The sequence below is a fragment of the Winogradskyella costae genome (assembly GCF_013403865.1).
Taxonomy (GTDB): domain Bacteria; phylum Bacteroidota; class Bacteroidia; order Flavobacteriales; family Flavobacteriaceae; genus Winogradskyella; species Winogradskyella costae.
Genome location: NZ_JABFDK010000001.1, coordinates 403,699 through 519,041, shown reverse-complemented (window position 1 = coordinate 519,041; position 115,343 = coordinate 403,699). Strand labels below are relative to the sequence as shown.

General features: G+C 32.7%; 102 protein-coding genes (2 of these 102 only partly in view). 64 read left to right on the top strand and 38 right to left on the bottom strand.

The window, feature by feature from the left end; translation table 11 throughout:
• On the bottom strand, positions 1–1,527 hold the 5' portion of the coding sequence (locus HM986_RS02290) for an FMN-binding glutamate synthase family protein (protein ID WP_179333463.1). Its footprint begins 63 nt before the window's first position; 1,527 of the gene's 1,590 nt are visible here — the first part of the coding sequence; the start codon lies at positions 1,525–1,527; its stop codon lies off the left edge, out of view.
• 288 nt (positions 1,528–1,815) lie between these two features.
• Here HM986_RS02290 and nhaA point away from each other — a divergent pair, with 288 nt between their 5' ends.
• Entirely contained in the window at positions 1,816–3,126 is a 1,311-nt protein-coding gene (gene nhaA / locus HM986_RS02285; RefSeq protein ID WP_179333462.1) for a Na+/H+ antiporter NhaA, read from the top strand.
• 388 nt (positions 3,127–3,514) lie between these two features.
• Positions 3,515–4,819, top strand: a complete 1,305-nt coding sequence (locus HM986_RS02280) for a Glu/Leu/Phe/Val family dehydrogenase (RefSeq protein WP_179333461.1) — start codon at positions 3,515–3,517, stop codon at positions 4,817–4,819.
• Between the two features lie 165 nt (positions 4,820–4,984).
• Here HM986_RS02280 and HM986_RS02275 read toward each other — a convergent pair whose 3' ends face one another.
• The gene (locus HM986_RS02275) at positions 4,985–6,304 is read right to left on the bottom strand and encodes a sugar MFS transporter (RefSeq protein ID WP_179333460.1); all 1,320 of its coding nucleotides are present in this window, start codon (positions 6,302–6,304) and stop codon (positions 4,985–4,987) included.
• A gap of 228 nt (positions 6,305–6,532) precedes the next feature.
• On the opposite strand from HM986_RS02275, the gene HM986_RS02270 reads away from it, so the two are divergent.
• Positions 6,533–7,390, top strand: coding sequence for a zinc-dependent peptidase (locus tag HM986_RS02270; RefSeq protein ID WP_179333459.1), 858 nt, complete (start codon positions 6,533–6,535; stop codon positions 7,388–7,390).
• Positions 7,391–7,512: 122 nt separating this feature from the next.
• On the opposite strand, the gene HM986_RS02265 is transcribed toward HM986_RS02270, so the two are convergent.
• The 5 genes from HM986_RS02265 to HM986_RS02245 form a co-directional block, all read right to left on the bottom strand.
• Entirely contained in the window at positions 7,513–8,082 is a 570-nt protein-coding gene (locus HM986_RS02265; RefSeq protein WP_179333458.1) for an outer membrane beta-barrel protein, read from the bottom strand.
• Positions 8,083–8,348: 266 nt separating this feature from the next.
• Positions 8,349–9,401, bottom strand: coding sequence for a nucleotidyltransferase family protein (locus HM986_RS02260; RefSeq protein ID WP_179333457.1), 1,053 nt, complete (start codon positions 9,399–9,401; stop codon positions 8,349–8,351).
• Between the two features lie 31 nt (positions 9,402–9,432).
• Entirely contained in the window at positions 9,433–10,569 is a 1,137-nt protein-coding gene (locus HM986_RS02255; RefSeq protein ID WP_179333456.1) for a phosphoenolpyruvate carboxykinase (ATP), read from the bottom strand.
• A gap of 15 nt (positions 10,570–10,584) precedes the next feature.
• Entirely contained in the window at positions 10,585–10,746 is a 162-nt protein-coding gene (locus tag HM986_RS02250; protein WP_179333455.1) for a hypothetical protein, read from the bottom strand.
• A 782-nt stretch (positions 10,747–11,528) separates the two neighbouring features.
• Entirely contained in the window at positions 11,529–14,576 is a 3,048-nt protein-coding gene (locus tag HM986_RS02245; RefSeq protein ID WP_179333454.1) for a T9SS type A sorting domain-containing protein, read from the bottom strand.
• Between the two features lie 965 nt (positions 14,577–15,541).
• On the opposite strand from HM986_RS02245, the gene HM986_RS02240 reads away from it, so the two are divergent.
• The 29 genes from HM986_RS02240 to HM986_RS02100 all read left to right on the top strand — a co-directional run bounded on the left by HM986_RS02240 (position 15,542) and on the right by HM986_RS02100 (position 44,440).
• Positions 15,542–15,970, top strand: coding sequence for a DUF2061 domain-containing protein (locus HM986_RS02240; RefSeq protein WP_179333453.1), 429 nt, complete (start codon positions 15,542–15,544; stop codon positions 15,968–15,970).
• Between the two features lie 8 nt (positions 15,971–15,978).
• A complete protein-coding gene (gene cysC / locus HM986_RS02235) occupies positions 15,979–16,569 on the top strand; it encodes an adenylyl-sulfate kinase (RefSeq protein ID WP_179333452.1) in 591 nt (196 codons plus the stop codon).
• Positions 16,570–16,574: 5 nt separating this feature from the next.
• The gene (cysD, locus tag HM986_RS02230; RefSeq protein WP_179333451.1) at positions 16,575–17,480 is read left to right on the top strand and encodes a sulfate adenylyltransferase subunit CysD; all 906 of its coding nucleotides are present in this window, start codon (positions 16,575–16,577) and stop codon (positions 17,478–17,480) included.
• 89 nt (positions 17,481–17,569) lie between these two features.
• Positions 17,570–18,826 (top strand): sulfate adenylyltransferase subunit 1, encoded by a 1,257-nt coding sequence (locus HM986_RS02225; RefSeq protein ID WP_179333450.1) that lies wholly within the window; start codon positions 17,570–17,572, stop codon positions 18,824–18,826.
• Positions 18,827–18,908: 82 nt separating this feature from the next.
• Positions 18,909–19,064, top strand: coding sequence for a four helix bundle protein (locus tag HM986_RS17855; RefSeq protein ID WP_179334368.1), 156 nt, complete (start codon positions 18,909–18,911; stop codon positions 19,062–19,064).
• A gap of 181 nt (positions 19,065–19,245) precedes the next feature.
• On the top strand, positions 19,246–20,085 hold the full coding sequence (cysQ, locus tag HM986_RS02215) for a 3'(2'),5'-bisphosphate nucleotidase CysQ (protein ID WP_179333449.1): 840 nt from the start codon (positions 19,246–19,248) through the stop codon (positions 20,083–20,085).
• Positions 20,086–20,267: 182 nt separating this feature from the next.
• Positions 20,268–21,359: a non-hydrolyzing UDP-N-acetylglucosamine 2-epimerase gene (gene wecB, locus HM986_RS02210; RefSeq protein WP_179333448.1), complete on the top strand. Its 1,092-nt coding sequence runs from the start codon at positions 20,268–20,270 to the stop codon at positions 21,357–21,359.
• Between the two features lie 205 nt (positions 21,360–21,564).
• On the top strand, positions 21,565–22,680 hold the full coding sequence (gmd, locus tag HM986_RS02205) for a GDP-mannose 4,6-dehydratase (RefSeq protein WP_179333447.1): 1,116 nt from the start codon (positions 21,565–21,567) through the stop codon (positions 22,678–22,680).
• A 1-nt stretch (position 22,681) separates the two neighbouring features.
• Positions 22,682–23,608 carry a GDP-L-fucose synthase family protein gene (locus HM986_RS02200; RefSeq protein WP_179334367.1) on the top strand — a complete coding sequence of 309 codons (927 nt, stop codon included), beginning with the start codon at positions 22,682–22,684 and terminating at the stop codon, positions 23,606–23,608.
• Positions 23,609–23,656: 48 nt separating this feature from the next.
• A complete protein-coding gene (locus HM986_RS02195; RefSeq protein ID WP_179333446.1) occupies positions 23,657–25,117 on the top strand; it encodes a lipopolysaccharide biosynthesis protein in 1,461 nt (486 codons plus the stop codon).
• A 4-nt stretch (positions 25,118–25,121) separates the two neighbouring features.
• Positions 25,122–25,775, top strand: a complete 654-nt coding sequence (locus HM986_RS02190; RefSeq protein WP_179333445.1) for a DUF1919 domain-containing protein — start codon at positions 25,122–25,124, stop codon at positions 25,773–25,775.
• Complete coding sequence (locus HM986_RS02185; protein WP_179333444.1) at positions 25,776–26,924, top strand: glycosyltransferase family 4 protein; 1,149 nt, start codon at positions 25,776–25,778, stop codon at positions 26,922–26,924.
• The gene (locus HM986_RS02180; RefSeq protein WP_179333443.1) at positions 26,911–27,792 is read left to right on the top strand and encodes a glycosyltransferase family 2 protein; all 882 of its coding nucleotides are present in this window, start codon (positions 26,911–26,913) and stop codon (positions 27,790–27,792) included. The genes HM986_RS02185 and HM986_RS02180 overlap by 14 nt, the downstream gene beginning before the upstream one ends.
• Positions 27,789–28,532 carry an acyltransferase gene (locus HM986_RS02175; protein ID WP_179333442.1) on the top strand — a complete coding sequence of 248 codons (744 nt, stop codon included), beginning with the start codon at positions 27,789–27,791 and terminating at the stop codon, positions 28,530–28,532. Before HM986_RS02180 ends, HM986_RS02175 begins: the two co-directional genes overlap by 4 nt.
• A gap of 9 nt (positions 28,533–28,541) precedes the next feature.
• The gene (locus HM986_RS02170) at positions 28,542–29,477 is read left to right on the top strand and encodes a hypothetical protein (RefSeq protein ID WP_179333441.1); all 936 of its coding nucleotides are present in this window, start codon (positions 28,542–28,544) and stop codon (positions 29,475–29,477) included.
• Between the two features lie 12 nt (positions 29,478–29,489).
• Entirely contained in the window at positions 29,490–30,437 is a 948-nt protein-coding gene (locus tag HM986_RS02165) for a glycosyltransferase family 2 protein (protein ID WP_179333440.1), read from the top strand.
• 118 nt (positions 30,438–30,555) lie between these two features.
• On the top strand, positions 30,556–31,704 hold the full coding sequence (locus HM986_RS02160) for a glycosyltransferase family 4 protein (RefSeq protein WP_179333439.1): 1,149 nt from the start codon (positions 30,556–30,558) through the stop codon (positions 31,702–31,704).
• The gene (locus tag HM986_RS02155) at positions 31,701–32,729 is read left to right on the top strand and encodes a glycosyltransferase family protein (protein ID WP_179333438.1); all 1,029 of its coding nucleotides are present in this window, start codon (positions 31,701–31,703) and stop codon (positions 32,727–32,729) included. The genes HM986_RS02160 and HM986_RS02155 overlap by 4 nt, the downstream gene beginning before the upstream one ends.
• A 33-nt stretch (positions 32,730–32,762) precedes the next feature.
• Positions 32,763–33,866: a glycosyltransferase family protein gene (locus HM986_RS02150; protein WP_179333437.1), complete on the top strand. Its 1,104-nt coding sequence runs from the start codon at positions 32,763–32,765 to the stop codon at positions 33,864–33,866.
• Between the two features lies 1 nt (position 33,867).
• On the top strand, positions 33,868–35,136 hold the full coding sequence (locus HM986_RS02145; RefSeq protein WP_179333436.1) for a hypothetical protein: 1,269 nt from the start codon (positions 33,868–33,870) through the stop codon (positions 35,134–35,136).
• Positions 35,129–36,127: a glycosyltransferase family 4 protein gene (locus HM986_RS02140; protein WP_179333435.1), complete on the top strand. Its 999-nt coding sequence runs from the start codon at positions 35,129–35,131 to the stop codon at positions 36,125–36,127. Before HM986_RS02145 ends, HM986_RS02140 begins: the two co-directional genes overlap by 8 nt.
• The gene (locus HM986_RS02135) at positions 36,117–37,262 is read left to right on the top strand and encodes a glycosyltransferase (RefSeq protein ID WP_179333434.1); all 1,146 of its coding nucleotides are present in this window, start codon (positions 36,117–36,119) and stop codon (positions 37,260–37,262) included. The genes HM986_RS02140 and HM986_RS02135 overlap by 11 nt, the downstream gene beginning before the upstream one ends.
• Before the next feature lie 13 nt (positions 37,263–37,275).
• On the top strand, positions 37,276–38,226 hold the full coding sequence (locus tag HM986_RS02130; RefSeq protein ID WP_178983485.1) for a UDP-glucuronic acid decarboxylase family protein: 951 nt from the start codon (positions 37,276–37,278) through the stop codon (positions 38,224–38,226).
• Positions 38,227–38,240: 14 nt separating this feature from the next.
• On the top strand, positions 38,241–38,792 hold the full coding sequence (locus HM986_RS02125) for a WcaF family extracellular polysaccharide biosynthesis acetyltransferase (protein ID WP_179333433.1): 552 nt from the start codon (positions 38,241–38,243) through the stop codon (positions 38,790–38,792).
• Complete coding sequence (locus tag HM986_RS02120) at positions 38,793–39,542, top strand: glycosyltransferase family 2 protein (RefSeq protein ID WP_179333432.1); 750 nt, start codon at positions 38,793–38,795, stop codon at positions 39,540–39,542.
• A 90-nt stretch (positions 39,543–39,632) separates the two neighbouring features.
• A complete protein-coding gene (locus HM986_RS02115) occupies positions 39,633–40,739 on the top strand; it encodes an MraY family glycosyltransferase (protein ID WP_179333431.1) in 1,107 nt (368 codons plus the stop codon).
• Positions 40,740–40,826: 87 nt separating this feature from the next.
• Positions 40,827–41,585 (top strand): polysaccharide biosynthesis/export family protein, encoded by a 759-nt coding sequence (locus HM986_RS02110; RefSeq protein WP_179333430.1) that lies wholly within the window; start codon positions 40,827–40,829, stop codon positions 41,583–41,585.
• A 10-nt stretch (positions 41,586–41,595) separates the two neighbouring features.
• On the top strand, positions 41,596–43,923 hold the full coding sequence (locus tag HM986_RS02105) for a GumC family protein (RefSeq protein WP_218841377.1): 2,328 nt from the start codon (positions 41,596–41,598) through the stop codon (positions 43,921–43,923).
• Between the two features lie 97 nt (positions 43,924–44,020).
• The gene (locus HM986_RS02100) at positions 44,021–44,440 is read left to right on the top strand and encodes a CBS domain-containing protein (protein WP_179333428.1); all 420 of its coding nucleotides are present in this window, start codon (positions 44,021–44,023) and stop codon (positions 44,438–44,440) included.
• A 34-nt stretch (positions 44,441–44,474) separates the two neighbouring features.
• Here HM986_RS02100 and rpe read toward each other — a convergent pair whose 3' ends face one another.
• From rpe to rpsO, 10 genes are all read right to left on the bottom strand, one after another.
• Positions 44,475–45,137, bottom strand: coding sequence for a ribulose-phosphate 3-epimerase (gene rpe, locus HM986_RS02095; protein WP_179333427.1), 663 nt, complete (start codon positions 45,135–45,137; stop codon positions 44,475–44,477).
• Positions 45,138–45,336: 199 nt separating this feature from the next.
• Positions 45,337–46,200, bottom strand: coding sequence for a sigma-70 family RNA polymerase sigma factor (locus HM986_RS02090; RefSeq protein ID WP_020895716.1), 864 nt, complete (start codon positions 46,198–46,200; stop codon positions 45,337–45,339).
• 96 nt (positions 46,201–46,296) lie between these two features.
• A complete protein-coding gene (locus HM986_RS02085; protein ID WP_179333426.1) occupies positions 46,297–46,671 on the bottom strand; it encodes a hypothetical protein in 375 nt (124 codons plus the stop codon).
• Between the two features lie 87 nt (positions 46,672–46,758).
• Positions 46,759–47,958 (bottom strand): glutamate-5-semialdehyde dehydrogenase, encoded by a 1,200-nt coding sequence (locus HM986_RS02080; protein WP_179333425.1) that lies wholly within the window; start codon positions 47,956–47,958, stop codon positions 46,759–46,761.
• 94 nt (positions 47,959–48,052) lie between these two features.
• Positions 48,053–48,832, bottom strand: coding sequence for a glutamate 5-kinase (proB, locus tag HM986_RS02075; protein ID WP_179333424.1), 780 nt, complete (start codon positions 48,830–48,832; stop codon positions 48,053–48,055).
• A gap of 5 nt (positions 48,833–48,837) precedes the next feature.
• On the bottom strand, positions 48,838–49,644 hold the full coding sequence (proC, locus tag HM986_RS02070; RefSeq protein ID WP_179333423.1) for a pyrroline-5-carboxylate reductase: 807 nt from the start codon (positions 49,642–49,644) through the stop codon (positions 48,838–48,840).
• Between the two features lie 298 nt (positions 49,645–49,942).
• Positions 49,943–51,379, bottom strand: a complete 1,437-nt coding sequence (locus HM986_RS02065; protein WP_179333422.1) for a glycosyltransferase — start codon at positions 51,377–51,379, stop codon at positions 49,943–49,945.
• A gap of 136 nt (positions 51,380–51,515) precedes the next feature.
• Positions 51,516–52,436 (bottom strand): acyltransferase family protein, encoded by a 921-nt coding sequence (locus HM986_RS17850; protein WP_179333421.1) that lies wholly within the window; start codon positions 52,434–52,436, stop codon positions 51,516–51,518.
• Positions 52,437–52,802: 366 nt separating this feature from the next.
• The gene (locus tag HM986_RS02055) at positions 52,803–55,058 is read right to left on the bottom strand and encodes a polyribonucleotide nucleotidyltransferase (RefSeq protein WP_179333420.1); all 2,256 of its coding nucleotides are present in this window, start codon (positions 55,056–55,058) and stop codon (positions 52,803–52,805) included.
• Positions 55,059–55,248: 190 nt separating this feature from the next.
• A complete protein-coding gene (rpsO, locus tag HM986_RS02050; protein WP_020895709.1) occupies positions 55,249–55,518 on the bottom strand; it encodes a 30S ribosomal protein S15 in 270 nt (89 codons plus the stop codon).
• A 192-nt stretch (positions 55,519–55,710) separates the two neighbouring features.
• Between rpsO and HM986_RS02045 the strand changes: the two genes are divergently transcribed.
• Complete coding sequence (locus HM986_RS02045; protein WP_179333419.1) at positions 55,711–56,817, top strand: sensor histidine kinase; 1,107 nt, start codon at positions 55,711–55,713, stop codon at positions 56,815–56,817.
• A 116-nt stretch (positions 56,818–56,933) separates the two neighbouring features.
• On the top strand, positions 56,934–58,046 hold the full coding sequence (locus HM986_RS02040) for a sensor histidine kinase (protein ID WP_179333418.1): 1,113 nt from the start codon (positions 56,934–56,936) through the stop codon (positions 58,044–58,046).
• Positions 58,047–58,125: 79 nt separating this feature from the next.
• Here HM986_RS02040 and accD read toward each other — a convergent pair whose 3' ends face one another.
• The 3 genes from accD to tamL all read right to left on the bottom strand — a co-directional run bounded on the left by accD (position 58,126) and on the right by tamL (position 63,030).
• Complete coding sequence (gene accD / locus HM986_RS02035; RefSeq protein WP_179333417.1) at positions 58,126–58,983, bottom strand: acetyl-CoA carboxylase, carboxyltransferase subunit beta; 858 nt, start codon at positions 58,981–58,983, stop codon at positions 58,126–58,128.
• 297 nt (positions 58,984–59,280) lie between these two features.
• The gene (gene fbaA, locus HM986_RS02030) at positions 59,281–60,348 is read right to left on the bottom strand and encodes a class II fructose-bisphosphate aldolase (protein WP_179333416.1); all 1,068 of its coding nucleotides are present in this window, start codon (positions 60,346–60,348) and stop codon (positions 59,281–59,283) included.
• 150 nt (positions 60,349–60,498) lie between these two features.
• Positions 60,499–63,030 carry a translocation and assembly module lipoprotein TamL gene (tamL, locus tag HM986_RS02025; RefSeq protein WP_449441497.1) on the bottom strand — a complete coding sequence of 844 codons (2,532 nt, stop codon included), beginning with the start codon at positions 63,028–63,030 and terminating at the stop codon, positions 60,499–60,501.
• Positions 63,031–63,248: 218 nt separating this feature from the next.
• Here tamL and HM986_RS02020 point away from each other — a divergent pair, with 218 nt between their 5' ends.
• Complete coding sequence (locus HM986_RS02020; protein WP_179333414.1) at positions 63,249–63,983, top strand: TrmH family RNA methyltransferase; 735 nt, start codon at positions 63,249–63,251, stop codon at positions 63,981–63,983.
• On the opposite strand, the gene porT is transcribed toward HM986_RS02020, so the two are convergent.
• Complete coding sequence (porT, locus tag HM986_RS02015; protein WP_179333413.1) at positions 63,970–64,686, bottom strand: type IX secretion/gliding motility protein PorT/SprT; 717 nt, start codon at positions 64,684–64,686, stop codon at positions 63,970–63,972. The two genes, HM986_RS02020 and porT, sit on opposite strands and share 14 nt — an antisense overlap.
• Entirely contained in the window at positions 64,686–65,420 is a 735-nt protein-coding gene (gene ubiE, locus HM986_RS02010) for a bifunctional demethylmenaquinone methyltransferase/2-methoxy-6-polyprenyl-1,4-benzoquinol methylase UbiE (RefSeq protein ID WP_179333412.1), read from the bottom strand. Before ubiE ends, porT begins: the two co-directional genes overlap by 1 nt.
• 241 nt (positions 65,421–65,661) lie before the next feature.
• Here ubiE and trkA point away from each other — a divergent pair, with 241 nt between their 5' ends.
• From trkA to HM986_RS01985, 5 genes are all read left to right on the top strand, one after another.
• A complete protein-coding gene (gene trkA, locus HM986_RS02005; RefSeq protein ID WP_179333411.1) occupies positions 65,662–67,011 on the top strand; it encodes a Trk system potassium transporter TrkA in 1,350 nt (449 codons plus the stop codon).
• A 7-nt stretch (positions 67,012–67,018) separates the two neighbouring features.
• The gene (locus HM986_RS02000; protein ID WP_179333410.1) at positions 67,019–68,521 is read left to right on the top strand and encodes a TrkH family potassium uptake protein; all 1,503 of its coding nucleotides are present in this window, start codon (positions 67,019–67,021) and stop codon (positions 68,519–68,521) included.
• A 162-nt stretch (positions 68,522–68,683) separates the two neighbouring features.
• Positions 68,684–68,932, top strand: a complete 249-nt coding sequence (locus HM986_RS01995) for a hypothetical protein (protein ID WP_179333409.1) — start codon at positions 68,684–68,686, stop codon at positions 68,930–68,932.
• A gap of 122 nt (positions 68,933–69,054) precedes the next feature.
• Entirely contained in the window at positions 69,055–69,333 is a 279-nt protein-coding gene (locus HM986_RS01990) for a hypothetical protein (protein WP_179333408.1), read from the top strand.
• Positions 69,334–69,518: 185 nt separating this feature from the next.
• Positions 69,519–69,770, top strand: coding sequence for a hypothetical protein (locus HM986_RS01985; RefSeq protein ID WP_179333407.1), 252 nt, complete (start codon positions 69,519–69,521; stop codon positions 69,768–69,770).
• 115 nt (positions 69,771–69,885) lie between these two features.
• Here HM986_RS01985 and HM986_RS01980 read toward each other — a convergent pair whose 3' ends face one another.
• Positions 69,886–71,070, bottom strand: coding sequence for a pyridoxal phosphate-dependent aminotransferase (locus HM986_RS01980; protein WP_179333406.1), 1,185 nt, complete (start codon positions 71,068–71,070; stop codon positions 69,886–69,888).
• A 32-nt stretch (positions 71,071–71,102) separates the two neighbouring features.
• The gene (locus HM986_RS01975) at positions 71,103–72,200 is read right to left on the bottom strand and encodes a fatty acid desaturase family protein (protein ID WP_179333405.1); all 1,098 of its coding nucleotides are present in this window, start codon (positions 72,198–72,200) and stop codon (positions 71,103–71,105) included.
• A gap of 143 nt (positions 72,201–72,343) precedes the next feature.
• Here HM986_RS01975 and rsmG point away from each other — a divergent pair, with 143 nt between their 5' ends.
• Together rsmG and HM986_RS01965 are read left to right on the top strand one after the other, a co-directional pair.
• Complete coding sequence (rsmG, locus tag HM986_RS01970; RefSeq protein WP_179333404.1) at positions 72,344–72,973, top strand: 16S rRNA (guanine(527)-N(7))-methyltransferase RsmG; 630 nt, start codon at positions 72,344–72,346, stop codon at positions 72,971–72,973.
• Between the two features lie 168 nt (positions 72,974–73,141).
• Positions 73,142–75,709 carry a toxin-antitoxin system YwqK family antitoxin gene (locus HM986_RS01965; protein ID WP_179333403.1) on the top strand — a complete coding sequence of 856 codons (2,568 nt, stop codon included), beginning with the start codon at positions 73,142–73,144 and terminating at the stop codon, positions 75,707–75,709.
• Between the two features lie 70 nt (positions 75,710–75,779).
• Here HM986_RS01965 and HM986_RS01960 read toward each other — a convergent pair whose 3' ends face one another.
• The 4 genes from HM986_RS01960 to HM986_RS01945 form a co-directional block, all read right to left on the bottom strand.
• Positions 75,780–77,465: a T9SS type A sorting domain-containing protein gene (locus HM986_RS01960; protein WP_179333402.1), complete on the bottom strand. Its 1,686-nt coding sequence runs from the start codon at positions 77,463–77,465 to the stop codon at positions 75,780–75,782.
• 146 nt (positions 77,466–77,611) lie between these two features.
• Positions 77,612–79,237, bottom strand: a complete 1,626-nt coding sequence (gene pruA, locus HM986_RS01955) for an L-glutamate gamma-semialdehyde dehydrogenase (protein WP_179333401.1) — start codon at positions 79,235–79,237, stop codon at positions 77,612–77,614.
• A 221-nt stretch (positions 79,238–79,458) separates the two neighbouring features.
• The gene (gene apaG, locus HM986_RS01950; protein WP_179333400.1) at positions 79,459–79,845 is read right to left on the bottom strand and encodes a Co2+/Mg2+ efflux protein ApaG; all 387 of its coding nucleotides are present in this window, start codon (positions 79,843–79,845) and stop codon (positions 79,459–79,461) included.
• Between the two features lie 171 nt (positions 79,846–80,016).
• Positions 80,017–81,270 (bottom strand): type IX secretion system plug protein, encoded by a 1,254-nt coding sequence (locus HM986_RS01945; RefSeq protein WP_179333399.1) that lies wholly within the window; start codon positions 81,268–81,270, stop codon positions 80,017–80,019.
• A 162-nt stretch (positions 81,271–81,432) separates the two neighbouring features.
• Between HM986_RS01945 and HM986_RS01940 the strand changes: the two genes are divergently transcribed.
• The 6 genes from HM986_RS01940 to nqrF all read left to right on the top strand — a co-directional run bounded on the left by HM986_RS01940 (position 81,433) and on the right by nqrF (position 87,552).
• A complete protein-coding gene (locus HM986_RS01940) occupies positions 81,433–82,782 on the top strand; it encodes a Na(+)-translocating NADH-quinone reductase subunit A (protein ID WP_179333398.1) in 1,350 nt (449 codons plus the stop codon).
• A 10-nt stretch (positions 82,783–82,792) separates the two neighbouring features.
• Complete coding sequence (locus HM986_RS01935) at positions 82,793–84,019, top strand: NADH:ubiquinone reductase (Na(+)-transporting) subunit B (protein ID WP_179333397.1); 1,227 nt, start codon at positions 82,793–82,795, stop codon at positions 84,017–84,019.
• 3 nt (positions 84,020–84,022) lie between these two features.
• Entirely contained in the window at positions 84,023–84,775 is a 753-nt protein-coding gene (locus HM986_RS01930) for a Na(+)-translocating NADH-quinone reductase subunit C (RefSeq protein WP_179333396.1), read from the top strand.
• A 6-nt stretch (positions 84,776–84,781) separates the two neighbouring features.
• Complete coding sequence (locus tag HM986_RS01925; protein ID WP_179333395.1) at positions 84,782–85,426, top strand: NADH:ubiquinone reductase (Na(+)-transporting) subunit D; 645 nt, start codon at positions 84,782–84,784, stop codon at positions 85,424–85,426.
• Positions 85,427–85,501: 75 nt separating this feature from the next.
• Positions 85,502–86,242 carry an NADH:ubiquinone reductase (Na(+)-transporting) subunit E gene (nqrE, locus tag HM986_RS01920; protein ID WP_179333394.1) on the top strand — a complete coding sequence of 247 codons (741 nt, stop codon included), beginning with the start codon at positions 85,502–85,504 and terminating at the stop codon, positions 86,240–86,242.
• A gap of 8 nt (positions 86,243–86,250) precedes the next feature.
• Positions 86,251–87,552: an NADH:ubiquinone reductase (Na(+)-transporting) subunit F gene (gene nqrF / locus HM986_RS01915; protein ID WP_179333393.1), complete on the top strand. Its 1,302-nt coding sequence runs from the start codon at positions 86,251–86,253 to the stop codon at positions 87,550–87,552.
• A gap of 187 nt (positions 87,553–87,739) precedes the next feature.
• Here the strand turns inward: nqrF and HM986_RS01910 are convergent, their stop codons facing one another.
• The 3 genes from HM986_RS01910 to HM986_RS01900 all read right to left on the bottom strand — a co-directional run bounded on the left by HM986_RS01910 (position 87,740) and on the right by HM986_RS01900 (position 90,092).
• Entirely contained in the window at positions 87,740–88,141 is a 402-nt protein-coding gene (locus tag HM986_RS01910) for a response regulator (protein WP_179333392.1), read from the bottom strand.
• On the bottom strand, positions 88,134–89,651 hold the full coding sequence (locus tag HM986_RS01905) for a PAS domain-containing sensor histidine kinase (RefSeq protein WP_179333391.1): 1,518 nt from the start codon (positions 89,649–89,651) through the stop codon (positions 88,134–88,136). Before HM986_RS01905 ends, HM986_RS01910 begins: the two co-directional genes overlap by 8 nt.
• Before the next feature lie 75 nt (positions 89,652–89,726).
• Positions 89,727–90,092, bottom strand: a complete 366-nt coding sequence (locus HM986_RS01900) for a cupin domain-containing protein (RefSeq protein ID WP_179333390.1) — start codon at positions 90,090–90,092, stop codon at positions 89,727–89,729.
• Between the two features lie 217 nt (positions 90,093–90,309).
• On the opposite strand from HM986_RS01900, the gene HM986_RS01895 reads away from it, so the two are divergent.
• The 10 genes from HM986_RS01895 (at position 90,310) to HM986_RS01850 (ending at position 104,418) form a co-directional block, all read left to right on the top strand.
• Positions 90,310–91,176 (top strand): DUF4846 domain-containing protein, encoded by an 867-nt coding sequence (locus tag HM986_RS01895; RefSeq protein ID WP_179333389.1) that lies wholly within the window; start codon positions 90,310–90,312, stop codon positions 91,174–91,176.
• Between the two features lie 20 nt (positions 91,177–91,196).
• Positions 91,197–91,574, top strand: coding sequence for a Na(+)-translocating NADH-quinone reductase subunit F (locus tag HM986_RS01890; RefSeq protein WP_178983540.1), 378 nt, complete (start codon positions 91,197–91,199; stop codon positions 91,572–91,574).
• A gap of 53 nt (positions 91,575–91,627) precedes the next feature.
• The gene (locus HM986_RS01885; protein WP_179333388.1) at positions 91,628–92,605 is read left to right on the top strand and encodes an FAD:protein FMN transferase; all 978 of its coding nucleotides are present in this window, start codon (positions 91,628–91,630) and stop codon (positions 92,603–92,605) included.
• 91 nt (positions 92,606–92,696) lie between these two features.
• Entirely contained in the window at positions 92,697–95,624 is a 2,928-nt protein-coding gene (locus HM986_RS01880) for a sensor histidine kinase (protein WP_179333387.1), read from the top strand.
• Positions 95,625–95,656: 32 nt separating this feature from the next.
• The gene (locus HM986_RS01875) at positions 95,657–96,409 is read left to right on the top strand and encodes a LytR/AlgR family response regulator transcription factor (protein ID WP_179312839.1); all 753 of its coding nucleotides are present in this window, start codon (positions 95,657–95,659) and stop codon (positions 96,407–96,409) included.
• Positions 96,410–96,560: 151 nt separating this feature from the next.
• A complete protein-coding gene (locus tag HM986_RS17790) occupies positions 96,561–98,240 on the top strand; it encodes a leucine-rich repeat domain-containing protein (RefSeq protein ID WP_179333386.1) in 1,680 nt (559 codons plus the stop codon).
• Between the two features lie 201 nt (positions 98,241–98,441).
• A complete protein-coding gene (locus HM986_RS01865) occupies positions 98,442–100,946 on the top strand; it encodes a LamG-like jellyroll fold domain-containing protein (protein WP_179333385.1) in 2,505 nt (834 codons plus the stop codon).
• Between the two features lie 152 nt (positions 100,947–101,098).
• Positions 101,099–101,557: a hypothetical protein gene (locus tag HM986_RS01860; protein ID WP_173587277.1), complete on the top strand. Its 459-nt coding sequence runs from the start codon at positions 101,099–101,101 to the stop codon at positions 101,555–101,557.
• 134 nt (positions 101,558–101,691) lie between these two features.
• Entirely contained in the window at positions 101,692–102,723 is a 1,032-nt protein-coding gene (locus HM986_RS01855; RefSeq protein WP_179333384.1) for a hypothetical protein, read from the top strand.
• A 192-nt stretch (positions 102,724–102,915) separates the two neighbouring features.
• Positions 102,916–104,418, top strand: coding sequence for a T9SS type A sorting domain-containing protein (locus HM986_RS01850; protein ID WP_179333383.1), 1,503 nt, complete (start codon positions 102,916–102,918; stop codon positions 104,416–104,418).
• Between the two features lie 18 nt (positions 104,419–104,436).
• Here HM986_RS01850 and HM986_RS01845 read toward each other — a convergent pair whose 3' ends face one another.
• Genes HM986_RS01845 through map form a run of 4 tightly spaced genes read right to left on the bottom strand, consistent with a single transcriptional unit; the run spans position 104,437 to position 107,191 of the window.
• Complete coding sequence (locus tag HM986_RS01845) at positions 104,437–104,808, bottom strand: DUF423 domain-containing protein (protein WP_179333382.1); 372 nt, start codon at positions 104,806–104,808, stop codon at positions 104,437–104,439.
• 14 nt (positions 104,809–104,822) lie between these two features.
• On the bottom strand, positions 104,823–105,587 hold the full coding sequence (locus HM986_RS01840) for a class I SAM-dependent methyltransferase (protein ID WP_179333381.1): 765 nt from the start codon (positions 105,585–105,587) through the stop codon (positions 104,823–104,825).
• 9 nt (positions 105,588–105,596) lie between these two features.
• Entirely contained in the window at positions 105,597–106,370 is a 774-nt protein-coding gene (locus tag HM986_RS01835; protein WP_179333380.1) for a DUF3050 domain-containing protein, read from the bottom strand.
• A 2-nt stretch (positions 106,371–106,372) separates the two neighbouring features.
• Entirely contained in the window at positions 106,373–107,191 is an 819-nt protein-coding gene (map, locus tag HM986_RS01830) for a type I methionyl aminopeptidase (RefSeq protein WP_179333379.1), read from the bottom strand.
• A 125-nt stretch (positions 107,192–107,316) separates the two neighbouring features.
• Between map and HM986_RS01825 the strand changes: the two genes are divergently transcribed.
• Positions 107,317–108,597: an acetyl-CoA hydrolase/transferase family protein gene (locus HM986_RS01825; protein ID WP_179333378.1), complete on the top strand. Its 1,281-nt coding sequence runs from the start codon at positions 107,317–107,319 to the stop codon at positions 108,595–108,597.
• On the opposite strand, the gene HM986_RS01820 is transcribed toward HM986_RS01825, so the two are convergent.
• Together HM986_RS01820 and gpmI are read right to left on the bottom strand one after the other, a co-directional pair.
• Complete coding sequence (locus tag HM986_RS01820) at positions 108,594–108,992, bottom strand: BT0820 family HAD-type phosphatase (RefSeq protein WP_179333377.1); 399 nt, start codon at positions 108,990–108,992, stop codon at positions 108,594–108,596. The two genes, HM986_RS01825 and HM986_RS01820, sit on opposite strands and share 4 nt — an antisense overlap.
• A 43-nt stretch (positions 108,993–109,035) precedes the next feature.
• Positions 109,036–110,553 carry a 2,3-bisphosphoglycerate-independent phosphoglycerate mutase gene (gene gpmI / locus HM986_RS01815; protein ID WP_179333376.1) on the bottom strand — a complete coding sequence of 506 codons (1,518 nt, stop codon included), beginning with the start codon at positions 110,551–110,553 and terminating at the stop codon, positions 109,036–109,038.
• A gap of 262 nt (positions 110,554–110,815) precedes the next feature.
• Here gpmI and HM986_RS01810 point away from each other — a divergent pair, with 262 nt between their 5' ends.
• On the top strand, positions 110,816–111,211 hold the full coding sequence (locus HM986_RS01810) for an ankyrin repeat domain-containing protein (protein ID WP_179333375.1): 396 nt from the start codon (positions 110,816–110,818) through the stop codon (positions 111,209–111,211).
• 114 nt (positions 111,212–111,325) lie between these two features.
• Here HM986_RS01810 and pepE read toward each other — a convergent pair whose 3' ends face one another.
• On the bottom strand, positions 111,326–112,033 hold the full coding sequence (gene pepE / locus HM986_RS01805) for a dipeptidase PepE (RefSeq protein WP_179333374.1): 708 nt from the start codon (positions 112,031–112,033) through the stop codon (positions 111,326–111,328).
• 232 nt (positions 112,034–112,265) lie between these two features.
• Here pepE and HM986_RS01800 point away from each other — a divergent pair, with 232 nt between their 5' ends.
• From HM986_RS01800 to HM986_RS01785, 4 genes are all read left to right on the top strand, one after another.
• Positions 112,266–113,084 carry a carboxypeptidase-like regulatory domain-containing protein gene (locus tag HM986_RS01800; protein WP_179333373.1) on the top strand — a complete coding sequence of 273 codons (819 nt, stop codon included), beginning with the start codon at positions 112,266–112,268 and terminating at the stop codon, positions 113,082–113,084.
• Positions 113,071–113,868, top strand: a complete 798-nt coding sequence (locus HM986_RS01795; protein ID WP_179333372.1) for a peptidase associated/transthyretin-like domain-containing protein — start codon at positions 113,071–113,073, stop codon at positions 113,866–113,868. The genes HM986_RS01800 and HM986_RS01795 overlap by 14 nt, the downstream gene beginning before the upstream one ends.
• 47 nt (positions 113,869–113,915) lie before the next feature.
• Positions 113,916–114,422 (top strand): DUF6702 family protein, encoded by a 507-nt coding sequence (locus tag HM986_RS01790; RefSeq protein WP_179333371.1) that lies wholly within the window; start codon positions 113,916–113,918, stop codon positions 114,420–114,422.
• Between the two features lie 62 nt (positions 114,423–114,484).
• Positions 114,485–115,343, top strand: partial view of a M1 family metallopeptidase gene (locus HM986_RS01785; protein WP_179333370.1) — the 5' end (the start) only. It continues 1,439 nt past the right edge of the window; only the first 859 of its 2,298 coding nucleotides appear in the window; its start codon is at positions 114,485–114,487; its stop codon lies off the right edge, out of view.

Below are 115,343 nucleotides of genomic sequence, written 5' to 3'. Positions count from 1 at the left end.
TAATAAAGAACCTTCTTCAATAGGTGGGTAGATATCATGGTAAGTTTTTACCACGTAGAGACCAACTCTTTTGCTAATATGATCTCGTGTTAATTCCGCAGGACTATTAAGTCCGGCAGCAGCTACAAGTTCTAAGAAGCTGTGAATTGTAGCTTCGTGATAACGTTTTGCTCGTGGTGCCTTGTCTTCAACAACTAATCCTTTTACTAAAGAAGGATTCTGTGTCGCAACACCAACAGGGCAGGTATTCGTATTACATTGCAAGGCTTGTATACATCCAATAGACAGCATCATGGCGCGTGCACTATTGCATCCGTCGGCACCTAAAGCAAGAGCTCTTGCCATGTGAAAACCTGTGATTATTTTTCCGGCAACAATTACTTTGATATCTTTTCTTAAGTTGAAACCAACTAAAGTATCATGCACAAAAATTAAGCCTTCACGCAAAGGCATACCCATAGAATTAGAAAATTCAACAGGTGCAGCACCTGTACCACCTTCTCCACCATCTACAGTAATAAAATCTGGAAGAATCCCTGTGAAAATCATAGCTTCGCAGAAGTCCATAAATTCTTGCTTTCTACCTAAACATAATTTAAAACCAACAGGTTTTCCATCAGAAAGATCTCTAAGTTTTTTTATGAAATACATAAATTGAATAGGATCCGAAAATGCTGAGTGCGATGGAGGCGAGTGTACCGCAATACCAGGTTTTACGTGTCTTATTTTTGCAATTTCTTCGGTGTTTTTGGAAGCTGGTAAAATTCCACCATGACCAGGCTTAGCACCTTGAGACAATTTAATCTCAATCATCTTAACCTCTTCTCTTAGCGCATTTTCTCTAAAGGTTATTTCGTTAAATGTGCCATCATCATGTCGGCAACCAAAATATCCTGTACCAATTTGCCAAATTAAATCTCCTCCATGTTTTAAATGGTAATCACTAATAGCACCTTCACCTGTATTATGGGCAAAATTCCCCATTTTGGCACCTTTGTTTAATGCCATTACAGCATTTTTACTTAAGGACCCAAAACTCATCGCTGAGATATTTAATAAACTTGAAGAATAAGGTTGCTTACAATCTTTTCCTCCAATTAATAAACGTTGAAATTCACCTATGTTTTTAGGATTTGTTTTGGCATACATAGAATGTTCTAGCCATTCGTATCCAGAATGATAAATGTCCATCTGTGTACCAAAAGGCTCCGTGTCATTTTCACCTTTTGCTCTTCGGTAAATTAAAGATCTTAAAATACGATTAAGCGGTCTTCCTTCTGTATCTGTTTCGACGAAATATTGCATAATTTCTGGACGAATAGATTCCAGCATATATCTAAACCGTCCTATCAAGGGGAAGTTACGTCGTATGGTATGAGAAGTCTGTAAAATATCAAAAACACCCATAATAATGAGTGGCCCTATTAACAGGAATACCCATAAAATAGGTTGCCAAACAAAAGCTATTCCGATAATAGCCAAAGTAAGAATGATAGAAACTATAATAAAGTATTCACGGACTTTCATAGTGATAATTTTAAATTAATTGGCAAAGATAGGATTACCCAGTCAAATAATAAATTAAAATTGAATGGTTTGTCTTTTTTTGATGATTATTATTTTAAATTGATAATTATACTCAGATTTTTTTAAAAATCTCGTAAAATATGGGCGTCAATAAACAGAAAGGCCTTTAAAGTTTGTTTTGTAGAATTTATGATGAGTTTTCACAAAAATGTAACATTTGTTTTTAAAGTTTTAAATCTGTAAATCTTATATTTGGAGTTAAACTTTTCCGAAAAAAAATCCAACTATATGATTAAAAAAGTATTTCTCACACCATTTCAAAAATTCGTAAAAATTGAAAGCTTCAGTGGTATATTATTACTGTTTGCTACTTTAGTAGCTCTCGCATGGGCTAATTCGCCTTACGGTGATATTTATAGAGAAATATGGCAATATGATATAGGAATTGTAACCGAAACATTTGAATTTAAAAAACCATTAATTCTATGGATTAATGATGGATTAATGGCGGTATTCTTTTTTCTAATTGGATTAGAAATAAAGCGTGAACTTTTAATTGGTGAACTCAACACTCCTAAGAAAATTGCATTTCCGTTAGTCGGTGCTTTAGGAGGTATGCTAGTGCCTGTAATTTTCTTTCTTGTACTTAATCAAAATCCAGAAACAACTAAAGGTTGGGGGATACCAATGGCAACAGATATTGCATTCTCACTCGCTATTTTAAATGTTTTAGGAAATCGGGTGCCTCTGAGTCTAAAGGTGTTTTTAACTGCTTTTGCAATTGTAGATGATATAGGTGCAGTCTTAGTTATTGCTTTGTTCTATAGTGGAAGTATTAATATTACTTTATTATTAATAGCCTTAGCTATGCTTGCTGTTTTATATTTTTTATCCTTTAAAGGATATTATTCTCGATTTTTAGTGTTTTTCTTAGGTGTGATTATCTGGTTTTTATTTTTAAAAGCAGGAATTCATCCTACCGTAGCAGGTATTTTATTAGTGTTCTCTGTCCCTATAAGACAGAAAATAGATACATCGACGTTTTTAGTGCAATTAGAAAACGTTTATAATGATATTAAGAGCGCCAGTATCTTAAAAAAACCAATTCTCTCTACAGAACAAATTCAGCATATAGATGACTTAGAAGATTGGTCTTCTAAATTTCAATCACCGTTGCAACATTTAGAACATAATTTACATGGTTGGGTAGCGTATTTTATCATTCCGATTTTTGCACTTGCAAATGCAGGAGTTTTAATTAGCGGTACAGAAAACCTAGAAATAGCATTAGTGACGAATATTATTATTTGTTTAGTTTTAGGTAAAGGAATTGGTATTAGTTTAATTGTGCTTTTAGCGAAAAAAATTAGACTGATAGAAGTGCCAAGTGAAATTAGTTTTAAACATATCCTAGGGGTCTCGTTTATTGCTGGTATTGGTTTTACTATGGCCATTTTTATTGCAAGTTTAGCATTTGCATCGACGCCCGAATTTATTGATTCGGCTAAAGTTGGTATTCTAATAGGTTCATTAATTTCTGCAATAATTGGTTATATAATTTTGAGTTCTACCTCAAAGAAAATTAAACTTAAGGATTAGTGATGCTGATTGGTTCGTTGCAAACCTATAGAACGAAACGAATTTTTTGATTGATGCCTTTATATTAAATGAGTCTAATTTATTATAAAGGCATTATTTATTTCAATTATTCTTCAATTGTTTATACAAGTTAGAACTCATATTTTATCCGTTTTAATATCGTAAATATGAACGATTTTTATTAGGTGTAACATGTTTCAAAAATTGAAATATTGTAGAGTTATTTACTTTAAACCAATTATTTAGTAGCTAATCATTGTTTTTTGAAATAATAGTAATTATTTCGTAAAATCTAATTTAGTTATTTAATAATATAACCGCTTTATATTATTGAAAGTATTATTTTTGCGGTATAAAAATATATAATTCCAAAAATAAGACCACATAAATGGGAAATTCAAAAAATAACACTAAGCCAAAAATTAAAAAAGTGCCTTTGAAAGGAATGATGGATAATGTAATGGAGCAGTTTAATAGTGCTGCAGATCACATTAACTTACACCCTAATATTAGGAAAATATTAAGCATCACTAATAATGAAATTTTAGTGAATTTTCCAGTAAAAATGGATAACGGAGAAGTTGAGGTTTTTACGGGGTATCGTGTTCAGCATAATGGAGCTTTAGGACCTTATAAGGGAGGTTTACGTTACCATGCTACGGTAGATTTGGATGCGGCAAGAGCATTAGCGATGTGGATGACATGGAAGACGTCTTTAGCTGGATTACCGTATGGTGGTGCAAAAGGAGGTATAAAAATTGATCCAGCATTATATTCAGAAAACGAATTAGAACGTATTACAAGACGTTTTACATATGCTTTAGCTGATAATATTGGTCCAGAGCACGACATACCTGCTCCAGATGTAAATACCAATAGCCAAACAATGGCATGGATTGCAGATACCTATATGAGTACGAGACCACCTGCACAGCGTTCCGCAAATCAACATGTTGTTACTGGTAAGCCTGATGGTAGCGGAGGATTAGAAGGTAGGGATAGAGCTACAGGATTTGGTGTGTATTTAACCATTAAGTTTTGGGCTGAAAAAAACAATATGGACTTAAAAGGTAAAAGGTTTATTGTTCAAGGTTTTGGTAACGTTGGCTATTGGGCATCTCACTTTTTAGAAAAAGATGGTGCTAAATTAGTAGGAGTTCAAGATGCGCAAGGAAGTGTTGAAAATCAAGGTGGTTTAAATGTTGAAGAACTTTTTAAATATAATTTAGCCAACAAAGGAACTATTGTAAATTACCCTGGCTCTAAACCAGTTGAAAAAGGTGAATTCTTTTCAATAGATTGTGATATCTGTATTCCTGCAGCATTAGGAAATCAAATAACAAAGGTAAACGCTCCAAAGATAAAAGCAAAATTAATTGCTGAAGGTGCTAATGGCCCGACAAACGTTGAGGGTGAAAAAATACTAAAGGATAGAGGCATTTTTATCATACCAGATATTTTATGTAATTCGGGAGGAGTTATTGGTAGTTATTTTGAATGGTTACAAAACAGAAGTGGAGAGATTTGGCATCTAGAAGAAGTTATGGAGAAGTTAACTAAGAAGCTAAATGGATCATTTAATAAGGTTTATAATTATTCAGAAAGTGAAGGTGTAGATATGAGAACCGCAGCATTTTGTATTGCAATAGAGCGTATTGAAAAAGCCTATGTACAAAGAGGTATTTTCCCATAGACTTTAGATTTTTTAGTTTAATATAAAAAAAGCAAGTATTCTCACATAAGGATACTTGCTTTTTATTTATGGTGTATAATAGTCTTAGTTATTGACGATTAAAAAAGAACAAATGTGAAGTCTAATTGATACTGATTCGTCCCGATGACGAGTGCAGTTCACAGGTTATTTTTTAGAACGACCTTTTATTTTATGACCCCATATTGCAAAGAATAAAATCATAGCATAACAAGGAATAAGTATCCAATAGCTATTTGTTGAAGCATTTGCCAAAGCCTCCGATTCATTAACTCCTGAACTGATGAGGTCTAACTTTTTACTATCAACTATTTTTCCATATAAAGGTGGGATTATTGCCCCACCAGAAATAGCCATAATTAGTAATGCAGAGGCTGTCTTTGTGTGTCTACCTAAACCATCTAAAGTTAATGGCCAAATAGCAGGCCATACTAATGCATTTGCAATTCCTAAAGCAGCTACAAATAAAACAGAAGTTAATCCTGAAGTTGATAAAATTATAATGCTAAAGATAATTCCTAAAATAGCACTAATAATCAACGCCGTTTTCTGCTTAATATATTTTGGAATTAAAAAGACACCCAAGGCATATGTGGCCACCATTGCCATTAAAGTATAGGTTGTGAAATATTTGGCTTCTTCACCTGTAAAACCTAAGGAAATACCATAGGCGATGATGGTATCGCCAGCAATAACTTCAGCTCCTACATATACAAATAAAGCTAAAACCCCCAGCCATAAATGCGGGAACTGAAAAATCGTTCTATTAGAAGAGCCTTCTCGTATCGTTGCTTCATTTTCTATGGCCTCAACATGTGGTAAGGGTGCTTTTCTAATCAACACACCTAAAACAATTAAAACAATCGCCATAATAGCATAGGGTACAAAGACACTATCTGCCATAGTATCTAGAAGTATAGTTTTTTCAGAGTCAGAGGCGGTTGCTAGTTGTTCCTTCACGGCATCAATTCCTGAAAGCAGGAGTGCACCAAAAATTAAAGATCCTAATGCGCCAGCGACTTTATTTGCGATACCCATAATAGCAATACGTTTTGCTCCGCTTTCAATAGGTCCTAAAATGGTGATGTATGGATTAGAAGCGGTTTGTAGAATAGTCATACCAATACCTTGAATGAAAATTCCGGTTAGAAACACCCAATAGGTTCTTGCTTCTGCAGCCGGAATAAATATTAAAGCACCAATGGCCATAATAAATAAACCTAGTGACATGCCTTTTCGATAACCTATTTTATTTAGAATATATGATGCAGGAAGTGCCATAACAACAAACGATATGTAGGACGCTGATGCCACTAAATAAGACTGAGCATCCGTAAGTTCGTTAATGGTTTTCATAAAAGGTATGAGCGCCCCATTAATCCAGGTTACAAAGCCAAAAATAAAGAAGAGTCCTGCGATAATTATAATTGGAATGAGGTTATTTTCTGATTTTAAGTTGGTGCTCATAAGAACTTAAGTTGTATTTAGTTGTTGCGATAAAATTAGGTGTTAAGATAATAGTTTTGTTTATAATTTTGTTACCCTCGCATATTAAATTGTATGAATAATAAATGAACACTCATATTTAAAAAATTGGTATGTATCATTAAATTTTTATATTTAAGGATGAATTACATGTTATGAACATAGACTTATGTTTTTAAGTGAAAATTAGAATTCATAATTAGTATATTAATGGTATCTAAGACTGAGCAACAAATTTTTGAATCGGAGTTAATCTCTAATTATATAGTACCACTCGGTGTTGTTTTAATAGCTCTTTTTATAATTTATAGATTGTTAAAGATTTTTCAATTTTATTATGCATCAGTATATAGAAAGCCCATCTTTATAAAGCGTTATTTAAAACTAAATAAGTTATCACAAGTACAGTTTGAGATTTTAAAAAATGAGAATTCATTCTTTAGGAAATTGTCATTAAGACATCAGCGTCAATTTGAGCATAGAGTTTCTAAATTTATTCAAACAAATACATTTATAGGCAAACAAAATTTGATCATCACAGATGACATGAAAGTCGCAATTGCTGCTACCGCAACCATGTTAAGTTTTGGGTTCAAAAAATATCAATTGGATCTTCTCGATACGGTTATTATATATCCTAAGGCATATTTCTCTCAAATTAATAAATCGTTTCATAAAGGAGAAGTAAATCCTCATCTAAAGACTATTGTATTTTCGTGGGAAGATTTTCAACAAGGGTATGATATCGGTGATGATAATCTTAATCTTGGTATTCATGAGTTTGGTCATGCGATACACTTAAATGCGTCTAAAAACAATGATATAAGTAGTTTAATATTTAATCAAGGCTTTAAAAGATTAACGACCTATTTACAAAGGCATGAGTCTGTTAGACTAAACTTAATTACTTCAAAATATTTTAGAGCATACGCGTTTACCAACCAGTATGAATTTTTTGCTGTGTTACTCGAAAACTTTATAGAAACCCCTTCAGAATTTAAATCTCAATTTCCGGAATTATACCAGTGTATGAAGCAAATGCTTAATTTTAAATTTAAAGGCTATTAGATGTTATTCTAAGAATAAAAATGAACCTGTCTTTTTATTAATTTACAGAGAATGCTATTTTAAAATAGGTACAAAAAAAAACTCACTATTGTGAGTCTTTTTTTTAATCTTATATTACAATATTAAAGCTTAAATACAGCCTGCAAATGGTATTGATAATGATTATTATCGTAACCATTATTAGAGGAGTCATAAGCAAATTTAGCTATTGTTTGAGCTCTTAAGCCAAAAGTTCTATTTTCGTTTAACCAAAATAATACACCACCACCTAAGTTTACAGATATGTTAGTCTCATCTATATTAAAGAAACCTAAACCTGCATTGGCATATATGTCAAACCAATCATTTCTACCACGACCAAAAATAAGTTCGCCAAAATAATATTTAACATGGGTATCTAAAGATAAATAATTATAGTCTTCATTTGTTGGGATGAAATCAATACTTTCATCATCATTAAACCCATTGAACGTAATGGATTGCTCTATTGCAAATTGGTAAGCAAAACGATATTCAGCTGCAGCAGAAAATGGGGTCTGAAAGCTCCAGTCACCTGGACTCTTAAATGGTGATCGACTCCCTAAACTATTGATAGCATTAACACCAACACTAAGAGACCAATCGTCGTTTCGTCTTTGGGCAAAAGAGAATGTGCAAAATGTTATTAATGCTAGTAAAAGTATTTTTTTCATACTAAAATAATTTTGTCCAAAGGTAAACTTTATAGATTATAAAACAAATATAGGGGTAAACTTATTGTAATAATAATCAAAAAAAGCTAATGGGATTTAAAAAAAATAGAAAATTAAATTATTAAATGTTTTTATTTGATTATCAGGAATAAAAGCGCCGTTATTTTATTTAATAACGAAAAATGATGGTTTGATTTTAGGTTGAAATATCAGGATTTCGAAGAATGAAGACTTTGATAAATTATGCGATAATGAGAGGGTAGAAATTAAGAATTATCAAAACGTTTTCTTTTATTAAGAAATTTCTCTTTTATGATGTGTTCTGTATAACTTTTATTAGTGCAAATTAAGTAAAAGCGACTTTTTATAAATTGAATAGTTCTTTTGACGCTATTAATAGTTATTCGTAGAGGTCTAAAGGACAGTTTCATTTTATAGCAAAAAACTCTGTATTTCATATAACTATTAGAAGTAATATCAGCGAACTCAGGAAAATAGTATTTTGCCAACTCCAAATAGGATTGTCCATATTTTAAATTTAACAAAATGTCTATGCACTTTTTATTTTTGTTTGTTTCTATAGAAATAAGGTCATAAACCGATTTTAAACTTATTGCATTGTAGTAATGACCTTTATCATTTAGCTGCCAACTCAATATGAGGTGTTTGCTTAAGTCGTATGTATTTGGAACAGGAATCAAGTTCTTAATTTTTTTAGAATTGAGAATTGATGGTATATTCATTAAGGGCCAATGTCTTTTATTTAAAAGTTCTGTATGAAGTTCTATTGCTGCTAGCTCGTCTTTTGACATTAAGCGATCAAGATGTCTAAAGTCTTTTTTATTATAAGCATAACCGAAGGTTTTGTCATAACCTGAATTCTTTAGTATATCAAATGCATTATACACTTTCGATTTTTCAACTAATATATCAATATCTCCGACCATACGCTCTCCTTGGTCATTATAGCATCCTGAAGCTAATAGGGCTGTGCCTTTTAGAAACACATGGTCTATATTATGTTGGGTTAGTATTTGTGATATGGTCTGTACTTGATTAAGTATTCTTAGGTTTCTCGATCTGTTTATACTGGTAATTTCTTTGAGGTAATTAGTCAATTCTTCTGGTAATAAATGAAGAAGTTTTTTTGCTTTTAATCTGCAATATAGCGCGGGTAACATTAAGTTCTTGCTGCCTTCAATAACTATAATGTCCCAATCAAAAGAAGGGTGACTAATCGTTTTTTCTAGTTTAGAATTTGGAGTTTCAAAACTCAGGATATCTGCGATATTTTGATATGTAGTAGCTAAGCTGTCCATAGATTTTAATACAGGAGACTAATATAAGCTATTAATTTTCGTGATTTAATTGTTTGAATAAAGTTGAAATTTCAGAAGATACACAATCCGTATTACTATAAGTTACTTGGTATAATTTAACTTTTTGTAACCAGTCCAAAAACTGTTGAGCATGTTTAGGGTTTGGTGATAACCAAGAGTCTTCTATAATAGTTTCTAAAACGTGTTTTATAGAAATAGGCTCTATTATGGTTTCTGATTGTGGTTGGTAATTCACTAACATAATCGCACCACAAGGGTAATGATTGTATTTCGGTTTTGCGCAGGGCATATATTTTAATTGGCCTTTAGTGGCATTGAACTCCACTATGGGTAAGTTGTCAAAATTGTTAACTAGCGGTTGTAGTAGCTCAAAAGCACCTTTTTTTATGGAAATAGAGGAGGGGTTATAATATATATGTTCGTTTTCGGAAAGTAATGGAGATACATCATCAGCTAATAGTTCGAAACCATTGGTTGCCAACAATGCTGATAAGGTGCTTTTTCCTTTTCCAGATTTTCCTACAAAAAGAATAGATGTATTACCATCTGTTATGGCTGAACCATGAAGTGTTCCAATCCAATCTTGTTCTGTTTTGTGATGTAAAGAACAGAGTAAATGCATAATAAATTTACCCTGCATATGATGATACTCTCTTTTCGGAACACAAGATAATAATTTCCCATTCTTAAAGAGGTGTAAATTGTTATGCTTTAAAAAAATATCGAATATTACATCTGGCGCTTCTGTGTGCTTTTTGCAATAATGAGCAATAGCAGGATGAACTGTTTTTAGTACTAATTCAGAGCTGTAGTGAATTAGAATTCTCTTAGTTCCAAATAAATAATATTTAGAAATATTTCGGTGAGACGTGTCTAAAGTCTCTGAGCTTATATTGGGTAGACTGTAAGGATTGTTGCAATCCTTGAGGTAATTATGAATCGTTTCAGAAAGGTTTAAGCTATCGGAAACAGAAATATAATTAGAAATGGAATTTGAAAATTCGGTCTGCGTTTTGGAGGTAAGGTAAGTATCTAAAAGTAACTCGAAATCTGAATTTATAACACTGTAACTATTAGAAATTGAATACCATAATATCCAATAATCACCAAACATCCTCTTGTATGTTGGTGCTAAATCACTATTCAAAATATACTTAAAAAATTAACTGAAAGGATCGCCTCCTGCATCAGGTGGTGACTGTGCTTGCGACTTAAGCGGATTTAAAATCACAAATGTTCCTACAGCAGTTATTGCTGCATATTTACCCATTTTTGAAATGGCTTGCTTACGAGTGATTTTATCTGTATTGTTTTCTTTCTTCATGGCTCTTGCCCTAAATTTGAGTTCAAAAATAATAAAATTATTTAGTTATCAACCTATAATGTGAAAAGGTTTATCTTAAATAATAGTTTTTTCGTTAAAATGCTATTTTTTTTAAATAATTGATGTTTAAAATCTTAGGCTTCAAAAATTAAAAAAATAGACTTTAATATAATGGTTTTAATTTAAAGTGGTATTCTGTTCATGTTGCATTTAAAATACTCTAAACGTAACGTGTGAAATAGTTCCTACTTGTAATCAACTACAGGCGCAAGATATGTAATATATCATTAAATATCCATAAATACGAATCGTATAATTACTTTTTTCGTCACGTTGCATCATAGCGTCATACTTATAGGCATAAGTCTAAAAATAGAGCTATTTACATATGGATGTAGCCCTATTAATATGTGTTTTAGAAAATAGAAGAGTTTACAAATTGTAAATAGAAACTGTATATTGTAATCATTGTTTTTTAGTCTATGTAAGATAATTTTAATTAAATCTTGATGGTATGTTTTTAATAAGATTACTAGTATATAAGTATAATCATATAGGCTAGTTCAAAAAAGTTTGAGGTGCTAAATGCTTAATAGCAAGTACGCTTTGGATATACTACCTAATAACAACCGTAATAGTATATCTATAAAAGAGTAACAACTTAGTTTTACATTAGGTGCTCTACAAGCAGTGTTCGCTTTTAAAATATATTCTTAAGATAAAAAAATGCGCTAAACTTAGTTTAGCGCATTTTTTACGGTAAGCGATGTTAATTAGAGAACTTATCTCAAAATCACTTTTTGGATTTTATTTTGAGTTGCATTATGCACCTTTACAACATAGATGCCATTATTTAATTGACTCACATTTATAGCTTGTGTGCTATCTGCAGTTAGTAATTTTGTTGTAGACACTATGCGTCCTTGTACATCATAAACAGATGCTGTAGTCGGTTCTGATAATTGACCAGCAATAATAATGGTTTTATCTGCCCTGTTATTGTAAATATTTAATTGGTCTAAGGTATTATCTATTGTAGATAGTGTGCTATTGGAAATCTGTAAGTAAAAACGACCTGTACCACTTAAGTTAATGCTAGGTGTTAATGTATAATCTCCAGAATTAAGTAACGTATAGGTATTAGCAACCGTATCTTCTAAGTATACTAGTGTTGTATTAGATAGGTTAGAAGCGTCTATACTAAAAGTAATCGCTTCTCCTTGGTTCGCATTTACACCTAACGGAATAGAAACAGACGTTAAATCTGTATTATCGATAGCTTGTAAAGCCATTGCTCTCCCTGTGTTTTCTTCAACTAAATGAGAAAATATAGGGTAATTCTCAGAATCTTCACCATAAACTGCCGCATCATATCCAGGATCTAAACCTAAACTAGCATTAGAATTAAAGAAAATACTTGTAGAATAGGTTTGAGACCCCATTAAATTTAACTTAAAGAATTCACTTTCATTAGACGTTCTACCAGCAATATAATCATCATCTCCACTTAATGTGCGCATATCAGGTGTAAATGCTATACTTCCTCCAGTATCGTTTGACGCCACAAAGAAACCTTGACCTGGTGCTATATTAAAGTTTTCTTCAGTTAATGTTGATATCGTTGCTTTATTAATAACAGTAAAGTTACTAATTGTTGGTGCTTCTCCTCCATAGATTCCACTGTTGTAGGCATATATAGCGACTGCAAAAGGATCTAATAAGGCGCTATTTGCATCACTTAAAAATGCATCTGCATCTACATAACTTGTGTATGGATTACCAATAAGATTCCATTCGCTTCCTAAATTAGGTTTATCTATCGTAATATTTACAGTACCGGTATCAGGTGTACCCGAAAATGTTAAAAGATCTCCACTATCTGTAGCAGCTCTATAACCTTTTGCTTTCAGTAAAACATCGGTTGCGTTCATAAGGAAGTTTTCATAAGCTACATTTGTATTATTATATGGTGCAAAAGCATAAAATGTACTATTATCTGTTATTTCAGTAGCATTATCTCCATTTGTAATAAAGGTATCAAATGTTAGACCTATTGGCATTAAAGGAAGTGAGATTAAATCGTTTCCTCCGGTACCTGTACTAAGTGTGTTTACAAAACGTTCGTAGTTAACGGTACCTGAAATTGTACCGTCTGAAATTAAACTTGAAAAACGATCTGAAGCCGACTCTAATGTTACAGTAGTTGCTGTTAAGGTAACTCCTGTGTTTATAGTTAAACTGGCACCTTCTTCAATAAAAAGATTATTTAAATCTACGTCAGTAGAGAAAGTAGTGCTTTCATCTTTTCTGATATAAGCTATTCTTGTATCCGTAAGCTCAGAAGGTGTTAAATTCCATGCAGCATTTACATATATCAAATAGGATACAATCTGGTCTGTACCATTAATACCCGGAGATCCGTGATCGACATCAATACCTTCAGACACTGTAGCAAAAGTCCAAAGTGACCCATCATTATTATCTTCAATATTGCTACCTGTATATATCATTGCTTGACCACTTGTGCTTATACTTGGCCAAATTCCATCATCATCGTATTCTACAACATCTGTTAGGGTGCCACTTAAATCCGATATGGCAATTTCGTCATGGTCATTAGCGATGTTAAAACCACTATACTCATAATCTATGACTATCCCACCATTTGTTGCGCTATCTGAGTTACGGCCTAATACGGCAAAACCATAAGCTGGCACTATAACGGTAGTAGCGGGTATAACTGGAGTTATAACGTGTATATCATTCGGAGTAGGAGTTTGTGTGTCTGAAATAGTCCAACCAGCCATGTCTATATCTGTGTCTGTTGTGTTGTAAACTTCAAAATACTCACCGCTTGTATCACCAACATATCCTGGGTTTATCATAATTTCGGTAATTATTATGCTGTTGCTTAAAACAATTAGGTCTGGTGTTGCATTTGCTTCAATTCCTGTGCTCCACGATGTGCCTTTACGTGCAAAAATTTTGAAATAATAAGTGTCTGAGTTTATTAACCCTGTTATTTCTTCATAAACCCCCGTGCCCTTATATACAATATATTCATCAGGTTCAATTTCGGTTCCAAAACTAAATATGGCATCTGCATTATATAAAGAGCCATCTCCTGTCGGTACTGCGGTAACAGCTGAACCATTTTTCGCTACTATCATGACTTCGTCAAAGCAGGTTCCATTAACCCAATCTAAATCGACTTCAAGATCACCACCTGTTGCGGTAAACGAAGAAACATTTATTGGTGTAGTGCAAGGAACAAACGATTGACCATTGTTTATAGTACCAGTTGTGGCAGTTGCGGGAGCTTGCCATGTGAAATTTGAATATGTCGTTCCTGATCCTGATAATTGTAAAGATAGATCTAATGCAGTAGTGTTTGTTTCAGAAACACCAATGTCAACTGAAGTGGATCCGTCAGCAATACCACCGGTAGCGGTAACAATACCTTCGTAAGAAATAAATTGCACTAAGGTAGTTCCATTATAAACCAATGCTAAAGCTTCAACTTCATTTTGTAAGCCACTATGCGGTTGCCATGCTGTTGTGAAGCCTGAAGCACTATCAATATTTGTAGAAGATGAGATGGTATAGTTTATGGTACCATTGGTAGTTCCTGTGCTTCCATTATAAATTACAATTGACCAATTTTCTAAAGGATAAGTAGTAGTATTCGTTATGACAATTTCTACACCTTCATTGATGTCATTACTAACGTTATCATAATGTATTTCATTTATCCAAGCATCAGCAGTGGTTTGTGCAAAACTGATATTACTTAGACATAATGCAATTAATAAAAGGTAAAGATTTTTCATAGTAGGTATTTGTTTGGGGGTGAAAATTAAAAAAAGAGGAATCATATTATGATCTCTCAGGTATGAATAGGGGTAATGTTATAGAAAAGTGTTGCTGAATATATAAACAGGGGGATGTTTTAAGGGGTTAAGTTCGCTTTTAAGCACAAATATACATAATAAATAGTATAAACATTAGTGTTTTAAGTAGTTTATTGTTAGATGGTTACGATGTAGTAGGGCATTTCTTTCAAAACCATAAATTTTACGTCTGTATGTTTTCTTTTTTTTTTTTTTTTTGAATATAAATTACACTTTGGTTGTTCATTGTGTTTTTCAGCTGGTCGCTTTTATTTTATCCATATTATGGGTGCTTATGGTATACACTAACTATAGATTTTCTATGAAGTATCTATGGAGGATCTATAGGGTTACTATGGGTGAACTATTTATTTGCTCCGTTTTATGAATGGCTATACTATGTGTTATCAATCGTATCATATTGTAACTTTTTTTAGCTGTACGTTTTAAGTTATTTGAAAATTAAATACGTATTTCATTTACGTAATTGGCCCTCTTAATGCTGTCTTGGTTCATATTTTTTTAGACAAGATGGAGTTGTGACGTTTGGAATATTAGTTTAAGTATCTACTAGTAGAAGGTTATAGGTGAATAGTAGTCTTTTTAAGGATTTGTTTTAATATTGATTTTTTTTAGAGCGTAATCTAAATTAAAACGGAAGTAGTGATTTCAAAAAAGACGTAAATTTAGATCGTAAGTTTTTGAGCTGTAAAGAGGTGTAATAACTTCAATATTATATTTTATGCTATAAAGGCAATTTTGTTTAATTTCGTTTAATTCTTATTTAGATTAACATAGTCTTAGATTTTATTTTAGATTTGCAAATTATAATGAGATACTCTATTAATATGGTAGAGTAATAATTTTAAAGAGGCTGTCTGTAAATTAATTGCAATTCGGATTTAATGAAGTTTAGTAAAAGGCATTTAGCTAAAACGATTACTTGGCGTATTATAGGAACTCTAGATACGTTGCTGTTGTCATGGTATATTTCTGGTGATTTAGTGATAGGCATGCAAATGGGTGCTTTTGAAATGATTACCAAAATGATTTTGTATTATATACATGAAAGGGTTTGGTTTAAATCGAAAATAAAGTCATCTAATAAGAGACACATTCTTAAAACCTTTTCTTGGCGTGGAGTAGGAACACTAGATACTATCATTTTAGGATGGATAGTTACAGGAAACCCATTAGTAGGGCTTAAGATTGGAGGTGCTGAGGTGGTAACAAAAATGTTATTGTACTTTGGACACGAAAAGTTGTGGTACCGAATTAATTTTGGTTTGGATCGCAGGAATGAAAGAAAACGATTAAATAATTTGAAAAATTAAACTGAATTATGAGTCTAAATACGGTTAGACATAATTATAAAATAACAAAAGCAGATCGAGAGCGCATAAATAATCATCGCTCTTGTTTATTCTGGTTTACTGGATTGTCTGGGTCAGGCAAATCTACCCTTGCTAATTTAGTAGAAGTTGAATTGCACAAGAAAAACATTTCAACCTTTAGTTTAGATGGCGATAATATTAGACAAGGTATTAATAAAGATTTAACTTTCGCTCCTGAAGATCGTACCGAAAACATAAGACGTATTGCAGAAATCGCCAACTTAATGGTAGATGCTGGTATTGTAACCTTAGCCGCATTTGTGTCTCCCTACATTAAGGATCGAGAAAATATTAGAAACATCGTTGGTAAAGAGAATTTTATCGAAATATATGTCAATACATCTTTAGAGGAGTGTGAGCGTAGAGATGTAAAAGGCTTGTACAAAAAAGCACGAGCAGGTGAAATTAAAAATATGACAGGGATTTCAGCTCCTTACGAAGCGCCTGTTAATCCAGATTTAGAGATTGTAACAGATAATAAAACGATAGAAGCATCTGTTCAAACCATTTTAGACTTTATTATTCGAAAATTAAAATAAATAACATGAGTAATTACGTAATTAATCATTTAAAAGAATTAGAATCGGAAGCCATTTTTGTGATTCGAGAGATAGCAGCACAATTTGAAAATCCAGTATTATTATTTTCTGGTGGAAAGGATTCTATTTTGTTGACGCATTTAGCTAAGAAAGCGTTTTTTCCTGCTAAAATACCTTTCCCTTTAATACATATTGATACAGGTCATAACTTTCCTGAAACTATTGCGTTTCGTGATGAATTAGTAGAAAAACTTGGAGTTAAACTTATAGTAGGTTCTGTTCAAGAAGCTATTGATAAAGGCCGTGCAAAAGAAGAAACTGGAGCAGATGCATCACGTAATTCACTTCAGATCGTATCTTTATTAGATACACTTGAAGAGTACAAAGTAGATGCCGCAATGGGAGGGGCTCGAAGAGATGAGGAAAAAGCTCGAGCTAAAGAACGTTTCTTTTCACATAGAGATGAATTTGGACAATGGGATCCTAAAAATCAAAGACCAGAATTATGGAATCTATTTAACGGTCGTAAAAATTATGGTGAACATTTTAGGGTATTTCCAATTTCTAACTGGACAGAAATGGATGTTTGGGAATACATTAAGCTTGAAAATATAGATTTACCGTCACTTTATTATACACACCAACGCGACTGTGTGGTTAGAGATGGTGTGATTTTAGCAAACTCAGAATTTATTAAATTAAAGGAAAATGAAGCGGTCGTAAATATGACTATTCGTTACCGCACTTGTGGTGATATGCCAATTACTGGAGCTGTAGAATCTGAAGCAGATACTTTAGATAAAATCATTGAAGAAATTGCTACAACACGTACAACTGAGCGTGGTGGTAGAGCAGATGATAAACGTGCAGAAACAGCTATGGAGGATCGTAAAAAACAGGGGTACTTTTAAGAGGTGAGAAACTAAAATTAAGATAATAGAATAAAGAAAATTGAGCTAAGGGCTAAGAGCAGAAAGTCAACAGCTATAAAATTTAATACATGGAATATCAAGATATAGAATTATTACGTTTTACAACAGCAGGAAGTGTAGATGATGGAAAAAGTACACTAATTGGACGTTTGTTATATGATAGTAAATCAATTTTTCAAGACCAATTAGATGCCGTAGAGGAGTCTAGTAAATCTAAAGGGTTTGATTATGTGGATTTGTCTTTGCTTACAGATGGTTTAAAATCAGAACGCGAACAAGGGATTACAATTGATGTGGCCTATCGTTACTTTGCGACTCCAAAGCGTAAATTTATTATAGCAGATACGCCAGGTCACATACAGTACACACGTAATATGGTAACAGGTGCTTCTACAGCTAACTTAGCCATTATACTTATTGATGCACGAAAAGGGATGTTAGAGCAAACCCATCGCCATGCGTTTATAGCATCGTTATTGCGTATTCCTCATGCTATTGTCTGTGTAAATAAAATGGACTTAGTAGAGTATAACGAAGATGTTTATAACGGAATAGTTTCAGATTTTAAAGCGTTTTCTTCTAAGTTAGGGATTAGTGATATTCAGTTTATTCCTATTTCAGCTTTAAATGGAGATAATGTGGTTAACCGTTCAGAGCATATGGATTGGTATGGTGGAAGTACGTTAATGTACCATTTAGAAACAGTTCATATTTCAAGCGATCATAATTTGGTAGATTGTCGTTTCCCTATTCAGTCAGTAATTCGTCCGCATACGTTAGAAAATCAAGATTACAGAGGTTTTGCAGGTCGTATTGATGGTGGTGTCTTTAAACCAGGAGATAAAGTGAAATCTTTACCTTCAGGATTTGTGTCGACCATAAAAACGATAGAACTCAATGGTGAGCAAATAGCCGAAGCTTTTGCGCCTATGTCTGTAACGATGACATTAGAGGACGAAATAGATAATAGTCGTGGAGATATGATTGTCCGCGAAAACAACGTGCCCGAAATTAGTCAAGATATAGAGGTTCTTGTAACATGGATGAGCACAAAACCAATTCAAGCGCGTACTAAAGTCGTTATTAAACATACCACAAATGAATCTATTGGTATGGTTAAAGAGTTAAAGTATAAAATAGATATTAATACGTTGCACAGAATAGAAGGTATTGATAAAGTTGAAATGAATGATATCGCTCGCATGTCTATTAGAACTGCTAAGCCTTTATTCTATGATGCTTACAAAAAAAATCGTCAAACAGGAAGTGTTATTATTATAGATGAACAAACCAATGAAACTATTGGTGCAGGGATGATTATATAACAGAGATGCCGTGAAACGGTGAGACTGTAATGCGGTGAATCTTTAGAGAAGGAATTTATAATCTTAATAATGTCTCTTAAGGATTTACAAATTAAGTTTAAATCTAGTAGAGGATGTTTATAAACTTACGAAGAATTTTCCTGCGTCTGAAAATTTTGGATTGACCTCTCAACATAGAAGAGTAGCTATTTCGTTGCCCTTAATTATAGTTGAGGGTTCGAGTGGAGGTTCTACATAGGACTTTATCAGATTTTTAAATATGGCGTCGGAATCATTAGTCGAAATACAAACACACTCAGTAATAGCAGAACGAATCTGGTATATATCGTTTAGCGAGGCATTACCAAACCACATTATTACAATCAGATAAATATTATACCGTTTAAAATAAGCTTTAAACAAAAAACTAAGTAGGTAAAATGAATAATGAAAGCTCCAATCTAACGAATCACCAAATTACCGAATCAAAGTATCTCTTACGTACAGCCATCACCGCAGCTTTAGAAGCAGGAAAAGCAATTCTTAATATCTATAATTCAGATGACTTTGGTGTAGAATTAAAAGGAGATAATTCGCCCTTAACCAAAGCGGATGTCGCATCGCACAATGTTATTGTGGGGTATTTAGACTCCACGTCTATACCTGTACTTTCAGAAGAAGGAAAAGCCTTGCCTTATTCAGAACGTAAAGGTTGGAGTCAATTATGGATTGTAGATCCAATAGATGGTACTAAAGAATTTATAAAGCGCAACGGAGAATTTACCGTAAACATAGCACTTGTAGAGAATCAAAAAACGACCATAGGTGTTATTTATGTGCCCGTTTTAGGAGATCTTTACTTTTCAACTAGCGAAATTGGTGCTTATAAAATCTCAGTAAATCTTGAAGATTATAACGTTGATACTTTAATAGAGGAAGGACATAAATTACCTTTAGAGCGAGAGGATAAAACCTTTACGGTTGTGGCAAGTCGTTCACACATGTCACCAGAAACGGAAACTTATGTTTCGGAGATGCGAGAAAAGCACGGTGATGTCAATCTAATATCTAAAGGAAGTTCCTTAAAGTTATGTATGGTTGCTGAAGGTCAGGCAGATTGCTATCCCAGATTTGCTCCAACGATGGAATGGGATACAGCTGCAGGACAAGCGATTTGTGAACATGCAGGTTTTGAGGTTATAGACTGGGCTACAAAAGAACGTATGTTGTATAATAGAAAAGAATTATTGAATAATTGGTTTCTGGTAAAGAGAGTATAATTAATATACTGAATTTATTAGTGGTTATTTAATGTTTATTCTTCTGTTAAACCAAGCTATTACGTCTTTCAATCTGAGTTCTAATCATCATTAATATAAGAAAGACTTTTAATTTTTATTTGCTCTTCAAGCAATATTCTGTCTGATTAATTTTAAATTGGCGAAATAAAAATATTAAACCAATGAAGCGATTACTAATAGTAGTGGGAACACGCCCTAATTATATAAAAGTCACTCAATTTAAGAAAGTTGCTGATGAAAAGTTTAGGGGTAAGTTTGATATAAAAATTGTTCATACTGGTCAGCATTTTGACAAGGCTATGGCAGATGATTTTTTCATACAGCTAGATATGTTTCCTGATTTTTCTTTAAACATTCCGCATAAAAGTCCTAATAGTCAAATTGGAGAAATTATAATACGTCTCGAAAATGTAGTAAACGAGTTTAATCCAAGTTTAATTATTGTGCCTGGAGATGTCAATTCAACGCTAGCGGCAGCTATTACTGCGAATAAAATGGGTGTGCCGTTGGGACATTTAGAAAGCGGTTTACGTAGTTTTGACAGAAGTATGCCAGAAGAGATTAATAGACTTCTAGTAGATGAGATAACAGATTATTATTTTGTCACAGAACAAAGTGGAGTTGATAATTTAATTAGCGAAGGAAAGGAACGAAATAAGATTTATTTTGTTGGAAATACTATGATTGACACCCTTGTTGCTTTTGAAGATCAAATACAAGGGCAACACATAATGGAAGATTATAACTTGACAAAGAATGATTTTCTTTTAATGACTATGCATAGGCCGGCAACTGTAGATAATGAAAAAGGGCTACTTCAATTGTATAGTTTATTAAAGCAATTAGAGAAAACGAATAGAATTGTTTTTCCAATGCACCCAAGAACTGTAAACAATATTAGAAAATTTGGTTTACAAGATCGTTACGAAGGTTTGAAAAATTTAATCAGAATAGGGCCGTTAGATTATTTTAGTTTTCAAAATTTAATTCACAATTGTAAAATAGTCATTACAGACAGTGGTGGTATTCAAGAAGAAACAACGTTTAAACAAAAACCCTGTTTAACCTTGAGGCCAAATACAGAGCGTCCGATTACGGTAAGTCTGGGATCTAATACATTATTAGATTTTGAAATAGATACCATTTTACAGCATGTAGACGCGATCCAAAGTAGTGATTATAAGAAAGGTGAAATCCCAAAATTTTGGGATGGAAATGCTACCGAGCGTATTTTAGAAGTGTTGGCAAAATAAGAATTCTTATTTTTCCCTTTAAGTTTTAAGAGGATGCAGTTTTAATAAATGAATTTTAACTAAAATTGAATTCTTAAGTTTTTAAATAGACACAACTGTTGAGGTTGTAATTTTATATTACACCTCAAATTGACTGACAAGTCTTATATTTTATTAGCTTTGCTGACCGAAATAATTTTTATAACTATTTTATTTTATAGCTTTTATGAGTAAAGTTGCCTTTATAACGGGTGTTACCGGACAAGATGGAGCCTATCTTAGTGAATTTTTATTAAAGAAAGGTTACGAAGTTCATGGTTTAAAGCGCCGTTCCTCATTATTTAACACCGACAGAATTGATCATTTGTATCAAGATCCGCATGTAGATCATCGTAATTTTTATCTGCATTATGGTGATATGACGGATAGTACCAATCTTATTCGGTTGATTAAAGAAATTCAACCCGATGAGATTTATAATTTAGCGGCTATGAGTCATGTCGCTGTATCGTTCGAAATTCCGGAATATACGGGTAACGCAGATGGTTTAGGAACGTTACGAATTTTAGATGCCGTACGATTATTAGGCCTAGAAAATAAAACGAGAATATACCAAGCGTCAACTTCTGAGTTATACGGAAAAGTACAAGAAGTACCGCAATCAGAAACGACTCCATTTTACCCGCGTTCACCTTATGCTGTAGCAAAAATGTATGCCTATTGGATAACGGTAAATTATCGCGAAGCCTACAATATGTATGCGTGTAATGGAATTTTGTTCAATCACGAATCACCAATTAGAGGGGAAACGTTTGTAACCCGAAAAATTACGAGAGCAGTATCGCGAATAGCTTTAGGTTTACAAGATAAATTTTACTTAGGAAACCTTGATGCCCAAAGGGATTGGGGACATGCCAAAGATTACGTTCGTATGATGTGGATGATTCTTCAAGCTGAAGAAGCAGAAGACTGGGTCATTGCAACAGGAAAAACCACACGAATCCGTGATTTTGTACATATGAGTTTTGCAGAAGTCGGCATTGAACTAGAATTTAAAGGTGAAGGTGAAAATGAAAAAGCATTTGTCACTAAATGTAATAATCCAAACTATCAAATTGAAATAGGTAAAGAAGTATTAGCTGTCGATTCACGTTACTTTAGACCGACGGAAGTCGAATTACTTATTGGTGATGCCTCTAAAGCTAAGAATAAATTAGGATGGGAGTGCCAATATGATCTAAATGATCTTGTTAAGGATATGATGCAGAGTGATATTAAACTCATGAAAGAACAGCAATACCTTGAAGATGGTGGCTATAAAACGTTGAATTATTTTGAGTAAGATAGCTAAAGATTCAAAAATCTACGTAGCCGGACATCGTGGTATGGTAGGCTCTGCTGTTTGGCGAGCATTAGAAGCAAAAGGTTATACAAACCTTATAGGGAAAACTAGTGCTGAACTCGATTTAAGAAATCAACAAGCCGTAGCTAATTTTTTTGAAAAAGAGCAACCAGACGTTGTTATAAATGCGGCAGCGAAAGTAGGTGGGATACTCGCTAATAACGAGAATCCGTATCCATTTTTAATGGAAAACTTACAGATACAGAATAATCTTATTGATACAGCTCATAAGACGGCAGTTTCAAAATTTGTGTTTTTAGGAAGTTCTTGTATTTACCCGAAATTCGCTCCACAACCTTTAAAAGAAGCGTATTTATTAACGGATAGCTTAGAGCCAACGAATGAATGGTATGCTATCGCAAAAATAGCAGGAGTAAAAGCCTGTGAAGCTATTAGAAAACAATACGGTAAAGATTTTGTGAGCTTAATGCCAACCAATTTGTATGGCCCTTTCGATAATTTCGATTTAAAAAGCTCGCATGTGTTACCGGCTATGTTACGTAAGTTTCATGAAGCTAAAGCAACCAATGCTTCAGTAACATTATGGGGAAGCGGGACACCAATGCGCGAGTTTTTACACGTAGATGATTTGGCACAAGCCGTAGTGTTTGCTGTAGAAAACGTGTTGCTAGAACACCTCTATAATGTAGGTACAGGTACCGATGTGACTATAAAAGAATTAGCAGAGACTATTCAATCTATTGTTGGTCATACTGGCGAGCTTGTTTGGGATAGTTCTAAGCCAGATGGTACACCTCGTAAATTGATGGATAGTTCTAAGTTAGAGATATTGGGTTGGAAATCTACTGTTGGTTTGAAAGAAGGGATTACTAATACTTATGAGTGGTATTTAGAAAACGTAGACTAAGCTATAATCTTTTTTAGATTTTAATCACATTAAATAAATCTATTTCTATTGAGTAAAAATCTAAAACAGTCCACAATTAACGCTGCTAGCTGGAATTTTTCTAACATGTTAGTGGGGCAAGTGAGAACCTTTATTGTATCTACAATATTGGCGCGACTATTAATGCCTGAAGACTTTGGCTTGCTAGGTATGGCTATGGTATTTGCGAGCCTTACCGATTCTTTTGTGGATTTTGGGTTTGGTAATGCGGTGATTCAAAAACAAAAAGTAAGTAAGCTACAACTATCTACAGTGTTTTGGATTAACATGCTAATGGCTTCATTTTTAGGATTAACGATGTATTTTAGTTCTCCTTTGGTAGCAGCATATTTTGAAATGCCAAAGCTAGAAGCTATAACACAATTAATGTCCTTAACCTTTTTAATTAAAGGACTTTCTACATTACAGAATGCACTTTATAAAAAAGACTTAGACTTTAAAACTCCTTTCAAAATTGGTCTGTTTTCTGGTATAGTTTCTGGTGTTTTAGGTATTGTTTTAGCGTATGCAGGTTATGGAGTTTACAGTTTAATCTATTCTCAAATAGCAGGTTGGGTTATGGGTACTGCTTTAATATGGTATTTTTCGACTTGGAAACCTAGTTTTATGTTTAGTTTAAAAGCTGTTAAGTCATTATGGAGTTTTGGCTATAAATATTCGTTGAGCATCTTTATAGATTCTATTTTTTCTAGGTTAGATACTTTAATTATAGGTAAACTATTTTCTGCGGCAACTTTAGGATTATTTTATAAGGCCCAGTCCTTAAATAAACTGGTAGTCCAATATGCTTTTTCGTCATTTTCTGGTGTCTTGTTTCCGTCTTTATCTAAGTTGGCTCACGATAAAGAAAAACTAAGAGAAGTGCTAGTTAGAATTTTACATTTGGTTTGTTTTACTACGTTTTTGTTTTCGGGTTTAATGTTTGTTAACGCAAAATCTGTAATTGTAATTTTGCTTACAGAAAAGTGGTTAGGAAGTGTGCCAATATTTAAAATTTTAGCTTTATTTTCATTTATTTACACTATACCAACAATTTTAAATTCTCCCATTTTAAGTATAGGTGAGTCTGGTGCTATATTAAAAGTGGAAATATATAAAAAGAGCTTATATTTATTAGCTATTCCTGTTGCAATATATTATGGATTGTATGCTTATATTTTAGCGACCGTTTTAGCAGCTATTATTGGTATTATTTTAAATCTAGGATTAGTACAAAAGTTTTTTAATTATAGAATAAAAGAGTTTTTAAAACTCTTTTTAAATTATGTAATAATTTTTATATTTCTTATAGGTATTGATTACCTTTTTGGTGATTTTGAGATGAATCATTTTTTATCTATTATATTAAAGACATCAATTTATGTAACTTTTTATATGCTATTAAATGCCTTTGTTTTTAAATCCAAAGGGTTTAATGAATTTAAAAATATTGCTCAAGGCTTATTAATTAAATTAAAAATTATAAAATAAACCAATGGGATTAGTTTCTAAAGTCGCTTTTAAATTAAGATATATATATAATCATTTGGTCAACCGTATTTATTCTAAGTATGCTACATATAAATTAAAAAAATCAGAGTTTACTATTATTTGTAATAATTGCTTCGGTGGGCATTTGTATGAAGCGACTAATAGACCTTATAATACCCCAACAGTGGGATTGTATTTTTTTGCTGAGGATTATATGAAATTTATTGAAAACTTAGATTTGTATCTTAAAGAAGATTTAAAATTTATATCTAAAAGTCGTTTTGAAGAATGTCATACAGAGCATGAGGCCAATAGATATCCTATAGGAATTTTATCTAATAATCTTGAAATTCATTTTTTACATTATAAGACAGAAGAAGAGGCTAAGAGTAAATGGAATAGACGTAAAGAACGTGTCAATTTAAAGAATTTATTAATTATTATGAATGATCAAAATCGATTCTCTAATGACTTAATGTCTAGATTTGATGCGATTAAATATCCTAAAGTATTTTTGTCTTCTAAAGAAAGACAAGGTAATAATGTAAAGGTTATCTCATATTATAAAGGAAAAGATTGTGTTGGTGACATGTATAATGATAAAATAAAATGTTTTAAGGATTTTGACTTGGTGTCTTGGATAATAAATCAAAAATAAATGAAAACTTTAGTTTATATATTACCCGATAAAGATGCAGGTGTTGCATCAGTGGTAAGAAATCTTGTGAGGTTTAAAACAAGTCGGTTTAGAACTAAGGTGTTGTTACTTCATAATTTGCTCGATGATGCTAATAGACGCGTTAAAGATGATTTTAATGCCGATAAAATTGTAAGAATTACTTATAATGGTAAATGGTCCTCTAAATATTCAGTGTATAAAAAAATTAGACATGAATTAGATAAAGATACAGTTATGGTGTCAAATGACGGGGCGATAGAATTAGATACTTTAGATTATATGAAATTTACTATCCCTGTTGCTTATATTATGCATGGTGATTTTAAGCATTATTTTAATGTTTTAAAAGTAAAACAAAATAAGATTGGACGAGTTATAACGGTTAGTGATTTTTTAAAAACTAAAATAGAAGAAAAGTTTAAAGAGGATTTTAGTACACCTGTAGAGAGTATTAAGTTTCCTGTACCTTCAGCAAAAGTTTTTACAAGAACACCTGCTGCTTCAATTCGGTTAGTGTTTGTAGGTTCTTTATGTGATAGAAAAGGAGTATTGTATTTAGCAAGAATAACATCTGTTTTGGATAAAGTTTCTATAGATTATAAAATGACTATAATCGGAGATGGTGATAAAGAAGCGGAGCTTAAAAAACTATGGAAAAAGAATAGTCGCGTGACTTTTCTAGGGAAATTAGACAATAGTGAGGTATTTGATTTATATGCTGAACAAGATATAATTTTGCTGCCCTCAAAAGGAGAAGGCTTACCTGTGGTTATTGTTGAAGCTATGAAATATGGGGTAGTACCTATTACAACAAATTTGGAAAGTGGTATTCCAGAATTAATAGATGGTGAAATTAATGGTTTTACGGTTCCTATAGGAGAGGTGGAAACTTACGCTAAATATATTGAGCAATTACACTTGGATAGGTCACTATTGAATAAAATGAGTGAACTTTGTGTTCTTAAAGCAGAACAAATGTTTAATCCATTAACACAAACAAAGCATTATGAAGGTGCATTCAATAGTACAATGCCGAAAAAATATCAAGTTAAAAAAAGTATCCTAAATTATTTACCTATGACCGTTGCACATAGGTTTAAATTATATTTAAAAAATGATAAACACTAATTCACCTTTGGTTTCGGTATTAATGACCGTTTATAACCGTGAAGAATATATAGCAGAAGCTATTGAGTCAGTTATAAATTCAACTTATAAAGATTGGGAATTAATTATTGTAGATGATAGGTCTACTGATAATTCTTTGGAGATAGCAAAAAAATACGAAGCCACTGATGTAAGAATAAAAGTTTATATTAATGAAACTAATTTGGGTGATTATCCAAATAGAAATAAGGCAGCGACTTATGCTAAAGGGGAATATTTAAAATATGTAGATGCAGATGATATGATTTATCCGTATGGCTTAGAGTTATTGGTGTATTACATGTTGCATTTTCCAAATGCGGACTATGGTTTATGTTCTATTGAACAAGATTATGAACATAAGTTCCCTATAGAATTAAATCCATACGAAACGTATAACAGGCATTATATACAGAAAAAGCATATTTTTCATAAAGCTCCATTATCTTCAATTATTAAAAGAAAAATTTTTAATGAAGTTGGTGGTTTCAGTAATGTGAGACATTATGGTGATTTTGATTTATGGCATAGATTGGCACAAAAATACAGTGTATTATTAATGCCGCATGGTATTGTTTGGTATAGGGTTTCTAATGGACAAGAAGGAGCAATAAGGAAGAAAAACCCAATGAATATCGCAAAAACAATACATGCAGCTCATATGCATTGTGTGTCCGATGATTCTCCATTAAGTAAACTAGAAAAAGAAGCATTAGATAAAGTATTTTTAAAACAAAAGTCAGACGCAATACTTTCTGGTTTTAAAAGGTTTGGTTGGAGTAAAGGCGTTGAGATGAAACGTTTTTTAAAATTAAGTTATGTTGAAATTATAAAATTTAGAATAAATTGATAGTTGTTAAATACTTAAAGTTTAAAATTAATAGGATATTTAGATATCTTTATTGGTTGTACAGGCTTACTAAAATAGATTTCGGTAAAAATGTTTTACTTCATTTTCCAATAAAATGTGAAGGTAAAGGGGGGATAAGTATTGGTAGTGATTCTGAAATTTATGGACCTTTGCAACTGAAAGTGCAAAATGGTTCTGTTTTAAAAATTGGAAAAGGAGTTCAGATTCATAAAAATGTACAAATTAGTGTTTCAAATAATAGTACGTTTGTAATAGAAGATTATTCAAGAATAGAATCCAATTCTCGAATATTTATAAATAAAGATAGTAAGATCGGAAAAGATTCATTTATAGCTTCTGATGTTTCTATATTTTCAAGGGAAGGGCTTAAAGCAGCAATATTTATAGGTGAAGGCTGTGGTGTTGGTAATGGTACAATTTTAGATGTAAGCGCTGATATTGAGATAGGCGATAAAGTAGCCATAGGGCCCAATTGTACCATTTACACACATGACCATGATTATACCGACATAAACGTGCCAGCTTGGAAAGGGGAGTTATTAAAAGGAGAGGTGGTAATTGGTTCAAACTCATGGATTGGATCGAGTGTAACAATTTTGCATTCTGTTAGAATAGGTGAAGGGTCAATAGTTGGTTCTGGTAGTATGGTAAATAAGTCCATTCCAGAAATGGAATTATGGGCAGGTACACCTGCTAAAAAATTAAAATCAAGGGTATAAAGTTTTTTTATGAAGAATTTAGTTATTACAGGAGGTAATTCTGGTTATTTCGAATATCTAGTTCCTTTTATTACTAGTATTAGAGAAAATGATAAATTAGACAACACTGTTATAGTAGTTTGTGATAATACAATAAAAGGGAAATGGAATAAACCAGGCTCTTTCAAGAAAGGTGGTAGTTTTTCTTTAGAACAATTAGAGTTTTTTGATAAAAATAAGGTTGAAGTTGTTGTTTTTTCTAAACTATTAAAAGAAAATAATTTTAGTACTGAAATTTTTGATAATATTAAGACAGGGCATTGGGCTTATCCTGCTAAATATATTTATTGCTACCTCATTGCTAAAAACTACAGAGATAGAGTAGAAAAGGTCGCTTTTTTTGATGCCGATATTTACATACAAAAAGATATTAGCAAAATTTTTGGTTTAATTAATGGTGATCAAATTTATCTAAATCATGAATTTAGTAAAATAGGTGATTCAAGTTATATGACGGATTGGATCAAGTTTTCAAAAGAGCATTTAATGATTAAATCTTTAGATATAATAAATATTCAAGATGAATTTAATATTTGTACAGGTTTTTTTGCTGGTAAAATAGATGTTTTTCTGAGAGATATTAATTTTGCTGTAGTGATATCATCAAATCCTATTTTAGCTTTTCATAGTGATCAACCTTTAATGAATATTTTAGTGTATGTTTATAATTTTCCATACATAGAACTTGGAGAGGAATTAGTACATATGGCGCACATAGAAAGAAAGGACACGCGTTTTGAGAATAATACATTTATAGTTAAGGAAAAGATTCCAACAGCGATTCACTATCATGGGCCACTAAGGGAATGGGTTAAATCTATAATAGTTGAAGATTATGATGCCGATAATAATCAGCCTTCTTTGCTAGAGAAAATAAAATTTAGAATTAAAAAGAGTTTACCTTAATTAAATCTAATTGTGAGTTTAGTTTCCGTTATTATTCCTTGTTATAATGCCATGCCTTATCTAAAGGATACTTTAAATAGTATTTTGGAGCAAAGTTATAAGGCTATTGAGATAATTGTTATTGATGATGGTTCTTCAGATGGTTCATTTGAATATATAGAATCACTTAATATGCCAAATTTAATTTATGCAAAAAATATAAGAAAAGGGGCTTGCTCAGCTCGTAATTACGGTTTTGAACTATCAACAGGTAAGTATATTCAGTATTTAGATGCTGATGATGTTTTAAGTCCAACAAAAATTGAAACTCAATTAAAATTAGCAGAAGTTTATGGTACCGAAACAGTATATTCTTGTAGTTGGGTGCATTTTGAAAATGAAATAATAGATTTAGAAATAATACGGCAAGCCATTGATAAAGATTATAAAAAACCTTACCAATGGTTAAATGATTCTTGGCTAGGTAAAGGTATGGGACAAACGTCTATTTGGTTAACACATCGGTCTATCATTGAGAAATCTGGTAAATGGGACGAAAGCCTTAAAATTAATCAAGATGGCGAGTTTTTTAGCCGTGTTTTGTTAGTAGCAAAGCAAATAAAATTTAGTGATAAAGCATTAGTGTATTACAGAAAAGGAAACTGTAGTTCTATTTCTCAATCCAATAAATTTACAGAACAGAAAGCGACTTCTTTATTAAAGTCTTATAGTTTATACAAATCATCGGCTATAATACATAATAAATTGGAAGAGCTAAAAGAGGGGTTAGGACAAATTTTTCTAGAATTTATATATCAATATCACAGTTATTTTCCGGAATTAGTAGAAAAAGCAAAACAAGAGTTTTTTGCATTAGGCTATAATAAAATGTGGCCTGTAGGTGGTAATAAATTCAAGAAATTAGCATCTATAATAGGTTTTAAAAACACACTGAAGGCTAAGAAAATATTTAGGTTTTAAAAGTTTGGTTTCTTATATACATTATATTTGTTTCATTATTTAATGGTGTATATCAGGTTCTATTAAACGCCTAGAACAACCTATCATTAAAATCGAAAAAAAATACAGTATCTAACTAATGAGTAAAACTAAAATAGCAATAATACAAACGCATCCAATTCAGCATTTTTGCCCGCAATTTGCTAGTTATAGTAAACTTGACAATGTAGATTTAGATGTGATTTTTGAAACTAACAAAGGTTTAGAATCTTATTTCGATGAACAATTTAATAGGGAGATAAAGTGGGATAATATTGATTTAGATAGCTTTAAATACCAGTTTTTAAAAGGAAATAGTATAGAAAGTGTTTTAGATAGCCTAGATCCAGATATAATTATAGTGTATGGTTATTCGCAGTTGGTTCAGAAAAACGCTTATAATTGGGCTCTAAAGTTTGGTAAAAAAATATTCTATGTATCGGACTCTACAAGTCATAGAAAGCAAAACCCAGTAATTTATAAAGTTAAAAAAACAAAATTTAAGCCTTACTTTAAAGCCATAGATATATGTTTAAGTGTCGGAGACTCTAATGAGTCTGTATATAGAGGTTATGGTGTTCCTGATTATAAAATGGTAAGAACATTTTTTCCTATAGATACCGTTATTGCAGATGAAAAATATAGTAAAAAAGCAGAATTAAATGCATTAATTAGAGCTAAATATAATATATCTAAAGACACTTTGGTCATTTCGACTATAGGTAAAATAGAAATTTTTAAGAGACAAGAAGATCTTATTGCTTTATTATCAGATTTGGAAAGTATTGGAATAAAAGCACATGCATTTATTTGTGGAAGTGGTAAAGCATTAGAGTTTTTACAACAAGAAGCGAAAAAATTAAAATCGAATACGGTTACATTTACAGGTTTTGTAAAACCAATAGAGTTGTTAGATATACTTTGTGCTAGTGATTTATATGTTCATCCTTCATCTAGAGAAGCTCATAGTTTGTCTATTACAGAGGCTATTTATTTTGGTTGTCCGGTAATTCTTTCAGATGCTTGCGGAAGTTACGGACCAACAGATGATATTAGGCCAGGTAAAAATGGATTTGTATATCCTGTAGGAGATATAATAGCACTGACAACTAGAGTGAAACAGTTATTTGAAAACCCAAAGTTGATGAGTGAATTCTCTAAAGCATCGGTTGAGATTGGGAGATATACTCAGAAATTAGCACATGGAGAAGCATTACAATCAGCAATTAATTTAGTAAAAGGTAGATGAAGATATTAGTTGTAGGTTCAAAAAAAGACTGGGCTTTTGAAAATCACTATTTAAAACACCTGAAGCCCCTGTGTAGTAAAGTAGAGACTTTTGCTGCACATGATATGTTTTATGATTATTATTATAAATCTATAGTAAATAAACTATTATTTAGATCGAGATTTTCATCAATATACAAAACCATTAACAAAAACCTTTTAAGTCATTTAGACGAAAATAAATATGATGTGGTTTGGGTGTTTAAAGGCATGGAGATATTTCCGGAAACTTTAGTGAAGATGAAAAAACGAGGTATTAAGTTGGTTAATTTAAATCCAGACCACCCGTTTGTACATACCTTCAGAGGGTCGGGCAATAAAAATGTACTGAATAGTATTCCACATTTTGATTTACACTTATGTTACAATCTTAATGTGAAAAAGAAAATTGAAGATACTTTTGGAGTTTGGTGTGAGTGGCTACCTTTTGGTTTTGAACGTCGTGATTATGACAGTTTTCCAACGGAAGACACAGAATTAAAAAGATGCTGCTTTATTGGGAATCCAGATGCTTTTAGAGCTCAGGTATTACTAAAAATAGCAGAAAGTGGGTTGCCTTTAGATTTATATGGAAATAATTGGAACCAATGGGTTAGGCCAAAGGAGGGTTTAGATATCAATTATAATGAACCCGTTTATAAGTCAGATTTTGATAAAGTTGCACTAAAATATAGATTACACCTTAATATTTTTAGACCACATAACGATAATTCTCATAATATGAGGACTTTTGAGATGCCAGGTATAGGTTGTATAATTCTTGCTCCCAATAGCGAAGAGCATCAATTATTATTTAAGGAAGATAAAGAGGTGTTTTATTATTCTACTGATGAGGAAATGCTAAGTAAAGCATCAAAAATTTTAGCATTAGATTACTCTGATGCACTAGAAATAAGAAATCGTTGTAGAGAAGTTTCTAAAGAAAGAGGTTATGATTACGAATCTAGAGCTAAAGAAGCGTTATTATACTTTACAAAGTTATTGTAATAGTAAAGCTGATAGATTTAAAATCTAAATAGTATGAGTTCAAAAATAGTTGTTTTTCATTATTATCCGATTGAGGGGTATCCTCCCGTTCAAAATTTATTAAATTTAAAAAGATTTCAGGAGAAGGTTTCATTAACTTGCATGACAACTAAAGGAAATCATAATTATAATTACAAGAATCCATATATTAAAATTATTTATTTAGGGAATTCGGATGCTACAGGTAAATTTAAAAGTTTAAAAAGATATTTTTCCTATCTATTATTTAATATTGTTGGATTTATTTCTTTATTATACAAAAGGCCATCTAGTATTATATATTATGAGACCATTTCTGCGTTTCCGGCATTATTATACAAATACATTTTTCCAAGTACTCAATTGTATGTTTTATATCACGAGTATACTTCAAAAGAAGAGTATTTAAAAGGGCCAAGTTTGGTTAGAATGATTCATAAATTAGAGATTAAGTCTTATGAGAAAGTGAATTGGATATCACATACTAACACTGATAGACGTAAACTGTTCTCTAAAGACTATGATATTTCTATAGATAAAATAAGTTGCTTACCAAACTACCCTCCATCATCATGGTTGTCTAGTACAAAGAACTTAATTAAAACAAAAAATAAATGTAAATTCGTTTATGTCGGATATACGATAGATAATTATTCTATGTATATTGATGAAATGGTAAATGTGATTAGCGGAAATTCTGATTTTAGCTTGGATTTTTATTTGTTAAAAACGCCAAGTAATATTGTCAAGGAAATACACGCAAAGGGGTTAAGTAATCGTATTCAATTTAAATCAGGCCTTGCATATAATGATTTGCCGTTAATACTTGGTCATTATGATGTTGGAATAATTTTATATAGAGGTTTAACAAAAAATTACATCTACAATGCTCCAAATAAATTATTTGAGTACTTGGCTTGTGGGCTGAGTGTTTGGTATCCAAAAGTGATGTTAGGCATAACTCCCTACAAATCTACCAGAATTAGAGAGGTCGATTTTGATAGTTCAGATATTTTAAGACTTAATGTATCTGACTATTGCGAAGGTGATACTATTAATTATGATAACTTTACAGCGGAAAAGGCTTTTAAGGATTTAATGGATAGATTGATAGGTTAAGATGGTAATTTGGTCGTATGTTGGTGTTATTGTAGTGCTTTGGGTGTTGTATAGGTTCCTAAAGAGACTTGGTGTAGGTATACCAATCTTAGAGTTATTATTATTAATATCAGGTCTCCAGTGGGTTGTGGGGGCTTTTATAGAATATAGGACGTCATTTGAACATTATAAATATTACATGTATGTAGATGAAACAACTTACATGTCCTACGTGGTTCCTGCATATATTTTTTTCGTAGTTACATTACTTGTTATCAGTAAAAAAACGAAAGATGTTTCTCTAAATCTTAGTGAGCTCAGTAAATATTCCTTATTTGGAATTTACCTACTTATACTTGGTTTTTCATTTGATTTAATTAGTAATGTTGTTCCTAATAGTTTGAAATTTATAGTTTATTTAATTTCTGGATTTAAGTATGTCGGAGTTACAATATTATTTTTTTCTAAAAAGAAAAGACACGTTAGGTTATTCTACATAGGTCTTTTATTACTTCTAGTAAAATCTCTTGTTAGTGCTATGTTTCATGAGTTAATTTTGTGGGGTACTTTTTTTTATATGTTTTGGGCATTAAAAAACAAAACAACATTTAGAATTAATATAACTGTAATTATAATTGGTTTTATGCTTAGTACAGTAATTCAGGCTGTAAAGATGGATTACAGAACATTAATATGGAATGGATATCAAGGGAATTATGCAAGCCTCTTTTTAGATGTATTGAATAAGAGATTATCTGGGGGGTTGTCTGAAAATTCAGAGGAGCAAGAGGAGTTAAATGTTCGTTTAAATCAAGGTTGGATAATAAGTGCAATTATGGAATATACTCCAAGAGTGCAACCTTTTGCAGAAGGAGAGACAGTTAATGAAGCAGTGTTTGCTAGTATATTACCTCGTTTTTTAAGTCCGAATAAGAAAATAGCTGGAGGTGTAGATAATTTTGAGAAATATACAGGCTTAGAACTTGAAGAAAATACCTCTATGGGAATGAGTCTCGTTGGTGAAGGCTATGCTAATTATGGCCCTTTTGGAGGTGGTATTTTTATGGGTGTTTGGGGAATTTTAATAGCTTGTTTTTGGAATTTTATATTTAAAAGAATTAATAAAAATCAAATAATATTGTTTTTTCTACCTTTATTATTTTTACAAGTTGTTAAAGCAGAAACTGAGTTGGTAGTAGTACTGAATCATATTATTAAAGCTACAGTTTTAGTTTTTGGTTTTTTGTGGTTTACTAATACAGTATTACGAATAAAGTTTAAAGATGAATAAAATAATAACTTACATTAAACGTAAACCTCAAAAGCAGTACCACAGTATAGAAACTTTGTTCTCTAATATAAAAGTAGAAGTTTCTAAACTTTATAGAACAGAGTTAGTTTGTACTAAATCTTCAGGTGGTTCTCCTTTAATCCTGCTTAAAAATTTGTTAGCATTTAAAAGAGATAAAAACAATATTTATCATATCACTGGTGATATACACTATATGGCCTTCGTAACTGGTAAGCGCACTATATTAACGATACACGATATAGGGTCTGCTCTTCAGGGGACTTTATTTAAAAGGTTATATATTAAATTATTTTGGTTTTGGTTTCCTGCTATTTTTGTTAAAAGAATAACAGTTATCTCTGAATTCACTAAAAAGGAATTAGAGCAAATTATTCCATTTGCAAAAGAAAAAATTAAAGTAATTTATAATCCTGTAGGGAAAGATTACATTAAAAATGTGTATAAATTCAATACCATAAAACCTACAATTCTATGTTTAGGTACAAAATCAAATAAGAATCTTGAACGCGTTTTCGTAGCTGTTACTAATTTGAACTGTCAACTTCACATTATAGGTGTATTGCAGCCTCAGCAAATAGTGAAATTAGAGAAATTAAAAATTCAATATAGAAACAGCGTGAACCTACCTTTAAATGGAATCGTTGAAGCCTATAAAAACTGTGATATGCTTTGTTTTCCATCTACATACGAAGGCTTCGGAATGCCTATAATCGAGGCTCAATCTATAGGAAGGCCAGTTTTAACATCAAATATTGGTGCAATGGCTGAAGTTTCGAATGATTCTGCATGTTTAGTGAATCCATATGACAGTTTAGAAATTAAAAAAGGAATAAATCAGATAATATTAGATAAAGAATATAGAGATAATTTAATTGAAAAAGGATTTGAAAACATTAAAAGGTTTCAATTAAATAGAATAGTTAAGCAGTACAATGATTTATATAAAGAATTAAGTGTTAATGTCCAATAAAAAAAAAATATTAATTACCATAGATTGGTTTTTACCAGGTACACTTTCTGGCGGACCTGTGCGTTCTTATGCAAACTTAATTGAATATTTAAAAGAGGATTTTGAGTTTTACATTATTACGCGTAATACCGATTACGGTTCTACAGAAGCTTATAAAGACATTACCCCAAATACGTGGGTGTTCTTTAATGAAAGTACTAAAATATATTACATCTCAGAACCAAGATTAAATAGAGCACATTTAAAGACTATTATTAGTCATCTGGAGTTTGATATCGCTTTTATTAATGGCATTTACAGTTGGTATTTTTCTATTCTCCCTATTTTTATTTTAAATAAAGAGCACAAACCTATTATTATATCTGCCAGAGGGATGCTTAATTCACAGGCTTTTTCTGTAAAAAGGAAGAAGAAAAAAATATATTTAGCAATAGCGAGGTTATTAGGAATTTATAAGGGAGTGAAATTTCATGCAACGAATTTAGATGAAGCAAAATGTATAAAAGCAGAGATTGGCTTAAATGCATCGGTGCAGGTTGCTCCAAATTTACCTAGAAAATTAAGCAACCAACATACTGATAAAAAAAATAAAAGTAATCCCACACGTTTTGTTAATATTGCCAGAATCGCTGTAGAAAAAGGAACGCTAACTCTACTTAGTGCTTTAAAAGATATAAAGGAACCTATGGAACTAGATCTTTATGGACCAATATATGATTCAGTGTATTGGGATAATTGTAAAACTGTAATTTCTGAATTACCAAATTATATTAAAGTTACATATAAAGGAGTATTAGAAAGCGAAGAGGTGCCTTTAACATTAACTGAATATGATTTTTTTGCTTTATTATCTGAAGGTGAAAATTTTGGGCATGCCATTTTGGAAGCCTTTTCCGCAGGGTTACCGGTTCTGATTTCTAATAAAACGCCGTGGAAAAATTTAGAAAATCAACATTTGGGTTGGGATATAAACTTAAAAAATAGAACTGAAATTTTAAATGCGCTTAATGTAGCTATTAGTATGAAAAGCGAAGATTATTTTAAATGGTCAGAGTCAGCCTATCAACATGCTAAAACATTTATAGAAAATCCAGAACTTATAGAACAGAATAAAACCTTATTTTTGAACACGTAAAAAATTAATTAGTATGAAAAGAATTCTAGTCACAGGAGGAGCCGGTTTTGTAGGCTCACATTTATGTGAACGTTTGCTTAATGAAGGAAATGAAGTAATATGTTTAGATAACTACTTTACAGGATCAAAGCAAAATATAGAACACCTAATGGATCACCATTATTTTGAATTGGTGCGTCACGATATTATTAACCCATATATGATTGAGGTTGATGAAATTTATAATTTAGCATGTCCTGCGTCACCTGTACATTACCAGTATAATCCTATCAAGACGATAAAAACATCGGTAATGGGAGCTATTAATATGTTGGGTTTAGCAAAACGTGTAGGAGCTAAAATTCTTCAGGCTTCAACTAGTGAAGTATATGGTGATCCTAGTGTACATCCACAACCAGAAAGTTATTGGGGAAATGTGAACCCTATAGGTTTGCGTTCTTGTTATGATGAAGGGAAACGTTGTGCCGAGACGCTTTTTATGGATTATCATAAACAGAATGAGGTAGATGTAAAAATTATTAGAATATTTAATACCTACGGACCACGTATGCACCCTCAAGATGGACGTGTGGTTTCTAACTTTATTATGCAAGCCTTAAAAGGTGATGATATTACCATATTTGGAGAAGGCACACAAACGCGAAGCTTCCAATTTGTTGATGACTTAGTGGAAGGTATGATACGCATGATGAATAGTAGAGATGGTTTTGTAGGGCCTGTAAATATTGGTAATCCAGTAGAATTTACGATGCTAGAGTTAGCTCAGGAAGTTATCGAGTTGACGAACTCAAAATCTAAAATTATTCACTTGCCGTTACCTCAAGACGATCCTATGCAACGTCAGCCTAATATAGATTTAGCAAAAAAGGAGTTAAACGGATGGGAGCCAAATGTGCATCTTAAAGAAGGCTTAGGAAAAACAATTGCCTATTTTGATAACCTTATTAAATCGGATAGAGCATAACCTTGCTTAAACTTGTGAAAACAGATCTTTCAACATATGATAATAGTTGGTACCAACCAGGCTCTAAATTGAAGCGCTTACTTTGGTATATTGTGAGTTTGATGTTTTTTGAAGGTGGCTGGAATTTGTCTTCGGCATTAAAAATATTCTGGTTAAAACGGTTTGGAGCTACAATAGGAGAGGGGGTGGTGATTAAACCTAAAGTCACCATTAAATACCCTTGGAAACTGATTATAGGAAATCATTGTTGGCTAGGCGAAGGAGTTTGGATAGATAATCTAGACCAAGTAACCTTAGGTGACCATGTGTGTGTATCGCAAGGTGCTTTATTACTTTGTGGAAATCATAATTATAAAGCCCCAAGTTTCGACTTAATGATTGCTCCAATTCATTTAAAAGAAGGCAGTTGGGTTGGTGCGAAATCTTGCGTTGCACCAGGTGTGATATTTGAAAGCCATGCGGTATTAAGTATGGGTTCTGTTGCAACCACCAAGCTCGAAGCTTATAGTATCTATAGTGGAAATCCAGCTTTGAAAGTAAAAACACGTCAATTTAATACTCCCTAAATGAAAGTCTCTATAATAACAGCAGTATATAATAGTGAAAAAACTATTGATGTCTGTATGGACTCTGTATTGAATCAAACCTACCCAAATATTGAATACATCATTGTTGATGGAGGTTCTAATTCAGAAACGCTAAGTAAATTGAATGCCGCAGCTGAAAAGTATCCAAACATAAAACTAAGTTCTGAACCCGACAAAGGTATTTATGATGCCTTAAACAAAGGAATTGTAAAAGCAACCGGTGAGATTGTGGGCTTTGTGCACTCTGATGATTTTTTAGCAGATGCCACTGTTATAACCTCAATTGTTGAAGCATTCAAGTCACAAGAGGTTGATGGTGTATACGGAGACTTACATTATGTGGCTTTAGAAAATACAGATAAAATTATAAGAAACTGGATTAGCAAACCTTTTCGTCATAAGTTGCTAAAAGACGGGTGGATGCCTGCACATCCTACACTATACGTTAAGAAGAGTTTGTATGAGAAATACGGTATGTTTGATCTGAATTTTAAAATTGCAGCAGACTATGATTTTATTTTACGTATATTTAAACAGTCCAATTTGAACTTTTTCTATTTACCAAAAACCATTGTTAAAATGCGTGTAGGTGGTGCGAGTAATAAAAGTTTAAAAAATATTATACAAAAATCGAAAGAAGATTACCGGGCAATAAAAGCCAATCAGACAGGTAATTGGTTGACGATTCTACTGAAAAATGTAAGTAAAATCAAACAGTTTAAGTCCTGAAACGATTTGTTTTTATATCCTAACACTTAAATTACATCGGTTTAATTTATTTAACAGATATTTGCCTAAAAAATAGTAGAAGTAACAAAAATGGTAAAAGAATTGCTCGAAAATTTTATTCCACAAGATCATATAGGCTGGCTTTTTTTACTAGCTATCTTTATTTCCTTTTTTGTATCTAGTACAAGTTATCCTGCTATTATTAATGTGGCGAAATCTAAAAATTTAATGGCTTATTCAGGCGGGCGAAGTAGCCACTCTGGTAGTGTTCCAAATCTTGGGGGTATCGGTATATTTCTTAGTATTGTAGTTACCATCACAACAATTGGAGCAATATTAGATACTAAAATGTTATTGTTAATTCTAGGCGGTATTACTTTATTGTTTTTTCTAGGATTAAAAGATGATATTCTTGTTCTGTCTCCCCGTAAAAAATTGACGGGTCAATTATTGGCTGCTATTTTGCTTATTCTTTTTACGGATACACGTATTGTTAGTCTATCTGGTATTTTTAATATTAATATCATGCCCTATTGGGTGTCTGTATTATTTACACTTTTTGTATATATATTAATTATAAATGCGTTTAATTTAATTGATGGAATAGATGGTCTTGCTGGTACATTGGCTTTAATGGCTATTGTGTCTTTTGCTTACGTATTTTATAAATATAATGACATTAGTATGGTGGTTTTGGCAGCCTCCGTAATTGGCGCGCTCATACCGTTTTTATACCTGAATTTTTCAAAACGAAATAAAATGTTTTTAGGAGATACCGGTTCTATGATATTAGGTTTTATAATCGCATTATTTGCGGTTCGATTTATTAACTTATCAGAATTGTCTGTAAATGCTAGTTACCATAACTCGTCGCCTATATTAGTATTGGCCTTTTTGTTTTTTCCGCTTTTAGATACCTTACGTATCTTCTTTATACGTTTAGTTATTCATAAAAAAAGTCCGTTCTCAGCGGATCGAAATCATTTACATCATCGCTTTTTAATTTTAGGTTTTTCTCATCGACAAACTACAGCTATAATTGTGGTTACCAATAGTATTCTTATTCTGATAACATTTTTGATTAGAAATTGGGATATTAATGTGCAATTAGCAACACTCCTCGCTAGTGGAACTATTCTATATTCGTTATACTTTGTCTTTAACTGGATAAGAGGTCAAAGAAAAATTAGTGTATAGATGTTTCTAATTAATTAGGTAGTAATGGTATTACTTTGTGAATAGCATTATTGCACTTATATTTGTCACCTTATTAAACACTTACAAATGTCCAAATACTTTTATAGTTTATTCTGCTGTATATTAATATCTTCATGTGTTAGTCCTAAAGAAATTTTATATCTTCAAGATGCTGAACAGTATGCTAATAAAGAAATCAGTTATTCTAATGCCAAAATTCAGCCAAATGACGTGCTGCGTATTACCGTAAGTGCTTTAGTACCCGAATCTGTCATTCCTTATAATAAAGTGTCATCAGGTTCTGGTGGTGTTAGTATTGATTTATTGCAACTCGATGGGTATTTGGTATCTGAAAATTTGACTATTAATTTTCCTGTTTTAGGGATATTGCCTGTTGCAAATATGACAACTCAAGATTTTGCAGATTTCCTTAAAAAGAAGCTAGAGAATGATGGCCATCTTAGAAACCCTTCTGTAGATGTTAGGTTAGTTAATGCCAAAGTGACGGTATTAGGGCAAGTTAATCAACCTGGGACATTTAATTTTTCAGAACAAAATATTACACTATTACAAGCACTAGGATATGCTGGCGATTTAACTATAAATGGTAAACGTGAAGATATAATTGTGATGAGAGATGAGCAAGGTGTGAGACAAATTACACATATAGACCTTACATCGGCAGATTGGCTAGAAGGACCTTATAATTTTATAAAGCCTAATGATGTTATCATCGTTAATCCTAATAGCCCAAAAGTTAAAAGCGCTGGTTTCATTGGTAATGTTGGAACAGTTATATCAGTGATTTCTATTTTATTAACCACAGTGGTCTTAATTACGAAATAAGATGAGTCAGATGGAAGAGAGTAACTACCAAAAAAGTGGTGATCAAGGGGAGTTTATTAAAAAGGAAGTTCGTAAATATTTACGATATTGGTATTGGTTTGCTCTCGGTATTATAGTGGCACTTATCGGTGCCTTTATATATTTAAGATATACACCAAAAGTTTACAGCGCAAGTGCTAAAATTAAGATTTTAAATAAAACCAAAGGATTAGAATTACCTTCTTCGGCCTTTATATTTAACCGCTCAAACATTAACTTAGAAAATGAGATAGAAATTCTTAAGTCTTATCGCATTATTGAGAATGTTGTTGATCGCTTAGATTTAACAATGCGTTTTTTTGAAGAAGGAAGTGTGCTTACTACAGAAATAAACCACTTACCTTTTAGTATATTAAAAACAATAAGCAATGATAGTATTTATGGTGGAGCATCTTATAAAATAGAGGTAAAGTCTCAGGCTTATGAAGTGACCCCCTCGAGTACTGAAAAAACATTAGTATTTCCAAATTTTGACACCACTCAAATCGAGCATAATTTACCTTTTGAATTAAGCAGGGATTCGTCAGCAAAGCATAAGTCTTTTATAGGGAAATCTTATATTGTTAAATTTGCACCAGTGGCTTCAGTTACAGGTGGTTTGAAAGGGGGTATTAATATTAGTATGCTAGGTAAGGGTAGCGATTTACTGCAGTTAAATTATACAAGTCAAAGTAAACCTAAGAATGAGCGTATTCTTAATACCCTTATTGAAGTGTTTAATGAAGACGGTATCAATGACCGACAAGATATCTCAAGGCGAACTATTGATTTTATTGATGAGCGTTTTAAGCTTTTAGCGAGAGAATTAGATTCTATTGAGCTTGGTATAAAGGATTATAAGGAAAAAAATAATTTAATTACTTTAGAATCAGATGCAGAGCTAGGTATTTCACAACGAACGTTATCTGAAGAAGAGTTGTTTGAAACTGAAAACCAATTAATACTTTCTGGATTACTTAAGGAAACTTTGGAGAAGCCCAATTCTAACTCTGCATTATTACCAGCTAATATTGGAGTTAATAACTCTAGTATCAATAGTTTAGTTAATAATTACAATACACTTGTTTTAGAGCGTGATAACTTAATTATTAGTGGTGGTGAGAACAATCCAAACGTCATACTATTAAATAATAGACTTATAGATTTGAAAGCAAATATATTCGCGTCTATCGACTCCTATGCTAAACAACTAGAAGCCTCAAAAGCACAATTAACGCGTAAGAATAGAAAATTTGCATCACAAGTATATAGCTTACCAAGTAAAGAAAAGAAAATAACAGATATTACGAGACAACGTGAGATAAAACAAACGTTATATCTGTTTTTGCTTCAAAAAAGAGAGGAAGCAGCTATTAATTTGGCTATTACAGAGCCTTCAATCAAAGTCGTGGAGTATGCCATCTCAGGTGGTGGACCAATTTCACCCAATTCAAGAAGCACCTACCTAATCGCATTTGTTTTAGGTTTAATCGTTCCTTTTGGGGTTATTTATGCTTCCGTACTCTTGGATACTAAAATAAAAGGGCGTGAAGATGTTATGCAATTAAACTCTAAAGTGCCAATTGTAGGGGAGTTACCAAAAGCAAAATCGGAACAACTTATTTTCAGTAATCCAGAGGATAACTCTACGCAGTCTGAAGCGTTTAGAATATTAAGTTCTAATGTTGATTATATTCTGCCTGTGAAGAGTGATAAGAAGGGTAAGGTGATCTACTGTACATCTACCATTAAAGGAGAGGGGAAGACCTATGTGAGTATAAATCTATCTTTAGCCTTGTCTAGTATTAATAAAAAAGTTTTATTGATTGGAGCCGATTTAAGAAACCCGCAGATTCATACCCATATTCATGAAGATAAACACAAGTCAGGCTTATCCAATTATTTGCATGATATTAACTACAATTGGAAAGATGCCTTAATTAGTGGTTTTGAAAAACACCCTAATCATCACATTATATTATCGGGAAGTATTCCTCCTAACCCTGCACATTTACTTACAAATGGGCGTTTTGCAAAACTTATTGAAGAAGCAAAAGAGGAATACGATTATATCATTGTAGATACAGCTCCAACAATTTTAGTTACCGATACTATGTTGATTTCACAATTGGCAGATGCGACTATTTATTTAACTCGAGCGAATTATACAGAAAAGAATCTCCTGAAATTCTCTAAAGACCTTTCAGATTCTGGTAAGCTAAAGAATATGGCCTATGTCATTAATAGTGTTGGTTTAGGCAATTCTTATGGCTACGGTTATAATTATGGTTATAATTACGGTTACGGCGGTAAAGACTAATCTATAGTTACTTATTATAGTTGTTGTAGGTGATATTTATCATATTTCTTTAGGGCTTTAAACGTTACTTTTAATAGTGAATTATAAAGCTTAAGTCATGAAAAGTATTCAACCAATTTCTACAATTATGTCTTCAAAAATAATCACTCTTCAAAAGGATGATGAACTAGAGACCGCCGAATTATTATTTAAAAAACATAAAATCCGTCATATCCCTGTCGTTGAGAACGAGGCTATTATAGGTATGTTGAGTTATACTGATTTATTGCGAATTAGCTTTGCCGACGCTGTAGATGAAACCGAAATGGAGATTGAATCATTAGTTTACAATATGTTTACAATCGAGCAAGTAATGGCTAAAAACGTCATTACAGTGCCGTCGGATACGAGTATAAAACACGTCGCCTTGATTTTAGCCCAAAAAGAATTTCATGCATTACCCATAGTCGATGATGGACGATTAGTCGGAATTGTAACGACCACAGATTTAATTAACTATTTGTTGAAACAACTATAAAAAAAAAGGTGCTTTAATTTAGCACCTTTTTTTATTATGAATTAGCTAAATCTTTAAGTGTTTTAATCGTTTCTATCTGATTTGAACTCTTAAAAACATGGCTACCGGCTACAAAAGTATCGGCACCAGCTTCAACTAATTTTTTTATGTTTTGATCCGTAACACCTCCATCTATTTCAATACGGGTATTTAGGCCTTGATCATCTATCATTTTGCGAAGATTTTTGACACGCTTATAGGTGATATCTTCAAATTTTTGACCACCAAAACCAGGGTTTATAGACATCAGTAAAACCATATAACATTCTGGTAAGATGTCCTCTAAAACATTAAGTGGTGTGGTAATATTAAGAACAATTCCGGCTTTACAACCAGCATCTTTAATTTGCCTTAGTGTTCTATGTAGATGAACTGTAGATTCGTAATGGACAGTAATAATATCGGCTCCAACTTTTGCAAATTCTTCAATATAACGTTCTGGCTTCTCAATCATTAGATGGACATCTAATGGCTTGGTGGCATGTTTCTTTATAGCAGCGATTATTGGCATACCATAAGATATATTGGGTACAAAATGTCCGTCCATAACATCGATATGAAACCAATCGGCATCGCTATTATTAACCATTTCAGTATCACGTTGCAAGTTGCCAAAATCGGCAGCTAACATTGAGGGTGCAATTAATTTTGAAGTCATTAAATGAAATTCTATAAGGTTTCTGCAAAGGTATTAAAAATGTGAGGATTAATTTGTTCTAATTTAAATACAGACCGAAACAAAATAAAAAAGTGAACCCACGGTAATCAGCCGTGGGTTCTTTCATCAATCAAAAAACGAACAGTTATGTTTGTAACTGTTGTTACCTTTATAGGTTGGTCGTTAAAAATACGGAATCCTAACCTAAATATGTTTTTAATATTTTACTTCTAGACGTATGCTTTAAACGTCTGATCGCTTTTTCTTTAATTTGTCTTACACGCTCCCGAGTTAATTCGAAAGTCTCACCAATCTCTTCTAATGTCATTGGGTGTTGATTCCCTAATCCAAAATACAAACGCACAACATCTGCTTCACGAGGTGTTAAAGTCTCTAAAGCACGTTCAATTTCCGTTCTTAAAGATTCATGTAATAAATCTCTATCTGGATTTGGTGATTCACCACTTCGTAGTACATCGTATAAGTTAGAATCTTCACCTTCAACTAGAGGAGCATCCATACTGACGTGACGACCAGAATTTTTCATAGACTCTTTAACGTCGTTGATCGTCATATCTAATTCTTTCGCGATTTCTTCTGCAGAAGGTGGTCGCTCATGGCTTTGCTCTAAAAAGGCAAACGTTTTATTAATTTTATTTATGGAACCAATCTTGTTTAACGGTAAGCGTACAATACGCGATTGTTCTGCTAAGGCTTGTAATATAGATTGTCTAATCCACCATACAGCATAAGAGATGAATTTAAAACCACGTGTTTCATCAAAACGTTGTGCAGCTTTAATTAAACCTAAGTTACCTTCATTAATTAAATCGGGTAATGTTAAACCTTGATTTTGATATTGCTTTGCAACAGAAACCACAAAACGTAAGTTAGCTTTAGTTAATTTTTCTAAAGCGAGTTGATCTCCAGCTTTAATACGTTGAGCTAATTCTACCTCTTCGTCTGCTGTAATAAGATCTACCTTACCAATTTCTTGTAAATATTTGTCTAAGGATGCGGTTTCCCTATTGGTAACCTGCTTGGTAATTTTTAGTTGTCTCATTTAATTTTAAGATTTGTGCAATTTAAACACAACAACGTGCTGCTTTTATTATACGTACGGAAGCAACAAAATGTTACACAATATTAAAAAAAACTTTTAAATTTTAAGCAGTTTTACGGTATCAAGATTAATCGCATCAATAGTTTCAGTAGTGAATTTATAATGACCTTTCATTGTGATGAGTCTAAAACGGTACGATTTAATTTGACTCAACGTATTAAGAAATAACCATTTCGACTTTAATAACCTCGGTTTTTCAGACTTCAAACTCAAATCAAAGATATGCTTTCGTCCTTCTTTTTCTGCCACAATATCTGGAGTAACATCAATGTCACTCCCTTTTTTATGATAGGATTTAGGGGATTCGTAACCTTCAAAATCAGCCTTTATGTTAGAATAGCCTAAATTTTCGAGATATGATATTGAGGTACTCAACTCTTCTGCGTATTTAATTTTATCTTGTGTAACCATAGCCAGTAAAATAAGATTTTTTAGTGTAAAATCCTAATTGTCAGACTAAAAACTTAGGATTGAGATTGCTTTATTCGTTTTTCGACTCTAAATTCTGACTTGTCCGTCTCCATAAACGTAATACTTATTAGTCACTAATTGGTTTAGACCAAGCGGACCACGGTGGTGTAATTTATCCGTACTAATTGCTAATTCTGCGCCAACTCCCATTTGGCCTCCATCCGTAAATCTAGTTGAGGCATTATGATATACAGCTGCACTATCTACATTATGCATAAACTGCATGGCTTCGGTTTTATCTTCTGTTATAATTGAAGCGGAATGCTTCCCTGAATAGGTGTTAATGACCTCGATAGCCTCATCTATTGATGCAACTTCACCTATAAGAAGTTTTAAAGCTAAAAACTCTTCATGCCAAATATCAGAATTTGAAACGATTTCTTTTTCAGGTAAAATTTGAGACACTTTGTTATCTACTATGATTTCAACTTTATACTGTTCTAGTTTTTCTTGAAGCATTTTAAGTTTAATTTCGTATTGAGGTAGGTTCTTATTAATTAGAACTTTGTCTAATGCATTACATCCTGAAATTTTATCTGTTTTCGCATTAATAATAACGTTGACGGCTTTACTCCAATCAGCATGTTCAGATACATATAAAAAGTTATTGCCGCGTCCACTAACTAAGACCGCACAGGTTGCATGCGTTTTTACAAAGTTAATTAACCGCTCACCACCACGAGGAACAATTAAATCTAATGGTTCTGTAGGATTTTTAAGGAAGGCTTGTGTTTCCTCACGTTTTAAATGTAAAAGTTTAATCCAATCTTTAGAAAGTCCGTTGTCTTCTAGAGCTTCGTGCCAGCATTTCTCTAAAATAAGATTACTATTTAAGGCTTCTTTTCCCCCTTTTAGTAAAATTTTGTTGTTTGCTTTAAATGCTAAAACGGCCGCCTCAATAGTAACATCTGGTCTAGATTCATATATTATTAAAATGGTACCGAAGGGGGCTGTGGTATTAACGATGTTTAAATTGTTTTTTAGAGTTCTGTTAGTTATTTCTTTTCCAACAGGGTCTTCTTGGAGCATCACCGCTTTTACGGCGGCTATCATTTCATCAACCTTTTTATCATTAACAATTAAACGGTCATATAGCGCTTGATCTTCTTTTTTAAAAGCATCCAAATCTTTTTTATTTGCTTCTATAATAGCGTTGCGTTCGCGCTCTAAAATTTGAAGCATTGATTTTAAGACGTTATTCTTTATTTCTGTATTTAAAAGTTTCATGTGTTTTAATTTTATAAACTATTACATGCCATTCACTTCGAATCATCTATTTGGATGATAATGTTTAAAGCCTGTCTGTTTATGTTATAAATATTTAGGCACAAATAAATTTAGTTCCCACTTCTTTATTATTAATGATATCTACAATTACATTTGCTTTCTTACCATTAGCGATATACGTAGGAATATTTTTATTGGCAGTGCCTTTAGCAATCTTCAATTTGGAAGCCATTCCTCCACGACCTTCACCTTCTTTTTTATCGGAATCTTGAACATATTTTTCAACATTCTGATTAGTAATTACCGTATTCAGAATCCTTGAGTCATCATCATCTGGGTGTCCATCATAAAGGCCGTCTGTATCCGATAGAATAATTAATCGATCGGCATCAATAAGTTCTGCTACCAGACTTGCCAATTCATCATTGTCGGAAAACATTGACATTGTAAGCGATACAGCATCATCTTCATTAGCAATCGGAATGACACCTTCAGCAAGTAAACCTTCATAACAATTAATCATGTTTTCACGGTGCTTCCCGATATCAAAATCGCGTTTTGTTGCTAATACTTGGGCGCATCGCATACCATAGTCGTGAAAAAGACTATAGTAGTGTCTCATCATTCGTGGCTGACCTACTGCAGAATAGACCTGTCGTCTTATAGATTTGTCTTTTATATTAGTTTCACCTAAAATTTCCATGCCTGCCATTGCAGAGCCAGATGAAACCAAGATAACCATAATATTTTCTTCATATAGGACGGCAATTTGCCTTACCAACTCTCTAAGAACAGGACCTAAAATTCTATTATCTTTATTTGTTAATACGTTGGTGCCAACTTTTACGACCACACGTTTTATCTCTTTATCCATAAATTTTATTTCTCTTTACCTAATTCAACAGCCCTATCAAAAGCCGCATAAGCCGCATCTTGAATAAGTTGTTTTACATTATTATCATCCATAGAATCAATTGCAGCTTGGGTTGTACCACCTTTTGAAGCCACTTTTTCTATCCAAGATTTAGGAGATATACTATTTTGATTGAAGAGTTCTATGGCGCCTTCAAATGTGCTACTTACTAAAATCTTAGAATCGTAATCTGAGAATCCCATTTTTTGTGCAGCTTCTAACATCGATTGCATAAAATAAAAGACATAAGCTGGGCCACTTCCGGAAATTCCTGTTGACGCATCGATGAATTTTTCTGTGTTTACATGTATGGATGTTCCTGTGGTATCCAATAGATTTCTTACCATTAGCATTTCTACTTTAGAAACGTCGCTAGATTCGGTATAAGATGTAACTCCTTTACCTACTTGTGCTGGTAAATTTGGCATTGTTCTAATCACTTTCTTTGCATTCAATTTTTGTTGAATGGTGTCTATGGTAACACCTGCCATTAGTGATACAAAAATTTGATTATCATTAATCATTAATTTCATAGCTTCAAATAAACCGTCGCTGTGGTAAGGTTTTACAGCTATAAATACGATATCGGCTTTTGGTAGACAATCGTCTAAATTATCAAAAACATTAAATCTTGAATCTTTACTTAAACTTTCTATTTTTTTAGGATCTGTATCATAAATTCTCAAGTTATGCTTACTGAGGAGTGGTGATTCAGCCATACCTTCTGCATATGTTAAACCCATGTTTCCCGCTCCAATTACTAATACTCTCATAATCTGTTTTTATTTTAACTAACCTAACTGTCAGTCGTGTTAATAGCCGCAATTACTGTGCGATAGTGCCAAAATGGAATTATCATTTAAAGATTTTAGATATTCTAAGCGTTTTGTGTAATATGTTGTGATATTGAAAATTTTTGAGGCAATTGTTTCCGAAATTGAAATTTCTCAAAATTAGGAAACTTGTAATTCTGACAGGCTGTCGGTGACAAAATGGAGGTTAAAACAGAAAAAGCCTACAAGATTTAAAATTTTGTAGGCTTTTAATTGTTATACTAAAAATAGGTGATATTTACTTTTTTTCTTCTAATCCACGTGTTAACCAACCTCTTCTATTAGCTGTTGCAATGGCATAAGGTGTAATCCAAAACAGTCCAAATGTAAATAGAATGCTGTAAGAATATGCCCAGAAACCTTCTGTAGTTTTGTACTGACTAGCAAAAAACAATACTGAAAATGTTGAAATCACCAGGATACTAACCAGGGTAGAGCCAATAAATAGTAAAGGGTGCACTATCACAAAGAACAGCATAGAAATTAATAATGGATAACTCATTAATATCTTTAGAAACTGACTTATAAATAAGATTCTAGTTCCTGATTTACCTTTAGCTCTAAAATTTGTAAAAACGTATTTTGCCATTTCCAAATTCTCTCTGACGTTACTTCGACCCCAACGGATAAACATTTTGTACAGTCCCATGTATTGTTCTGGAACATTAGTAAAAGCGACAGCATTCTTTTGAAATAATACGTGCTTACCTTGTTTTAAGATCATATTAGTCATGGCTCTATCTTCACCAATATCTGAAGGTTGTCCCATGAAAGTTTGATTTATCCATTGTGGTAAACACTCATGAACTGCTGTACTTTTATAGGCTGCCAATGCTCCCGGTGTACATAAAACAGAATTTAAATTACTTTCTGCAGAACGTACAAATTCAAAACTCAACACAAAGCTCACATCTAACATTTTAGGCAGCATCTCCTTTTTGTTATTTAAAACTCTAATGTTTCCTGCAACGGCACCACAGTTTTCATCTTTGACAAAAGGACTCACTAAATTTCTAAGGGTATCTTCGGTAACGATTGAATCACTATCTACTGTAACGTATATTTCACCTGTACCTAAATTAAATCCACGATAGAGTGCATGACGCTTTCCTTGATTATTAGGTTGTTGATAAATCTCTAAACGATCTCCTAATTTTGATTTCGCATCAAGCATCCAATCCCAAGTATCATCTTTACTTCCATCATCAATAGATATAATTTGAATTTTATGCTTAGGATAGTTACTGTTGTCCAAACTCATTAAGGTGTCCCAAACTTGCTTCCCTTCGTTATAAGCAGGAACGATAACTGTAACGGTTGGTAATTCTTTGTCGGATACAGATGCGATGGGTTTATATTTAAAATAATTGTAAGCTTTATAAAGAAAGAATGAGACTTTGAAGGCCATAAGAGTAGTTGCTATAGCGATAAAGGTTAATCCTATCGTTGAACTCATTTTGCTAGCGTTTAATTGTTCAAAATCACCATAAAAGACAGAGAGGAAATAAACACCTAATAACATAAGTAAAAACGTACTAAAAAGCACAATTTTATTATTAGGGTTTTCTGTTTTTGATTTACTGGTAAAAAATAAATTGAATTGGTTAGATAGTTTTTTAGATTTGCTCTTAGTGTTTGAAAATATAGTATTTGAGGGTGAGTTTTTTGAAGCCATATATCCTTTTTTTTGTGATTGATTAAAACAGATGTACGTGCTATATTACAATTTAGATTTTTTTTGAGTTTTATTTAACATTGTGTAACTTTAAGTGTATATTTTGATTTTTTGTACACGATTGTTTTAGCGCTTATTAAAGTAGTATGTTTATTTTCTTATTTATTTTTAAGATAATAAAAGAAATCGTAACTGAAATAGTTAGCGTTAGCAATGCTGATAAAGTTGAATCGAATTGATGAAATTTAGTCAAAACTTTCATTATCAAAGGGTGAACTAAATAAACAGATGTGCATATTAGCGATAAATTTTTCGAATTAACCTTATATTTAATGTTTAGTTTCAAGACATAAATATAAATTAACGGGCTTATAATAATTAAAGAAAATAAATTATCTATTCCTGTCCTTGTATGAACGAAGTTTAAATAACTTTCGGCAATTAAAATTATACTACCAATAGAAATTAAAAAAACAACTTGTTTACAAGTTATTCTTTTTTTCCAACCTTGTACTTTAATTAAATATCCAATAATAAAAAAAGGTAAACCTAGGAATAGGAAATTTCTATAGCTATATATTATGTTAAGTTTGAGTATGTGATAATTTGCTAAATATTGAATAATAACTCCAACTAAGAATAAAAGAAAGGCTAAGATGAGTAAATTTTTAGGTTTTACTCTTTTTAGTATATATAGTAATATTCCACTAATTATCATTGCATTGATATACCATAGATGATAATATCCAAATAAAATGAAAATAATATTCAATTTAATGTTTAAACTAAACCAAAAGGGTGAATAAATAATCATCCAAACAGAATACAGTATTATTCCTTTTAATGTCCATTTTTTTATTTTTTTATTTACGATTATATAACTAAAAAAATATCCATTTATTAAAAAGAATATAGGAACTGCCATCCTAAATATTCCTTGAGCAGTTAAATAATAAATTGTTTCATTATATTCATTATAAAACTGACAATGAATTAACACGATAAAGATTGTTAAAAATATTTTGAGTATATCTATAGATGTGTTTCTTGAAATCATTTAATTGTCCTATTCTAAAAAAAAATACGTCTATAAATTGAGGTTTTATCTTAATCTTTGGGTTATATGGATAGTTTACCTACCTATTGAAAATATGAAATAGCACATTAAGTCTTTCTCGATATAAATATAGAGTTAATTTGATTTATTAATATATTTAATTTGTTAAAGATAATCACACTTGTTATCTGTTATCTCAGTGTTTCAGATGAAATTTACTTATGGATTTTTTAATAAGTCCTTTTTGTTTTAAGATTTACAGGGAATATGTGTGAATTATTATTAAATTGATGTCGTTATAAATATAATAAAAAGCCTATCAAATTTTGATAGGCTTTTTATTATATTAAAATTTAGAATTCAGAATTAATCTTCCTTCTTGTCTTCTCTTGGCTTACGATCATCACGTCTGTTATCACGTCCACGATTATCTCTTCCTCTATTATTATCACGTCCACCAGAACGTTTATCATCTCTTGGTGGTCTTGCTACATAACCTTCTGGTTTAGGTAAGATAGCTTTGCGAGATACTTTCTCTTTACGTGTTCTTGGATCTTGTCCGAAATACTTCACATCAAAAACGTCACCCATGTTTACAACATCAGAAACATTTTCTGTACGTTCCCAAGCTAACTCAGATACATGCAATAATACTTCGTTTCCTGGTGCATCCATATACTCAACAACAGCACCAAAATCTAACATTTTGATTACTTTTACTTCGTATACGCTACCAACAGTTGGCTTAAATAAAATAGCATCAATTTTTGCCATAACAGCGTTAATGCCTGTTTTACCAACACCCATAATCTCAACAATACCTTCTTCAGTCACTGGATCTTCGTTAATAACGATAGTAGTCTCAGTTTCTTTTTGCATTTCTTGAATTACTTTTCCTCCTGGTCCAATTAAAGCTCCAATGAATTCATTAGGAACACGTCTTGTTACCATTGTAGGTGCGTGGTCTTTAACATCTACATTTGGTGTAGCAATAGTTTCAACTAATTTATCTAAGATATGTAAACGACCAGCACGCGCTTGTTGTAAAGCATTTACTAAAATTTCGTAAGACAATCCTTTTACTTTAATGTCCATCTGGCAAGCTGTGATGCCATCTGCAGTACCAGTAACTTTAAAATCCATATCTCCTAAATGATCTTCATCACCTAAGATATCAGATAATACAGCGTATTTTCCAGAAGTAGCATCAGAAATTAATCCCATTGCAATACCAGAAACAGGTTTAATCATTTGCACACCAGCATCCATAAGAGCCATAGTACCAGAACAAACCGTTGCCATAGAAGAAGAACCATTAGATTCTAAAACTTCAGAAACAACTCTTACTGTATAAGGACAATCTGCAGGAATCATGTTTTTTAAAGCACGTTGTGCTAAGTTACCATGACCAACTTCTCTACGAGATGTTCCACGGATTGGTCTTGCTTCACCTGTACAAAATGGAGGGAAGTTATAATGTAAATAGAAACGCTCTTCACCTTCTTGAGATGGCATATCTATTTGATTAGCATCTCTAGATGTACCTAAAGTTACGGTAGCTAACGCTTGCGTTTCTCCACGCGTAAAGATTGAAGACCCATGTGTTGATGGTAAATAATCTACCTCACACCAAATTGGTCTAATCTCGTCAGTCTTACGACCATCTAAGCGTAAACCTTCATCTAAAGTTAAGTCTCTAATTGCAGATTTTTCAGCTTTACGGTAATAGTCAGAAACTAAACCTCCGTAATCTGCTAATTCTTCTTCAGAAAAAGTAGCTTTAATATCTTCTTTTATTTGTTGAAAAGCAGCACTTCTTTCATGCTTAGCAGATCCGGCTTTTGCAATAGCATAAACCTTATCGTAAGCCATGTCATGTACTTTCTTCTCTAAATCTTTATCTTCTCTTTCTGGTTGGTATTCACGAGTTGCTTTTTTACCAAATGCTTCTGCTAATTTAACTTGTGCAGCACATTGTATTTTAATATGCTCGTGAGCAAATTTAATTGCTTCTGCCATTTCTTCTTCAGAAATTTCATGCATTTCACCTTCTACCATCATTACAGAATCGGCAGAAGCACCAATCATCATATCGATGTCAGATTCTGCTAATTGAGCAAATGTAGGGTTGATGATAAATTCACCATTTACACGGCCAACTCTTGCTTCAGAAATCGCGCATTCAAAAGGGAAATCTGATAATTGAATCGCTGCCGAAGCGGCTAATCCTGCCATAGCATCTGGCATAACTTCAGGATCGTGAGACATTAGCTGTATCATCACCTGCGTTTCAGAATGGTAATCTTTTGGGAATAATGGACGTAAAACTCTATCCACTAAACGCATTGTTAATACTTCTCCGTCACTTGGTCTTGCTTCTCTCTTAAAGAAACCACCAGGATAACGACCTGCAGCAGCAAATTTTTCTCTGTAATCCACAGTTAGTGGAAGGAAGTCCACATCTTTCTGTTCGTAATTGGAAACAACTGTACATAATAACATACATTTTCCAGATTGCACAACAACAGAACCGTGAGCCTGTTTTGCTAATTTTCCGGTTTCGATAGAAATTTCTCTACCATCACCAAGGTCAATGACCTCTCTAAAAACTTTTGGAATCATAAATTTTTTAATTCTAATTAAACAATGGTCGCTGTGTTGTTGTGTAGTTGTTGTTGGTGACCAATGAAAAACCGCGAACCCTAAAATCGTTTTAGGATTTTTCTGCTATTTTTTTACGATTGTTTTACTCTTACGTTTGAGTTATATAAAAACAAAAAGCCACGCTAAATGCGTGGCCTTTATATTGAGATTATTTTCTTAATCCTAATTCTTTAACTATCGCACGATATCTTAAGACATCCTTCTTAGTTAAGTAATCTAATAAGCTTCTTCTTTTACCTACTAACATTACTAACGAACGTTCCGTATTGTAATCTTTACGGTTTTTCTTTAAGTGTTGTGTTAAGTGCTCTATTCTATGTGTGAATAATGCAATCTGTCCTTCTGCAGAACCAGTGTTCTTTGCGTTACCACCATGTTTAGTGAATAATTCTTCTTTTGCTTTTTGATCTAAATACATGCTAATATTATTGTAAATGATTTTTATGTACACGAAAGCCTCTCTTTCGAGCGGCAAATATACTACTTTTTTGTGATTTGGAATTTTTTTCGTAACTTTTTGATATCCTAAAGAATGTAATTATGTCCTAATAAGAATTTTCCCTAATAACAAAATAGCTTTCAGTAGATTAATCCTTATTAAACGATATATATGAAAGTTTCAAATGATTTACGGAATTTCTCGAACGCTTACGACGTTTTAGAGCGCACGTTTAACAATACTTACAATGGTATTGCTATAGTAAATTTTAACGGTAATTGGTTAAAAGTTAATGATAGCGTATGTGATATTTTTGGATATACGCGATGGGAACTTTTTAATATGGACATTAATAATATTGTCTATGCGGAAGATCTTGGTGTTCACGAAGAAAAATTTGAATACTTAATTAACGGTAGCATTGATAAATACCGTGTAAAGCAACGCTATTTTCGTAAAGATGGCTCTATTATTTGGATGCTAATCTCTGTCTCCTTGGTCTATTTTAAAAAAGGAAGACCACATATGATCTGGCAGTTCACAGATATTACTAATCGTAAGAAAAGTGAAGACAAATTAAAAACCATGCTAAGTGTTGCCAAAGAACAAAACGATAGGTTAACTTCATTTGCCAATATCGTTACTCATAATTTAAGATCACATTCGGGTAATTTATTGTCCCTAACAGAGTTTTTGGAGGATGATTTTTCTAATCTAAAGGAAAATGAGAATTTTCAATTATTAAAGCACGCTATTGATAATTTGCAAGAAACCGTTTCGCATTTAACTGAGGTTGCTAAAATTAAGGAGGTTGAGGAATCTAAAATGGAAACCTTAAATTTATATGATTTTACAGAAAAAGCTAGTTATAATATTATAGCATTAGCACAAAATGCAGAAGCTGTTATATATAACCTTATCGATGAAGACACCTGTGTAAAAAGTATCCCTGCTTATTTAGATAGTATAATTCTTAATTTTTTAACGAATGCCATTAAATACAGATCGGAAAAACGAAAGCCCATTATAGAGGTGAGTTCTGAACTTCAAAATGATTTTGTATTGTTTAAGATTAGGGATAACGGTTTAGGTATAGATTTAGAAAAATATGGAGACAAACTCTTTCAATTATATAATACCTTTCATTGTAATTCAGATGCGATTGGTATTGGACTGTTTATTACTAAAAACCATATTGAGTCTTTAGGTGGGAAAATCGAAGTGAGAAGTGAAGTAGATTTAGGTACAGAATTTACAGTTTATTTTAAGAAACCTTAGATTCCGATCATTTATGGCTGTTAAATTTCAGCATTTATGGTAACATAATAATCTAATGAGTTAAAATTAAATTATGGTGTGATTTATTTTTGTTATTCAATACTCAACGCTGTTCCATGCCAAAAAATCTCGATCGCTTAAAAAACCAAGTATTTCAAAATATTTTTGATAATGCCAATGGAGGGATTTCCATTGTGAGTCCCGACGGAGTATGGATTAAAGTTAATCAAAGTATTGTAGACTTATTAGGTTATGAGAAAGACGAATTGTATCAGCTGAATTTTAGAGATATTACGCATCGTGATGATTTGGAATCGGACTTAGCACATATGCAGCAATTAATTGATGGGGAAATTGAGAACTACCAAATAGAGAAAAGGTATTTTCATAAAAATGGGTGTGTGGTTTGGGCACTATTATCTGTTTCATTAGTTAGAGATGAAGCTAATGCTCCGATTTATTTTATTGCTCAAATAACAGATATATCGACTCAGAAATCGGCAACTTGGCATCTAGAGTTTTTAATGAATGTTATTAAAGGCCAAAATGAAAAGTTAAAAGATTTTGCGCATATTGCAACTCACGATATAAGAACGCACGTTGGTAATTTATTTTCGATTACCGAATTTCTGGAAGAAGAATTTAAAGACACTTTAAAATCTAGTGAAAATTATAAGATGTTAAAGAGGTCTTTGACTAATCTTGATGAGACCATAAATCATCTGAATGAAATGAGGTTAGATAAGCCCAAAAAATTTAATATTTTAAACAAGCTGTCTTTGCACAAGTACATCGAAAATTCTATTTATAATATTAGTGCTATAGCGAAAAGGGAAAAATGTAAAATTATAAATAAAGTAGATAGAGGATTTTCAATTATGGGAATTGAAGCTTATATTGATAGTATTATTCTCAATTTTCTTACAAATTCGATTAAATATAAATCAGCGGAGAGATCAGCTACTATAGAGCTCTCTAGTAGTCTAATAGATGAATTCGTTGTGCTTAAGATTAGAGATAATGGCTTAGGAATTGATTTAAAATCTAATTATAATAAGCTTTTTACATTAAATGGTACTTTTCATAAACATCCCGACTCGAGAGGAATTGGTTTATACATAACTAAAAATCATATTGAAAGTATAGGAGGTAAAATTGAAGTAGAAAGTAAAGTTAATGAAGGCACTTGTTTTTCTGTTTACTTTTTAAGTGGCTTAACTACTGCTTAGCTCTTGTAATGTGTCGTTTCAATATTTTAAACTAAAGCAAAAATAAAGAGGTTATTACACCTCTTTATTTCTTTTCTATTTAAGCTCTTACCGGCTGATTCTTTATCAAATCAATATATAAATTGACGCGCTTTTTAAGATCTCTACGATGTGTAATAAAATCTAAGAATCCATGTTCTAATAAAAACTCTGAAGTTTGAAATCCTTCTGGTAATTCTTTACCTGTAGTGTCCCTTACAATTCTAGGGCCTGCAAAACCAATTAAAGCGCCTGGTTCTGCAATGTTAATATCTCCTAACATAGCGAAAGACGCTGTTGTACCTCCTGTTGTGGGGTCTGTACATAAAGAAATATAAGGAATGCCAGCATCTGCCATTTGAGCAAGTTTCACAGAGGTCTTAGCGAGTTGCATTAATGATAAGGCAGCCTCCATCATACGTGCACCACCAGATTTACTAATAATCATCAGAGGTGTTTTCTTTTTTATAGCATAATCTGCTGCTCTAGCGATTTTTTCACCTACAACACTTCCCATAGAACCACCAATAAAGGCAAAATCCATACAGGCAATAACTAAATCTTCACCATTAGATTTGCCAACAGCTGTACGCACGGCATCTTTAAGATTTGTTTTTGCTTGAGCAGCTTTTAGACGGTCTGGGTATTTTTTTGTGTCTTCAAATTTAAGAGGATCTTTAGATGTTAAGTTGGCATCTAATTCCGTGTACTTATTATCATCAAAAAGAATTTGAAAATACTCATTACTTCCAATTCTTACATGGTATCCGTCTTCTGGACTCACGTAAAAATTTTGTTCAAGTTCCTTCGTATCTATTATTTTACCTGTGGGAGATTTGTACCAAAGTCCTTTAGGTGTGTCTTTTTTTTCTTCTGTTGAGGTATGGATACCTTTATCTTTTCTTTTAAACCAAGCCATATTAGGTTACGATTTTAGTCCTTCAATACACTACTTAATTTTTTTACTGTAATTAGCAAAAGCTTTAGTTAATGAGAGTCTCAGGACAAGTTTACGATTAATGATTTTAATCTTTAATCGGTATTTTTAGTTAGTTCTGTTTTGCTATTAGAAAGCGTACAAAATTACTATTTTATTAAATATAACTCAAAAATAGAGAAAAGTATCTCAAAATTAGAGTTTTGTAAAGTAAATAAAAACCCATTAAAACTCTGATTGTGAGTCCTAATGGGTCAATAAATATTTAATAAAATATACTTATAATGTGTCTACATTGTTTAAATCTTCGAATGCTTTTTTAAGTCTTGCTACAAATGCATCTTCACCTTTACGCAACCAAACACGAGGATCGTAGTACTTTTTGTTAGGTACATCACCTCCTTCTGGGTTCCCTATTTGAGTTTGTAAATAGTCCTTTTTATCTTGTACGTAGTCTCTAACACCTGTTAAAAATGCGTATTGCATATCGGTATCAATATTCATTTTAATAACGCCGTAACCAATTGCTTCTCTAATTTCTTCTACTGTAGAACCCGATCCACCATGAAATACAAAATCAATATGATTGTGAGGTAAATTGTGCTTTTTAGATAAGAATTCTTGTGAGTTCTTTAGAATTTTTGGAGTTAACTTTACGTTACCAGGCTTGTAAACTCCGTGTACATTTCCAAAGGCAGCTGCGATTGTAAATTGATCACTTATTTTACTTAACTCTTCGTAAGCATATGCCACTTCTTCTGGTTGTGTGTATAATTTAGAATCATCTACATCTGTATTATCTACACCATCTTCTTCACCACCAGTAATACCTAATTCAATCTCTAAAGTCATACCCATTTTGCTCATACGCTCAAGATATGTTTTACAGATTTCTATGTTTTCTTCAATTGGTTCTTCTGATAAATCAATCATGTGAGAACTATAAAGCGATTTTCCAGTTTCTTTAAAATGCTGCTCACTTGCATCTAGTAAACCATCAATCCAAGGTAATAATTTTTTAGCACAATGGTCTGTATGTAAAATTACAGGTACACCGTAAGCTTCTGCCATAAGATGAACGTGTTTAGCACCTGCTACAGAACCTGCAATAGCTGCTTTTTGATCTTCATTACTTAAGCTTTTACCCGCATTAAATTGTGCTCCACCATTAGAGAATTGAATAATAACTGGTGCATTTAACGCTTTTGCAGTTTCTAAAACAGCATTTATAGTATTAGAGCCAATGACATTTACAGCTGGTAAAGCATAGCCTTTTTCTTTAGCATGTTTAAAAATATTCTGAACTTCTTTTCCTGTGGCAACTCCAGGTTTAATATTATGACTCATAATTTTTTGAATTGAAATTTTATGTTATCAAAAATACGTAAAATTTCAGTATTTATGATGCCTAAACAGTTATAAAATGTCGAAAACGTTGTAGTGTTTATTATATAATATACCTAATGTTTTATTCCGTAACACTTATAAACGGATAGCTTAAAACGGATAATTGATACCAATGTTATAGACGGCATTTCTAAAGTTGTAATCTCTAAACCATCTATTATTCTCATCTAGAGAAGGGTCATAAGTTTTAAAACCAATATCAAAGCGTAATACAAAAAAATCAAAATCATAACGGATTCCAAAACCAGAGCCTATAGCAATATCTTTTAGAGAATTGAAATCAGTGAACATAGCAGCATCTTCTGTGACATTATCTAAGACATTCCAAATGTTACCAGCATCTACAAAAACAGCTCCTTGAAAAGATCCAAGTAAACTAAAGCGTTGTTCTGCACTTAAGTGAATTTTAAAGTTAGCTTCATTAAATTCATTAGTGGTTTGGGAGCTTCCTGGTCCTAAGTTATAGGCGGTCCAAGCTCTATTGTCATTTGGGCCTCCTGCGAAAAAACTTTCAGCAAAAGGAATACTGTTAGAGTTTCCATATGGAATAGCAATACCAGCATAGCTGCGAAACGCTAAAACATTTTTGTCACCCAAATCTACATACTTTACATAATCTAATTCGGTTTTAATGTATTGAGAGAAGGCGACTCCAAATACTTCGTAATTACCGGCGTCGTTTTTAGTATGACCAGAGATATTTGAAATACTAGAAAGCATATTTCCCGCCAATTCAACTCTCCATTTGATAACGGAGAAATCATTATCAAAAATATTTTTTCTTTTATCTTTTTTATAGTCAAAACTTGTAGAGATGATAAGGTTATTTTCTGTAAGACGCTCTTTTCGTTCTTCGATATTATTTACAGACGCATAATCATCATCATTAGGAAGTAAACTGGTATTGCCCGTTAAAACATTATTGATGAACACATCAGCAGGTGAGTATTGATTTGCTAAACTGCTATCAAAAAGGCTAGCATTACTATCAATATAGCCTATGTCTCGGGCAATGGAATTTAGGCTCGAAAAAGAATTGGTATAAACACCAAAATAGTTGCTTGTATTTAAGTTTTTTACAAAATTAATATTAAATAAGTCTATTGAATTAGTCACAGTGCTAGAGGGGAACCAATTATAGCTAAATACACCAGAAAGCGCTTGTTTGTCTAACCCAATGTTTTGTTGGCTCGTTGCAGACAAATTTATTGTAGTGCTTGGAGACATGTATTTAGGAATGATTTTATCCGTATTAAATGGGCTAAATAATCTCGGAATCGTTAAACGGATGTTTCCCCCAAACTCATTAATGTCAAAGAAAGAATCATCTAAGACATTTCTTGTTTTGGATGCGCCGATGGCGGCGATACCGGATATTTCTAAGGATTCTGCTCCTCTAAAAATATTCCTTATTTTTAAACCTGTACTAAATGAAAATCCGATTGTTTGAATGTTGCTCGTATTGATTTCAGGGTCAAAACTTAAGGCATATTTCTTTTTTGGTTCTAAAAATATATTAGCCGTAAGTGTCGTATCATTTTCGTTTTCAATAAAGTCAATATTTGGGTATCTAAACATTTGTAAATCGTTGAGATAACGCGATGTTCTACTTCTTGCTAAATCGCTATAATTGTCACCTGCATTTATAAAAACAGCATCAGTTAATGCCTTAGGTCTAAATTTTAATTTGTCTTTACTGTAAAGGGTAAAACCTTTGTAAACTGTAGTGTCTGTTACCCCTCTAAAGCGATTTTCAAAATTGTCATCTGTAAAAATGTTGACTTCTTTAATTTTATATATTTTAAAAGGTGTCGTTGTTGTAGAATCGTCACCTCTAATAGTTCGATTCGCTATTATTAAATCAGTGTTTATTTTATGATTGGTGTCAATGGTATCCATTTCAAAACGAACATAATCTTGCCCAAAATAGTAAAAACCAGTATTTCTTAAGTACGTGTTGATGCGCTCTCGTTCGTTTTCGTAGTTCTGTTCATCATATTGCTCTCCTTTTTTTAATAAGGTAGCTTTAATTAGTTTTTTATAAATGGAGTCTATGGCAGGGCTACTTATTGAGGGCTTTAGTGAGTCTAAAATATAAGGTTTCTTCTTGGCGACATTATAAGTAACTTTTGCCAACTTAGTACTGTCTTTTTCTACATCGTAAGTAACCTCGTTGTTAAACCAACCCTTGCTATAATAGTATTTTCTTAAGTTTTTAGCTGTTTTGATAGTTAGGTCTTCATTGTAAAGAACAGGGGCTTCACCAGTTCGCTTTAGCCAAGCATTAAAATCGCGTCGCGATTCTATTTGCTTATCAAATTGCTTTTTTGAAAGTAGCGCTATTCTTCGCTTAACCTTAGTAGAATCACTTAGAACGTTAGCATTTAAAATAGAATCGATGTTTGGTCTAGCCAAATTATAAACGTGAAGTTTTAATGGAAAGCCTAAAAACTTTCGCATACCAGAGTTTACTTTTTGAGCGATTATATTGTTAATGCGTTCGTTAGATACGCGAACACTATCCTCTAAAATTGTGTTACTCGTAATTAGATGATCTCCAGCTTTAACACGTTTTACAACATTACAAGAACTCATAATTAGTACACATAGCAAGCCAAACACATAGCGATACAAAGATGCGGTGGTTGTAACTGATATTAAAGTGAACTTTTGCAAACTTAAAAGAGGTGTCTTATTTAATTGATTTGTTTATGAAACAAAAATAATACCATTTCTTCTTTAGAAATAGTATAGTCACTTTAATTTCGAAACGATTTTAAATCAAAAAAGGTTTACTTTGTGTTTTAAGTGTTTCGTCTAACAAATGTAAAGACATTTTAATGTTATCAAAGAATCAAATAAAATTAATTAAAAGTTTAAGTCAAAAAAAGAGTAGACAACAAAATGGTTTGTTTAGTGTTGAAGGGATTAAAGGAATTTCAGAATTTCTAAAGTCAGACTATATCCTGAGGCACCTTTATACTACAGAATCTGTTTTTGATGCTTCAGCGGATTTGACCTCAGAAATCTCAGAAGTTGAGTTAAGAAAAATTTCAACACTCAAAAACCCTAATACTGCTTTAGCCATTTTTGAAATTCCTGATGAAATTCCATTTCAAAGAAATGGTTTGATTGTAGCTTTAGATGACGTAAGAGACCCTGGGAATTTAGGAACTATAATTAGACTTTGCGATTGGTACGGTATTAAGAATTTAGTATGCAGTCTAAATACTGTAGATTGTTACAATTCTAAAGTAGTGCAAGCAACAATGGGGTCTTTAACGCGTGTAAATGTGCAATATTTAGAATTGAAAGACTATTTAGAATCTAGTAAGGCAGAAGTATTTGGTACGCTTTTGGCGGGTGAAAACATCTACACTGCAACGTTACCAAATGAAGGTATTATAATTCTAGGAAATGAAGCTAATGGGATTTCAGAAGCCATTAAAAGTAGAGTGGATAGAAAAGTTACTATTCCTCAGTTTGGTACAATTAAGGAAACGGAAAGCTTAAATGTTGCCAATGCTACAGCAATATTGTTAAGTGAGTTTAGGCGTCGGACTATTGAAACGTAAAATTGATAAAAACACCTCTAGTTTGCATTTGTGAAATATTGCTTGTCCACGGGCTATTAGGATCAACATCTTGAATTATTTCGTCATTCAAAGAAAATATACCACGTATAGACGGTGTAAATTTAAAATATTGTAGATAGAAATCAATACCAAAACCCAATTCATAGAAATAGGTGTTTTTGGTCATCCTAAATTCACCAGAACTATTATCATTTGGGTTATCTTCATTGCTAGATAAGTTTAAAGCTGTTGAAAAGCCTCCCACAATAAAGGGTTTAAAATTGTTTATACGCTTTGTGGATATTTTTAGTAATAACGGGATGTGCACATATGTAGATTTTACTTCTCTTAATAAATCAGAGTCATTAAATTCAGTGCCCTGAAAATAGCTTTCGCTGTAATTTAGATTTCTTGTAGTAAAAAAGACACCAGGTTCAAGTCTTAAATTCATGTAATCATTAATACGCATATCTCCAATAAGGCCTAAATGAAACCCAAACGTTTCATCCACTAAAACATCTTCTAAATTTTCATTATAGTCGAAATTGAAGTCGTACTGATTGAAACCTAAAAAGTAACCCCAAGTCAAAAACTTTTGGTCAATATTATCAACAGCATTTGCTACTTTTTCTTTTGTGAAAAGTTGAGCGGATATGCTTTGAAATGCTAGTATAGATACTAAAAGGAAAAAGAAACGCTTCATTATTGTACTTTAGATGCTGAATAAATAGTTGCCACTCCCATCGTTTGTGGTTTGTGTTCCACATTAATAAACCCAATTTTTCTTAAAATATTGTTTAAGGCCTCTCCATAAGGAAAAACCGAAGCTGATTCGCTTAAATAATTATAGGCAACTTTATCCTTTGAAAATAATTTCCCTATGGTCGGCATAATTAATTTACAATGTACGTTATAGCCTGCTTTATAAATAGGGTTTGTGGGCACTGAAGTTTCAAGAATAACAAAAATACCATTTGGTTTTAATACTCTTAAAATCTCGGCAAGTCCTTTTTCTAAGTGTTCAAAATTACGCACTCCAAAGGCTACAGTTATGGCATCGAAGGTATTGTCTTCAAAAGGTAAATCTTCAGAGTCTCCAATAACCATAGAAATAATACCATCTAAGTTTTTAGAGCTAATTTTTTTACGACCAACTTCTAACATACCATCGCTGATATCTAAACCAATAATTTCTTTAGCGTTTGTAGATGTTAAGTTAATTGCTAAATCTCCTGTCCCTGTGGCAATGTCTAAGATGTTTTTAGGTTTGGCCTTGGCCACCATTTCTACAACCTTATTTCGCCATTTTACATCTATTCCAAAAGAAATTACACGGTTTAAGCCATCATATTCGTTAGAAATAGTATCGAACATTTTAGTAACCTGATCTTTCTTAGATTGGTCGCTGTCCTTATATGGGTTTACTTTTTCAGCCATAAAAATTTTTAGCAAATATATGGATAAGTTATAAGTACTTAAAGAGGGAAGTATTTAAAGTTAAAATAAAAATTTGCCATTTCGTAATGATTTAAGAAAGAGTACTATATTCCGGTCACTAATATATTATTAGAAGCTATGAGCTTATAGGTTTTGTAGGTGTATTTAACTTTAAATACCATAGGAACTTTATAACTTGTAACTTATAAGTATATTTGTACGCTTATTTCAAAGAAATACAATGAAAATTATTATCGCTGGTGCAGGTGAAGTAGGATTTCATTTAGCCAAGCTTTTATCCTACGAATCTCAAGAAATTACTTTAATTGACACAAAAAAAGATAGTTTAGGATATGCTGCTGAACATTTGGATATCAGAACTATTAAGGGAGATGCTACGTCTATTTCAATTTTAAAAGATGCGCGTATCGATACAGCCGCTTTATTTATTGCTGTAACCTCTTCAGAAACTACAAATATCACCGCATGTGTATTGGCGAAACAGCTAGGAGCAAAACGTACTATAGCTCGTATTTCTAATACTGAATTTATTGAAAATAAAGAAACAGTTGGATTTTCGAAATTTGGAATCGATGAATTAATTTCGCCAGAATCGTTGGCCGCTTCTGAAATAGGATTGCTTCTAAATCAGTACGGTTTTAATGATACGTACGAGTTTGAAGACGGAGCATTAACCATGTTAGGTTTGCGTTTGTCTAGAACAGCAACCTTTGTTGATAAAACGGTAAAAGAGGCTGCGGAGATATATCCAGAATTAAATTTTATTCCAATAGCAATTCAGCGTCTAGGGACACAGTATACTATCATTCCACGAGGGGATACCATATTTAAGGAAGGCGATAAAGTTGTTTTTGTGACGTCTAAGGGTGGTGATGATGAGTTATTTAAATTATCTGGAAAAGTTAAAGTTGCGATTAAGAATGTTATGGTTTTGGGCGGAAGTCAAATTGGTTTTCAAACGGCTAAAGACCTGTGTTCTAGCAAGTTTAATGTTAAGTTGGTAGAGAGTAGGAGAGGGAAGGCTGAAGAATTAGCTGAAGACATTCCTAATGCATTAGTTATTTGTGGTGATGGTAGAAATGTAGATATTTTGGATGAAGAAAATATATCGGATATGGATGCCTTTATTGCTGTAACGGGTAATTCAGAAACCAATATTATGTCTTGTTTATTAGCGAAATCAAAAGGCGTAAAGAAAACCATTGCTTTGGTTGAAAACATGGATTATTATCAATTATCACAATCTATTGGAATTGATACCTTAATCAATAAAAAATTATTAGCAGCAAATAATATCTTTAGGTATATAAGAAAGGGAGAAGTGGTTGCCATGACTAAATTAACCAACATGAATGCTGAACTTTTAGAGTTTGTCGTGAAACCAAAATCTAAAATAACAAATAAGGTTATTAAAGATTTGAAATTCCCAAAATCTGCTATTATTGGTGGGGTGATTAGAGATGGGAAAGGCTCAATTCCATTGGGAAGTTTCAAAATTCAACCTAAGGATCGTGTTGTGGTTTGTTGTTTGCCTCGGTCTATTTCTGAAGTAGAACGCTTTTTCTCTTAATAACTATATGTCTCGTATAAAACTCAATTATAAAATTATTTTTCACTTCTTTGGACTGCTTTTGTTGTTTAATGGTGGCTTTATGCTTACAGCAACTTTAATAAGCCTTATCTACGAAGACGGAGTAACTTTAGAATTATTTTTAGCGGGTATCGCAACCCTTTTAATAGGGGTTTTGGCCATGTATAGAACAAAAGGCCATCGCAAGGAGATGAATAAACGCGAAGGTTATATTATTGTGGCTTTTGGCTGGATTGTAATGTCGCTGACAGGGACATTACCTTATGTAGCTACCGGCGCTATTCCTTCTTTTACGGATGCTTTTTTTGAAACCATGTCTGGTTATACCACAACAGGTGCGAGTATTTTAAATGATATTGAAGTTATTCCTGAAGGTGTGTTGTTTTGGAGAAGTATGACACATTGGATTGGTGGTATGGGTATTATCGTATTAGCGATAGCAATACTACCATTATTAGGGGTGGGTGGTATGCAATTGTTTACTGCAGAAGCACCTGGGCCGAGTGCAGATAAGTTACACCCAAGAATAACAGATACCGCAAAGCGATTATGGCTTATTTATGTGGGTTATACAGTCGTTGAAACCTTACTATTACAGTTGGCGGGAATGTCTTTCTTCGATGCAATTAACCATGCATTAAGTACCTTGTCTACGGGTGGTTTTTCTACTAAAAATGCCAGTGTTGCTTATTGGAATGATAATCCATTAATACAATATATTATTATATTCTTTATGTTTTTGGCTGGTACTAATTTTGTGCTTAGTTATTATTTGTTTAAGGGAAAAGTTTCCAAAATTTTAAAAGATGAAGAGTTTAAGCTCTACTTTAAGTTTATCATCATTTTTACACTAGTTGCGGCCGTTTTGATCTATTTTAAAGCTGATGTATCTCAGTCTACCATTATGCATCCTATGGTTTTAGGCGAAGCCGAAAGCGCCCTTAGACATGCCTTGTTTCAGGTATTGTCTGTAATTACTACAACTGGTTTTATAAGTGCAGATTATACCATGTGGACTCCTTTCTTAACCGTTTTCTTTTTTGGGATGATGTTTTTAGGTGGTTCTGCCGGCAGTACTTCTGGGGGTGTCAAAGTAATGCGTCAATTAATTTTAATTAAAAATAGTTTTTTAGAATTCAAACGTGCTTTACATCCTAATGCTATTATTCCTGTGCGCTATAATGGCAAATCAGTATCTAAAGATATTGTATTTAATGTCTTAGGGTTCTTTATACTCTATATGCTATCATTTATTGTAGGTGCTTTGGTATTTTCTATGTTTAATATGGATTTTGCGTCTGCAATCGGATTGTCAGCATCTAGTTTAGGAAACGTCGGACCTGCCTTAGGTGATTTTGGACCTGTAAATAATTATGCCGCATTACCACCTTTAGGTAAATGGTGGGCTTCTTTTTTAATGCTTATTGGACGATTGGAATTGTTTACCGTTCTGATATTATTGACACCTTTTTTCTGGAGGAATAGATAAATTTTTAACTTTTTTAAGATTTTTTCAAAACATAGCTAGCCTATATTTTCACTAATACTTTTCGATTTTTTAAAGCTTAAATTCCCGCTATAGTGGAAACACAAGCTGTAACATTTATATGGATTGTACGTCTTATTTGTATAACCAATTAAATTATCAATCATGGAATTAGCATTAAACACCCCATTAGAATTTGCACCAGAACCCATTGAGGTATCTCATTTTACAACTGAAGGAATATTAAATTCAAATTACAAATCCATAGTGAAACAGAACTTTAGAATCTTAGCTTCAAAATCTGTATTCGGAATTAGACAGCGTTCAAAGTCTAGTCAATTCAATACGGTAAATCATACAGCTGTTATCTTAAAACTATCTGTGTTTGCCATCACGCTTATCGCTTTGTTTTAATCGTATACACTGGTCCATTTAACTGACACAGTTTCGTGTCCTTTACAACCTATATCACATATTATACTATATATTGATGTGAGTCTTTATATCTCAGTTTTGAATTTAAAACCTAAAGAATTATGCCTTCTAACTCAATGAATGTCATTAATTATAATCGCAATCAACTTCCACAACGCGATAGGTTTAAGACTGTGCTTGGTGGTTATAATTCAGGTCGTAAAACGGAATATTATTTACCAAAAGCGACTACGAAGCAGTTAAAGGAAATAGGGAGAAGATTACGAGAAGAGCGAAAAGTGAGGATGCTAAAAGTAATCGTAGTTACTTTTGTTTTATTACTTGTTTTTTATTGCGTCTTAGTATATTCTATGGATGGTATCATAGAATTATTAAGCTAGATTTTAACTAATAATGAGAGGCAAATCTCTTAAGTTTAACGGATTTTATATAATAATTAGTATTCGTAATATTTCGTGAAATTTGTGGTGGGAATCCTATTTTTATTCCATTATTTTGATTATTTGATAAAATAATTTGTATTTTCAACGTTAACTATAATTTCATTACTAAAATAATTTTATATATGAAATCAAGAATAACAAAAAATATAGAAGCTAAAACAGTACGGAATAGGCGCTCGCATTTTACAACTAGAGGATTGTTGAATTCAAGGTATAAACGCACTGTAAAAGACAATTTTAAAAAAGCATGTCGGAAGTCCTTATTCGGGATTAAGCAACGCGCTAAATCACCAAAAATGTGTAATACAACCCATACAACGTCTATGGTATTGAAAGTATCTGCATTTGCTATTACACTTGCGGCTTGTGTCTAAGCTTTTTTAAATTTATATGAGTAATCCATGTGATTTTTGAAGTGAAAATTTTTCATAAAAAAAAGTTGCAACAATTAGTGTTACAACTTTTTCGTAAAAATATAACGATTTTAAATTAGCTTAAAGCTGTCTTAATACGTTTAATAGCTTCTATGATCTCTTTTTGTGAGGCTGCATAAGAAATTCGGATACAATCCTTATTTCCAAAAGCTTCCCCTGTAACTGTAGCAACTAAAGCTTCTTCAAGTAAGAATAGAGAAAAGTCAGAGGCGTTGTTTATCGTTTTTCCTTTAATTGTCTTTCCAAAGTATGAAGAGATATTAGGGAAGACATAAAATGCTCCTTCAGGCTCATTGGTCTTAAAACCTTCGATTTCACTTAACAAATTTAAGATAAGCTTACGTCTTTCTTTAAACTCATCAACCATATATTTAATGCTTGATGGATCTGCTTCTAAAGCTGTAATTACTGCACGTTGCGCAATACAATTGGCTCCACTAGTAATTTGACCTTGCATTTTATTACAAGCTCTAGCAATCCAATCTGGTGCTCCGATGTAGCCAATTCTCCAACCAGTCATAGCAAAGGCTTTAGATACACCGTTTACGGTTATTGTTCTATCAAACATGTCTTCAAATTCAGCCATACTAAAATGACCTCCTTTAAAATTAATATGTTCATATATTTCGTCTGAAACAATATAAATATTTGGATGCTTTTTAAGCACATCTGCTAAAGCTCTTAATTCTGCTTTACTATACACAGAACCACTTGGGTTACAAGGTGAACTGTACCAAATCATTTTCGTTTTTGGAGTAATGGCCGCTTCTAATTGTTCGGCTGTCATTTTAAAATCTGTGTCTATAGACGTTTGAACTTCTACAGGCACTCCATCGCTTAACTTTACAATATCACTATAACTTACCCAATACGGACAAGGTAAAATAACTTCATCACCAGGATTAAGCATTACAGCAGCAATATTAGCTAATGACTGTTTTGCACCAGTAGAAACTACAACTTGTGGCAAGGTGTAGTTAAGGTTATTATCACGTTTAAATTTTGTTATAATAGCTTCTTTCAATTCTACATAACCATCTACAGGAGTGTAGCTATTATAGTTTTGATTTATGGCTTCAATTGCAGCGTCTTTAATAAAATCAGGTGTATTAAAGTCTGGTTCTCCCAAACTTAATCCAATAATGTCTTTTCCTTCTGCTCTAAGTTCTCTAGCCTTTGCTGCCATTGCAAGCGTTGCTGAGGTGGCTAGATTATTAATTCTATCCGATAGTTGATTCATAGTAGTTGGTTGTTTTTAAACTGGAAATTGTATTATGCCAAACTTGGCTTTCTACCTAATTCTTTTAATTGTAGATAATGCTCGGAAATAGCTTTCCATATGGAATTGTATTCATTATAGGGTAAACTAAACTCGTGAGCCGTTTCTCTTACTATTTTGGCAATATTTTTATAATGAACATGACTAATATTTGAAAATAAATGGTGTTCAACTTGTCTATTTAAACCACCTGTATAAAATTCAACAATCCAACTTTTAGGTGAAAAGTTAGACGTGGTAAACAATTGGTGAATTGCCCAAGTATTTTTCATATTTCCATCTTCATCTGGTAAAGGCATTTCTGTATTTGGCATAACGTGCGCTAATTGAAACACAACGCTCAGAATCATACCAGCGGTATAGTGCATAATTAAAAACCCAATTAAAACTTGCCACCACGTATAACCTAGAACTAGAGGCAAAACAACCCAAATAGAATAGTATAATATCTTACCAATAATTAACTTGGTCCATTGTGTAGCAGGATTAGGAAATTCGCCATAAGACAATTTCCTTTTAAGATATTGATACGTTTGTTTAAAGTCCGTTGTGATTGCCCAGTTTACGGTTAATAGACCATATAGTAAGAAAGCATAGTATTTTTGGTACTTATGAATCTTTAGCCATTTTGCATGTTTAGAAAAACGTATGATTCGTCCTGCATCAATGTCTTCATCATGGCCTTGAATGTTTGTATACGTGTGGTGTAAAACATTGTGTTGTACTTTCCAATTGTAATCGTTACCAGCTAAGATGTGGATACTGCTTCCCATAAGTTTGTTTACCCATTCTTTACTCGAAAAGGAACCATGGTTCGCATCATGCATAACATTCATACCTACACCTGCCATACCTACACCAATAGTCATCATGGATATAATTTGAACCCATGTAGGAATATTGTCAACCGTTAACAATACCACTAATGGCCCAAGTAATAATGAAAACATTATTATAGCTTTTATGTACAGCTTCCAGTTTCCTGTCTTTTTTATGTTATTGTCTTTAAAGTAACTATTAACGCGTTTGTTAAGGGTTCTAAAGAACTTTGCAGAGTCAGTCCGAGAGAATTTGACGGTTTGTTGTGCCATTTAATTAGTTTTTTTAATTATAACGTTAGGGATTGCAAATCATTATAACAATGCAAAGATAGTTAATAAATAAAAAGCAAGCTTTATCGATTAACGTTAAATTATGAAGATTAAAAATAAGTATTTTTGTAAAAAATTAAAAAATGAAACTCATCCTAAAATACTTTCCTGATTTAACAGAAACTCAAATTCAACAATTTGAAGCTTTAGAAGCCTTATATAAAGATTGGAACAGTAAAATCAACGTGATTTCTCGTAAAGATATTGATGAGTTATATTTAAGACACGTCTTACATTCCTTAGGTATTGCTAAAGTAATCAGTTTTGCACCAGGTTCTTCAATATTAGACGTGGGTACAGGTGGAGGATTTCCGGGGGTGCCATTGGCCATTTTGTTTCCAGAATGTCAATTTCATTTGGTAGATAGCATCAATAAAAAGCTGAAAGTAATTAACGCCGTTGCGGAAACATTAGAACTTACCAATATCAAAACAACGCACAGTAGAGTAGAAGCTATAGATGAAACCTATGATTTTATTGTAAGTAGAGCTGTAACGACGATGCCAGAATTTACGACATGGGTAAAAGGAAAAGTTGCAAGAACTCAGAAAAATGAATTAAAAAATGGTATCCTTTATCTAAAAGGTGGTGATTTAACAGAGGAATTAAAGCAGTACAAAACGGTTAAAGCATTTTTACTTTCTGATTATTTTGATGAAGCATTTTTTGAAACTAAAAAAGTAATTCATTTACCATTAAAATTCAAAGCTTAATAAGCAGATAGCTTTGGAGTTGTCTAAATACTACTTTTAGAAATAGTCTGTTGACCTATATTTAGTATTGAGAAATTCACAAGTTAAAAATTTATGACGCTGAAATGCGTTACTCAAATAGATGTGTCTTTTAAATTATATCTATCTCATTTTAATATTTATTCAACAATGATTTTATCAAATTCTATTAAAACTGCTGTACTTCTATTTATGGTCAGCGTTTTCTTTATGCCTTTAAATTTGGACGCCCAACAAGATACCATTTATTACAACATGGCTTGGAAACACACAACAAAAGATAGTGCTGCTTTTTTTAGGCCACCAGTTAAAAAAGAGGGTGATTTTTATAGAATTGAAGATTATTACATTTCTGGCCAAAAACAAATGAGCGGATTGTCCAAGTATGAAGACAAGGATTATTGGATAGGAAAAGTGAGCTGGTTTATGGAGGACGGTAAATTATACCAACAAGGTAATTACACCAAAAATAGATTAGATGGAGAGTTTATTACGTTTTTAAATGATAAGAAATTAACGGCTATTTATAAAAATGGTCTCATCAAATCTGGAGCTCAGAATAATACTCAATTGACTAATCGTATTTATACTGAGGTTAAAAATGATACGGTAAAAGAAGTGGTGTATGAAAACGATATAAACGGAATTCGTTACGAAAGTTTCAGAACTCTAAAAAAAGGTCATTTTAGAACGAAATACTACGATAAAAAAGGGGATACCATTGGTGAAATTAATACTCTAAAAAATGGATATCGAAAAGGGGTTGAAGTGTTCTATTATTTTGACCCTATGCGAGTGAAGCAAATTAACTATTATCCGTTTGAGAGGTTGTTGGGGCATGAGGATTATTATCCTAATGGTCAGATTCGGACAAAATTCCAAACTGAACCAGAATATAAAAAGACATATTTTACGGAGGATGGAACCGAAATAGGAAGTGTTATTTACAATCTTCACAATGACTATTTAAAACCGATGGAAGGCACCGAAATTGTATTTTCGTACAGTTATAAGGAAGAGGTCATGGGGCATATTTTGTCTTCTAGAACCTACAATAACGGTCTACTTGAAAAAGAAGAGCTATACTATGATGGCGGTAAGATAAAATCTCTAACAACATATACTAACAACACTAAAGAGCTTCAAGTTAGTTATGATGAAGCAGGTAATGAGTTGTCTAGAATGATTTATAAAAACTATTACCCATATACTGGTGTAGAAATTAAAGGAAACAAAACATCAACTTACAAAGAAGGGGAACTTATAGAGGAACTAAAATATTATACAGATGCTAATGTTCTCTTTAGTAAAAAGAATAAAGAAGAAGAGGTCTTTTATAATAAAGATGGTGATGTATTGGGAATCTTAAAAGTGGAGTACAAAAATAGATATGCGCAACCTTTAAGTGGTAAACGTTATGAAATAGGCTACGATTCTGAAATTTCTAAAATTGAAACCTACAAAGATGGTAACGTTATTGAGCGGACTAAATTTATAACGAAATTAGTGGGGAAAGATAATTTGGTCGATTTTAAGGTCACCGAATATTATAATGCTGATCAGTATAGTAAAACAAGAGAGGTTACCTATTACAGTAATGGGGCTAAACAAAGTGATATCACATACACGGATTATGATAAAACAATAGGGAAGTTCTACAACGACCAAAACGAATTAATAGGCACTTACGATTACGATAAAAAGCATGGTAAATTATATGAGTTTTTTAATCTCTCAGATGAAATAAGATTAATTAAAGAGGATAAAAATGGTGATTTAGTGGCGTCCAAACGGTTTGATTATGGTGTGGGAAGAGCTTACGGCGTTATTGATCCCGTATTAATAGAAGATATTGATGTTAATTGTTGTGCTACGTTCTTTGATAAATATGGAGAGGTTTTAGCTAAAGTTAATTTTAAAAATAAATTACCTTGGGATGGTGAAATGTACGATATGGTCTCAAGAGTTATGTACACTGTAAAAGAAGGAAAACGAAACGGAGTTTATAAGAAGTTTAATTATAATCATGAGATTGTTTTAGAAGAGGGCTATTATGTGAATGATAAAAAAGAAGGGGCCTTTAATAGTTACAATCAATCTGGTCTATTGCAATTAACAAGCACGTATAAGAATGATATTTTAGATGGGAAATCTATTAATTATAGCGAGGACGGAAAAGAGATCTCAAGCATTATTTATAAAGACGGAAAGCCTTTTGAAGGTGCTAAAATACTACCCGTAGGTTATAATAGTAAGTCGACTCAAGAAATTTATAAAAATGGTCTTATGACGACACGTATTTCTCATGATCTCCATGGTAAAAATGTGTCAACCTATAAAGATGGAGAGCTTGTTGAAACGATAGCATATCATATAGATTCTAATCATAAGCGATTACAATATTCCTTAAATAAAAATTATATTGATGGCGAAGTTATTCGTTATGATAAAAACGGTAAGGAACAACATCGTGGTGTCGTAAAAAACTATAAATTAGAATCGGGTGTCATTTATTTGTCAGCTCATAGTTTATATGATAATAGGGTGGCCTATATCATCTTAAAACGAAAAGAGGATATCGTACAATTAACTTTAGTAGGCGAAAAAGAAGAAACGCTCTTTTACGCTGAAGAAAAAGTAGAAGAAGGTTACGGCACGAAATACATTGATAAATTAAATGTCTACATCGATTACCTGCACCCAGAATCATTATACTAATATAGTTTCTAGAGAAAAAAAGACCGTTTAAATAAGTTTAAACGGTCTTTTTTTAGTGGAAATAGTAACTTTATTTGCTAACTATAAATCGGGTTGTAAACGTATTAACTTCATTAATGATATTTAATATGTAGAATCCATTGGTTAAATCTATAGAGATAATATCTCTACCTGTTAATTTTTGAGATGATTGTTGAACGATTTTTCCTGTTAAGTCACTGATTAAAATAGTAGCTTTACTATTTAGATCAGATCGTAATATCAATTCATTTTTAACAGGATTCTTTTCTAGTTTTACGGATTGTAATTCAGTTTCTGAAATGCTTAATGGCGTATTTAATATTTCATCTAGAGCAAATGCGACATTAGCTTCAGTAAGAAGAACGTGAGGTTCATTGGCATCAGGACTATAGATGTTTGCAAATGGCGATGCGCTTGAAAAATCACCATTATAGTGCCAATTAATCTCATTACCTGTATCAGGTTCAGTGATATCTAGAGCAAGTGCACTAACTGTGGGTATATAACTGAATTTGTCAATTTGTAAGGCAGCAAAAAAAGCGTCACCAATGCCACCACCTGTTCCAAAAGAGTCTGTTAAAGCAGATAAGTCAAATAATCCACCTGGAGCCGAATCTACACCATCGAAGTTTACGGTCCCAGCACTAGCAGTATTTTCTATATCGGGTATAAATGGAGGTAAAAGTGGTGCGAAAAATCGACTAACTTGGCGTGGGGTGCCAGCAGCTGGTGTCATATGTATGTCAATTTCAACATCAATTGTTCCAAGTGGTGAGTCTACAGGAAGTATAGCGTCTACTATAGCAAATCCATTGGTCACAGGTGTAACTCCATCTGCAGCAAAATATGAGCTTCCGGTACCACTTCCATTTACAATAGCGACGTTACGAACATTTTCAGGGAAACCACTAATTGTTAAGTTATTAATATTTGTGTTAAACGTTGTTCTGAATGGATGAGGTTCAGGTAGCGTGAGGTTATCATCAAAAGTAAATAGGTCGTCACCTGTTAAATGCGATTCAAAATGATCTATTAACAATTGTCTTCCGGCAGGCGATTTTAATAAACTTTCAATAAATGGTTGTAGTTCTGCTACAGGGCTCAATGGATTATTAGCTAAGTAATTTAATTGATGTTGTAGACCTATAGGGACATTAGCCCCAAGATGAGGTGCGTCGAAAGAAATAAAGAGTCTTGTGTCCGCGTCCATGGAGTTGGCTTCCATGTAATTCAGGGCATAACGAGAAATTAAACCTCCCATGCTTGGGCCAATAATGACATTTTGATCCGGACTATTTAAAGATTTATCTGCATTAATAATTGTAATTAATTCTACTAAAAGCATGGCGTTGCGTTCCATAAAATCAGTGCCACCATCTATAGTTTCAGAATCTGCAGCACGTGTATAAATAGGGAAATTAAGAATAATAACATCAAAATCTTGCGTTCGTAATTGATCTGCTAAATTTTCAGTTCCAGAACTATTAACAAAGTCTAAAAGGCTATAAATCCCATTGATGTCCCTTAAGTCTCCGGTATCAAAACCGTCCACAACAATTATAGGTTTGTCTAAAATACCATCCGGACTTAGAAATATTTGATATTCGCCTTCCCCAGGATAGTTTGTGGCTTCTCCATAAGCAGATAGATCTGGAGTAACGCCAGAAGTTATCCAAGTTTGAGCAAAACTTAGAAAAGGTAACAATAATAAAAGAATAAAGTAATGATTTTTCATAAGTGCAGAATTTGAATTGTTATCTTGAAAAGATACAAACTTTGATTTGTAAATCGTTGATTATAAATGGGATTTCTATTAAAAGCAAAAAAAATCCTTAAAAGCATAAAACTTCTAAGGATTTAAATTTTAATCGGTTATGAATTCTATCCCAAAAAAGGATATCTGTAATCGGTTGGAGTTACAAACGTTTCCTTGATTAACCTTGGCGATACCCAACGTAATAAATTTTGAGGACTTCCGGCTTTGTCATTTGTTCCAGAAGCTCTAGCTCCACCAAATGGTTGTTGACCTACAACAGCACCAGTTGGTTTGTCATTTATGTAGAAGTTTCCCGCAGCATTCTGAAGCGCTTTTGTAGCTTCTTCAACAGCATATCTGTCTCTAGAAATAATAGCACCAGTTAATGCGTATTCGCTTGTTTCATCTACGAGTTTTAAAGTCTTAGAGTAGGCTTCGTCTTCATACACATATATTGTAATTACAGGGCCAAATAATTCTGTAGACATTGTTGTGTATTTAGGGTCTGTAGTTACAATGACTGTAGGCTCAATGAAGTAGCCCTTAGATTTATCGTAGTTACCACCAGCAATGATTTCTGCATCGCTATCTGCTTTAGCAGCATCAATATATTTAGCTAATTTATCAAAAGAACCTTCATGGATCACTGCAGTAATAAAGTTGCTCATATCTTCTGGCGACCCCATTTTGAAAGATTCCATATCTTCAATTAAAAACTTCTTTACATCCGCCCAAATTCCTTTAGGAACATAAGCTCTAGATGCTGCGCTACATTTCTGACCTTGGAATTCAAAAGCGCCACGTGCAATAGCTGTTGCTACTTGTTTTGCATCTGCTGTTTTATGTGCGACGATAAAATCTTTTCCACCTGTTTCGCCAACAATTCTTGGATATGTTTTATAGTTATGAATGTTGTTTCCAATCTGTTTCCATAATTCTTTAAATACATTTGTAGACCCTGTAAAGTGTAAACCAGAAAAATCAGGACTCGCTAATACTGTATTTGTAATCATTACAGGATCTCCGAAGACCACATTGATAACACCATCGGGTACACCAGCTTCTTTAAAAATATCCATAATTACTTTTGCAGAATAAATTTGGCTATCACTTGGTTTCCAAACGACAACATTACCCATTAAAGCCATACATGCTGGTAGGTTACCGGCTATTGCTGTAAAGTTAAAAGGTGTTATAGCGTACGTAAAACCTTCAAGAGGTCTATATTCTACTCGGTTCCATGCCGCACTTGTGCTTTCTGGTTGTTCCATGTAAATGTCTGACATAAACTGAACATTAAAGCGTAAGAAATCTATAAGTTCACAAGCCGCATCAATTTCAGCTTGATATATATTCTTCGATTGCGCTATCATCGTAGCAGCGTTGATCTTTGCTCTGTAAGGACCCGCAATTAATTCTGCAGCTTTTAAGAAAATACCTGCGCGCTGTTCCCATGGCATTTGTGACCAAGACTTACGTGCTTCTAATGCTGTAGAAATAGCATCTTCAACATGTGTTTTCTCTGCTAAATGATAGTCACCTACGATGTGTTGGTGATCGTGAGGAGGAGACATGGTTCTGGTATTTCCAGTTTTTACGTCTTTTCCATTTATGTATAAAGGAACTTCAACCTTGGAGTTAAACATTGATTTGTAGGCCTCTAAAACTGCTTTCCGTTCAGCAGAACCGGGGGCGTAAGACATAACAGGTTCGTTAACTGCGACTGGTACATTAAAGAATCCTTTTCCCATAATATATTTATTTTTTAGTTTAAATTTTGAAAGCGTAAAGTTACAATTTTTATAGGAAAATAATTTATTGAAACGTTATAGTTGTGTGAAGATTAAAAATGCGCTTTTATAATTTGTTATTCAATATTTTATTGATAAAACAAAACATAGTTCAGCTTTAGAGTCTATAATGTGAAATAAAAATCTATTAATAGAGTGGTCTAATTAAGATTTGTAAAGCTTTAGTTTAAGGCGAAAGGAGCGCTTAATTTAAAAGAAGGAATATAGACTTTAAATTTATTGGTTTTCGATAAGTTAATCATGTTGTAATATCCACTCATCGCACCGAAAGGGGATGTTAGTAAACAACCAGAGTTGTAAGTGTGAGATTCTCCCGGTTTTAATACGGGCTTTTTGCCAATAACCCCTTCTCCTTCAATAATCTCTTCGTTATTTAAAGCGTCTAGTATTCTCCAATGTCTAGAATTAAGCTGAACAGAATCTTTACTTTGGTTTTCAATAGTGACCTTATAGCCGAAAGCAAAATGCACTTTATAATTTTTATAAAATGTACCTTCAAAGTTGGTTTCTACACTGATTTTTATACCGCTAGTTACTTGTTGTACCATGATTATGATGTTGTTCTATGCTAAAATAGCATAATTTTTGAATGAAGCATTATAAATTGGATGAGAGGATGTCATTTTTAACAAATTGGTTATAAATGAGGTAGGTGCTGTGAATGTGTTAATAGTTTTGCTTTTATTTTCTATTTTAATAATTGAAGAGCTAGAAAAAATTTAATTAGTAATATTTACAGAAGTGGCTTCTCCAAAACCAATAAGCCTATCGTAACGTGCCCCAAGATCTTTGTAGTAAACTAAAACTTTGTAATTGTTTTCAGTTTCCCAGAAATTACCACTGATAGCTCCTTCGTCTAAGACTCTAGTCTTTTTATCGACAGTGACAAATTTATAGTTGTAAAACCCTTGTTTTAGCAATAGTGTAGTTTCGTAATGTTTGCTTTCCGAATTGAAAACCATTTGGGTTAATGGCTCAAGCATAAAATAATTAAAATTGCCATAGACATACACCTCTTTAGATTTAAGTTCTTCTTGCAATAAAGAGAAGTGAACCATAACATAATCCGCTTCGATATCTGGATTGTCTCTGTCTAATACTGTAACTAAAAAGTTTCCATTAATATCCGGATTGTAAGTGTAGGGTCTGTCTTTGCGATTAATGTTAGTGTATAAGAAGTTGTGATAAAGATCTCTTAACTCAATAAATTGAACGCCCACGTTCGCAGCTCTCACATCTTTGTTTTCAAAAAACAAATACTCGTTTCCTCCCCAAAATGCAGATTCAGTATCGTAACGATAAATAAGTTCGTTACCCAATGTGTATTGTGGTTTTAAATCAGAAATCGCGGTATTAAGATTATTATTTTGAATAATAACAGTTTTAATGGTTTCTAGTGGATTATTCAGGTTCATGCCATTAGTTGTTATAACTAGATCTACAGATTGTTTTTCAGCAATAACTTTTACATCTCTCGACCGCTTTACGCTGACCCCAACACTAGCTAAACTCTCATAAACCATAAATTTTCTGCTGAACATCAGTTCATCGTAATCATCGTAGATCGAGATCATGTAGTTTCCACTTTTTAATAAACCACGGGTTTGGGTATTTGGAATGACTAAATTATAATGAGAATAAATTTGATACGTATTAAAAGAATTTTCGTAATCTAAAATGCGCTGATTATCCAAGCCACTGAGGTATTCTGATTTTACTAAATTAGATGGCGTCCAATCAAAATTAAAATGCTCAATAACGTAGTAGAAGTCCTCCTCCTCGCCCGTTAAGGCATCAAACTCTAGCATTAAAGATTCACCGAGCTTTAAAACAGGCAATTGTCCTTGTGTGGTATTGCTCTTAAAAGTTACTGTTTTTATAAAATCAGGAGGATTAAGTTCTGAAACAACTTGGGAAAGCAGAATTATTGGAAAAAGTAAAAGTACTGAAAGGCAAAAAAAGTTTTTTTTCATTTTATCTAAAATCTAAGCGTATAAATATAATCAAAATCTGTGCCTTAACGCAAGGCTCTTATTTATAATCATTACAAATAAAAAAGATGCTTTAATTTGGGGCTTTTTTAAGCATTAATTCGTAAATTTGCAGCGATTTTTAGGTAACTAATCTTTAAGTATATGTCAAAAGACATCAAAATTAAAAAGGGTTTAGATATAAAGTTGGTCGGTGAAGCCGAGCATACTACAGAGAATGCTATTATTAGCAATTTCTACTCTATAAGACCCGAAGATTTCCACAGTATTATTCCAAAACTTGTTGCAAAAGAAGGGGCACGTGTAAAAGCAGGTGAAACTTTGTTTTATAACAAGGATAACGAAACGATGAAATTTGTTTCCCCAGTTTCTGGCGAGGTAACGGAAGTACAGCGTGGACCAAGGCGTCGTATAGACGCTATTAAAATAACAGCGGATAAAGAGCAAACTTATGTAGATCATGGGAAGTTTGATTTGACTTCAGATGCAGAAAAAACTAAAGCTCATTTGTTGGCTTCAGGTTGTTGGGCTTTTATCAAGCAACGTCCTTACGATGTTGTCGCCAAAGCAGACAGTACGCCAAAAGCTATCTTTGTTTCTGGTTATGCAAGTGCACCTTTAGCAGCAGATTTAGACTTTACCTTAGCTGGTAAGGAAGCTGAATTGCAAGCAGCAGTTACTGCATTATCCAAATTAACGGATGGTGGAGTGCATGTTTCTATAGGGAGTTCTAAGTCACCTTTAGCTAATTTGCAAAATGTTACGACATATAACGTTTCTGGCCCACATCCATCAGGTAATGTTGGAACTTTAATTAATAAGGTTAGCCCTGTTAATAAAGGTGAAACTGTATGGACCGTTAATGCGCAAGATTTAGTAATTATTGGTGAGTTATTATTAACAGGGAAGTTTAACGCGGAACGTATCATTGCCTTAGCAGGATCTTCAGTTAAAAAACCAAGGTATTTTAGAACAAAATTAGGTTCTGAAATTGCAACTATGGTTTATGATAACGGAGTTGAAAGAGACGGTAACGATCGTTTTATTTCAGGGAATGTATTGTCAGGAAAACGTGTTCAGCCAGATGGTTACTTAGATTATTATAGTAATATAATTTCTGTAATTCCTGAAGGTAACGACTACGAATTATTTGGATGGAATAAGCCCGTTTTTGATAAAGTCTCTAACACAAGAGCTTTAACTTTTTCGTGGTTAACACCAAATAAGAAATATGACTTAAGCACTAACATGAATGGTGAGCATAGAAATTTTGTGCTTACGGGTAATTACGAGCAAGTTTTTCCATTAGATATCTATCCAATGCAAATCTTAAAAGCATGTTTGTATAAAGATTTAGATGAAATGGAGGCTTTAGGCATGTATGAAGTCGCTCCTGAAGATTTTGCTTTAACAGAATTTGTATGTGTGTCTAAACAACCACATCAGCAGATTATTAGAGCAGGCTTGGATTTAATGTTAGAAGAAATCGGTTAAAAAATAGATAATGGGTTTAAAACAAAACTTACATAGCTTAAGAGAAAAATATAAGGGAACTAAGATGGCACCAGCCTTCAATGCTTTACATACTTTTCTTTATACGCCTAATGATACTGCACATGGCGGTACACATATTAAGGCGGCAGACGATTTAAAACGTACGATGAACACGGTAATTATGGCTTTAATTCCGTGCCTAATCTTTGGTATGTTCAATGCCGGTTATCAGCATTATGTAGCAGCAGGCGAAATAGAAGCAGTAACAAGTGGTTTCTTTAGTAGTGAATTCTGGACATTACAGAATTTTTCTTTAGGATTTTGGAAAGTGCTACCAATACTACTAATTTCTTATGGTGTTGGTTTAGGTGTTGAGTTCCTTTTTGCAGTTATAAAAGGACACGAAGTTGAAGAAGGCTACTTAGTAACAGGAATGTTAGTACCATTAATTGTTCCAATAGATATTCCGTTATGGATGCTAGTTGTTGCAGTTGTTTTCGGTGTTGTTATCGGGAAAGAAGTATTTGGTGGTACAGGGATGAACATTTTAAACCCTGCATTAACTATTAGAGCATTCTTATTCTTTGCTTATCCTACGTGGATGAGTGGTGATAAAGTATGGGTAGAAGGAGCTGTACAAAGAACTAAAGAAATTGCAAATGGTTCAACGGCCGATGCTATATCAGGTGAAACTATTTTAGGTAGTTTAGCCCAATCGCATGGTGTTGACTATTCTGTAATGGATATGTTTTTCGGTTTTATTCCTGGTTCAATAGGTGAAACATCTACATTATTAATCTTGTTAGGTGGCTTATTTCTGATTTTTACAAAAATTGGAAGCTGGAGAATAATGCTAAGTTCTGTTATTGGTGCTTTAGTAATGGGGTATATCTTTAACCTAGTCGTAGCGGCAGGATGGATCACAGATACAAGTAAATTTTACGGACTAATGAGTACTGAGTTCTGGCATCATTTATTAATTGGTGGTATGGCATTTGGTATTGTTTATATGGCAACAGATCCTGTTACGGCATCTCAAACTAATAAAGGGAAATGGATATACGGTTTTCTAATAGGTTTCGTATCTATTATGATTCGTGTCTTTAACCCTGCATATCCAGAAGGAGTAATGTTAGCGATATTGTTAATGAATGTGTTTGCACCAACGATAGATCATTATGTAGTGCAGGGCAATGTGAAAAGAAGATTAAAAAGAGCAAAATTAAAAACAGCTTAAATTATGGCAATCGATACAGAAAAAAATAGTTACACCATTATTTTTGCCATTGTTATGGTGTTAGTAGTGGGTTCTATACTTGCAGGACTTGCTTCAGGCTTAAAACCTTTAGTGGATGCTAATAAACGTTTTGAAAAACAACAGAATATATTGTATGCCATGGGCATTAATGCCAATGAGGGTACAAGTGATGTTGCGTTCATTTCTACAGATAAAGTAGAAGAAGAATTTACTAACACTATTACTAAGCAATATGTTATTGAAGGTTCTAAAATAGATTCATTAAATTCAGAAGCGTATTTAATAGATATTAAAAAAGAGGAAACAAAAGCAAAAGATCCTAATTATACTAGGAAATTACCTTTGTTTAAAGGTATAAAAGATGGCCAACCAATCTATGTTATTCCAATTAGAGGTAAAGGATTATGGGATGCTATTTGGGGATTTGTAGCTGTTGATAAAGCAATGGTTGTTCAAGGTGTCTTTTTTGATCACGCTGGTGAAACACCTGGCTTAGGTGCAGAGATAAAGCAGCGTTATTTTATGGATGATTTTGCAGGTGAACATATTTTTGGAGATGCTGATGCATTTAAAGGGATCACTGTCGCAAAAGGTAATGCCGATCCTAAAAACGAGAGAAAAACGGATAATGCCGTAGATGCAATTGCAGGTGCTACCATTACAGGAGATGGTGTAACAGCAATGATTAAGAAAGATTTAAAAATGTATGTGCCTTATTTCAAGACATTAAAATAAAAATGTATGGGACTTTTATCAAAAAAAGATAGTAAACTAATTTTAGATCCATTAGCGGATGACAACCCTATCACTATTCAGGTATTGGGTATATGTTCAGCATTAGCAATTACGGCACAATTAAAGCCGTCTATTGTAATGGCAATCTCTGTAGTTTTTGTACTAAGTGTTGGTAACGTAGTAATCTCTTTAATGAGAAATATTATACCATCTAAGATTAGAATTATTGTACAATTAATTGTTGTAGCAACCTTAGTGATTATTGTAGATCAGGTGTTAAAAGCATTTGCTTATAGTTTAAGTAAGGAGCTTTCAGTATTTATTGGTTTAATTATTACCAACTGTATCATTATGGGACGTTTTGAAGCTTTTGCATTAGCAAACAAACCATGGCAATCATTCTTAGATGGTATTGGTAATGCAGCTGGTTATGGTTTAATACTTGTAATCGTTGGTTTCTTTAGAGAACTTTTAGGTTCAGGAACTTTATTTGGATTTAAAGTTCTTGGAGATTCTGTTGAGAAAACAGGATTATATGCAATTGGCTATGAAAACAATGGATTTATGGTATTACCTCCTATGGCTTTAATTGTAGTAGGTTTAATAATTTGGGTACAACGTAGTAGAAATAAAGAATTAATAGAAGACTAAATTAGTTTATGGTCACTAATTGTTTGTAGATATTACTCTTCAGCAACTAAGGACTAACAACTAAAAACAAAATATATGGAACATATAGAATTATTTTTCAAATCGATATTTGTAGACAACATGGTTTTTGCATACTTCTTAGGTATGTGTTCTTATTTGGCTGTGTCTAAAAAAGTATCTACAGCAGTAGGTCTAGGAGCTGCTGTAATTTTTGTATTAGCAATTACAGTACCTTTAAACTGGTTATTAGATCAGTATTTGTTACAAGAAGGAGCTTTAAGATGGTTAGGACCAGAATATGCAGAGTACGACTTAGGTTTCTTATCATTCATTATGTTTATTGCAACTATTGCAACAATGGTTCAGTTAGTTGAAATCATTGTAGAGAAATTTTCGCCATCATTATATAATTCATTGGGTATATTTTTACCGCTAATTGCAGTTAACTGTGCCATATTAGGTGGTTCTTTATTTATGCAATCTCGAGAAATAGAAACCTTAGGTTTAGCACTTAATTATGGTATTGGATCAGGAATTGGTTGGTTTTTAGCCATTGTAGCTATTGCAGCAATTAGAGAAAAAATTAGATATAGTAATGTACCGGCACCTTTAAGAGGATTAGGAATTACATTTATTATTACTGGCTTAATGGCGATTGGTTTTATGAGTTTTGGTGGGATGTTAACAGGAGGTGAAGAGGAAGCAACTGAAGAAACAGTAGAAAATACGGTTGGCATGGTAACAAACATTGCTGATGAGAGCGACGAGGCTTCTAGTCTTGTTATTGAAACAATAAACGATACAGAAAAAAAATAATAAGGAATATGGTATTAGCAGCAACCCCAATAGAAACGGTGATCGCTACAGTTGTCGCGTTTTTAATAGTTACTTTATTATTAGTAACGCTTTTACTTGTAGTGAAACAAAAACTGTCTCCATCAGGACCAGTTAAAATCACTATTAATGGTGAGCGTGAAATTGAAGTCGCTTCCGGCGGCACTTTATTATCCACTTTAGGAGGTAACAAGATTTTCTTACCATCTGCATGTGGTGGTGGAGGAACTTGTATTCAATGCGAATGTCACGTGTTATCTGGTGGAGGAGAAGCGCTCCCGACAGAAACACCTCACTTTTCTAGAAAAGAATTGGCACATGGTGCACGTTTATCTTGTCAGGTTAAAGTAAAGCAGGATATGGAAATCACCATTCCTGAAGAAGTATTTGGTATTAAGAAATGGGAAGCTACTGTAGTTTCAAACTATAATGTTGCTACATTTATTAAGGAATTTGTTGTTGAAATTCCAGAAGATATGAATTATAAGGCAGGTGGCTATATTCAAATTGAGATTCCTCAATGTGAAATAAAGTATGCTGATATGGATGTATCTGCACACCCAGGAGAACCAGATAAATTTAAGGCAGATTGGGAAAAGTTTGGATTATGGCCTTTAGTGATGAAAAACGATGAGCTTGTTGAACGTGCTTATTCTATGGCTTCATATCCTGCTGAAGGAAGAAAAATAATGCTTAACGTTAGGGTTGCAACTCCTCCTTTTGATCGCGCCAAAGGCGGTTGGATGGACGTTAATCCAGGTATTGCTTCATCGTATATTTTTAATCAGAAAGTGGGAGATAAAGTTACTATTTCTGGACCTTATGGAGAGTTCTTTATTAATGAATCTGATTCAGAAATGTTATATGTTGGTGGTGGAGCAGGTATGGCTCCAATGCGATCGCATTTATACGAATTATTTAGAACGTTAAAAACAGGGCGTAAAGTAACGTATTGGTATGGTGGACGTTCTAAAGCTGAATTATTCTACATCCATTACTTCAGAGCTTTAGAAAAAGATTTTCCAAACTTTAAATTCTATTTAGCACTATCTGAACCTTTGGAAAGTGATAATTGGAAAGTTAAAAAAGATATCAATGACGAGGCAGGTGATGGTTTTGTAGGCTTTATTCATAATTGTGTAATAGATAACTACCTTAGTCTTCATGAAGCACCAGAAGATATAGAATTATATTTCTGTGGACCTCCACTAATGAACCAAGCAGTTCAAAAAATGGGTGAGGATTTCGGAATCCCAGATGAGCATATTAGATTTGATGACTTTGGGGGGTAATCCTAAGTCACCATATTAAAATTGTCTTTCTAATTTTTTAGTTAGAAAGTCTATAAAATAAAAACCAACTCATATGAGTTGGTTTTTTATTGTTTAAATTTTAAATGAGTAAATATCGAATTTCTAAATTTTAGGAGAATTTTCACGATTGAATTTAGTTTACATAAAGATAAGACATGGCCTATTTTTATTTGGACAATTCTATTTCTAATATCTCCTTTAGTGTATCTGTAGATATTGGTTTTATAATGTAATTAGATATCGTTTTATAATGTTTTGCACGATTTAGGTCTACAGGGTCAATAGAAGAACTTACGATATATATAGTAATCAATTTATGAGATGCAATTTTAACAAACTCATCTAAGAATTCCCAACCATCCATTATGGGCATATTGATATCTAATAGTATGATATCTGGAACATCTTCACCAGAAATCATTATTGGCTTTAAGTTATTTAAGGCTTCTTGTCCATTTTTAAATACCATAAACGATTTACAAAAATCTGATAATTCCATCATTCTTTTTGCACCAAAAATAAATATCGGATCATCATCGATGATACATGCTACGTCAATTTTATTCATGCGTTTTTAAATATATATAAAAGGTTGTACCTACTTGAACTTCACTTTCCACTTCTATTTTTCCACCAATGGCTTCAACTTGATTTTTTGTTATAAATAAACCTAAGCCACGAGAGTCATCATGCTTGTGGAATGTTTTATACATGCCAAAAAGTTTTTCACCATATTTTTTGAGATCTATACCTTGTCCGTAGTCTTTAACTTGTAGCACTACAAAATCATTTTTAATTGTTGTGCTTATTTCGATGTTAGCAGGAACATTTGGTTTTTTATACTTAATAGCATTGGTTAGAAAATTTAATATAATACTATCTAAATAGGCAGGTACTCCAATGATATATTGCTCTGGGTTAATGTTTACTGAGAGTGTTGTTTTAGACTCTAATATCATAGCTGAAATACTAGAAATCGCGCCATTCAAACATTTTGATAGATTTAGCGGTTCTGTATTTAAATCTTTTTGAATATTAATGGCAGCCACTTCATTTAAGTTAGCTACTGTTTCACCTAAATGACTGACGGCTTGCTCTACTAAAGGAAATATTTCGTTATCGGTGGTTTCCGGCAGATCCATTTTTATAATATCAAGTAACATGTCTAAGTTACCATAGTGAGATCTTAAATTATGAGATACAATATGAGCAAAATTTAAGAGACGTTTATTTTGATCTTCTGTAGTTTCTAAAAGCTGATTTACTTTTTTACTTGTTTCTACAATCTGCGAAACATCATTGATTTGAGCTACAAAATGCACAGGTTTTCCGTGGTCGTCTCTTACTAATGATGTTGATAATTTCGCCCAAATAGTTTTACCTTTTTTACAGATATAACGTTGTTCAACTTCATAGTGATCAATTTTGCCACTTATTAACTTCATCATGGCTTTATAGTCCTTTCGTAGATCGTCTGGATGCGTTAGATCCATAAAGGAGAGGTTCTCGATTTCTTCCCTACTATAACCAAAGGTATTGCATAAGCTTTTATTAATATCAATCCAATTACCCTCTAAATCAACAATGGCCATACCAACTAATGCCGTTTCAAAGGTTTTTCTGAGTAAGAGTTCTTTGTAAGCCAACTCTTTTGAGTTTTTTGCTTTTTTATCTATATCTTGAAACAAACCTTGAACTAGAATGCACTTATGGTTTTCTACGATAGGCGTACCAATGGTTCTCACCCATTTTTCTTTTCCGGTGTGAGTTATTATTTGTATTTCTACATCAAAAGTATCGTGATTTTCAATACAATTGGTAAATAATGTGCTAATGGTATCTCTACTGTAACCTTCTTTGTAGAATGCGAGACCCATTTCAACATTAGGTTTATAATCTAGGGGAACTTCGTGAATTTTCTTGGTTTGAGTGCTCCAATTAAGAATAGTAGATGTAGGATTATACTCCCAAGTGCCTATCGAGGCTCGTTCTTGGATGAAATCTAACAAATCAATACTACTCTTCTTTTGTGTATTAGGGATAGACAAAATAGATGAGTTTGGGGTGTTAATTGACAAATATAAATTTTAATTTGACTTTGCTTCATATTTGTCGGCATTATTCGGCGATAAAAGTATCTATCTTGAGAGAATTTACTTGTATTCCATAATTAAATAAACAGAAGTTGTCTCACCAATATTTAAAACTTCGTGAGAGGTGATAGAATCTTTACTGAAGGTATAACCAGTTGGTACATTAACCTCTCGTGTGCCTGTGTGATCTGTAATTCTAAATTTTCCTCCAACTAAAGTATAACCAACATGTGGATTGTGGTAATGTTTCTCGTGCCCAACGCCAGGTTCAAAAGTGCATTTAAGTACTCTTAGTTCTTTATTATCTTCTAAAACCTCGCAAACTGCATGGCCTTTCCAACCTGCTTCTAAGGGGTTTGGTAATGGATGTTTGTTTTTACAGCCGGAAAGTAATACTATAGCGAGAATTAAGATATTACATCTCATTTAAAATATTTTCGGGCAAGGTAATAATATAATTATGTAGTATATTATTTCGCTATGAATCAATTCTGATTTATCCTCTATTTCTGTTTTTAAATGCTAACAATAATTCGATTGAGATATTAATAGTAAAGCCGAATTGATTCGGAAATCTTACATTAACAAACTATAATTCAGTCTTCAACATACGAAACTAAATTTTTTTGTCGTTATTTAAAATATGAAAAAAGTTCTACTCGCCATTTTAATCTTAACATCACTTGCTGTTTTAGCGTTTCAGTTTAAACCAGTAAAAAAAGTGGTTAGTATCGTTATATCAAGTATTGAAACACCAAGTCTTATTAATAAAGATAGTTTAACGATTGCATCTAGAGTTAATATTCCTGAAGGTTATAAACGTGTCAATTATACCGAAGGAAGTTTTGAAGCGTATCTCAGGAATTACAAATTAAAAGCCTTTGGAAGTAAAATCATTAATTACGATGACACCAACTATTTCTGGCAAGGCGGCCATATTGGTGTTTTAGAGATTCCTGTACCTAAAAATGGACTACAACAATGTGCAGATGCATTGATTAGAATACGAAGTGAATACCTGTGGGACAACAATAGAAAAAACGAAATAGGTTTTAACTTTACATCTGGGCATTATTGTTCTTGGACCAAATATGCTGAAGGGTATAGACCTAAAATTAACGGAAATAAAGTCACGTTTCATAAAACGGCAAGTGCCAATACTTCAAAAGACAACTTCTATAAATACTTAAATTTAATATATATGTATTCTGGGACGTTATCATTGTACAATGAGCTAGAAGCCGTTAAAGCGAAAGATTTAAAAATAGGAGATATGCTCATTAAAGGTGGTTCACCAGGACATATAGTTATGGTCGCAGATGAGGTTGTTAACGTGCAAGGAGATAAATTGTTTTTATTATTTCAAGGCAATACACCAGCCCAAAGTGTGCATTTAGTAAAGAATCTTGAAGACGCAGTGATTTCTCCATGGTATCAACTCGAAGATGATACGGCTATTTCTGTTTCAAATTATAGGTTTAGTAGTTCGAAATTTGTGCGTTTTAAATAGCAAGTTTGTATTTTTGCTATATGAGTAAACCACTAACACCACAAGAAGTACATAATCTCGCCATGAACCATGTTGGTAAAGACCTGGAGGCGCGTGGTTTCGAGTTCATAGCTATTAATTCTAAGTTGAAACGGCATCCACAATTTGTCTGTATCGATAAGAATAGTCAATATTACTTTGTGGTAGTCCGTGCCGTGATTTTACCAGATAACCCCAATAATTATGATGTGGTTTGGATGGAAACCTTTAAGAAACATGCTTTTGAAAAGGATGCTAAAGTATTGTATGCGGGTGTAGGATTAGGAAATCCTGACGGTGAAGATTTACCTCTTTATTTAAACGAAGAATACCTCATTGAATACAACGGTATTCAGGTTCTTGATATGAATTTAAATTAATTCACTAATCTCAATGTCTGGCTGAATGCCGTCAAATCCCTATTTGAAGTCCTATGAAAAATATATTTTATCTCATTTTTATTGCTACATTATTTGCTTGTGAACACGAACCAAAAAACATCAAATTATCAGGTCCGGTTTTTGGAACATCGTACAGTGTTCAGTACCATTCTGAAAATGATGTGAACTACCAAAAACAGTTTGATAGCCTTTTTAATGTGGTGAATCAATCGATGTCAACATACATTCCGGATTCTAAAATTTCAAGACTAAACAAAGGAGAAGCTATTGAAGTTGATGCACATTTTGCACGTGTTTTTAATAATGCCAAGCAAATTTACAGAGCCACAGAAGGTGCTTTTGATCCTACTATTGGAGCGGTCGTAAACGCATGGGATTTTGGTCCCGAAGGTAAAATTACAAACATTGACAGTACAGCTATTAATAGTCTAATGAAGTCAGTCGGTTTCAATAGAATGGGGTTAAAAGACCATAAGATTATAAAAAATAATGCTTCGTTTTTAGATTTTAATGCCATTGCCAAAGGTTATGGTGTGGATGTGATTGGTGAGTTTTTAGAACAAAAAAATATAACTGATTATATAGTTGAAATAGGAGGTGAAATTCGAGTAAGAGGGCTGAATGTCGAAAAGCAATCAACATGGAAAGTTGGTATCGATGATCCAAATTTTGAAGGAGAACAATCCTACTCTAAAGTGATTGCATTACAAGATGAAGCGATGGCAACCTCTGGCACCTACCGTAAATTTAAAATTGATGACAACGGAAACCGTTATGCTCATATTATAGATACGAAAACAGGTTATCCTTCAAAAACAAATATTCTTAGTGTTTCTGTATTGGCAGAAGATTGTATGACGGCAGATGCTTATGCCACGGCATTTCAGGCTATGGGAATAGATAAAGTAAAGGCATTTGCAGAGCGACACCCGGAATTAAAAGTGTTTATTATTTTTGAGAATGAAGCAAAAGAATTTGAAAGCATTTCATTAAATAACTTTCCACAATAAAAACAAGGACCTTCAGCAGTCAAAAACACACTTTTAAAAGCTTATAGGCTTACAATTTGTAATTTATTGTAGTTTTATCTACAATTTTTAAATGTTGAAGAAAACACTACTTTTTATTGTATTGCTACTAGGCTTGCATTTTTTGTGTGCGCAAGAACCTGTGTCTATTCATCTTACTGAAAAAGATGGCCTACCAGATATTGAGTTTTATAATGTTTTAGAAGATAGTAAAGGGTTTATTTGGTTGGCTTCAGATACGGGTTTATATCGTTATGATGGCAAAACCTATACCCAATATACTAACGCAGAAAAACGAGGCCTATCCGTTTTTGAACTTTTTGAAGATGAAAAAGGTCGCATTTGGTGCACTAATATTTCAGGACAGTTTTTTTATGTTGAAAACAACCAACTCATCACCTTTATAGATTTAAAAGAGGAGTTAAAAGGGAAGTTAGCAAATTACACTATACGAGATAACAAACTTTTAATAACCGCAAGTCATTCGATATATGTCATTGATTTATTTACCAAGAAAATACTTTTAAAAGAAGTTAGTGATGATGGTGGTATTAGATTGATGCCACTCAAGGATTCATACATGATAATCAGTTTTTATACTGTAAAACTATTTAATAAAGTCTTAAAGGAGACCAATCAGTTTTTGCTCAATATTCACTACCGTGGCTCTAAAGGTATGACTACAGCACAAGGTCAAACTCAAGTTTTTAAATTAAACGAGATTTTATTTTTTTCTCAACAGTTTAAGTATAAAAACATGTTTAGAAGTATCAACCTAAATACAGGCACTACGGATGCTACAATAGGATTAGAACTTCTGAAAAATAAAAGGATTATTAGGATAAAGATCATAAAGGACAATATGTGGGTGTTAACCCATACCGGAATTTATATTTATGAAAACGATAAAAATGAATTCACACTTAAAAACCAAATATTAGAAGATGAAATCGTTACTGACGTTATCATTGATAAAGATCAAAATTTTTGGGTGTCCACACTTACTAATGGTGTTCATTTAATTCCGAATATAGAGGTTATAAAACATAAATTACCTGAAAACAGCGATGATATTATGGCTATCGATAAGGTGAATGATTCGCTTGTGTTTTTTGGTTCTAAAAGTGGAGTCGTAGGGTTTTTAAACGTTGATGCTTTTACTTATAAAGCATCTGCTAACCTGGGTAATAAAGTCTCTGCAATACAGTATAATTCTAACATTGGATATAGTTATGTAAGTATCGACGATGGTGCTTATTTTGTAAATAACAAGACATTAGAAACCATAAAAAAACATGAATTTCTTGGTGTGAAAAGTTTTTCTCGTGTTAATGAAACGATGACACTTTTTGGAACGTATAGCCGATTGGCTTTTTTGAATAATAATGCAGAGTTAGTTAAAACATTTTCTGATAACAAGCGGATCTATACAACCTACTACAGTGAAAATAGCAATACTATTTTTATTGGGTATGTCGATGATTTATTAGTTTTAGATAACGATCTTAAGTCCACTACAATACGCTATCACGAGAAAGAGATTTTAGCCATTTCTATTACGGAAACTGCAGATGGCATCGTTTGGGTGGGAACGTTTAAAAATGGAATTTTTGCAATAAGGGATAATCAAGTTATTGCGCATTACACTACAAAAGAAGGCTTGTTGTCTGATCAGATTAAATATTTAAAGGCTGATGAAAATTCGGTTTGGATAGCGACACCAAAAGGTTTGCAAGTGTTCAATACGGATAGGAAGGATTTTAAAAATTTAAACAAGACAGATGGTATTTTATCTTATAAAATTTCAGGAATCGAAGTCTTAAAGAATCGCGTGGTGTTGTCTTCAAATAAGGGGATTTTTTCTTTTGATAAAGAGAAGGTGTTTAAAAAAACGTCGCAACCCGAAATTTATTTTAACGATATAAAAATTAATGAAGAATCGACCAATCTAGGAACAGATTATGATTTAGATTATAATCAGAATTCAGTACAATTTAGTTTTAATGTTAACGGGATTTTATACAATATAAATAAAACCTATCAATACCGTTTAGTTGGTTATAATAATAACTGGATTACTACAGATTTAGGTGTGAATACCGTAAAATATAGTAGCCTACCAGTGGGGAAATATACATTTCAGGTGAGGCCTACATCGATTATTGACGGGACTGAAAGTAACGTTCAGAGTATTACATTGAATATCAAATTGCCATATTGGAAAAAGTGGTGGTTTATTTTAGCCTACAGTTTATCTTTTGTAGGTCTCATTATTTTGTATTACAAAAGGAAATTAAAAAAGAAGGAAATAGCGAAAGAATTAGAGATTAGACAACTCTCTTTAGATAATGAGTTAATCGCTTTAAAACTAGAAAATTTACGCTCGCAGATGAATCCGCATTTTATATTCAATGCTTTAAATTCGATACAAGAATATATTGTTTTAAACCAAAAAATATTAGCAACTATATATTTGGGAAAGTTCGCAAATTTAATAAGAACTTACTTAAACCATAGCACCAAGGGGAAAATTACCTTACAAGAAGAAATTGATTGTTTGGAAATGTATTTAGAATTAGAGAAGTTACGTTTTGAGGATAAATTACATTATAGCATTTCAACATCTGGCAGTTTAAAGCCAAACGAAGCTTATATTCCTACCATGCTTATTCAACCCTATGTAGAAAATGCCTTAAAACATGGGTTGTTACATCGTAAAACAGATCGTAATTTAAGAATCAATTTCTTTATAAATGATAAAGTGAAAACGGTGAGATGTATTATTGTAGATAATGGTGTTGGTAGAGCGCAAGCCGAAAAGTTTAAATCGAGAAGTCGTAAAAGTCATCCGTCTTTTGCTACTAAAGCTACTCAAGATCGATTAGCATTATTAAACTACGGAAAGGAAAAACAAGTTGGTGTCATTATTACCGATCTGTTTGATAAAGATATACCTGTAGGTACGCAAGTTGATATTACAATCCCATACACTACAGGTTAATCATTAAACATGCTCTAATAAAATAAACACATATGAAAGTAGTAATTATAGACGACGAACCTAAAGCAAGAAAATTGCTTAATATACTAATAGAGGAGAATTGCCCAAAAGTTGCTGTTATTTTCACGGCTGAAGATTTGTTAAGTGGTGTTGAAATTATAAAAGCAGAACAACCACAAATTGTATTTTTAGATATTGAAATGCCAGAGCATTCGGGTTTAGAAATTTTTGATTTTTTGGAGGAAACACATCGTAATTTCGAAATTATATTTACAACGGCTTATAGCGAATACGCTGTTAAGGCTTTTGAACTTTCGGCTGTAGATTATTTATTAAAACCATTGCGGTTAGATAAGCTTAGTGAAGCCATAGAGAAAGCAATTGATAATATCGGTAAATCTCATATTAACATTAAATTAGATGAGCTTCAGAAAAGTTTAAAATCGTCTAATTTTAAAAAAATAGCACTTCCAGTAGCCGACGGTATCAAGTTTGTAAATTTTGATGATATCATCCTATTAAAGGCAGATGGTATGTACACCAAAGTTCATGTGCAAGATGCTTCAGAGCTGTTAATCAGTAAGCCATTAAAACATTTTGAAGAATTATTAGATACTATTCCTATGTTTTACAGACCACATCGTTCGTACTTAATCAACTTAAAGTATATTAAAGAATATTATAAAAAAGATGGAGGCTATATTATTATGGATAATGATGAAACGGTTTCTGTCTCAAAAGATAAAAAGGAAGAGTTTTTAACTATTGTACAGAATATAGGGTAGTTTGCTTTAGAAGTTGAAAGTGCTGTTTCAGAAATTTAGTTACAATTTTAGTAGGTTGGATTAAGATATTTGTTTTTATAAACTTTAAAATTCTTAACCTATTATGAAAAAAATTACATTTTTTCACAAACACTTAATCCATACATGTTTCGTGAGTAAAACAAAATTACTTTTTTTATTTACTATAATTTCTGCATTGAGTTATGGACAGACTTTTGATTGGGAGACAGGAACATTACTAAGTTTTGGTTCATCTAATCAAAACATTATTGCAAAGCAAATTGTTAATGGTTACGAGGTTAACTTTTCTGCCAGTGGTAGCGGTACACCTATTCTGCTTGGCACTTTTAATCAAGGTACTACAGGCAAGGCTGTTATGAATCAGCAACCTGAACAAGTTGTTCGATTAGCTTTTTTTCCTGCAGTAGATATTCAAAGCCTCAAAGCTTTTTCTGCTAATGCTAGTACTGTTAACTGGACTTTTACACCAGTTAATAGTCCAGGTAATGCCGTTGTAACAGCGAATGTTGCTCAAAATGCTGTTACAGTGAACTTAAATTGGACTAATGTTAGTATAATAGATATAACAGCAACTAATGGAAGCTCACAAAATTTTGGAGTTGATGATATTGTGTTTTCACCTTATACACCTTGCACAGTAACCATCCCAGACGCAAACTTTAAAGCTTACTTAGTTGGTAATACTGCCATAAATACCAATGGTGATACAGAAATACAGTGTAGTGAGGCTAGTGCTTTTACGGGAGCCGTAATTGTTAATGGTTTAAATATTTCAGATTTAACAGGTATAGAGGCCTTTACAAATATTTCAGTTTTAAATTGTCGAGATAATGCATTAACGAGTTTAGATATTTCTCAAAATACAGCTTTGTTAGAATTGCTTTGTCAATCTAACGCATTGTCTAGTTTAGATGTCTCAACAAACACGCTTTTAACCCGTCTTTGGTGTGATGATAATAGCAGTATTTCAAGTTTAAATGTATCATCTAATACAGCTTTAGTAGTATTATCTTCTGGTAACAATAATTTAACAAGTATAGATATATCTTCTAATACGGCTTTAGTTTATTTAAGTTGTTATAATAATAGTATCACAAGTATAGATCTCTCTAATAATACCGTTTTAGTACGTGTCGTTTTAGACTTTAATGGTTTAACGAATCTAGATATATCATCAAATACTGCTTTAGAAAATCTATCCTTTCAATCTAATGCTTTAACAAATTTAGACCTGTCATCCAATACAGCTTTAAAAAATATAAAGGGTATAAATAATGGTTTAACAAGTTTAGATGTCTCGTCAAATTTAGCTCTAGAATCTTTACAGATTGATGATAATAGTTTTACAAGTTTAGATATATCAAACAACACCTTTTTAAATGTTTTACAAGCGAACAACAATTCCTTAACAAGTTTAAACGTTGCAAATGGAAACAATGCGAATTTTGTTCAATTTAATGCACTTAACAACCAAGATTTAACGTGCATTCAAATAGACGCAGCCTTCACACCACCAACAACTTGGCAGAAAGATGCAACAGCAAGTTATAGCGAAGATTGCGCAGCATTAAGCGTAGATGAATTTAATCTAAACACAATCTCATTACACCCAAACCCAACAAATTCAATTTTAAATATAGAAATGACTAAAAACATCAAACAAGCAACTGTCTATTCTATGTTAGGTAAAGAAGTATTAAAAACCCAAAATAAACAGATCGATGTTTCTCGTTTATTAAACGGCATATTTTTAATTAAAATAGAAGATGAAAACGGAAACGTTTCAACCAAACGTTTTATCAAACAATAATACATAGTTTTGTTTTTTTTAGAAATCTCGTAAGTGTTATGCTTACGAGATTTTTTTTGTTTAGAAGTTGAAAATGGTGTTTCAGAAACCCACCCCATTTTAATGAAGCTTCATAGTAGATATTTGTTTTCTAAATCTTAATAAAAACCAATTATGAAAAAAATTACATTTTTTAACGAACACATAATTAATAAATGTCTCGTGAGTAAAACAAAATTATTTTATTTATTACTACTTATATGTAGTTTTTCTTTCGCCCAATTTCCTACTACTAATTTAATAGCTCAGTATGGATTTGATAATGGGTCTTTAGTAGATGGTGCTAATGGCGCTAATTTTTCTCAACATGGATCAGCTTCACTATTTGTTAATGATAGATTTGGTACAGCTAATGGAGCTTTACAGTTAAATGGAGATGATTTTCAACGAGTAAACTTAGATCACGACTCTTCTTATGATGATATTTCTTTGTCATTTTGGATTAAGACGGCAACCAATGATAATAATGAAAGAACAATAATTTATGACCTTGGAGGAACTTTTAACAAAGGTTACCATATTTATTTAAAAGATGGAGAGATAAACCACTATTCAAGATTTAATGTGGGTTCTAACTATATTGTTTATAATATAACATCTATGGATATTAGTGATGATCAATGGCATCATATTGCTATTACAACACATATGTTAATTTCAAAAATTTATGTTGACGGGCAATTAGTGGATTCGACTGGGAATCCAAGTGCCTCAAGTTATAGTAATAGAGGATTTGATAGTAACGGTATTGTTGGTTTAGCAAGAAATAGATCTTCATACCCGACGGCTACAAGCAGTTATAGAGACGTTATTGATGATATATTAATTTATGATAGAGAGATATCAGCTGCAGAAATAACATCTATTGGTGACTATAATTTTTGTGTAGGAATTACTAATCAGTTATTTACTTCTAATATTACAGCTACAAATATAGATGTAAATGTACCAGGTACACAAACTGTGGATATTGCGTATCATGAAGTTTCTCAACCTTTTTCTTCTGCTACAGTTGTTTCAAGTGTTTCAGGAGGAGCAAGTACAACTATTACTGGAACATCGCCAGAAACTTATAAAGTTTATGTTAGAAAAGATTGTGGAAATGGTAGTTATTCATCATGGTCTGCACCCCTTATTTTTAAGAATACAGGAATACCAACTTATGTTAACTATAATGCAACAGGAAATAATGATGGTAGTAGCTGGTCTGATGCATATATTAATTTAAATACAGCGTTAGATTTGGCAAACTCTGGTGATCATATTTGGGTTGCGTCAGGTAATTATAAACCACATGCTTTTGATAGAAGCATTTATTTTACAGTAAACAAAGAAAATTTAAAAATTATCGGAGGGTTTAATGGAACAGAAACTCAGGAATCTGATGCAGATCATGTTTTAAATACGACTATTTTATCAGGAGATTTACAAGATAATGATGTAAATATAACCGATTTTATTTCTAGCTATTCAAACACAACTCGAAATGCAGATAATAGTTACCATGTCATAAATATTACGGAATACGGAAATAATTTATTATTAGAAGGTATAATAGTAAGTGATGCACATAATAATTTAGATGCTTTTGAGAGTGGTGGTGCAATTGTAAAAGATTCTGGGGTTATTAAGCTAACCCTTAAAAATTGTATTATAAAAGATAATGTTTCAAGAAACGGCAATGCAGGTTTATTAGCTGAATATGATCTTAATGGAACAGGGATATTAGGTGAGTTGAATATTGAAAACTGTATATTCTCTAATAATATGGCTCGATGGGCAACAGCTATATATAGCTTTGTTCGTGACGATACTGATGCAAATATAAATATTACCAATAGTTTATTTGATGGTAATATTGCAGGAAATTTGAATAGTACAACTGCACAAGGCTATGCTGGTAGTTCGGCATGGCTTAGGAATTTAAGTATTAGTAGCAGTTCTACTTTAAATATAGACATCATTAATTCTACATTCGTTAGTAATAGCGATACAGGTACAGAGCAAAATTTAAATAACTTTAGTAGATCAACGTTAGCTATAAGTAGAAGTGGAAATGCAGGGGCAGTAAATACAACAGTAGCTAATTCTATTTTTTGGGGTAATACAGCTACTGGTGGTTTAACTGCACGTTCTATAACAGATTTATATGAACAGCCACCTACATCTGTAAATGTTTTAAATTCTATAGATGAAGCCAATTTTAACGATGCTGTAATTACAAATACAAGTAATACAACTAACTCTAATCCTCTATTTACGGATGCTGCAAATGGGGACTTTACATTAACTTCTGGTTCGCCTGCGGTTGATACAGGAGACAACAGTTTTGTTTTTGAATCCACAGATTTATTAGGAAACCAACGTGTTTTTAATACAACTGTAGATATGGGAGTTTATGAGTTTGGAGCACCATTTTTAAGTACAAATGATTTTCAACTAAATGAAAATGAAATCAAACTATATCCAAATCCAACAAATTCAATATTAAACATAGAAATGACTCAAAACATCAAACAAGCAAGCGTCTATTCTATTTTAGGTAAAGAAGTGATTAGAACTGAAAATAAACAGATTGATGTTTCTCGTTTACCAAACGGAGTATTCTTAATTAAAATAGAAGATGTAAACGGAAACGTTTCAACCAAACGTTTCATCAAGGAATAATACATAGTTGTGTTTTTTTAGAAATCTCGTAAGTGTAAGGCTTACGAGATTTTTTTGTTTAGAAGTTGAAAGTGGTGTTTTAGAAACTGATACACTAAACCAACGACAGCATCATAGATATTTGTGTCATAAATCTAAAACATAACCTAATTATGAAAACAATTATAGCCTACCTTATTATAGCATTTACATCATCTGTACTTTTTTCTCAAAGTGAAATTCCTACAGAAGCCATTAACGGTACTTACCATTTGTTAGAAGCCGAAAAGGGGATAGGCAATAAGCCAACCAAATCTAAACTTTTTCAATACGGAGAGTTTGCAGGCGATAAGGTATTAGCAATTGCGGCTTGTGCTCAATGTATGCCTGCAATTTATAAGTATCAAAAAGACGAAAGTAAAGAGTTGGGGATTCCTGTTTTTTACAACGATTACGGACTTTTTGTTATTACCTACGATAACGAAAGTTTTGTTATGGTAAAAGCAGCAGATGCAGATAGCGAAGATTGGACGGACTTTAGTTATAGTAATTTTTACAGCAAAAATGAAGCGAAGGTTATTGCTATGACACAACAAAAAATTAAAGCGTTTGTTGTAGCGGTTTCTGAATAAATTTCGGGGTAATTCAAATTTTTAGAAGTCCTTATTTTTTAGAAGTTAAAAACGGCATTTCAGAAACTTACTTCATTTTTTAGCTCTGTCATATTCGATATTTGACACTATATAAACTTAAAATTTAACCTATTATGAAAAAAATAATGATAACGGTTGCTCTAATTTTTACAGCAACCATAGCGCAAGCTCAAAAAACCTTTTACGAAGCTCTAGAGGCTAATGGTGAGACAGCAACCTACGAAGGTTTTTCTGGCATATCTATAAATGACGATGGTACTATAGCTATTGTAAGTGGAAAACCAGTGGTAACAATAACCGTAAAAAAATTGGCAACAGGACAACCTGTGGGTTTTGAAGCTAAACCCGTTTCAGAAAGTTATGGTGGTTTTGGAGCGTCTGAACTAGGCGATTATGATAGAGTAGATAGTTACCCAAATGTAATGACCATAAAAAACACTTACAAAAGAGGACTCGATGGTTATATGGTAATCGACGATTTGTTATTTAAGATTAGTTACATACCAAGTGACGGTGTTCCAGAAGTGAAAAATGTCACTGCTGTATATGTTATGGTTAAAGACCGTAGCGAAGCAAAAGATGACACAGGAAAGAAGAAAAAGAAGAAAGGTGGTTTTTTAGGACGCATGAAAGCAAAGTTAGAAGCTACAGGACAATCACCAACCTATAAGTATATTCAAACTGTAAATATTGAAAAGATATTTAACGATTACGTCACGGCTATGAAAGCCAAACAAGCGAGTCCAATAACGGCCCAAGACAAAACAGATATCGCCAAAATTAAACGCGCAAGAGAAGCTGGAGACGAAGAAATAAAACGTTATAACGATTCAATCAAGGCTACGCCAGAGTATAAAGACTTGCAAAGAAGAATAAAACAAAATGAGGCAAACTATCAGGCATCAGAGTTAAAAAACACGGTAACACTTCGTAATAACTCGAATAATGAAATTTATGTAGGTAGAGCTGGAAGTAGTAATCCAGGAACAAGAATTAGTGCTGGTGGAACAGCCAGATGGAGCTGTGATCAAGATGCTTATTTACAAAAAATAACGAAGTCTGGTGGAAGTAATGCTTATGATTCTACTAATGTACAAGTGTACCGCAAAAATTCGGGTTGTGGTAATACGGTTAACGTAAACTAATAATAGTAAAATTAATTCTAAAATTTCGAAAAGTTGGACTAATTAATTTTAGTCCAACTTTTTTTATCATTTATGAAGTATTTAAAGCAAAATAAATTAGAACTTTTTCTTGTGCTATTCTATATCATCATAGGAATAGTTCTATTGCTATTATTCTAAATTTTTTTTTACCTTTAGAGTAAATGCCAAAAAATGAAACATTTACTACTCTTCTTTTTCTTATTACCAATACTAAGTTTTAGTCAATGTCCACCAACAGGAGGCATATTTATTTCACAAGCAGAAATAGATGCCTTTGCTACCAACTATCCAAACTGTACAGAAGTTGATAGCTTTGTTATTTCAGGAGATGATATTACCGATTTAAACGGACTTCATCAAATAGAATCTTGTACGAGTTTTTCAATTAGTAATAATTTAATATTACAAAATACAAATGGCTTAAACCCTAATATAATTATACAATATGTTGAAGGTACAGGCACGACGTTTTCTATATCTAATAACGCATCATTATTAACGATTAATGGATTAGAAAATTTTCAAAGTCAATCTGATTTTGAAAGCTCATTTACTATTACTAATAACCCTATGTTGCTTAGTGTAGATGGTGCACCTAGTTCTTTTAGTCCACTTACTTGGCTTTATATTGAAAACAATGATGCCCTTTTAAACTTAAATGGATTAGAAAATTATGCAGCAGCAGAATATACAAGTATCTCTGATAATGACAGTCTCATAGATTTAACAGGTCTTGATGAAATATATGGAGAAACAGTTCATATTTCTAATAACAATAATCTTCAAAGTTTAAATGGTCTTGTGTCCAGTGGTTTTGATGATTTTTTATATATAGAAGGCAATCAGAACTTAACAGATATTAGTGCAATCTTTGCAGGAAGTTATTTTGATGATGGTTTAATTATAAGAAACAATCCCAATTTATCAATTTGTAGTACAGATCAAGTCTGTTTTTTTATAGATAGTAATATAGAAGAAGGTGTTATGCTTCCAGGTATTTTTGAAAATAATGCACCTGGATGTAATAGTAATTTTGAAGTAGAAAATGTTTGCGGAGTCAATTCAAATGATAATTGTGGATATACCATTAATCTATTGACCTTCGGTGAAATGATAACAGCAAATAATGAATTTGCCACGACGTCCTTACAAACACCTAGTTGCAGTGATGTCGCTAATAGAAAAGATGTTTGGTTTGCCTTTAATTCAGGTGAAAATCTAACGGTTGATGTTATTATAGATTCAGGATACAATTTACAATTATGGGAAGGAGATTGTTATGATTTAGTTCCCTTAGACAATGGGTGCAGTAATGCATCATTAGAAGATGTCTCTGTATCTCCTAATACATCTTATTATTTACAAGCTTGGAATGATGATTCTACTGATAGAGGAGGTTCGTTATGGTTTGATTTATTAGTACAAGATGGTAATTTGTCTACACCAGAGTTTAAAGTTTCTGAAATTAATATCTATCCTAATCCTGTACAAAACGAATTACACATTCAATCTAGTTTAACAATAGATACAATTGAAATGTATAACTTATTAGGTGAACTCGTTTTAGAAAGTAAATCTAAAACACTAGATGTATCAAATTTAACAACAGGTTTATATCTAATGAAAGTGGTTAGTAATGGAAGAGAATTTACCTCTAAAATAGTGAAGCAGTAATTTTTTTGACTTTAAGTTTTATTGAAGTGCATTTATCAATACCAACAACCAACCAACAACTAAAAGTAAACCACCAATCGGAGTCACAGGTCCTAAAAACCGAAGTTTTTTGCCTTTGGCATCCGATAAAATCAAACCGTAAATACTAAACGAGAATAATATAATACCAATTGTGAAACACCAATACGTTGCTGAGGTCACGTTGGTAGCGCTTAGACCTATAGCTAATAAAACAATGGCATGATACATTTGGTATTTAACACCAACTTCAAAACTATGCAATTGATCTGTAGATAAGATTTTCTTTAAAGCATGTGCCCCAAAGGCACCAAAGATTACAGCTAACATGCCAAAAAGTGCACCTGTGGCAATTATAATGTGTTGAGTCATTTAAGCAAATTGTTTTATTTATAAACTACAGGGATAATTTCACCTTTAGCCAAGCAATATGTTTCAATGTCTTCCTCAGAAAGCGAAGCGGTATAGTCTACTTCTTCAACTTTAAAACCTATAGAACGAAGCTTATCAAAATAATCGCGACCATAAACACGAACGTGATCGTATTGTCCAAAAATTTTAGCACGCTCATCTCTATCTGTAATAGAATCGTCTTCAAAAGTCACTTCTCTATCTAATTCTTGTGGAATCTGAAAAATACCATAACCACCAGGTTTCATAACTCTGTATAATTCTTGCATGGCTTTAGTATCATCTGGAATATGCTCTAAAACATGGTTACAGAGAATTACATCATAACTGTTATCTTCAAAAGGCAAATCGCAAATATCAGCCTTAACATCTGCAATAGGCGATAATAAATCTGTAGTGGTATATTTTAGGTTTTTAAGGGCTCTAAAACGTTTTAAAAAGCATTGCTCAGGCGCAAAATGCAATGCTTTTTTTTCCGCAGTAAAAAACTCGGTTTTATGATTGAGATATAACCATAATAAACGGTGACGCTCTAAACTTAACGTAGAAGGCGATAATACATTGTTCCTTTGATTACCGTAACCATAAGGTAAAAATGTTTTAAAGCTTTTGTTGTCAATGGGATCCGTGAATGTATCTCCTTTTAAAAAGAAAGCTAAAATGGGGCGTGCCACGTAGCTTAATCTTATGAGTAAAGGTCTGGGTATAGTGTTTAATATAAGTTTGAAGAGTTTTTTCAAATTGTTTTCTTAAGCGTCTACCTGACTAGAAATTAAATCATAAATACCATCCCAAAGTGTAATTCTATGTTGTAAAGCGGCTTTGGCAACGTCTAGAGTTTCATTCCATTTTTGCTCATTCTCACCGCATAATTCCTGTATCATTTTTAATGAAAGTGGGCCGTGTTCATCGCCATCTAATTCAATATGACGTTTTAAATAATAGGTTAATTTACTATAGGTATTGTCGCTGGTTTTAGACTGATTGATAATTTGAAAAAACATATCAGGAATCACATCTTCACGTCCAAATGTAAATGCTGATGCAATTTTATGAGGTTCATTTGTTGCAATTATCTTAAATGTAAAATCCACGAATTTTAGGGTTTCAACATTCAATGTTACTTTTTCTGCAGCAATAGAAACCGAGTCCCCATGTCTGATATAATCTACAAATTGTTCAATAGATATTGTGCTTGCTCCAACTTGGTGCATGGCATCCAAATACATTTCATAATGACTTTTAGGCTCACCCAACTCATTAACATCACTTTCTTCACCCAAAACAATTTCGTTAATAAAACGAGCAGTCGATGGGTTTTTAACAGGAGTCCATGGCACTTTAGTGTTCGTTAATTGATTTTGAAGCGCTTTTAATAAAGACATAAAATCCCATACCGCAAACACATGTTGCTCCATGAAAGTTTTTATATCATTAATCGATGATAAAGAGCTGTATAATTTATGAGCGTTGAGTTCTGCTCTTAAAGAGTTTAATTCATTTTCTAAGTGTGCAATGTTCATAATTAAAGTACTAATGCATTTTGTCTAAAAGGTTCTTCTTCTTTAGTCACAATACCTAAAGCTTCATGCACATAGGCAAAAGTCGAAAGTATTTCTGGTTTTCCGTCTACAATAGCAACATCGTGTTCAAAATGCACACTTGGTTTCCCATCTTGAGTAACAATCGTCCAACCATCACTCAATTGTTTTACTTTGTGTGTTCCTAAATTAATCATAGGCTCAATGGCAACAACCATACCTTCAATAAATTTCTTTCCACGACCACGTTTTCCGTAATTTGGCATTTCAGGATCTTCGTGCATTTTTCTTCCTAAACCATGGCCAACCAATTCTCTAACGACACCATAACCTTCTGCTTCAGTAAATTGTTGAATTGCAAAACCAACATCACCAACACGATTGCCAATTTTTAATTGCTCAATACCTTTGTAAAGTGATTCTTTAGTAATCTGAATGAGTTTCTTAGTCTCTTCCGCAACATTGCCAATTTCAAAAGTATAAGCATGATCTCCATAAAAGCCATTCATAAATGACCCACAATCTATGGAAACAATATCACCATCTTTTAAAGGAGTGTCTGTTGGTAAACCATGGACTACAGCTTCATTAACACTACAAAGTAAAGTTGATGGACAATCGTAAAGGCCTTTAAAACCAGGTAAAGCACCATGGTCTCTAATAAATTCTTCCGCGATGGCATCCAAATGGTTGGTTGTTACACCTTCTTTTGTTTCTTTAGCCAACATACCTAAGGTTTTAGATACAATGAGCGCACTTTGACGCATTAATTCAATCTCTTCTGCTGTTTTTACTATAATCATGATTCAAAATATTGAGCGGCAAAGATAGGGAATTATAACAATTCCTAAGTATTTCTAAAACATGATATATAACAGTTTATAAATAAGTTTTCTGTTATATGTTTGCTGTATTAAATGGAATAACTATGTATAGAATTGCAACGGCAGAAGAGGCTTTAAAGGTTGTGAAGTCTAATGATCGTGTATATATTCAAGCAGCAGCTGCAGCACCTCAAGTCCTTATTAAGGCTTTGTCGGCAAGACATGAAGAACTTCGTAATGTTGAGGTTTGTCAATTACATACAGAAGGAGTTGCACCTTATGCTAATCCGGATTTGAGAGACAGTTTTCATGTTAATTCCTTCTTTCTTGGGAAAAATGTAAGACATACTATAAAAGCAGGTAACGGATCATACACTCCAGTTTTTTTAAGTGAATTGCCGCGCCTTTTTCAGCAACGTGTTTTAGAATTGGATGTGGTTTTGATTCATGTTTCTGTTCCAGATCGCCATGGTTATTGTTCTCTGGGTGTTTCTGTTGAGGCGATTTTGGCTGCTATAGATAATGCTAAGGTTGTTATTGCACAAGTAAATCCGCAAATGCCAAGAACACATGGAGCGGGAATTATTCACAGTTCAGAAATCGATTACTTTGTAGAGTCGAATGAAGAACTGCCAGTACATCTCATGGCTGAACCTAATACTATAGAACTTAAAATAGGAGAATACGTAGCCAGTTTAATCGAGGATAGAAGTACACTTCAGATGGGAATTGGTTCTATTCCTAATGCCGTTTTAACACAGCTTAAGAATCATAAAGATTTAGGTTTGCATACGGAGATGTTTTCAGACGGAGTCATAGATTTAATTCTTAATAATGTTATAAACGGGAATTATAAAAAGATTAATCGTGGACGAGCGCTTTCAACATTTTTAATGGGCTCTAAACGCTTGTATAATTATGTAGATGATAATCCGTTTGTAGAAATGCGCGCTTCAAATTATACAAATAACGCAGCATATATTAAACAGAATCCTAAGATGGTTGCCATCAATTCTGCAATTGAGGTTGATGTGACAGGTCAGGTATGTGCAGACTCTATTGGTTCTGATATGTATTCTGGTGTTGGTGGACAAATGGATTTTATTAGAGGAGCATCATTAAGTGATGGAGGTAAAGCTATTATTGCATTACCATCGGTAACTAAAAATGGAATCAGTAGAATTGTTCCTATATTAAAACCAGGAGCAGGTGTTGTAACAACGAGAGCGCATGTACATTATGTGGTTACAGAATACGGCATTGCGAATCTGTATGGTAAAACAATTAAAAACAGAGTAAAAGCTTTAGTCAGTATCGCGCACCCAGATCACAGAGAGGAAATTGAAAAATCTTATTTTAATCTAATAAAAGAGAAGACCTACTAAAATTGCCACCACTTTTTATTAGCAACAGGAATTTTTGGTTCTTCATTTGTGATAATTTGATAAACTTCGCCCCAGCCGAGAATACCACCGATATTTCTATCATCAATAAAAAGGTCGGCATGGATTTTTCGACTTCTACTGTAATCGTATTTTTCTTCAGGAAAACTAGCATTTACGGCATAGAATTCAATGCCGTTATCTTTACAAAATTCAACAGCCTCTTGTAATTTAGCACCATTTCTATATGTCCAAAGGATTAAGCGATGACCATCTTCTTGAAGACGCTTTAAGGTTTCAAAAGCAAAGATGCGCGTTTTTCCAATTTTAGGATAGGCATCTTCTACAATGGTCCCATCAAAATCTACGGCCACTATTAATCTATTTTGAAAATTCATGCTATTTATTATAATCTAGGGCAAAGTTACACTATTAAGATATTTATACAAGACTTTCTCTAGTCATTGCTTTAGGCTGAGGTACACCAATTAACTCTAAAACTGTTGGGGCTATGTCTCCTAAAACACCGTCTTTAATGTGTTTTAAGTCTTTGTCTATTAGTATAATAGGTACGGGGTTTGTGGTGTGTGCCGTATTTGGAGTGCCATCAGGATTTATCATGGTTTCGCAGTTACCATGATCAGCAATTAAAATAGTGGTATAGTCATTTTCTAAGGCTGTAGTTACAACTTCTTTAACGCATTTATCTACATGTTCACAAGCTTCTATCGCTGCTTGCATAACGCCTGTGTGGCCAACCATATCACCATTCGCAAAATTAAGACATACAAAATCAACGTCTCCTTTTTTAAGTTCTGGAACTAGTGCATCCGTTAATTCATAAACACTCATTTCTGGTTTTAAATCGTAGGTCGCTACTTTTGGTGAGTTTCTTAAAATTCGAGTTTCACCTTCAAATGGTTTTTCTTGTCCACCTGAAAAGAAAAAAGTAACGTGAGGATACTTCTCAGTTTCAGCGATACGGATTTGCTTTTTATGATGTTTTTCTAAAACTTCACCTAAGGTTTCTGTAAGGTTGTCTTTATTGAAAACAACATTAATTCCGTCAAAAGTACTATCGTAATTTGTTATGGTCACATAATGAAGATTCATTTTGTGCATGTTGTACTCATGAAAATCTTTTTGTGTCAATGCTTCTGTGAGTTGCCTTCCCCGGTCGGTTCTAAAATTAAAAAAGATCACAACATCATCCTCTTTAATAGTGGTCACAGGCTGGTTTTCATCACCGGTCACAATTAAAGGTTTTATAAATTCGTCTGTAATGTCGTTTTCGTAATTATCTTGAATCGACTTTAAGGCATCTTTAGTTTTTTCTCCTTCTCCATTTACCAATGCATCATAAACAATCTTCACACGTTCCCAACGCTTGTCTCTGTCCATGGCATAATAACGACCAGTTACGGATGCGAGTTTTGCAGAGGTTTTTATAAGGTGGTCTTCTAATTTAGAAATAAAACTAAATCCAGATTTTGGATCTACATCTCTTCCATCTGTAAAAGCATGTACAAATACGTTTTCTAGACCATAATCATGTGTGGCATCTAAGAGTCCAAAAAGATGATTAATATGAGAATGCACGCCACCATCACTAACTAAGCCTAAAAAGTGTACATTTTTATTATTGACTTTAGCATACTCGAAAGCTGTTTTTAAAACAGGCTCTTCACGAAGGGTGTTATTTTCTACAGCAAGGTTAATTTTTACTAAATCTTGATATACAATTCGTCCAGCACCCAAATTCATATGTCCAACTTCACTATTTCCCATTTGTCCTTCTGGTAAACCAACATGTAAACCATCAGTTCTTAAACTGGCACTTGGGTATTTGGTGTAAAGCGAATCTATAAATGGAGTGTTTGCATTGTCTATAGCTGAAACTTTAGGATCGGGCGATTTTCCCCAACCATCTAAAATCATTAAAATAACCTTTTTATTCATGTGAAATATTTTGAGTATCAAAGATAATACATACAACGCTACAACAAATCGGTATGGTAAAAAAATTTAATATGTTAACGCTATTTTAAGTCTTTCTAATTTGTTCGTAAAGATCTCTTTACGTTTTATGATGGTATTAACATATTTGTTTTCAAAGCGTTAAAGAAACGTTATAAATTTTTTTTTAGTGTAACACTTTGAGGAATATGTCGTCTATTTAGTATAATCAAAAAGCAATCAATCAAATTTAAAATCTTTCATCATGAAAAAATCAGTAATCGTATTAGCCTTAGCATTAGGTTTCTCAATTTCAAACGGAAATGCATCTAATGACATTTTAACTTCAGATTTAAATGAGGTTATCATAAACACAGTTGATGTCAGTCCTTTGTCTAGGGCTGTTGCAACAGGAAACTTAGAAGAAGTCAATAAGCTTATAAAAGCCGGTGCAAATGTAAATGCAAAGTCTAATGGTATGATGCCAATTCACTACGCTGCAAAATATAATCGTGTAGAAATAATTAAGGTATTAATCACTGCAGGTTCCAAAATTCACCAATCGTGCGATAAGGGTTATACCCCAGTAAGACACGCACAAAAATCTAATGCAAAAGAAGCAGAGATGTTTCTTAAGCGTTTTAAAAACAAAAATGTCTAGGAGTAGACAATTATTTGAGTTAGTTAGTTGAAAAAAGCGTCCATTGGACGCTTTTTTGTTTTTTGCTGGTTATTTTTTAAGTTTTTAATTAAAGTGAATGACTATAATTTAAAACTATTTTAAAAAAGTTAAATCGGCATTGGTAGCAATTTCATAAGGCTCCTTGTGGTGTTCAAAAATCCGAGCTTCTAAAGTTCCTTTTAATGTAAGTTTGTCTCCTTCAACAGCAATCCAACTACCTTCACGTAACCCAATCACAGGTTGGTTATTAAACGCATGAAATTCTTTAATTCGAGTTTCTCTCGTTTCACCCATATGGGTGCTACCTTCAATAGGATCTAGATAATGCGGATTAATATTAAACGGGACTAATCCTAAGGTTTTAAAACTCGGAGGATATACAATTGGCATGTCATTAGTGGTATTCATCGTTAAACCACAAATATTACTACCTGCACTTGTACCTAAATAGGGTGTTCCGTTTTTAACGGCTTCTTTTATAGGTAGTAATACTTTATTTTTATAAAGCTGTGAAACCAGTACAAACGTATTACCTCCGCCAACGAAAATACCTTGTGCGTTTTTAACAGCTTCTTCTGCATTTTTAAATTCATGAATGCCTTTTACTGTTTTTTGAATGGTTTTAAAAGCTTTAGAAACTATACTTGTATAATCATCATGCGAAATACCACCCGGTCTAGCATAAGGAATAAATAGGATTTCATCTACAGATTTAAAATGACCTCGAAGTTCATCTAATAAATAGTCTAAATAACCACTACCATGGATTGTAGAAGTACTTGCAATAATAATTGATTTCAAAATAGTAATATTTTAATTATACAGTTTTACAAAGAACGTTAATCTTTATGAATTCTTCTATTTTCTAATTTAACAAACATTTACTAGTCAATTCCTATGAGAATTGAAGAATATACCCGAAATTTAGTACAAGAAATAAAATCGTGAAATGAGCATGTTAAAGTTGTTTTCAGTTAAGGAAATGATTAATCGCTAACAGCATGTGACAATAATAAAAAAATAGTTAAAACATATGAGAAAAATACTACTCTTAATATTCGGAATTGTTACTTTAACTGCTTTTAGTCAGGATATTGAAAGGATTACCGTTAATGGTAAAGTCGTCGTGTCATCCGAAGATAAAGAAGGAGTTACTGTCTATAATTCGTCTTCTAATAAAGGAACTTATACAGATGCCGATGGAAATTTTGAAATAGATGTAGCTCTGAATGATGTTGTAGAATTTGGATCGCTTCAATTTAAGGATTTTAATGTCGTAATTACGGATAAGGTGATATTGTCTAAACGTTTAACGGTAATTCTTGTGGAAGAGGTTAATAAATTAGATGAGGTTGTTTTACTACCATTTGACCTAACGGGTAACTTAGGAGCCGATTTAGAAAATGTTAGAACCTATAATGTAAGCTTAGATGCTGTTTATTTTGGATTAGATAATATTGAAGATTTTGAGTTTTCTGCCGATTACAAAACTAAAGCTGATAATTTGGCCTTTACTGAGTATAACCCTTATGTTGGAAACATGCTTGATTTGGTTAACGTGGCTGGTTTTTTAATAAAGCAAGTCGTTAATATTGATGACAAGAAGTCTAAGACTAAGAAAAATCAATTAATCGAAAAGACCCCATTTAAGCAAGCATTAGATATTTATAGCGTTAATTATATTCATAATAATTTTGAAATTCCTCTAGATCAGGTCGAAGCATTTATTGATTACGTTGAGGAGGAAGGAGTAGAGGATAGCTTATTTGAAGAAAATAAGGAAATGCAACTTTTAGAACGTATTTCTCAGTTAAGCAAGGTGTTTTTAAAAGGTATCAGTGAAAAAGAGTAGAATTCTTTATGGTGTTATTGCTTTTTTTAGCATGTTTTTTGTAAACGCTCAGCGAAGTGATTTAAATGGTAAGTTAATTGCAAACGATGAGGTTGAAGGACTGCATGTCCAAAACAAAACAGCAGCAAAATATACCATTTCTGAAGATGACGGAAGTTTCATTATTCTAGCTAAAGCCTTAGACACTCTAGTTATTTCAGGAGTAAAATATCAAACACAAGAGATTATAGTTTCTGACGCGGTAATGCACTCAGGGGAGTTGTATGTTCAGATGATTGAAAATGTAAGCGAGTTAAATGAAGTCATTGTCGGTAAAATTTTAACAGGAAGTTTAGAGTCCGATCTTCAAAATTCAGAGGAGAAACCAGAAATTAATTTTTATGATTTAGGTATTCCTGGCTATAAAGGGAAACCATTAACACAAAATGAACGAAAATTATACGATGCAGATGGGGGATCTTGGGGTAGTGTAGGTTTGGGGTTTAGCGTTAATTTCTTTAAGGTACTCAATACTATCAGTGGACGAACAAAAAAGTTAAAAGCTATTGTAGAACTAGACGATCGCAGTGCGTGTATAGAACGCATGAAAAACAACTATGAAAATTATATTTTTGAAAATGATTCTTTAGCAGAAAATCTACGTGCTGAGTATTTTCTATTTTGTCAAGAAGACGATGAATTCTTAACACTATGCAATAAAAATGATGATATTACAATGCTAGAATTTTTACAGGCAAAGCTAAAAGTATATCAAGAAAATAGAAAATCAGTAACTAAAGATTAACTTTGGACTGCGTTTTGTAAACGTATAATACATCCCAAAAGCAAAACATGAAGCTACAAAATTTTTTTATCCTTCTTTTTATCCTTCCATTTTTTATCTCTAACTCTAATTCGCACGAATATTACGTCAGTGTCACAGAAGTAGAATATGCTAAGGAACAACAGTCTCTTCAAATCATAAGTCAGATTTTTATAGATGATTTCGAAACTTTATTACGAAAGCGTTACGATGAACGGATAACACTCGCTGGCAAAGACGAGTTAGAAACCGTAGAAACCTACATGAGTCGGTATTTATCAGACAAATTGAAAATTAAAGTTAATGGAGCTGATGTAAATTTTAAATTTATAGGAAAAGAATATAAAGACGATATTACCTATTGTTATTTAGAAGTAGAACATGTTTCAAGTATCAAATCTATCGCGGTTACAAATCAAGTTTTATTTGATGTGTTTTCAGACCAACAGAATATTTTACGACTAAAACTAAAAAGCAAAAATAAGAGCTTTTTATTGGTGCCAGAGAATGACACTTGCGTGTTAAATTTTGAGTAATACAATATTAAAGCAATTATAAATTCATACTTTAGTCACCACTTTAACAACAATTAATTTTTATGAAAATTTTTAAATTTATCCTATGTGCTCTGCTTTTTACGTCTTTTAGCACTTACGCTCAAGATGGTGCAAAGTCAGAACGCCAACAGGGTCACACTAATGAAAACAAATTCAAGCAATTATATGAAGAATTTGCAACGCCCAATGTTTTTAGAACTGGTTCGGGGGCTCCGGGACCTGGCTATTACCAGCAGCAAGCAGATTACAAAATGGATATTGAAATCGATGATGACAATGCAAAATTGTATGGTGATGAGACGATTACATATACCAATAATTCACCAGATGATCTAAAATACCTTTGGGTACAATTAGATCAGAATATGCGAGCAAGAGATTCTAAAACGCCACTTATTAGCAATTCTGGTATTTCTCCCGCTACAGCACCGTCTAGAGCTGTTACGTCGTATTTAAAGGGATCTTTTGATGGAGGTTTTAATATAGAGCATGTTAAGGATGTTAATGGAAAGGATTTACCTCATACTATTAACCGTACAATGATGCGTGTAGAGTTGCCGAAAGTTTTAAAATCTGGTGAGAAATTTTCATTCAAAATTAAATGGTGGTACAACATTAATGACCACGTAAGAGATGGTGGACGCTCAGGTTATGAATATTTTGAAGAAAACGATAATCGTATTTATGTAATGGCTCAGTTTTACCCACGTATGGCTGTTTATAATGATGTAGAAGGTTGGCAAAATTCTCAATTCTGGGGACGTGATGAGTTTGCGTTACCATTTGGTGATTTTGATGTGAATATTACAGTGCCTGCAGATCATATATTAGATGGTACAGGGCATTTAGTAAATCGAGAAGAAGTATTCACTAAAGATATGATGAAGCGTTTTAATAAGG

Bases quoted from the DNA above. Each gene is read 5' to 3' on its own strand.
- nhaA (WP_179333462.1), top strand. From the start codon at position 1,816: ATGATTAAAAAAGTATTTCTCACACCATTTCAAAAATTCGTAAAAATT.
- HM986_RS02280 (WP_179333461.1), top strand. From the start codon at position 3,515: ATGGGAAATTCAAAAAATAACACTAAGCCAAAAATTAAAAAAGTGCCT.
- HM986_RS02275 (WP_179333460.1), bottom strand. From the start codon at position 6,304: ATGAGCACCAACTTAAAATCAGAAAATAACCTCATTCCAATTATAATT.
- HM986_RS02270 (WP_179333459.1), top strand. From the start codon at position 6,533: ATGGTATCTAAGACTGAGCAACAAATTTTTGAATCGGAGTTAATCTCT.
- HM986_RS02265 (WP_179333458.1), bottom strand. From the start codon at position 8,082: ATGAAAAAAATACTTTTACTAGCATTAATAACATTTTGCACATTCTCT.
- HM986_RS02260 (WP_179333457.1), bottom strand. From the start codon at position 9,401: ATGGACAGCTTAGCTACTACATATCAAAATATCGCAGATATCCTGAGT.
- HM986_RS02250 (WP_179333455.1), bottom strand. From the start codon at position 10,746: ATGAAGAAAGAAAACAATACAGATAAAATCACTCGTAAGCAAGCCATT.
- HM986_RS02245 (WP_179333454.1), bottom strand. From the start codon at position 14,576: ATGAAAAATCTTTACCTTTTATTAATTGCATTATGTCTAAGTAATATC.
- HM986_RS02240 (WP_179333453.1), top strand. From the start codon at position 15,542: ATGAAGTTTAGTAAAAGGCATTTAGCTAAAACGATTACTTGGCGTATT.
- cysC (WP_179333452.1), top strand. From the start codon at position 15,979: ATGAGTCTAAATACGGTTAGACATAATTATAAAATAACAAAAGCAGAT.
- cysD (WP_179333451.1), top strand. From the start codon at position 16,575: ATGAGTAATTACGTAATTAATCATTTAAAAGAATTAGAATCGGAAGCC.
- HM986_RS02225 (WP_179333450.1), top strand. From the start codon at position 17,570: ATGGAATATCAAGATATAGAATTATTACGTTTTACAACAGCAGGAAGT.
- cysQ (WP_179333449.1), top strand. From the start codon at position 19,246: ATGAATAATGAAAGCTCCAATCTAACGAATCACCAAATTACCGAATCA.
- wecB (WP_179333448.1), top strand. From the start codon at position 20,268: ATGAAGCGATTACTAATAGTAGTGGGAACACGCCCTAATTATATAAAA.
- gmd (WP_179333447.1), top strand. From the start codon at position 21,565: ATGAGTAAAGTTGCCTTTATAACGGGTGTTACCGGACAAGATGGAGCC.
- HM986_RS02190 (WP_179333445.1), top strand. From the start codon at position 25,122: ATGGGATTAGTTTCTAAAGTCGCTTTTAAATTAAGATATATATATAAT.
- HM986_RS02185 (WP_179333444.1), top strand. From the start codon at position 25,776: ATGAAAACTTTAGTTTATATATTACCCGATAAAGATGCAGGTGTTGCA.
- HM986_RS02180 (WP_179333443.1), top strand. From the start codon at position 26,911: ATGATAAACACTAATTCACCTTTGGTTTCGGTATTAATGACCGTTTAT.
- HM986_RS02170 (WP_179333441.1), top strand. From the start codon at position 28,542: ATGAAGAATTTAGTTATTACAGGAGGTAATTCTGGTTATTTCGAATAT.
- HM986_RS02160 (WP_179333439.1), top strand. From the start codon at position 30,556: ATGAGTAAAACTAAAATAGCAATAATACAAACGCATCCAATTCAGCAT.
- HM986_RS02155 (WP_179333438.1), top strand. From the start codon at position 31,701: ATGAAGATATTAGTTGTAGGTTCAAAAAAAGACTGGGCTTTTGAAAAT.
- HM986_RS02150 (WP_179333437.1), top strand. From the start codon at position 32,763: ATGAGTTCAAAAATAGTTGTTTTTCATTATTATCCGATTGAGGGGTAT.
- HM986_RS02145 (WP_179333436.1), top strand. From the start codon at position 33,868: ATGGTAATTTGGTCGTATGTTGGTGTTATTGTAGTGCTTTGGGTGTTG.
- HM986_RS02140 (WP_179333435.1), top strand. From the start codon at position 35,129: ATGAATAAAATAATAACTTACATTAAACGTAAACCTCAAAAGCAGTAC.
- HM986_RS02135 (WP_179333434.1), top strand. From the start codon at position 36,117: ATGTCCAATAAAAAAAAAATATTAATTACCATAGATTGGTTTTTACCA.
- HM986_RS02130 (WP_178983485.1), top strand. From the start codon at position 37,276: ATGAAAAGAATTCTAGTCACAGGAGGAGCCGGTTTTGTAGGCTCACAT.
- HM986_RS02120 (WP_179333432.1), top strand. From the start codon at position 38,793: ATGAAAGTCTCTATAATAACAGCAGTATATAATAGTGAAAAAACTATT.
- HM986_RS02115 (WP_179333431.1), top strand. From the start codon at position 39,633: ATGGTAAAAGAATTGCTCGAAAATTTTATTCCACAAGATCATATAGGC.
- HM986_RS02110 (WP_179333430.1), top strand. From the start codon at position 40,827: ATGTCCAAATACTTTTATAGTTTATTCTGCTGTATATTAATATCTTCA.
- HM986_RS02105 (WP_218841377.1), top strand. From the start codon at position 41,596: ATGGAAGAGAGTAACTACCAAAAAAGTGGTGATCAAGGGGAGTTTATT.
- HM986_RS02100 (WP_179333428.1), top strand. From the start codon at position 44,021: ATGAAAAGTATTCAACCAATTTCTACAATTATGTCTTCAAAAATAATC.
- rpe (WP_179333427.1), bottom strand. From the start codon at position 45,137: ATGACTTCAAAATTAATTGCACCCTCAATGTTAGCTGCCGATTTTGGC.
- HM986_RS02090 (WP_020895716.1), bottom strand. From the start codon at position 46,200: ATGAGACAACTAAAAATTACCAAGCAGGTTACCAATAGGGAAACCGCA.
- HM986_RS02085 (WP_179333426.1), bottom strand. From the start codon at position 46,671: ATGGTTACACAAGATAAAATTAAATACGCAGAAGAGTTGAGTACCTCA.
- HM986_RS02080 (WP_179333425.1), bottom strand. From the start codon at position 47,958: ATGAAACTTTTAAATACAGAAATAAAGAATAACGTCTTAAAATCAATG.
- proB (WP_179333424.1), bottom strand. From the start codon at position 48,832: ATGGATAAAGAGATAAAACGTGTGGTCGTAAAAGTTGGCACCAACGTA.
- proC (WP_179333423.1), bottom strand. From the start codon at position 49,644: ATGAGAGTATTAGTAATTGGAGCGGGAAACATGGGTTTAACATATGCA.
- HM986_RS02065 (WP_179333422.1), bottom strand. From the start codon at position 51,379: ATGGCTTCAAAAAACTCACCCTCAAATACTATATTTTCAAACACTAAG.
- HM986_RS17850 (WP_179333421.1), bottom strand. From the start codon at position 52,436: ATGATTTCAAGAAACACATCTATAGATATACTCAAAATATTTTTAACA.
- HM986_RS02055 (WP_179333420.1), bottom strand. From the start codon at position 55,058: ATGATTCCAAAAGTTTTTAGAGAGGTCATTGACCTTGGTGATGGTAGA.
- rpsO (WP_020895709.1), bottom strand. From the start codon at position 55,518: ATGTATTTAGATCAAAAAGCAAAAGAAGAATTATTCACTAAACATGGT.
- HM986_RS02045 (WP_179333419.1), top strand. From the start codon at position 55,711: ATGAAAGTTTCAAATGATTTACGGAATTTCTCGAACGCTTACGACGTT.
- HM986_RS02040 (WP_179333418.1), top strand. From the start codon at position 56,934: ATGCCAAAAAATCTCGATCGCTTAAAAAACCAAGTATTTCAAAATATT.
- accD (WP_179333417.1), bottom strand. From the start codon at position 58,983: ATGGCTTGGTTTAAAAGAAAAGATAAAGGTATCCATACCTCAACAGAA.
- fbaA (WP_179333416.1), bottom strand. From the start codon at position 60,348: ATGAGTCATAATATTAAACCTGGAGTTGCCACAGGAAAAGAAGTTCAG.
- HM986_RS02020 (WP_179333414.1), top strand. From the start codon at position 63,249: ATGTTATCAAAGAATCAAATAAAATTAATTAAAAGTTTAAGTCAAAAA.
- porT (WP_179333413.1), bottom strand. From the start codon at position 64,686: ATGAAGCGTTTCTTTTTCCTTTTAGTATCTATACTAGCATTTCAAAGC.
- ubiE (WP_179333412.1), bottom strand. From the start codon at position 65,420: ATGGCTGAAAAAGTAAACCCATATAAGGACAGCGACCAATCTAAGAAA.
- trkA (WP_179333411.1), top strand. From the start codon at position 65,662: ATGAAAATTATTATCGCTGGTGCAGGTGAAGTAGGATTTCATTTAGCC.
- HM986_RS02000 (WP_179333410.1), top strand. From the start codon at position 67,019: ATGTCTCGTATAAAACTCAATTATAAAATTATTTTTCACTTCTTTGGA.
- HM986_RS01995 (WP_179333409.1), top strand. From the start codon at position 68,684: ATGGAATTAGCATTAAACACCCCATTAGAATTTGCACCAGAACCCATT.
- HM986_RS01990 (WP_179333408.1), top strand. From the start codon at position 69,055: ATGCCTTCTAACTCAATGAATGTCATTAATTATAATCGCAATCAACTT.
- HM986_RS01985 (WP_179333407.1), top strand. From the start codon at position 69,519: ATGAAATCAAGAATAACAAAAAATATAGAAGCTAAAACAGTACGGAAT.
- HM986_RS01980 (WP_179333406.1), bottom strand. From the start codon at position 71,070: ATGAATCAACTATCGGATAGAATTAATAATCTAGCCACCTCAGCAACG.
- HM986_RS01975 (WP_179333405.1), bottom strand. From the start codon at position 72,200: ATGGCACAACAAACCGTCAAATTCTCTCGGACTGACTCTGCAAAGTTC.
- rsmG (WP_179333404.1), top strand. From the start codon at position 72,344: ATGAAACTCATCCTAAAATACTTTCCTGATTTAACAGAAACTCAAATT.
- HM986_RS01965 (WP_179333403.1), top strand. From the start codon at position 73,142: ATGATTTTATCAAATTCTATTAAAACTGCTGTACTTCTATTTATGGTC.
- HM986_RS01960 (WP_179333402.1), bottom strand. From the start codon at position 77,465: ATGAAAAATCATTACTTTATTCTTTTATTATTGTTACCTTTTCTAAGT.
- pruA (WP_179333401.1), bottom strand. From the start codon at position 79,237: ATGGGAAAAGGATTCTTTAATGTACCAGTCGCAGTTAACGAACCTGTT.
- apaG (WP_179333400.1), bottom strand. From the start codon at position 79,845: ATGGTACAACAAGTAACTAGCGGTATAAAAATCAGTGTAGAAACCAAC.
- HM986_RS01945 (WP_179333399.1), bottom strand. From the start codon at position 81,270: ATGAAAAAAAACTTTTTTTGCCTTTCAGTACTTTTACTTTTTCCAATA.
- HM986_RS01940 (WP_179333398.1), top strand. From the start codon at position 81,433: ATGTCAAAAGACATCAAAATTAAAAAGGGTTTAGATATAAAGTTGGTC.
- HM986_RS01935 (WP_179333397.1), top strand. From the start codon at position 82,793: ATGGGTTTAAAACAAAACTTACATAGCTTAAGAGAAAAATATAAGGGA.
- HM986_RS01930 (WP_179333396.1), top strand. From the start codon at position 84,023: ATGGCAATCGATACAGAAAAAAATAGTTACACCATTATTTTTGCCATT.
- HM986_RS01925 (WP_179333395.1), top strand. From the start codon at position 84,782: ATGGGACTTTTATCAAAAAAAGATAGTAAACTAATTTTAGATCCATTA.
- nqrE (WP_179333394.1), top strand. From the start codon at position 85,502: ATGGAACATATAGAATTATTTTTCAAATCGATATTTGTAGACAACATG.
- nqrF (WP_179333393.1), top strand. From the start codon at position 86,251: ATGGTATTAGCAGCAACCCCAATAGAAACGGTGATCGCTACAGTTGTC.
- HM986_RS01910 (WP_179333392.1), bottom strand. From the start codon at position 88,141: ATGAATAAAATTGACGTAGCATGTATCATCGATGATGATCCGATATTT.
- HM986_RS01900 (WP_179333390.1), bottom strand. From the start codon at position 90,092: ATGAGATGTAATATCTTAATTCTCGCTATAGTATTACTTTCCGGCTGT.
- HM986_RS01895 (WP_179333389.1), top strand. From the start codon at position 90,310: ATGAAAAAAGTTCTACTCGCCATTTTAATCTTAACATCACTTGCTGTT.
- HM986_RS01890 (WP_178983540.1), top strand. From the start codon at position 91,197: ATGAGTAAACCACTAACACCACAAGAAGTACATAATCTCGCCATGAAC.
- HM986_RS01885 (WP_179333388.1), top strand. From the start codon at position 91,628: ATGAAAAATATATTTTATCTCATTTTTATTGCTACATTATTTGCTTGT.
- HM986_RS01880 (WP_179333387.1), top strand. From the start codon at position 92,697: ATGTTGAAGAAAACACTACTTTTTATTGTATTGCTACTAGGCTTGCAT.
- HM986_RS01875 (WP_179312839.1), top strand. From the start codon at position 95,657: ATGAAAGTAGTAATTATAGACGACGAACCTAAAGCAAGAAAATTGCTT.
- HM986_RS01860 (WP_173587277.1), top strand. From the start codon at position 101,099: ATGAAAACAATTATAGCCTACCTTATTATAGCATTTACATCATCTGTA.
- HM986_RS01855 (WP_179333384.1), top strand. From the start codon at position 101,692: ATGAAAAAAATAATGATAACGGTTGCTCTAATTTTTACAGCAACCATA.
- HM986_RS01850 (WP_179333383.1), top strand. From the start codon at position 102,916: ATGAAACATTTACTACTCTTCTTTTTCTTATTACCAATACTAAGTTTT.
- HM986_RS01845 (WP_179333382.1), bottom strand. From the start codon at position 104,808: ATGACTCAACACATTATAATTGCCACAGGTGCACTTTTTGGCATGTTA.
- HM986_RS01835 (WP_179333380.1), bottom strand. From the start codon at position 106,370: ATGAACATTGCACACTTAGAAAATGAATTAAACTCTTTAAGAGCAGAA.
- map (WP_179333379.1), bottom strand. From the start codon at position 107,191: ATGATTATAGTAAAAACAGCAGAAGAGATTGAATTAATGCGTCAAAGT.
- HM986_RS01825 (WP_179333378.1), top strand. From the start codon at position 107,317: ATGTATAGAATTGCAACGGCAGAAGAGGCTTTAAAGGTTGTGAAGTCT.
- HM986_RS01820 (WP_179333377.1), bottom strand. From the start codon at position 108,992: ATGAATTTTCAAAATAGATTAATAGTGGCCGTAGATTTTGATGGGACC.
- gpmI (WP_179333376.1), bottom strand. From the start codon at position 110,553: ATGAATAAAAAGGTTATTTTAATGATTTTAGATGGTTGGGGAAAATCG.
- HM986_RS01810 (WP_179333375.1), top strand. From the start codon at position 110,816: ATGAAAAAATCAGTAATCGTATTAGCCTTAGCATTAGGTTTCTCAATT.
- HM986_RS01800 (WP_179333373.1), top strand. From the start codon at position 112,266: ATGAGAAAAATACTACTCTTAATATTCGGAATTGTTACTTTAACTGCT.
- HM986_RS01790 (WP_179333371.1), top strand. From the start codon at position 113,916: ATGAAGCTACAAAATTTTTTTATCCTTCTTTTTATCCTTCCATTTTTT.